Source organism: Thermococcus sp. AM4 (assembly GCF_000151205.2).
Classification (GTDB): domain Archaea; phylum Methanobacteriota_B; class Thermococci; order Thermococcales; family Thermococcaceae; genus Thermococcus.
Map to the genome: position 1 here is coordinate 877884 of NC_016051.1, position 108926 is coordinate 986809.

The 108926-nt window shown below is 56.1% G+C and carries 117 protein-coding genes, 2 tRNA genes and 1 riboswitch (2 of these 120 cut by a window edge); of the genes, 65 read left to right on the forward strand and 54 right to left on the reverse strand.

The annotated features are described in order from the left end of the window. Together TAM4_RS04815 and TAM4_RS04820 are read right to left on the reverse strand one after the other, a co-directional pair. Nucleotides 1–601, reverse strand: the 5' portion of a protein-coding gene (locus TAM4_RS04815) for a hypothetical protein (RefSeq protein WP_014122123.1). It extends 323 nt beyond the left edge of the window; the window shows 601 of its 924 coding nt (coding positions 1–601); its start codon is at nt 599–601; its stop codon lies beyond the left edge, outside the window. A 132-nt stretch (nt 602–733) separates the two neighbouring features. Next, nucleotides 734–1456, reverse strand: a complete 723-nt coding sequence (locus TAM4_RS04820; protein ID WP_014122124.1) for a class I SAM-dependent methyltransferase — start codon at nt 1454–1456, stop codon at nt 734–736. A 70-nt stretch (nt 1457–1526) separates the two neighbouring features. On the opposite strand from TAM4_RS04820, the gene TAM4_RS04825 reads away from it, so the two are divergent. Genes TAM4_RS04825 through TAM4_RS04835 form a run of 3 tightly spaced genes read left to right on the forward strand, consistent with a single transcriptional unit; the run spans nt 1527 to nt 4360 of the window. Further along, nucleotides 1527–2855, forward strand: a complete 1329-nt coding sequence (locus TAM4_RS04825) for a TldD/PmbA family protein (RefSeq protein WP_014122125.1) — start codon at nt 1527–1529, stop codon at nt 2853–2855. Then, the gene (locus TAM4_RS04830; protein WP_014122126.1) at nt 2856–4061 is read left to right on the forward strand and encodes a TldD/PmbA family protein; all 1206 of its coding nucleotides are present in this window, start codon (nt 2856–2858) and stop codon (nt 4059–4061) included. Further along, complete coding sequence (locus tag TAM4_RS04835; protein ID WP_014122127.1) at nt 4058–4360, forward strand: hypothetical protein; 303 nt, start codon at nt 4058–4060, stop codon at nt 4358–4360. The genes TAM4_RS04830 and TAM4_RS04835 overlap by 4 nt, the downstream gene beginning before the upstream one ends. On the opposite strand, the gene TAM4_RS04840 is transcribed toward TAM4_RS04835, so the two are convergent. Then, nucleotides 4326–5525 (reverse strand): MFS transporter, encoded by a 1200-nt coding sequence (locus TAM4_RS04840; RefSeq protein ID WP_014122128.1) that lies wholly within the window; start codon nt 5523–5525, stop codon nt 4326–4328. The two genes, TAM4_RS04835 and TAM4_RS04840, sit on opposite strands and share 35 nt — an antisense overlap. Nucleotides 5526–5602: 77 nt before the next feature. Here TAM4_RS04840 and TAM4_RS04845 point away from each other — a divergent pair, with 77 nt between their 5' ends. Both TAM4_RS04845 and TAM4_RS04850 read left to right on the forward strand, forming a co-directional pair. Next, the gene (locus TAM4_RS04845; RefSeq protein WP_014122129.1) at nt 5603–6274 is read left to right on the forward strand and encodes a carbon-nitrogen hydrolase family protein; all 672 of its coding nucleotides are present in this window, start codon (nt 5603–5605) and stop codon (nt 6272–6274) included. A gap of 48 nt (nt 6275–6322) precedes the next feature. Further along, nucleotides 6323–7969, forward strand: a complete 1647-nt coding sequence (locus TAM4_RS04850) for a bifunctional aspartate transaminase/aspartate 4-decarboxylase (RefSeq protein WP_014122130.1) — start codon at nt 6323–6325, stop codon at nt 7967–7969. 115 nt (nt 7970–8084) lie between these two features. On the opposite strand, the gene TAM4_RS11960 is transcribed toward TAM4_RS04850, so the two are convergent. Continuing rightward, a complete protein-coding gene (locus TAM4_RS11960; RefSeq protein ID WP_014122131.1) occupies nt 8085–9527 on the reverse strand; it encodes a DUF2202 domain-containing protein in 1443 nt (480 codons plus the stop codon). A gap of 182 nt (nt 9528–9709) precedes the next feature. Between TAM4_RS11960 and TAM4_RS04865 the strand changes: the two genes are divergently transcribed. The 12 genes from TAM4_RS04865 to proC all read left to right on the forward strand — a co-directional run bounded on the left by TAM4_RS04865 (nt 9710) and on the right by proC (nt 18659). Further along, a complete protein-coding gene (locus TAM4_RS04865) occupies nt 9710–10162 on the forward strand; it encodes a dual specificity protein phosphatase family protein (RefSeq protein WP_014122132.1) in 453 nt (150 codons plus the stop codon). Nucleotides 10163–10346: 184 nt separating this feature from the next. Continuing rightward, nucleotides 10347–11228 carry an ATP phosphoribosyltransferase regulatory subunit gene (locus TAM4_RS04870; protein ID WP_014122133.1) on the forward strand — a complete coding sequence of 294 codons (882 nt, stop codon included), beginning with the start codon at nt 10347–10349 and terminating at the stop codon, nt 11226–11228. Then, nucleotides 11225–11842, forward strand: coding sequence for an ATP phosphoribosyltransferase (gene hisG, locus TAM4_RS04875; RefSeq protein WP_014122134.1), 618 nt, complete (start codon nt 11225–11227; stop codon nt 11840–11842). The genes TAM4_RS04870 and hisG overlap by 4 nt, the downstream gene beginning before the upstream one ends. After that, the gene (gene hisD / locus TAM4_RS04880; RefSeq protein ID WP_014122135.1) at nt 11832–12959 is read left to right on the forward strand and encodes a histidinol dehydrogenase; all 1128 of its coding nucleotides are present in this window, start codon (nt 11832–11834) and stop codon (nt 12957–12959) included. Before hisG ends, hisD begins: the two co-directional genes overlap by 11 nt. Continuing rightward, the gene (gene hisB, locus TAM4_RS04885) at nt 12956–13492 is read left to right on the forward strand and encodes an imidazoleglycerol-phosphate dehydratase HisB (RefSeq protein ID WP_014122136.1); all 537 of its coding nucleotides are present in this window, start codon (nt 12956–12958) and stop codon (nt 13490–13492) included. The genes hisD and hisB overlap by 4 nt, the downstream gene beginning before the upstream one ends. Continuing rightward, complete coding sequence (gene hisH / locus TAM4_RS04890) at nt 13489–14085, forward strand: imidazole glycerol phosphate synthase subunit HisH (protein ID WP_148258622.1); 597 nt, start codon at nt 13489–13491, stop codon at nt 14083–14085. Before hisB ends, hisH begins: the two co-directional genes overlap by 4 nt. 1 nt (nt 14086) lies before the next feature. Then, nucleotides 14087–14785: a 1-(5-phosphoribosyl)-5-((5-phosphoribosylamino)methylideneamino)imidazole-4-carboxamide isomerase gene (gene hisA / locus TAM4_RS04895; RefSeq protein WP_014122138.1), complete on the forward strand. Its 699-nt coding sequence runs from the start codon at nt 14087–14089 to the stop codon at nt 14783–14785. Beyond that, the gene (hisF, locus tag TAM4_RS04900; RefSeq protein ID WP_014122139.1) at nt 14767–15525 is read left to right on the forward strand and encodes an imidazole glycerol phosphate synthase subunit HisF; all 759 of its coding nucleotides are present in this window, start codon (nt 14767–14769) and stop codon (nt 15523–15525) included. Before hisA ends, hisF begins: the two co-directional genes overlap by 19 nt. A 9-nt stretch (nt 15526–15534) precedes the next feature. Next, complete coding sequence (gene hisIE, locus TAM4_RS04905) at nt 15535–16164, forward strand: bifunctional phosphoribosyl-AMP cyclohydrolase/phosphoribosyl-ATP diphosphatase HisIE (RefSeq protein WP_014122140.1); 630 nt, start codon at nt 15535–15537, stop codon at nt 16162–16164. Beyond that, the gene (hisC, locus tag TAM4_RS04910) at nt 16161–17177 is read left to right on the forward strand and encodes a histidinol-phosphate transaminase (protein WP_014122141.1); all 1017 of its coding nucleotides are present in this window, start codon (nt 16161–16163) and stop codon (nt 17175–17177) included. Before hisIE ends, hisC begins: the two co-directional genes overlap by 4 nt. Next, nucleotides 17161–17886 carry an HAD family hydrolase gene (locus tag TAM4_RS04915; protein WP_014122142.1) on the forward strand — a complete coding sequence of 242 codons (726 nt, stop codon included), beginning with the start codon at nt 17161–17163 and terminating at the stop codon, nt 17884–17886. Before hisC ends, TAM4_RS04915 begins: the two co-directional genes overlap by 17 nt. Then, entirely contained in the window at nt 17883–18659 is a 777-nt protein-coding gene (gene proC / locus TAM4_RS04920; protein WP_014122143.1) for a pyrroline-5-carboxylate reductase, read from the forward strand. The genes TAM4_RS04915 and proC overlap by 4 nt, the downstream gene beginning before the upstream one ends. Nucleotides 18660–18683: 24 nt before the next feature. Here the strand turns inward: proC and TAM4_RS04925 are convergent. Beyond that, nucleotides 18684–18761: transfer RNA gene (locus tag TAM4_RS04925), tRNA-Arg, on the reverse strand. Nucleotides 18762–18850: 89 nt separating this feature from the next. Here TAM4_RS04925 and TAM4_RS04930 point away from each other — a divergent pair. Both TAM4_RS04930 and xerA read left to right on the forward strand, forming a co-directional pair. Continuing rightward, entirely contained in the window at nt 18851–19717 is an 867-nt protein-coding gene (locus tag TAM4_RS04930; RefSeq protein WP_014122144.1) for a toprim domain-containing protein, read from the forward strand. 8 nt (nt 19718–19725) lie between these two features. Further along, nucleotides 19726–20577 carry a site-specific tyrosine recombinase/integron integrase gene (gene xerA / locus TAM4_RS04935; protein WP_014122145.1) on the forward strand — a complete coding sequence of 284 codons (852 nt, stop codon included), beginning with the start codon at nt 19726–19728 and terminating at the stop codon, nt 20575–20577. A gap of 8 nt (nt 20578–20585) precedes the next feature. Here xerA and TAM4_RS04940 read toward each other — a convergent pair whose 3' ends face one another. Further along, entirely contained in the window at nt 20586–21554 is a 969-nt protein-coding gene (locus tag TAM4_RS04940; RefSeq protein ID WP_048150007.1) for a ribose 1,5-bisphosphate isomerase, read from the reverse strand. A gap of 153 nt (nt 21555–21707) precedes the next feature. On the opposite strand from TAM4_RS04940, the gene TAM4_RS04945 reads away from it, so the two are divergent. Continuing rightward, a complete protein-coding gene (locus tag TAM4_RS04945) occupies nt 21708–22085 on the forward strand; it encodes a 30S ribosomal protein S6e (protein WP_048150010.1) in 378 nt (125 codons plus the stop codon). A gap of 11 nt (nt 22086–22096) precedes the next feature. On the opposite strand, the gene TAM4_RS04950 is transcribed toward TAM4_RS04945, so the two are convergent. Together TAM4_RS04950 and TAM4_RS04955 are read right to left on the reverse strand one after the other, a co-directional pair. After that, a complete protein-coding gene (locus TAM4_RS04950) occupies nt 22097–22738 on the reverse strand; it encodes an alanyl-tRNA editing protein (RefSeq protein WP_014122148.1) in 642 nt (213 codons plus the stop codon). A gap of 63 nt (nt 22739–22801) precedes the next feature. Next, a complete protein-coding gene (locus tag TAM4_RS04955) occupies nt 22802–23386 on the reverse strand; it encodes a CGP-CTERM sorting domain-containing protein (protein ID WP_014122149.1) in 585 nt (194 codons plus the stop codon). Nucleotides 23387–23482: 96 nt separating this feature from the next. Between TAM4_RS04955 and TAM4_RS04960 the strand changes: the two genes are divergently transcribed. Beyond that, on the forward strand, nt 23483–24289 hold the full coding sequence (locus TAM4_RS04960; protein ID WP_014122150.1) for a sugar phosphate isomerase/epimerase: 807 nt from the start codon (nt 23483–23485) through the stop codon (nt 24287–24289). Nucleotides 24290–24291: 2 nt separating this feature from the next. Here TAM4_RS04960 and ftsY read toward each other — a convergent pair whose 3' ends face one another. Beyond that, nucleotides 24292–25278, reverse strand: a complete 987-nt coding sequence (gene ftsY / locus TAM4_RS04965; RefSeq protein ID WP_014122151.1) for a signal recognition particle-docking protein FtsY — start codon at nt 25276–25278, stop codon at nt 24292–24294. Between the two features lie 100 nt (nt 25279–25378). Next, nucleotides 25379–25837, reverse strand: coding sequence for a hypothetical protein (locus tag TAM4_RS04970; RefSeq protein WP_014122152.1), 459 nt, complete (start codon nt 25835–25837; stop codon nt 25379–25381). 166 nt (nt 25838–26003) lie between these two features. Between TAM4_RS04970 and TAM4_RS11965 the strand changes: the two genes are divergently transcribed. The 4 genes from TAM4_RS11965 to TAM4_RS04990 are packed head-to-tail and all read left to right on the forward strand — an operon-like array spanning nt 26004 to nt 30827. Beyond that, nucleotides 26004–27296 (forward strand): BMP family ABC transporter substrate-binding protein, encoded by a 1293-nt coding sequence (locus tag TAM4_RS11965; RefSeq protein WP_014122153.1) that lies wholly within the window; start codon nt 26004–26006, stop codon nt 27294–27296. Between the two features lie 57 nt (nt 27297–27353). Next, nucleotides 27354–28889: an ABC transporter ATP-binding protein gene (locus tag TAM4_RS04980; protein ID WP_014122154.1), complete on the forward strand. Its 1536-nt coding sequence runs from the start codon at nt 27354–27356 to the stop codon at nt 28887–28889. Then, entirely contained in the window at nt 28873–29919 is a 1047-nt protein-coding gene (locus tag TAM4_RS04985) for an ABC transporter permease (RefSeq protein WP_014122155.1), read from the forward strand. The genes TAM4_RS04980 and TAM4_RS04985 overlap by 17 nt, the downstream gene beginning before the upstream one ends. Beyond that, nucleotides 29916–30827, forward strand: a complete 912-nt coding sequence (locus tag TAM4_RS04990; protein WP_014122156.1) for an ABC transporter permease — start codon at nt 29916–29918, stop codon at nt 30825–30827. Before TAM4_RS04985 ends, TAM4_RS04990 begins: the two co-directional genes overlap by 4 nt. A 1-nt stretch (nt 30828) precedes the next feature. On the opposite strand, the gene TAM4_RS04995 is transcribed toward TAM4_RS04990, so the two are convergent. Beyond that, entirely contained in the window at nt 30829–31809 is a 981-nt protein-coding gene (locus tag TAM4_RS04995) for a metal ABC transporter solute-binding protein, Zn/Mn family (protein WP_014122157.1), read from the reverse strand. Nucleotides 31810–32135: 326 nt separating this feature from the next. Between TAM4_RS04995 and TAM4_RS05000 the strand changes: the two genes are divergently transcribed. After that, nucleotides 32136–34046: a DUF4932 domain-containing protein gene (locus tag TAM4_RS05000; protein WP_014122158.1), complete on the forward strand. Its 1911-nt coding sequence runs from the start codon at nt 32136–32138 to the stop codon at nt 34044–34046. Here TAM4_RS05000 and TAM4_RS05005 read toward each other — a convergent pair. The 4 genes from TAM4_RS05005 to TAM4_RS05020 form a co-directional block, all read right to left on the reverse strand. Beyond that, a complete protein-coding gene (locus tag TAM4_RS05005) occupies nt 34028–34330 on the reverse strand; it encodes a hypothetical protein (protein WP_014122159.1) in 303 nt (100 codons plus the stop codon). The genes TAM4_RS05000 and TAM4_RS05005 overlap by 19 nt on opposite strands. Before the next feature lie 12 nt (nt 34331–34342). Further along, nucleotides 34343–34990, reverse strand: coding sequence for a phosphoribosyltransferase (locus TAM4_RS05010; protein WP_014122160.1), 648 nt, complete (start codon nt 34988–34990; stop codon nt 34343–34345). Between the two features lie 59 nt (nt 34991–35049). Next, entirely contained in the window at nt 35050–35304 is a 255-nt protein-coding gene (locus TAM4_RS05015) for a PQ-loop domain-containing transporter (protein WP_014122161.1), read from the reverse strand. Between the two features lie 105 nt (nt 35305–35409). Continuing rightward, nucleotides 35410–35871 (reverse strand): hypothetical protein, encoded by a 462-nt coding sequence (locus TAM4_RS05020; protein WP_014122162.1) that lies wholly within the window; start codon nt 35869–35871, stop codon nt 35410–35412. A gap of 96 nt (nt 35872–35967) precedes the next feature. Here TAM4_RS05020 and sppA point away from each other — a divergent pair, with 96 nt between their 5' ends. The 3 genes from sppA to TAM4_RS05035 are packed head-to-tail and all read left to right on the forward strand — an operon-like array spanning nt 35968 to nt 38420. Next, nucleotides 35968–36957, forward strand: coding sequence for a signal peptide peptidase SppA (gene sppA, locus TAM4_RS05025; RefSeq protein WP_014122163.1), 990 nt, complete (start codon nt 35968–35970; stop codon nt 36955–36957). A gap of 4 nt (nt 36958–36961) precedes the next feature. After that, on the forward strand, nt 36962–37441 hold the full coding sequence (locus TAM4_RS05030) for a PH1570 family protein (RefSeq protein ID WP_014122164.1): 480 nt from the start codon (nt 36962–36964) through the stop codon (nt 37439–37441). Beyond that, a complete protein-coding gene (locus tag TAM4_RS05035; RefSeq protein ID WP_014122165.1) occupies nt 37431–38420 on the forward strand; it encodes an AI-2E family transporter in 990 nt (329 codons plus the stop codon). Before TAM4_RS05030 ends, TAM4_RS05035 begins: the two co-directional genes overlap by 11 nt. Here TAM4_RS05035 and folP read toward each other — a convergent pair. Beyond that, nucleotides 38417–39229, reverse strand: coding sequence for a dihydropteroate synthase (gene folP, locus TAM4_RS05040; protein WP_014122166.1), 813 nt, complete (start codon nt 39227–39229; stop codon nt 38417–38419). The two genes, TAM4_RS05035 and folP, sit on opposite strands and share 4 nt — an antisense overlap. A 48-nt stretch (nt 39230–39277) precedes the next feature. Here folP and TAM4_RS05045 point away from each other — a divergent pair, with 48 nt between their 5' ends. From TAM4_RS05045 to TAM4_RS05070, 6 genes are all read left to right on the forward strand, one after another. After that, entirely contained in the window at nt 39278–40246 is a 969-nt protein-coding gene (locus tag TAM4_RS05045) for a beta-ribofuranosylaminobenzene 5'-phosphate synthase family protein (protein ID WP_014122167.1), read from the forward strand. Then, complete coding sequence (locus tag TAM4_RS05050) at nt 40243–41034, forward strand: N-glycosylase/DNA lyase (protein WP_014122168.1); 792 nt, start codon at nt 40243–40245, stop codon at nt 41032–41034. The genes TAM4_RS05045 and TAM4_RS05050 overlap by 4 nt, the downstream gene beginning before the upstream one ends. 6 nt (nt 41035–41040) lie before the next feature. After that, entirely contained in the window at nt 41041–41862 is an 822-nt protein-coding gene (locus TAM4_RS05055; RefSeq protein ID WP_083820412.1) for an ABC transporter permease subunit, read from the forward strand. Between the two features lie 83 nt (nt 41863–41945). After that, nucleotides 41946–42923 (forward strand): ABC transporter permease, encoded by a 978-nt coding sequence (locus TAM4_RS05060; RefSeq protein ID WP_014122170.1) that lies wholly within the window; start codon nt 41946–41948, stop codon nt 42921–42923. 5 nt (nt 42924–42928) lie between these two features. Beyond that, entirely contained in the window at nt 42929–43846 is a 918-nt protein-coding gene (locus tag TAM4_RS05065) for an ABC transporter ATP-binding protein (RefSeq protein ID WP_014122171.1), read from the forward strand. 74 nt (nt 43847–43920) lie between these two features. Beyond that, nucleotides 43921–44511 carry a hypothetical protein gene (locus TAM4_RS05070; protein ID WP_014122172.1) on the forward strand — a complete coding sequence of 197 codons (591 nt, stop codon included), beginning with the start codon at nt 43921–43923 and terminating at the stop codon, nt 44509–44511. Here TAM4_RS05070 and TAM4_RS05075 read toward each other — a convergent pair. After that, a complete protein-coding gene (locus TAM4_RS05075; protein WP_014122173.1) occupies nt 44501–45766 on the reverse strand; it encodes a UbiD family decarboxylase in 1266 nt (421 codons plus the stop codon). The two genes, TAM4_RS05070 and TAM4_RS05075, sit on opposite strands and share 11 nt — an antisense overlap. Nucleotides 45767–45839: 73 nt before the next feature. Here TAM4_RS05075 and TAM4_RS05080 point away from each other — a divergent pair, with 73 nt between their 5' ends. Further along, nucleotides 45840–47228: a DEAD/DEAH box helicase gene (locus TAM4_RS05080; protein WP_014122174.1), complete on the forward strand. Its 1389-nt coding sequence runs from the start codon at nt 45840–45842 to the stop codon at nt 47226–47228. On the opposite strand, the gene truA is transcribed toward TAM4_RS05080, so the two are convergent. Then, nucleotides 47175–47978 carry a tRNA pseudouridine(38-40) synthase TruA gene (gene truA, locus TAM4_RS05085; RefSeq protein ID WP_048150022.1) on the reverse strand — a complete coding sequence of 268 codons (804 nt, stop codon included), beginning with the start codon at nt 47976–47978 and terminating at the stop codon, nt 47175–47177. The two genes, TAM4_RS05080 and truA, sit on opposite strands and share 54 nt — an antisense overlap. Before the next feature lie 16 nt (nt 47979–47994). Continuing rightward, nucleotides 47995–48072: transfer RNA gene (locus tag TAM4_RS05090), tRNA-Pro, on the reverse strand. A 73-nt stretch (nt 48073–48145) separates the two neighbouring features. Here TAM4_RS05090 and TAM4_RS05095 point away from each other — a divergent pair. Continuing rightward, nucleotides 48146–49228: a glycosyltransferase family 2 protein gene (locus TAM4_RS05095; protein ID WP_014122175.1), complete on the forward strand. Its 1083-nt coding sequence runs from the start codon at nt 48146–48148 to the stop codon at nt 49226–49228. A gap of 13 nt (nt 49229–49241) precedes the next feature. Here the strand turns inward: TAM4_RS05095 and pyrG are convergent, their stop codons facing one another. From pyrG to TAM4_RS05110, 3 genes are all read right to left on the reverse strand, one after another. Further along, on the reverse strand, nt 49242–50843 hold the full coding sequence (gene pyrG, locus TAM4_RS05100; RefSeq protein ID WP_014122176.1) for a glutamine hydrolyzing CTP synthase: 1602 nt from the start codon (nt 50841–50843) through the stop codon (nt 49242–49244). Between the two features lie 69 nt (nt 50844–50912). Further along, complete coding sequence (locus TAM4_RS05105; protein ID WP_014122177.1) at nt 50913–53123, reverse strand: metallophosphoesterase; 2211 nt, start codon at nt 53121–53123, stop codon at nt 50913–50915. A gap of 55 nt (nt 53124–53178) precedes the next feature. Then, entirely contained in the window at nt 53179–53724 is a 546-nt protein-coding gene (locus TAM4_RS05110) for a YbhB/YbcL family Raf kinase inhibitor-like protein (protein WP_048150926.1), read from the reverse strand. 57 nt (nt 53725–53781) lie between these two features. On the opposite strand from TAM4_RS05110, the gene TAM4_RS05115 reads away from it, so the two are divergent. Further along, on the forward strand, nt 53782–54273 hold the full coding sequence (locus TAM4_RS05115; protein ID WP_014122179.1) for a DUF402 domain-containing protein: 492 nt from the start codon (nt 53782–53784) through the stop codon (nt 54271–54273). Here TAM4_RS05115 and trmY read toward each other — a convergent pair. Further along, nucleotides 54270–54878, reverse strand: a complete 609-nt coding sequence (gene trmY / locus TAM4_RS05120; RefSeq protein WP_014122180.1) for a tRNA (pseudouridine(54)-N(1))-methyltransferase TrmY — start codon at nt 54876–54878, stop codon at nt 54270–54272. The genes TAM4_RS05115 and trmY overlap by 4 nt on opposite strands. 58 nt (nt 54879–54936) lie before the next feature. Here trmY and TAM4_RS05125 point away from each other — a divergent pair, with 58 nt between their 5' ends. The 6 genes from TAM4_RS05125 (at nt 54937) to TAM4_RS05150 (ending at nt 58862) form a co-directional block, all read left to right on the forward strand. Next, on the forward strand, nt 54937–55218 hold the full coding sequence (locus TAM4_RS05125; protein ID WP_014122181.1) for a DUF167 domain-containing protein: 282 nt from the start codon (nt 54937–54939) through the stop codon (nt 55216–55218). Between the two features lie 212 nt (nt 55219–55430). Then, complete coding sequence (locus tag TAM4_RS05130) at nt 55431–56750, forward strand: ATP-binding protein (protein ID WP_014122182.1); 1320 nt, start codon at nt 55431–55433, stop codon at nt 56748–56750. Further along, the gene (locus TAM4_RS05135; RefSeq protein ID WP_048150028.1) at nt 56734–57066 is read left to right on the forward strand and encodes a hypothetical protein; all 333 of its coding nucleotides are present in this window, start codon (nt 56734–56736) and stop codon (nt 57064–57066) included. Before TAM4_RS05130 ends, TAM4_RS05135 begins: the two co-directional genes overlap by 17 nt. After that, nucleotides 57056–58138: a hypothetical protein gene (locus TAM4_RS05140; RefSeq protein ID WP_048150031.1), complete on the forward strand. Its 1083-nt coding sequence runs from the start codon at nt 57056–57058 to the stop codon at nt 58136–58138. The genes TAM4_RS05135 and TAM4_RS05140 overlap by 11 nt, the downstream gene beginning before the upstream one ends. Before the next feature lie 98 nt (nt 58139–58236). Continuing rightward, entirely contained in the window at nt 58237–58467 is a 231-nt protein-coding gene (locus TAM4_RS05145) for an AbrB/MazE/SpoVT family DNA-binding domain-containing protein (RefSeq protein WP_014122184.1), read from the forward strand. Next, nucleotides 58452–58862, forward strand: a complete 411-nt coding sequence (locus tag TAM4_RS05150; protein WP_014122185.1) for a PIN domain-containing protein — start codon at nt 58452–58454, stop codon at nt 58860–58862. Before TAM4_RS05145 ends, TAM4_RS05150 begins: the two co-directional genes overlap by 16 nt. Here the strand turns inward: TAM4_RS05150 and TAM4_RS05155 are convergent, their stop codons facing one another. Then, the gene (locus TAM4_RS05155) at nt 58863–59870 is read right to left on the reverse strand and encodes a phosphorylating glyceraldehyde-3-phosphate dehydrogenase (RefSeq protein WP_014122186.1); all 1008 of its coding nucleotides are present in this window, start codon (nt 59868–59870) and stop codon (nt 58863–58865) included. It abuts the gene before it with no gap. 113 nt (nt 59871–59983) lie between these two features. Between TAM4_RS05155 and TAM4_RS05160 the strand changes: the two genes are divergently transcribed. Then, nucleotides 59984–60811, forward strand: coding sequence for a translation initiation factor IF-2 (locus TAM4_RS05160; RefSeq protein ID WP_014122187.1), 828 nt, complete (start codon nt 59984–59986; stop codon nt 60809–60811). Here TAM4_RS05160 and coaBC read toward each other — a convergent pair. The 9 genes from coaBC to TAM4_RS05205 form a co-directional block, all read right to left on the reverse strand. Next, complete coding sequence (gene coaBC, locus TAM4_RS05165) at nt 60808–62016, reverse strand: bifunctional phosphopantothenoylcysteine decarboxylase/phosphopantothenate--cysteine ligase CoaBC (protein WP_014122188.1); 1209 nt, start codon at nt 62014–62016, stop codon at nt 60808–60810. The genes TAM4_RS05160 and coaBC overlap by 4 nt on opposite strands. Before the next feature lie 54 nt (nt 62017–62070). Beyond that, nucleotides 62071–62829 carry a DUF835 domain-containing protein gene (locus TAM4_RS05170; protein ID WP_048150034.1) on the reverse strand — a complete coding sequence of 253 codons (759 nt, stop codon included), beginning with the start codon at nt 62827–62829 and terminating at the stop codon, nt 62071–62073. Nucleotides 62830–62959: 130 nt separating this feature from the next. Beyond that, nucleotides 62960–63448: a hypothetical protein gene (locus TAM4_RS05175; RefSeq protein ID WP_014122190.1), complete on the reverse strand. Its 489-nt coding sequence runs from the start codon at nt 63446–63448 to the stop codon at nt 62960–62962. A gap of 281 nt (nt 63449–63729) precedes the next feature. Further along, a complete protein-coding gene (locus TAM4_RS05180) occupies nt 63730–64113 on the reverse strand; it encodes a DUF190 domain-containing protein (protein ID WP_014122191.1) in 384 nt (127 codons plus the stop codon). Nucleotides 64114–64117: 4 nt separating this feature from the next. After that, nucleotides 64118–64489 (reverse strand): fluoride efflux transporter CrcB, encoded by a 372-nt coding sequence (crcB, locus tag TAM4_RS05185; RefSeq protein WP_014122192.1) that lies wholly within the window; start codon nt 64487–64489, stop codon nt 64118–64120. A gap of 36 nt (nt 64490–64525) precedes the next feature. Then, nucleotides 64526–64942: a hypothetical protein gene (locus TAM4_RS05190; RefSeq protein ID WP_048150038.1), complete on the reverse strand. Its 417-nt coding sequence runs from the start codon at nt 64940–64942 to the stop codon at nt 64526–64528. Beyond that, nucleotides 64899–65246: a hypothetical protein gene (locus tag TAM4_RS05195; RefSeq protein WP_014122194.1), complete on the reverse strand. Its 348-nt coding sequence runs from the start codon at nt 65244–65246 to the stop codon at nt 64899–64901. Before TAM4_RS05195 ends, TAM4_RS05190 begins: the two co-directional genes overlap by 44 nt. Continuing rightward, on the reverse strand, nt 65221–65913 hold the full coding sequence (locus TAM4_RS05200) for a DUF6062 family protein (protein WP_014122195.1): 693 nt from the start codon (nt 65911–65913) through the stop codon (nt 65221–65223). The genes TAM4_RS05195 and TAM4_RS05200 overlap by 26 nt, the downstream gene beginning before the upstream one ends. A gap of 13 nt (nt 65914–65926) precedes the next feature. Beyond that, complete coding sequence (locus tag TAM4_RS05205; RefSeq protein ID WP_014122196.1) at nt 65927–66793, reverse strand: hypothetical protein; 867 nt, start codon at nt 66791–66793, stop codon at nt 65927–65929. An 18-nt stretch (nt 66794–66811) separates the two neighbouring features. After that, a riboswitch (Fluoride riboswitch) is annotated at nt 66812–66887 on the reverse strand. A 79-nt stretch (nt 66888–66966) separates the two neighbouring features. On the opposite strand from TAM4_RS05205, the gene TAM4_RS05210 reads away from it, so the two are divergent. Genes TAM4_RS05210 through TAM4_RS05220 form a run of 3 tightly spaced genes read left to right on the forward strand, consistent with a single transcriptional unit; the run spans nt 66967 to nt 68227 of the window. Then, on the forward strand, nt 66967–67692 hold the full coding sequence (locus tag TAM4_RS05210; protein ID WP_014122197.1) for an arginase family protein: 726 nt from the start codon (nt 66967–66969) through the stop codon (nt 67690–67692). A 2-nt stretch (nt 67693–67694) separates the two neighbouring features. Beyond that, nucleotides 67695–68018: an Sjogren's syndrome/scleroderma autoantigen 1 family protein gene (locus TAM4_RS05215; RefSeq protein WP_014122198.1), complete on the forward strand. Its 324-nt coding sequence runs from the start codon at nt 67695–67697 to the stop codon at nt 68016–68018. Beyond that, nucleotides 68015–68227 carry an ArsR family transcriptional regulator gene (locus tag TAM4_RS05220; protein ID WP_014122199.1) on the forward strand — a complete coding sequence of 71 codons (213 nt, stop codon included), beginning with the start codon at nt 68015–68017 and terminating at the stop codon, nt 68225–68227. Before TAM4_RS05215 ends, TAM4_RS05220 begins: the two co-directional genes overlap by 4 nt. Before the next feature lie 65 nt (nt 68228–68292). Here the strand turns inward: TAM4_RS05220 and trmBL2 are convergent, their stop codons facing one another. The 8 genes from trmBL2 to TAM4_RS05260 form a co-directional block, all read right to left on the reverse strand. Then, nucleotides 68293–69087 (reverse strand): HTH-type transcriptional regulator TrmBL2, encoded by a 795-nt coding sequence (gene trmBL2 / locus TAM4_RS05225; RefSeq protein WP_014122200.1) that lies wholly within the window; start codon nt 69085–69087, stop codon nt 68293–68295. Between the two features lie 268 nt (nt 69088–69355). Continuing rightward, a complete protein-coding gene (gene rgy, locus TAM4_RS05230; RefSeq protein WP_014122201.1) occupies nt 69356–74500 on the reverse strand; it encodes a reverse gyrase in 5145 nt (1714 codons plus the stop codon). Nucleotides 74501–74504: 4 nt separating this feature from the next. Next, complete coding sequence (locus TAM4_RS05235) at nt 74505–75011, reverse strand: SWIM zinc finger family protein (protein WP_014122202.1); 507 nt, start codon at nt 75009–75011, stop codon at nt 74505–74507. 59 nt (nt 75012–75070) lie between these two features. Then, on the reverse strand, nt 75071–75304 hold the full coding sequence (gene rpl18a / locus TAM4_RS05240) for a 50S ribosomal protein L18Ae (protein WP_014122203.1): 234 nt from the start codon (nt 75302–75304) through the stop codon (nt 75071–75073). A gap of 46 nt (nt 75305–75350) precedes the next feature. Then, entirely contained in the window at nt 75351–76037 is a 687-nt protein-coding gene (locus TAM4_RS05245) for a translation initiation factor IF-6 (protein WP_014122204.1), read from the reverse strand. A 27-nt stretch (nt 76038–76064) separates the two neighbouring features. Next, complete coding sequence (locus TAM4_RS05250) at nt 76065–76334, reverse strand: 50S ribosomal protein L31e (protein WP_014122205.1); 270 nt, start codon at nt 76332–76334, stop codon at nt 76065–76067. 10 nt (nt 76335–76344) lie between these two features. Further along, nucleotides 76345–76500 carry a 50S ribosomal protein L39e gene (locus tag TAM4_RS05255; RefSeq protein WP_010477181.1) on the reverse strand — a complete coding sequence of 52 codons (156 nt, stop codon included), beginning with the start codon at nt 76498–76500 and terminating at the stop codon, nt 76345–76347. A gap of 112 nt (nt 76501–76612) precedes the next feature. Further along, entirely contained in the window at nt 76613–78301 is a 1689-nt protein-coding gene (locus tag TAM4_RS05260; protein WP_014122206.1) for a methylmalonyl-CoA mutase, read from the reverse strand. Between the two features lie 225 nt (nt 78302–78526). Between TAM4_RS05260 and TAM4_RS05265 the strand changes: the two genes are divergently transcribed. The 7 genes from TAM4_RS05265 (at nt 78527) to TAM4_RS05295 (ending at nt 84284) form a co-directional block, all read left to right on the forward strand. Further along, nucleotides 78527–78814, forward strand: a complete 288-nt coding sequence (locus TAM4_RS05265; protein WP_014122208.1) for a hypothetical protein — start codon at nt 78527–78529, stop codon at nt 78812–78814. Between the two features lie 30 nt (nt 78815–78844). Further along, on the forward strand, nt 78845–79708 hold the full coding sequence (locus tag TAM4_RS05270) for an MBL fold metallo-hydrolase (protein ID WP_014122209.1): 864 nt from the start codon (nt 78845–78847) through the stop codon (nt 79706–79708). A 381-nt stretch (nt 79709–80089) separates the two neighbouring features. After that, entirely contained in the window at nt 80090–80572 is a 483-nt protein-coding gene (locus TAM4_RS05275) for an Hsp20/alpha crystallin family protein (RefSeq protein ID WP_014122210.1), read from the forward strand. A 94-nt stretch (nt 80573–80666) separates the two neighbouring features. After that, nucleotides 80667–83057: a CDC48 family AAA ATPase gene (locus TAM4_RS05280; RefSeq protein ID WP_014122211.1), complete on the forward strand. Its 2391-nt coding sequence runs from the start codon at nt 80667–80669 to the stop codon at nt 83055–83057. A gap of 56 nt (nt 83058–83113) precedes the next feature. Further along, the gene (locus TAM4_RS05285) at nt 83114–83578 is read left to right on the forward strand and encodes a hypothetical protein (RefSeq protein ID WP_014122212.1); all 465 of its coding nucleotides are present in this window, start codon (nt 83114–83116) and stop codon (nt 83576–83578) included. After that, nucleotides 83578–83823 (forward strand): hypothetical protein, encoded by a 246-nt coding sequence (locus TAM4_RS05290; RefSeq protein ID WP_014122213.1) that lies wholly within the window; start codon nt 83578–83580, stop codon nt 83821–83823. The genes TAM4_RS05285 and TAM4_RS05290 overlap by 1 nt, the downstream gene beginning before the upstream one ends. Before the next feature lie 20 nt (nt 83824–83843). Further along, nucleotides 83844–84284, forward strand: a complete 441-nt coding sequence (locus tag TAM4_RS05295; protein WP_237702128.1) for a M67 family metallopeptidase — start codon at nt 83844–83846, stop codon at nt 84282–84284. On the opposite strand, the gene TAM4_RS11725 is transcribed toward TAM4_RS05295, so the two are convergent. From TAM4_RS11725 to TAM4_RS05305, 4 genes are all read right to left on the reverse strand, one after another. Beyond that, nucleotides 84260–84415, reverse strand: coding sequence for a hypothetical protein (locus tag TAM4_RS11725; RefSeq protein ID WP_158306672.1), 156 nt, complete (start codon nt 84413–84415; stop codon nt 84260–84262). The genes TAM4_RS05295 and TAM4_RS11725 overlap by 25 nt on opposite strands. A gap of 182 nt (nt 84416–84597) precedes the next feature. Continuing rightward, nucleotides 84598–84747: a hypothetical protein gene (locus tag TAM4_RS11790; RefSeq protein WP_014122216.1), complete on the reverse strand. Its 150-nt coding sequence runs from the start codon at nt 84745–84747 to the stop codon at nt 84598–84600. An 83-nt stretch (nt 84748–84830) separates the two neighbouring features. After that, complete coding sequence (locus TAM4_RS05300) at nt 84831–85577, reverse strand: glycerophosphodiester phosphodiesterase family protein (RefSeq protein WP_014122217.1); 747 nt, start codon at nt 85575–85577, stop codon at nt 84831–84833. Between the two features lie 23 nt (nt 85578–85600). Next, the gene (locus TAM4_RS05305) at nt 85601–86308 is read right to left on the reverse strand and encodes a glycerophosphodiester phosphodiesterase family protein (RefSeq protein WP_014122218.1); all 708 of its coding nucleotides are present in this window, start codon (nt 86306–86308) and stop codon (nt 85601–85603) included. Between the two features lie 98 nt (nt 86309–86406). On the opposite strand from TAM4_RS05305, the gene TAM4_RS05310 reads away from it, so the two are divergent. From TAM4_RS05310 to TAM4_RS05320, 3 genes are all read left to right on the forward strand, one after another. Further along, nucleotides 86407–87768: an SLC45 family MFS transporter gene (locus tag TAM4_RS05310; protein WP_014122219.1), complete on the forward strand. Its 1362-nt coding sequence runs from the start codon at nt 86407–86409 to the stop codon at nt 87766–87768. Between the two features lie 302 nt (nt 87769–88070). Then, nucleotides 88071–89396 carry an MFS transporter gene (locus TAM4_RS05315; RefSeq protein WP_014122220.1) on the forward strand — a complete coding sequence of 442 codons (1326 nt, stop codon included), beginning with the start codon at nt 88071–88073 and terminating at the stop codon, nt 89394–89396. Nucleotides 89397–89398: 2 nt separating this feature from the next. Next, nucleotides 89399–90265, forward strand: a complete 867-nt coding sequence (locus TAM4_RS05320; RefSeq protein ID WP_014122221.1) for an alpha/beta hydrolase — start codon at nt 89399–89401, stop codon at nt 90263–90265. A gap of 2 nt (nt 90266–90267) precedes the next feature. On the opposite strand, the gene TAM4_RS05325 is transcribed toward TAM4_RS05320, so the two are convergent. From TAM4_RS05325 to TAM4_RS05355, 7 genes are all read right to left on the reverse strand, one after another. Next, complete coding sequence (locus TAM4_RS05325) at nt 90268–91497, reverse strand: ABC transporter permease (RefSeq protein ID WP_014122222.1); 1230 nt, start codon at nt 91495–91497, stop codon at nt 90268–90270. Continuing rightward, nucleotides 91494–92384 carry an ABC transporter ATP-binding protein gene (locus TAM4_RS05330; RefSeq protein ID WP_014122223.1) on the reverse strand — a complete coding sequence of 297 codons (891 nt, stop codon included), beginning with the start codon at nt 92382–92384 and terminating at the stop codon, nt 91494–91496. Before TAM4_RS05330 ends, TAM4_RS05325 begins: the two co-directional genes overlap by 4 nt. Nucleotides 92385–92635: 251 nt before the next feature. Further along, on the reverse strand, nt 92636–94144 hold the full coding sequence (gene gcvPB / locus TAM4_RS05335) for an aminomethyl-transferring glycine dehydrogenase subunit GcvPB (protein ID WP_014122224.1): 1509 nt from the start codon (nt 94142–94144) through the stop codon (nt 92636–92638). Between the two features lies 1 nt (nt 94145). After that, nucleotides 94146–94634 carry a type II toxin-antitoxin system VapC family toxin gene (locus TAM4_RS05340; protein WP_083820414.1) on the reverse strand — a complete coding sequence of 163 codons (489 nt, stop codon included), beginning with the start codon at nt 94632–94634 and terminating at the stop codon, nt 94146–94148. After that, on the reverse strand, nt 94600–94806 hold the full coding sequence (locus tag TAM4_RS05345; protein ID WP_014122226.1) for an antitoxin family protein: 207 nt from the start codon (nt 94804–94806) through the stop codon (nt 94600–94602). The genes TAM4_RS05340 and TAM4_RS05345 overlap by 35 nt, the downstream gene beginning before the upstream one ends. Beyond that, the gene (gcvPA, locus tag TAM4_RS05350; RefSeq protein ID WP_014122227.1) at nt 94803–96155 is read right to left on the reverse strand and encodes an aminomethyl-transferring glycine dehydrogenase subunit GcvPA; all 1353 of its coding nucleotides are present in this window, start codon (nt 96153–96155) and stop codon (nt 94803–94805) included. Before gcvPA ends, TAM4_RS05345 begins: the two co-directional genes overlap by 4 nt. An 83-nt stretch (nt 96156–96238) precedes the next feature. After that, nucleotides 96239–97534, reverse strand: coding sequence for a phospholipase C (locus tag TAM4_RS05355; protein WP_014122228.1), 1296 nt, complete (start codon nt 97532–97534; stop codon nt 96239–96241). Between the two features lie 114 nt (nt 97535–97648). Between TAM4_RS05355 and TAM4_RS05360 the strand changes: the two genes are divergently transcribed. Genes TAM4_RS05360 through TAM4_RS05370 form a run of 3 tightly spaced genes read left to right on the forward strand, consistent with a single transcriptional unit; the run spans nt 97649 to nt 100950 of the window. Beyond that, nucleotides 97649–98329: an HAD family hydrolase gene (locus TAM4_RS05360; RefSeq protein ID WP_014122229.1), complete on the forward strand. Its 681-nt coding sequence runs from the start codon at nt 97649–97651 to the stop codon at nt 98327–98329. A 3-nt stretch (nt 98330–98332) separates the two neighbouring features. After that, nucleotides 98333–99952, forward strand: a complete 1620-nt coding sequence (locus TAM4_RS05365; protein WP_014122230.1) for an iron ABC transporter permease — start codon at nt 98333–98335, stop codon at nt 99950–99952. Beyond that, nucleotides 99946–100950, forward strand: coding sequence for an ABC transporter ATP-binding protein (locus tag TAM4_RS05370; RefSeq protein WP_048150046.1), 1005 nt, complete (start codon nt 99946–99948; stop codon nt 100948–100950). The genes TAM4_RS05365 and TAM4_RS05370 overlap by 7 nt, the downstream gene beginning before the upstream one ends. On the opposite strand, the gene TAM4_RS05375 is transcribed toward TAM4_RS05370, so the two are convergent. After that, a complete protein-coding gene (locus TAM4_RS05375) occupies nt 100934–102004 on the reverse strand; it encodes a thiamine ABC transporter substrate binding subunit (protein WP_014122232.1) in 1071 nt (356 codons plus the stop codon). The genes TAM4_RS05370 and TAM4_RS05375 overlap by 17 nt on opposite strands. A 272-nt stretch (nt 102005–102276) precedes the next feature. Here TAM4_RS05375 and TAM4_RS05380 point away from each other — a divergent pair, with 272 nt between their 5' ends. Continuing rightward, complete coding sequence (locus tag TAM4_RS05380) at nt 102277–103965, forward strand: sodium-dependent transporter SNF family (RefSeq protein ID WP_014122233.1); 1689 nt, start codon at nt 102277–102279, stop codon at nt 103963–103965. Between the two features lie 154 nt (nt 103966–104119). Further along, nucleotides 104120–104854, forward strand: coding sequence for a hypothetical protein (locus TAM4_RS05385; RefSeq protein ID WP_014122235.1), 735 nt, complete (start codon nt 104120–104122; stop codon nt 104852–104854). Here TAM4_RS05385 and TAM4_RS05390 read toward each other — a convergent pair. Further along, nucleotides 104851–106941: a 1,4-alpha-glucan branching protein gene (locus TAM4_RS05390; RefSeq protein WP_014122236.1), complete on the reverse strand. Its 2091-nt coding sequence runs from the start codon at nt 106939–106941 to the stop codon at nt 104851–104853. The two genes, TAM4_RS05385 and TAM4_RS05390, sit on opposite strands and share 4 nt — an antisense overlap. A 127-nt stretch (nt 106942–107068) precedes the next feature. Between TAM4_RS05390 and TAM4_RS05395 the strand changes: the two genes are divergently transcribed. After that, on the forward strand, nt 107069–107329 hold the full coding sequence (locus TAM4_RS05395) for a hypothetical protein (RefSeq protein ID WP_014122237.1): 261 nt from the start codon (nt 107069–107071) through the stop codon (nt 107327–107329). Nucleotides 107330–107368: 39 nt separating this feature from the next. Further along, a protein-coding gene (gene rqcH, locus TAM4_RS05400) for a ribosome rescue protein RqcH (RefSeq protein ID WP_014122238.1) crosses the window boundary here: on the forward strand, nt 107369–108926 show its 5' portion. It continues 395 nt past the right edge of the window; the window shows 1558 of its 1953 coding nt (coding positions 1–1558); its start codon is at nt 107369–107371; the stop codon falls past the right edge of the window.

Below are 108926 nucleotides of genomic sequence, written 5' to 3' on the forward strand. Positions count from 1 at the left end.
CGAGGGCTTCCTCCCCACGAACCCCGCCTTTTTCATCGAAGTCGAACGACCTGACCTCCCAGCACCCATCTTTGACGCTTCCGAGGAGTTTCAACCAGTTCTCTGATGGAAGCAGGGCCGTAAAGACCGCGTCCTCCCAGCTTCCAAAATCTTTCAACCAGAGGAGCCTGCCTTCACGGGAAATCCTGCCAATGAAGAAGCCTCTGTTCCCGGGCCTCCCTGTTTCCCCGGCAATGAAAAAGCCGTCCTTTGCGGGAAGGATTGAGTAGACGGTCCCATTGCTTCTAACCTCGAGCTTTAGCTCCCAGAGGGCGTTTAAGTTCTCATCAAGTCTTGCGAGATAGGCCTTCCAGCCCTCGCCGCCGTCCGGTGCCGCGGTTCCCTCGACCGCCCCGCCGATGAGGTAGCCGTCGTCGAGCTTAGCTCCACTATGCCCCTCCCAGTCGTTCTTCCCTGCCAAAAAGCGGGTCTCAGCTATCTCATCTCCATTGAGCCTTGCGAGCATGATTTTGTAGTTCCTCCCGTCGTGGACGCTCCCGACGAGCAGATCGCCGGCGAGGGCGACGGGGACGGTCTCGGTGCCGAAGGAGTAGGTTCTCATAACCTCAGCCTCCAAGCAATTCTACTGGAGCTTCAAAGAGCTCTGCTCTCCCGCTCAGCGTTCTGATCTTAAACGAATTTCGACCCCAAACCATATTCATCCCTGAGCCTAACTTTACTTTTTTGAGAGTGTTTAAACGTTGTCCGGCTTGGTCCCGACGGTCACAACGCTGAACATGCCCCTGTAGTGGGTTCTCACGTCGAAACCGGCCTTCCTCAGAACGAACTCGACTATCCACGGGGCCCAGACGTTGATTTTCACCTTGAAGAAGTAGCCTTTCTCGAAGTTCACAAAGAGCCTCTCCGCGATCCCGGTAAGCGTGTCAAGGCGAACGTGGAACGAGGTGAAGGGCTCTTCCACCAGCACCTCGCGGTAGTTCTCGTGGAGTAACCTGACCCAGTCCGCATATTCGACGACCAGAACCCCTCCCCGCTTCAAAACGCGGAAGGCTTCTCCAACCGCAGAGTCAAAGTCGTAGACGCTCATATGCGGCAGGGGGTTACCGAGGAAGGCAACGAGGTCAAAGCTCCCATCCGGAAAATCGAGGTTCCTGGCGTCCATTACCTTGAACTCGGCTTTATACCCGAGCTCCCGGGCGATTTCATTGGCTCTCTTTACGAGCTCCTCCTGCGTGTCTATCCCTACAACCTCAAAGCCCAGCTCCTCGAGGGCGAAGGTTGAAACCCCCATGCCGCACCCTACGTCGAGGGCCTTTCCGCCAAGTCGAGGAAGAACGTTCCTGAGGAGTTCCCTCATCCGTTCGAGCCTCTTTCGCCCAGTTTCACTCCTCGGGTCGTAGAGCCAGGGTTTCTCCTCGTAGGTAGGTCCGAAGGTCACCCCGAGGTTCCGGAACATGCTATCACCGTATTTACAACCCCAAATTGTTTTTAAGGGTTACCTTTGATTCGGAATTCAGGTGTCGGAGGTGGACGTTGAAAGAGCAGTTGAGCTTGCGCTGTCCCTCGGCGCTGAATATGTGGAAGTGAGAGAGGAACGGCTCCTTAAGACCGAAATCACGGGTTCAGAGGAGGTAACCGTCTCCACCCGCTCCATTGGCGGCTTCGGCGTTAGGGTTCTCGTAAACGGCTCCTGGGGCTTCGTCTCGGTGAACTCTCCAGAGGACATTGAATGGGCCGTTAGAAAAGCGGTGAAGCTCGCACGGGTCGGGAAAAGCAGCGTTAGGCTCGCCGAGATAAAACCCGTTCGCGATATCGTGAAGAGCAGGATGAAGGTTAGGCCTCCTGAAGTGCCGGTCGATGAAAAGGTTGAGGCTGTCCGGGGGCTCCTCAACGAGCTTCCAGAGGCCTCGCGTAAGATCGTCAAATACTCGGACTTCTCCGGCTTCAAGAGGCTCATCACGAGCGAGGGGACAGAAATCGAGGGGGAACTGGTGGGAATCTCCTTTGAGGCCGATTTGGCTGTTTCCTCTAACGGGAGGAGTGCGTGGCTCTTCAGCCTGACCGGCTCAATCGAGAGGGGCTTCGAAGCTGTTGAGGGCATGACGGAGAAAATCCTCACTGAAATCCGCGGTCAGATGAACTGCTTCCTCCACGGGAAGAGGCCGGAGCTTAGGGACGTCCCGGTTCTCCTATCCCCATACTTCGCCGGGATGATTGCTCACGAAGCTTTGGGACACCTCGCGGAGGCCGACGAACTGCCGAACACACCTTTAGCTGATAAGCTCGGCGAGAGGATCGCGCCGGAGTTCGTGAGCTTGAGCGACGGGAACGTTCCAGATGGGCACGGGAACGACATCTACGACGATGAAGGCGTTCCAGTTAGGAATGTCGAAATCCTGAAAAATGGGATTTTCAACGAGCCCCTCGTGGACAGGGAGCGGGCATTTGAGCTCGGCATTGAGCCTAACGGGCACGCGAGGGCCGAAAATTACGCCTTCGAGCCAATGGTGAGAATGAGGAACACCTACTTTGAACCGGGAGACTGGACGTTCGAGGAACTGCTCGAGGAAATCAAGCTCGGCTACTACCTCGTGAGCGCCGGCCCGGGGCAGACTGGACTCGACTCCTCGTTTACCGCCGGAATCCTTGAGGGCTACGTCATCAGGAACGGTGAGATAACCGAGCCAATCTTCGGCGCAACCGCCAGCGGTAAAGCCCTCAACGCGCTCCCCGGAATCAGGGGACTCGGAAAGGAGCTTGACTTCGAGAACTCCTACTGCGGAAAGGGTCAGGTGGTGAGGGTGAGCATGGGAGGGCCCCACGTCCTCTTCGAGAAGGGAATCCGGGTGGTGTGAATGGAGCGCGAGGTTTACCGCCTGAGGGAGGAGCGAACCGGCGTTTCCCTCGAGGGAAGCATAAAGCCCTTCGCCCGCGTTAGGGAGTTCACAGCGGTGAGACTCATCGAGAACGGAAAGGCGGGTTCTGCACTTGCCGAAGGTAAAGACGAGGAAGGGGCTTTGAGGCTCGCCCGCGAGACGCTCCGCTTTTCAAAGGAGGAGGACTACCACCTCCCAGCAGGTTGCAGGGCTCGCTGGGACCGGACATTTGAGGTGGATATAGAGGACCTCGCCGGCGAGCTCTCCTCACTGAGCGACGAGCTGAAGAAAAGGGGTTTCTCACTCGGCGCGACGATTGAGCTTATAACGAGGCGCTTCTCGGTCGAGAGCACCGCGGGGGCGGACGTTGAAGGTTCCTACTCCCTCATGAAGGCCGAGTTCGAAATCGGGGGCGAGCTTTCATTCTCCCTCTCCGCGGGCTCGGCTTCGAGGGTTGAGCTCACCGAGTTCATAAACCCCTACCTCGGACTCATCGAGGGGCTCGGCGAGGCCAATCCTCCAAAGGGAAACGTTGAGACAATATTCGCTCCAACAGCTCTTTACAGCATTCTACTCCTTCCCCTCCTCTGGAAATTCCGCGGGAGCACCGCGCTCAAATCGCCGGGAATGGAGGCAAAAGAAGGGGAGACCTTAGCTTCATCGCTCGTTACGATTCTCGACGACCCCCTCGATGAAAATTCCCTCCGCTACGTAAAGGCTGACGACGAGGGAGTTGAAGCAAGGAAGAACGTTCTGATTGAGAACGGCATCGCCAAAGGTCTGCTCTGGGATAGCCACAGCGCATGGAAGGCCAGTATGGAGAGCACCGGGAACGGGATAAGAATCGAGGAGAGAATCATCGCCGGTTCACATAACTTAACCCTTGTACCGGGAAACAAGACACTGGAAGGGATGATTTCGGAAATTGATAGGGGCTTTATTGCCCTCGGCCTCAGGGGTGCGAACGCCCTCGACAGGGCTACCGGCGACTTCTCGGTCGTAGTAACGCCGGCACTCATCATCGAGCGGGGTGAAGTTAGGGGCTTCTCACGCTTCGAGCTCAGAGGAAACGTCTGGGAGCTCCTCAAGAATGCAACGGGCATCGGGAGGGAGCTAACGAGGGCGTGGTTTGACGAGGGGTTTTCCATATCGCTCCCCTTCCTTAGGACAGAGGTGGTGGTATGAGGGACTCCCTGGCCCTCCTCGCGGTTCTCTTCCTCATCGCCCTTTTCTTCCTGCCCGCTTATTACATCGGGCCACTCTACTTCCTCCTCGTTGTCCTCTACCTCCTCGCGCTCTACGCTGTGGAAAGGAGGGGTCTCAAAAGGGTTGAAGAGCTCATCGACGTGGCGTTCTTCCTCACGTTGATGTGTCTCCTCATGAAGAAGTTTGGGGAACCCCTGTGGCAGGGGCTCGCGCTCGGACTGCTCCTCCTCGCCCTCGAGTTCATCAAGAGACGTGTTCGAGCTCAAGGGAGTTCTTGAGGGGCCCCAAAACTTCAAGCGCCTTCACGAGAAGGCCGAGCGCGAGAAGGCCGAGTGCAAAGACCAGCCTCGCCTTCTCAAGCCCGAGGGCGTTCACAGCAAAGCCGTAGACCGTGTAGAAGCTCCCCATGGTCAGAGCCGAGACCATCGAATCGGCCGAGAGTATCGTCGCCCTCTTCTCGCTCGGGAGCCGGTGTTGAAGCTCTATCGCGATGTTGAACTGAAAGGCCGTTGAGACGACCGTTGCGACGACACCGAGGAGCACAATCCAGAGCGGGTTCTTGTAGAGGACGGAGAGAACCGTTAAGATTGGGATGAGAACCGGGGCGACCGAATAAAGCCTGAGGCTCCACGAGTCCCGTATTCTAACCCCGATGAACTTTGGTAGGGTTCTCACCGTAACCTCGGCTATTCCGAGGAGTCCGAGGGTTCCGGTGATGGTCGTCCCGAGGTAGACGGCCAAAACCTTGCCGAGGTACGGCTCGAAGAACTTCCTGAACTGGTTGGTCTCCAGCGAAACGAGGATTGAAACGGCAACGAGCGGGAAGATTCTTCCGCTGAAAAGCTCCCTGAAGGCTCCAAGGGTGTGCTTTCCGTAGCTCTCCCTAACCGGCTCGAAGCCGTACTCCGGAATTGAGAGCGCGAGAATTATCATCGCAACCTCGACGATGAAAGAGAGAACCAGCGGAAGGGTAAAGCCGTAGAGCTGGGCGAGGAAGGCGCCTATTAAGAGCGTCAGCGCCGAGACGGGAATCGTCAGGCTCTTGGTGCCCTTCATGAACTCCCGGAACTCCCTCTCCCTGCCGAGATGCCTCATTGTGTCGAAGAGCCACGCCTGCAGGCTCCCGCTGACGAAGGCAATGCCCAAAGCCATTAAAAGGGCGTAGAGGAGGAGCATTGCAAAGCCGCTGAGGAATATCAGGACGACCGTTGCGATGGCGTTCAGCGTCAGCCCGATTAGAACGCTCAGCTTCCTGCTCACCCGGTCTCCGACTATGCCCGTGGGCACCTCGAGGAGGACTATCCCCCACGCGGTAAGGGCCGTGGCGAGTCCTATCTGGGCGTAGCTCAGCCCCTTGGAGAGGTAGTAGATGACCACGAGGTTCCCGAGGAAGCCCGTGTGCATCAGCACCATCAGGAGCCGGTAGCGGTTGAGCAGGTCCATGATTACCCAATATCCAACACCTTCGGTTCTCAAAAACTTTATGTTGGGTTGTTAAGACTACAACCTGCGGTGGGAGAATGAAGGTCGCGCTAATCCCTATGCGCGTTGAAACTGGAAACTTTGAGGCCAACTGGAGGGAGTTCGAGAGGCGCTTCAACGAGGCGCTAGTACATAAGCCGGATTTCCTAGTCTTCCCCGAGTACTGCCTGACAGGCTTTGAGGAGTGGGACTTCAGCGGGGCGGGGCTTTACGGCGAGATAGTCGAGAAAGTTAGCGCGCTCGCACGGGAGGCGGGAGTTTACGTCGTCTTCGGCCTCCTTGAGCCATACAAGAACTGCGTCTACAACTCGGCCCTTCTCATCGGACGCAACGGTGAGGTTCTCCTCAAGCACAGGAAGTTCCAGGAGCCGATGAAGTTCTGCACCGGGAACACTGTGCGAACAGCATGGACGGAGTTCGGAAAGGTGGCGGTGATAATCTGCGGCGACCTCTACAACAGGAGGATAGCGAAGTGGGTTAAGCGGAAGAAGCCGGACTACCTGTTCGTGCCGATGGAGTACTCGCCTGACTACGGGGAGCCCAACGAAGAGGACGTTGAGGCGATGGCGGAGCGGGTGAAGCTGCTTGGCGTTAAAGCGTTTATCGTCAACAGCTACCCTCCGGGAGGCGCGTGGGCCTTTGAGGGGGGCGGTAAGCTGCTGGCCTCTTCTAGGGGAAGTCAAGATCTGGTGGTGGAAATAGGGCCGTGATCAGACATGTTTTTATTGTTGAGGAAGTATTTCAATGGGGGTGTTTGAATGCGTGAAACCGAAAGCAACGGAGAATTTGACGCTCTTTTGAAGAACCTGAAGAACCTCGATGAGCTCAGCCCCTTCGAGTTCAAGGAGCTCCTGATAAGGCTCGCCCGGAGAAAATCCGAGCGGATGATGCTCAACGCCGGCAGGGGGAACCCGAACTTCCTGGCTTTGGTCCCGCGCTACGCCTATTTACAGCTCGGAAAGTTCGCGCTGAGCGAGGCCGAGCGGCACTTCGGCTACATGGGGGGCCTCATTGGAGGGCACAGCGACAGAGAGGGAATTGAAGCGCGCTTCGAGATATTCGTCAGGAACCACTGGAATGAAAAGGGAACCGCCTTCCTGAACTCGGCCGTCAGCTACGTTAGGGATTATCTCGGCTTCTCCGCTGGAGACTTTCTGCACGAGATGGTTCAGGGCTATTTAGGTTGCGACTACCCGTCACCGCCGAGGATGCTCCCGCTGGCGGAGAAGATAGTCGCGAGGTACCTCATGAAGGAGATGGGGGCAGGCTACGACCTCGGCTACTCCCTCGTTGACGAGACCCAACTTTTTGCTGTCGAGGGTGGAACCGGGGCGATGGCGTACCTCTTCGAGTCCCTCAAGGCCAACAGACTCCTCAACTCGGGCGACAGGATAGCGATAGCGGTTCCGATATTCAGCCCATACCTCGAGATTCCGAAGCTCGACACCTACCGGCTGGAGATAATCGAGGTCAGGGCGAAGGAGGAGCTTGGCTACCAGATACCGGACGAGGAGCTCGAGAAGCTCCGCGACCCGGAGATAAAGGCTTTCTTCCTCGTGAACCCCGGCAATCCGACCTCGGTGAAGCTCGGGGATAGGGTTCTCGAAAAGCTCAGGGAGATAGTCGAGGAAGACCGGAACGACCTCATAATCATCACCGACGACGTCTACGCGACGTTCGCTGACGACTTCAAGTCGGTCTACACCGTTCTGCCCCATAACACGATACTCGTCTACTCGTTCTCCAAGTACTTCGGCGCGACCGGCTGGCGCCTCGGCGTTATAGCGCTCCACCAAGATAACGTCGTTGACAGGCTCATAAGAGAACTGCCCGAGGAAATCCAGGAGATACTCGAGAGGCGCTACGCCCCGATAACGCCGAACGTCAGGGAGCTGAAGTTCATTGACAGGTTAGTTGCAGACAGCAGGAACGTCGCTCTAAGGCACACCGCTGGCCTTTCAACGCCCCAGCAGGTTCAGATGGTCCTCTTCGCGCTCTACGCCCTCATGGACGAGCAGGAGAGGTATAAGAACGCGGTGAAGCACGTGCTCAGGAGGCGCTACCGGGCGCTCTACCGGGGTCTCGGCCTCGAACCCGAGGAGAACCAGAACCTCACCTACTACTACACCCTCCTCGACACGGAGAAGCTCGCGGAGAGGCTCTACGGCAAAGAGTTCGCCGAGTGGTTCATCAGGGCACTGCCGATAGAGGAGTTCATCGTCCGCCTCGCCCTCGATGCAGGCGTGGTTTTACTGCCGGGCAAGGGCTTCGAGGTGCTCCACCCGTCGGCGAGGGTCTCGCTGGCGAACCTCAGGGAGATAGACTACATCAAGATAGGCCAGACGATAAGAAGGCTCATAGACGAGTACTATCGGCTCTTTACTGAGTCCTCCGGAGGGAGTTAACTCTCTCCCCTGTTTTATGGGGACACACTAAGAGATCCTGGAGATCCTGATTAAAAGACCCTGTTCAGAAAACAGCCAAAAAGAAAACAGAAGGGTAAAACGAGAGAAAACCGGATCATCCTCCGTGTCCGTTGCCTCCCCCTGTTTCCATTGCAGTACCGACGATTGCCTCGTACTCGTCCTCACTGAGGAGCTGGGGTTCGTACGTAACCCCGTAGTTGGCGAGGGTCTTCACGAAGGCCCTGAGGTGGTTCCTGCTTCCCTTCATTAGGTTCTCATAGACGGCTATTATGTCAAGCTTGTCCGTCTGGTCGATCCTTTCCTGGAGATCGATTATGTCGGTTTCCTCGATAAGCGCCCCTACCTTGAGGGCATCGATTTCACTCTTGCTTCCCTGCTCGATGAGCTGGTTGTACAGCGCCTGAAGGTCCGGGTTTGTGAACACTCCAACCGGTTCGTTGGCCGTGGGATCCGTGAGGTTGTACTTCTCGAGGAGCGAGCGAACCGCGTTAACGTGGGTGCTCTCACTCTGGGCGATGTTGTTGAAGATCTGCAGGCCCCACTTCTCGTAGAGGGTAACGTAGACATCATGAGCTAGCTTCTCCTCCTCAACCATGTAGAGGAGCCCATCGATCTCCTTCTGGGTCAGCTGACCACCTGCGGTGGAGTTTATGAACTCCTGAAGCTCGGTGGTGTTAACCGTGCCGTTTTCGTCCGTCACCACGGGGATAGTGTCACTGGCTGGAGGCTGCGCCTTTGTGGTCCCCGTCTCCATGGGGCTGTTGAGTATGGAGTAAAACTCATCCTCACTGAGCACCTGTGGGGTGTAGGTAACTCCCCTGCTCTCAAGCTGGCCGACGAACGCCCTCAGGTGGTTCCTCGAGCCCGCCATGAGGTTCTCGTAAACGGTTATGATGTCCACCTTGTTCGTCTGGTCGATTCTCTCCTGGAGATCCTTTATGTCGGTCTCCTCTATCAGGGCTCCAACCTTCAGCGCGTCGATTTCGCTCTTCATGCCCATCTCAATCAGCTGGTCGTAGAGCTTCTGTATGTCGGGGTTCTGGAACTCGCCTATTCCCTCGTCCTTGGTTGGGTCGGTGAGACCGTACTTATCAAGGAGCAGCCTCACGGCGTTAATGTGTGTGCTCTCGCTATCGGCGATGTTCTTGAAGATCTGGAGTCCCCATTTCTCGTAGAGCTTGGTGTAGACATCGTGCGCCAGCTTCTCCTCCTCGACCATGTACAGCAGACCGTCCTTCTCTTCCTGGGTTAGCTCACCAGCGGGTATGGACTCCACGTACTCCCTGAGTTCATCTATGCCGACGGTACCGTTCTCGTTAACGGCTATCGGTATCTGTCCCTGTTCTCCCTGAGGGCCTCCGGAACCGGCGCCCTGGCCATTACCTCCCTGGGGGCCCGGCGTGTGTGTTGAGCTCGGCGTGGTAGCTGGAGTGCTCGAAGTTCCGCTCTGGCTTGTCGTTCCGGTGTTTATACAGCCCGCTCCAAAGACGCTCAGGAGCAACACTCCAATCAGGAGCAGACCAAACAACTTCCTCATAGTTCGCTCACCTCTCCATATGCAACTTTATTATTACATATGTCCTTCTCTTTAAAAACCTTTTGGTTTCAGCCCAAGTAAGTTTTATGTTCGATTTTCGATTTAAGACTATTGCTGTTCATAATTCAATTAATCGAAATGAATTTAACTTGTTGTACCGATTTCATAGCAGGGATACCGCGATGGTCTGGCACATCGATGAGAAGGTTGCTTTTTCCAGAATCCCCTGGAAGGAAGATTTAGCCACGCTAAAGGGGCATTTCGAATGCATAGTTATCCTAGCTCCAGAGTTTGAGCTGCCCTACGGGATTAAAGACTTACTCGAGATGGGATTCAGAGTACTCCACGTTCCAATACCCGACCTCGAAGCCCCGTCCCTAGACGAGCTCAGGGCTATCGTGAACTGGATCCAGAACGAAGTTGGAACCGGGAGGAGAGTTTTGATAGCCTGCTCAAGCGGATGTGGAAGGAGCGGAACGGTGGCTGTTGCATGGCTCATGTACTCGGGCGGCCTCTCACTCCGGGAAGCGCTGGTAACGGTTAGGAGGATCCGGCACTGTGCCGTCGAGACCGAGGGACAGATGACGGCCCTTCAAAAATTTGAGCACTACTTGAAAAACGTCGAAAAATCATGAAAATATTCTCGAAAATTTGTCCCGATGACAGAAAATTATCAGATAACCTTATTAAGCACACGGAGGATCGGGGGAAGGTGTTTCCCTCATGATCCCGGCCTCCCCCACCCCCTCTCCATCCCTTCTTCCGCTCCGGGATAGCCTTCATCACCCCTTCTGATGAAACTCAAGGGAGGTGTTATTTGTGGGAAAACTCCTTTTAGCTGACTCTATCCAGCTGTCCAAAGTTGGAAAGGCTTTAAGACGAACCTTCGAGCTCTGGGGCTACGGCGAGGTCGTCCTGCCCACGATAGAGCCCTACGGGGAAACCCTGAGGGGCGGAACGAAGTTCGCCTACAACAACCAATTTTACCTGATAAAGCCCGACGTGACGAGCAGACTGCTAAGAAACTACGACATCGCCTTCGGCAAGCTCTATTACATCGGCGAAGTCCTCGACGGCGGAGTTGAGGGAAGGTGGCAGGCGGGAGTTGAGTTCATCGGCGGTGAGCCGGCCTTCATGACGGCCGAGGTTCTGAGCGTCCTCATAACTGCATTGGAAAGCCTCGGCATTGAGGAGTTCTACATCGACCTCGGGAGCCTTGAGGTCTGGAGAAGGGCAACGGAGGGAATCGAGGATTTCCGGGAAACAATCTGTCGGGCCCTCGAAAGGAGGAACTTCGGGCTCATAGAGAAGCTCCCGCTCGATGAGGAGAAAAAGGAAGAGCTGTGGCGCCTCTTCAACTTCCGCGGGAGGGAAACCGACTACGGCAAGCTCGCCAGAATTCTCGAGCTGGTTGACGACGAGAGGGTTTTCGTGGATTTGGGCACGGTCAGACCGCTTCCCTACTACCGCGACGTAATCTTCGAGGTCTATTCGCCAAAGCTTGGAAAGCCGATAGGCGGTGGAGGGGAGTACTCCTTCAGGGGCAGACCGGCGGTCGGCTTCGCCCTCGACCTCAGGGCCCTCATCGGGCTGGCGAAGGTAAGGGAAAGGGGGAGCAGGAGGTTCCTCAGGGGCATAAGCTCGTTCAGAGAAGCGAGGAAGCTCGTCTCGATGGGCGTTCCGGTGGAGGTGGAAAGATGAGGTTCGTCCTGCCGAAGGGAAGGCTTCTCAGGGGCTCGCTGGAAATCCTGAGGAAGGCCGGCTATAACATCGACAAACCGGGCGAGAGGAAGCTAATCGAGAGGTTCAATGGCAACGAGGTTCTTCTCGCGAGGGCCTTCGACGTTCCCGTTTACGTGGAGCACGGGGTTGACGTCGGCATAGCGGGAAGCGACGCCCTTGAGGAGCGCGGAAGTGACGTTTTCGTCCCTCTGGAGCTTCCCTTCGGAAAGTGCAGGCTCAGTTTAGCGATGCCGGCTGAGAGCGTCGTCCCCCCGGAGGACATGGACGGCTACCGGATAGCGACCAAATACGAGCGGATAGCGAGGAGCTACTTCTCAAAGCTGGGCGTTGAGGTCGAAATCATAAAGCTCAGCGGGAGCGTCGAGCTGGCCCCCAAAGTCGGCGTGGCGGACGCGATAGTGGACATAGTCGAGACCGGCGAAACCCTTCGAGCGAACGGCCTCGTCGAGGTCGAGAAAATCATGGACGTTTCGGCCCAACTGCTCGTCAACAGGATTTCCCAGAAGACGAAGTTCGATGAAATCAACGCCCTGATTCTCGCGATAAAGGAGGTGGTTGGAGATGGAACTTGAGGAGTACGTTGCGGGCATTTTGAGGGACATACGCGAAAGGGGAATCGAAGCGGTCAGGGAGTACTCTCGGAAGTTCGACAGCTACGACGGTCCATTCCGCGTGACGGATGAGGAGTTCGAGGAGGCGGAAAAGCTCGTTCCCGAGAAGGACAGGGAGATAATCGAGCGGACGATAGGGCGACTGTGGGACTACCACGAAAGGCAGAAGCCGGGAGACGAGCTTTTCGTCAAGAACGGCTCGCTCTACGGCCTTATCTACCGCCCGATACGGAGGATAGGAATCTACGTTCCCGGCGGGAAACCGCTCCCCTCGACCCTCATGATGGTCGCCGTTCCCGCGAGGATAGCGGGCGTCAAGGAGATAGCGGTCACGATTCCGCCGAAGGACGGCAGGGTGAACCCCTACGTGCTCTACGTGGCAAAACTGCTCGGCATCGACGAGGTTTACAAGCTCGGTGGGGTTCAGGCGATAGGGGCGATGGCGTACGGCGTTGGAATGAAGAAGGTGGACAAGATATTCGGGCCCGGAAACAGGTTCGTCAACGAGGCCAAGAGGCAGGTGTTCGGCGTCGTGGGAATAGACAGCCTCGCCGGGCCGTCGGAGATAGCGGTCATAGCCGATGAAACGGCCGAGAAGGACTACGTCCTGGTGGACCTCCTCAGCCAGCTGGAGCACGGGAAGGACAGCAAAGCATGGCTTCTGACGACCTCGAAGGAGCTTGCCAACTTCTGCTCCCGCGACGGGATTGAGGTGATACTCTGCGAAAGCCTCGCGGAGTGCGCCGAAAAGACGAACGAGATAGCGCCGGAGCACCTTGAGATAATAACCGAAGACCCGCTCAGCCTGGTTGACCTCATCGAGAACGCCGGGGCGATTTACCTCGGACCCTACACGCCCGTTCCCTCAGCTGATTACTTCCTCGGCGTCAACCACGTCCTTCCGACCGGAGGAACGGCAAAGTTCAGCGGGGTTCTAACGGTGAGGGACTTCATGAAGCCGATAACCCTCGCCCGGGTGAGCAGGGAGGAGTTTCTGAGCGAAAGGGAGCTTGGAATAAGATTGGCGGAGATAGAGGGCATGGAACTTCACAGGAGGAGCATGGAGGTGAGGAGATGAGAAGAACAACGAGGGAGACCGACGTAACTGTGGAGCTTAACTCGACCGGGGAAATAGAGACCGGCGACAGGGTCCTCGAGCACATGCTCACAGCTTTGTTCCACTACATGGGCAGGAGCGCGAGGGTTAAGGCCGAATACGACCTCAGGCACCACCTCTGGGAAGACGTGGGCATAACCCTCGGGGAGGAGCTACGCTCGAAGCTCCCAGAAAGGTTCAGGCGCTTCGGGAGCGCGATTATGCCGATGGACGATGCCTTAGTCCTCGTTGCAGTGGACATCTCTGGAAGGCCCTACGTGAGCGCTGAACTGAGCTTTGAGGAGGGGGAGGAGGGGTTCGAGAAGGCCCTGGCCAGGGAGTTCCTCTGGGGGCTGGCGCGCTCGTTAAGGGCGACAATCCACGTGAAGACGCTGAGCGGAGTAAACGCGCACCACGTCATCGAGGCGACTTTCAAGGGTCTCGGCGTCGCGCTGGGCCAGGCCATTCGCGAGGGCGAGAGGGTTGAGAGCACGAAGGGACTGCTGGAGGTGTGAGCTTGATAGCGGTGGTCGATTTGGGAATAGGCAACCTCGCCAACGTGAGGAAAGCCCTCAAAGGAGTCGTCACGAGCGACCCCTACGAGATTGAGAAAGCTGAAAAGCTCGTCCTCCCGGGGGTCGGCAACTTTGGAGCGGTGATGGAGAGGCTCGAACCGCTGAGGGGCGTTATACTCGACGCGATAACCGATGGAAAGCCCTTCCTCGGGATATGCCTTGGATTACAGCTCCTCTTCGAGGGGAGCGAGGAGAGTCCCGGAAGGTCCGGCCTCGGTGTCTTCAGGGGAAACGTCGTCAGGTTTCAGGGGGTTAGAACGCCCCACATCGGCTGGAACCAGCTGTGGAAGCGGAAGGACTGCCCGCTCTTCAAGGGGATTCGCGATGGCGCGTACTTCTACTTCGTCCACTCCTACTACGCCGAGCCAAGTGAAGAGGAAATAATCGCGGGGGTTACCGACTACGAGTCGAGGGGAAGGAGAGTGGTCTTCACGTCGGCCGTTTGCAGGGGCAACGTTTACGCCGTCCAGTTTCACCCTGAGAAGAGCTGGCGGAACGGTTTGACCGTCATGAGAAACTTCAGGAGGCTTTAGGATGGACGTCTATCCGGCAATCGACCTCATGAACGGAAGGGCCGTCAGGCTCTACAAGGGGAAGCGAGAGGAAGTCAAGGTCTACGGCGACCCCGTCGAGATAGCGGGGCGGTTTAGCGAGTTCGTTGATAAAATCCACGTCGTGGATTTGGACGGGGCCTTTGAGGGCTTCCCTAAGAACCTCGGTGTGGTTGAGAGGATAATCCGCGAGACCGGGCTGAGGGTCCAGCTCGGTGGCGGTCTGAGGAGCTACGAGGCCGTCGAGAGGGCCTACGAAATCGGCGTCGAGAACGCGATAATAGGCACGAAAGCCTTTGATTTGGAGTTCCTGGCCAGAATAACCAACGATTTCGAGGGAATAATCGTCAGCCTCGACTCAAAGGGTGGGAGAATAGCGGTGAAGGGCTGGCTTGAGAGCGGGATTCCGGTTAGAGAGGCCTACGAGACGCTGAGGGGCTACGTTGACAGGTTCATCTACACCTCCGTCGAGAGGGACGGGACCTTAACCGGAATCGAGGAAATCAAGCGCTTTTGGAATAACGAGGAGTTCATCTACGCGGGGGGAGTTTCAGGTATTGAAGACCTGCTGAAGCTTGAGGAAATAGGTTTTTCCGGGGTCATCGTCGGGAAGGCGCTCTACGAGGGCAAGGTCAGCCTCGAAGAACTGCTGGAGGTGGCGGAATGCTCGCGAAGAGGATAATCGCGGCGCTGGACATAAAAGAGGGCAGGGTCGTGAAGGGGATAAAGTTCCGGAACATACGCGATGCTGGCGACCCTGTGGAACTCGCAAAGCGCTACGAGAGCGAGGGGATAGACGAAATTGTCTTCCTCGACATCACAGCATCGTACGAGAAGAGGGGAATTCTCCTCGACCTCGTTGAGAGAATCGCGGGGGAGATATACGTCCCCTTCACCGTCGGAGGGGGCATAAGGACGGTCGAGGAAGCGAGGGAGATAGTCAAGCGCGGGGCCGATAAGGTCTTCGTGAACACCTCTGCGGTCGATAGGCCCGAACTCGTGGGGGAGATGGCCGAGCTGATAGGAACGGCAAACACCGTGGTTGCCATAGATGCGAAGTGGAACGGCTCCTTCTGGGAGGTTTACACCCACGGCGGAAGGAAGGCGAGGGGGATTAATGCTATCGAGTGGGCGAAGACCGTTGAGAGACTTGGAGCGGGAGAAATCCTCCTCACGAGCATGGACACTGACGGGACTAAGGAGGGCTTTGACATAGCGCTCACGAAGGCCGTTGCGGAGGCTGTGGATATTCCTGTGATAGCCTCCGGCGGAGCGGGGAAGCCCGAGCACTTCTACGAGGCCTTCAAAGCCGGGGCCGAGGCGGCTTTAGCCGCTTCAATCTTCCACTACGGGGAATACACCGTCGGCGAGCTGAAGGAGTATCTGGCCGAGAGAGGAATTCCGGTCAGGCTGGACTACTGAGGTGGTAGCATGGGCGCTGATGAGCTGATTGAAAAAGTTGACTGGGAGAAGAACGGCGGAATCGTCCCCGTCATAGTTCAAGACACAAAGGGAGAGGTTCTAACGCTGGCCTACATGGACAGGGAAGCGCTGAGGAGGACCCTTGAAACGGGCTACGCCCACTACCACTCCCGCTCGCAGGGCAGGGTGAGAATGAAAGGTGAAGTCAGCGGAAACACCCAGAGGGTTAAGGAAATCCGGGTAGACTGCGACAGCGACGCGCTCCTCCTCATAGTCGAGCAGAAGGGCGTTGCCTGCCACACCGGGAACTACTCCTGCTTCTACCGGAAGCTGGGCGAGCCTGAGCGCGTTCTGCCGATGGACTACTCGCTCACAATCATTAGGGAGCTTGAGGAGCTGATACGAAAGAGGAAGGAAGAGCCGGTCGAAGGTTCTTACACCTCGGAGCTGTTCAAAGCCGGAAGGGAGAGGATTTACAAGAAGTTCGGCGAGGAAGCGGTGGAAGTTCTCGTTGCCGAGACGCGGGAGGGTCTCATCTACGAAACCGCCGACATGCTCTACCACCTGCTCGTTCTCCTCGCTTACAACGGCGTTTCCCTCGGGGAGGTTATGGCCGAGCTGAGGAGGCGGAGGAAGTGATAAGCGAGCTGGTCAAGTCCTTTCAGCCGTATCGCGTCGTGGAGGGGAACTACCGGATAAGGCTCGACAAGAACGAAAGCCCCTACGACCTGCCGGACTGGGTGAAGGAGGAAATCTTCGAGGAGCTGAGGGAGCTTGACTTCAACCGCTATCCTCACATAACCTCCATGCCGGCGCGGGAAGCGATAGCCGAGTTCTACGGTCTCTCGCCGGACAACGTGGCCGTCGGAAACGGGAGCGACGAGCTGTTGAGCTACCTCGTGAGGCTCTTTGAGGGAAACCATATAATCACGACTCCACCGACCTTCGGAATGTACTCCTTCTACGCGAGGCTGAACGGCGTTCCGGTCGTTGAAGTGCCCCTTCGGGAGGACTTCACGATTGACGGGGAGGCGATAGCCAAAAAAGCAGAAAACGCGAGGGCAATCTTCATAGCATCGCCCAACAACCCCACAGGAAACCTCCAGCCGGAGGAGGAAATCGTCAGAGTCCTCGAAACCGGAAGGCCGGTAATCCTTGACGAGGCCTACGCGGAGTTCGCGGGAAAGAGCCTCTGGAAGCTCATCGAGGATTACAAGAACCTCGTAGTGCTGAGGACGTTCTCCAAGGCCTTCGGAATGGCCGGAATCAGGGCCGGCTACATGCTGGCGGGCGAAGAGGTTGTAGATGCCCTCTACCGGATAAAGTCCCCCTTCAGCGTCGGAATCATGACGATGACGGCCGTGAGGGTGGCGCTTAGACATGCGGACCTGATGGAGAGGCGCGTTAGGAAAATTGTTGAGGAGCGCGAGAGGATGAGGAGAAAGCTCGGGGAGCTGGCCTATCCAAGCGACGCCAACTTCCTCCTCGTTAAGCTCGACGCCTACGAGGAGCTTTTGAAACGGGGCATAGTGGTGAGGAAGCTCTCGGGAAGGCTCGAGGGGCACATACGAGTAACCGTCGGCAGAAGATGGGAGAACGACGCCTTCCTGAAGGCCGTGAGGGAGGTAGCCAGCTATGTGGGTGGTCTTTGACGTGGACGGGACGCTGATAGACGTGGGCGAGAGCTACGACATGGCCGTCAAGCTGACCGTGGAGTACTTCCTCCGGGCCTTCGGGGTGGAGCGGGAAATCGAGCTTGAGTGGGTCAGAAAACTGCGCTCCAAGGGGTGCTTCGGCGACGACTTCAAGGTGAGCGAGGTGCTGATTCTTTTCTCAATGGCGGGCGACGTTGAAGCTCTCGTTGAGGAGTTCCCGGCGGGAGAGGGCATAGAGTGGGTTCGGGAGCGGTTTGGGGTTGGAATGCACCGGGGGAGCATAGAGAGGGTCTTCAACACTTTCTACCTCGGGGAAGCCTATCCCGGAAGGCTCTTCGACTTTTCGGGCCTCTGGAGAAATGAAAAACCGCTCATCGGGGCGGAGCTTTTAAGGGAACTTTCGGAGAAGTTCAGAGTTGGGGTCGTCACGGGCAGGAGCGAGCTTGAGCTTGGATTGGCTGAACAAATTCTCGGCTTCCGCTTTGAAAGGGCCGTAACGAGGGAGCTCGGCCTCAAGCCGAACCCCGACCTGCTTTGGGAGCTGGTGAAAGGTGAAAGAGGGGTTTACGTCGGCGACACGCTCAACGACGAGCTGTTCGTCGAGAACTACCAGAGGGAATACGGGGACTTCGATTTCGTCATGGTCGGGCGGGACGTTGAGAACGTCTCGGAATTCGTTGAAAACCTGCTGGAGGGGTTGAGATGAGGGTTGCCGTTCTGGGAGCTGGAACAATAGGTGGGGCGATAGCGAAGGCCCTGAAAAAGGCCGGATACGATGTCGTTGCGACGAGGAGGATGGTTGAGAAAGCTAAAGAACTGCTCGAGCTTGGAATAGAGGTCATTCCGGACAACAGGAAAGCCGCTGGAGGCGCTGATGTTGTGTTCATCGCGGTGAAGCCCAGTAAGGTCGGCGAGGTCCTCGAGGAGATATCCGACCTAATCGAGGGCAAGCTGGTAATCTCTGTCGTCGCCGGCGTCTCGCTGAAGGAACTGAAGCGCTTCGCGAAGGCGAAATTCGTAAGGGCGATGCCCAACATAGCCGTTCTCGTCGGCGAGTCCTTCACAGCCTACGCGACGGAGCTTGAGGGTAGAGAAATTGAGCTTGTGGAAAAACTGTTGAGGACCTTTGGGGACTGCGTCCGCGTTGAGGAGGAGCACATGGACGCGATAACCGGGCTGAGCGGTTCCGGGCCGGCCTACGTTACCGTCTTCCTCGAGGCGATGATTTACGGCGGTCTGCGCGTTGGCCTGCCGAGGGATTTGGCGAAGAGGGCCTCGCTTCAGACACTCCTCGGGACTGCGAAGCTCCTCATGGAGACCGAGAGGCATCCTGCTGAAGTGAGGGAGTGGGTCATAACGCCTGGAGGAACGACGATAGACGGCGTCTTCGAGCTGGAGGAGGGCAAGATAAGAACCGCTGTAATGAAGGCCGTTGATGCGGCAACTAAGAAGTCGAGGATTCTGTCGAAGAGGGTTTGAGAGTCTTTTTCCCTTCAAATTTTCTGGCGGGCCGGGCGGGATTTGAACCCGCGACCTTCGGCTCCGGAGGCCGACGCTCCATCCAGGCTAAGCCACCGGCCCAACCCCTCGATAGTTGGGATGGACGTTTAAAAATCTAACTCGGCTAAGTTTTTAAGCCGGGCCGATGAAATCGGTTGGGGTGAAAGGGAGTGGCAATAGTCGATGTCAGGATTCTTGTTGAAGGTGCCAGCGACGTTGAGGTCGTGAGCAAGGCCCTCCAGGGCCTGGCGCTGGGAAGCGAGTACAACATAACGATATCCTCGATAATTCCCACGACCAACATAGACATTGCCAAGAGCGCGGCCGCCGGAGCGGACCTGCTCATCATAGCGACCGACGCCGACCGCGTGGGAAGGGAGCTCGCGGAGAGGCTCTTCAACGAGCTCGGGGAAATGGTCGGCCACATCGAGAGGATGAAGCTTCCCCTCGGCCACGATCTGGAGCACGTTGACGTCGAACTCGTGAGGAAAGAACTGAAGAACACCCTCGTAAGGGCCGGTCTGAAGAGCCTGAGGGTCCTCCCGGAGTACATGGAGCTCAGAAAAGAGTTGCTCGACGTTAAAGGCCATTACGACGAGCTGGCCCACCAGTACGAAGAACTGGAGCGCGAATACGAGGAGCTCAGGAGAAAGTACGAGGAGCTCAGAAGCGAGTACCTGAGCCTCAAGCAGGAGAACGAGAGCCTTCAGACCCTTCTTGAAAAGAAGAGCAGGCCTGTGAAGATCGAGGAAGCCTGGAAGGCCCTGTTCCCCGCGGAACCCGTTCCCCCTGAGGAGTTCCTGGCAATAGCAGTTGAAAAGCTCGGCCTCAACGGAAAGATCGTCGTTGGGCAGGGCTACATCTACGCGGAGGAGGAAGAGGCCGTCGGGGAGCTCCTGAAGACTGTGTACCTGAGCATGGCCATCTCAAAGGAGCTCGTTGAGAAGGAGAAACCGGAAGAAAAGGAGCCCGAGAAACAGGAAGAAATAGCCGAGGAAGGCCTTGAAGAGGTAATCCCAGGAATCGAGGAGGACTGAGTGCCGGGATGAACGGAGAGCATTCAACAGTCATCGAGGAGTTCGCAACGTACCTCGACCTCGAGGGCAAGAGCCCGAACACCATAAGGATGTACACGTACTACGTTAGGCGATACCTTGAGCAGGGCGGGGGGCTTGACTTCCGCTCCGCCCTCCGTTTTCTGGCACGCCTGAGGAGAGAAGGCTACTCAAACAGAAGCCTGAACCTCGTTGTGCAGGCCCTTAGAGCTTACTTCCGTTTTGAGGGACTCGATGAAGAGGCTGAAAAGCTCAAACCGCCCAAGGTCCCCAAGAGCCTTCCAAAGGCTCTGACGCCCGAGGAAGTTAGGAAGATCCTCTCGGTTATTCCCCTCACGCGCAGGAGGGACAGGCTGATAGTTCTCCTCCTCTACGGTGCGGGTTTACGAGTCAGCGAGCTCTGCAACCTGAAGAGAGGCGATGTGGACCTAGACAGGGGCATCATAACCGTTCGGGGCGGAAAAGGGGCAAAGGACCGCGTTGTCCCGATTTCCCCGGCACTGGCGGAGGAGATCAGGGCGTACCTCCGGGAGAGAAAAGATAACAGCGAGTACCTCCTCGTCGAGGTCAGGAGGGGGACGAAGGACAGGCTCTCGCCGAAGACCGTCTGGTATCTCCTGAACCGCTACGGCAAGAAGGCCGGCGTCAAGGTAACGCCTCACATGCTCAGGCACAGCTTCGCGACCCACATGCTGGAGAGGGGGGTGGACATAAGGGCGATACAGGAACTCCTCGGTCATTCAAACCTCTCGACGACGCAGATCTACACCAAGGTCACGGTGGAGCACCTCAAGAAGGCACAGGAAAAGGCGAAGCTCCTCGAAAGCCTGATGGAAGAATAAAAGAAAGCTCAGTCCTCCCAGGGCTCGCGGTACTTGAGCGCCCAGCCGAACTCCTCCTTGAGGATGTCTATGGCAGCACTCGGCGGAATGACCCCGCGCTCGGTGATGATGACGTCCACGTACTCAGGCGGGGTGACGTCGAAGGCCGGATTCCAGACCTCGATGTTCTTCGGCCAGGTCTTGAGTTCCTCCTCGGGGATTACCTCGTGGGGGTCGCGCATCTCGATCTCGACGAGCTGGCCGAGCATCGTCTCGGGGTGGAACTTGTAGGTTTCAGCGGCAATCATAGTCCAGACCCTGTGCTCCTTGGCGGTAAGCGCTATCAGGGCAGTTCCAATCTTGTTTATCACAGCGCCGTTGACGGTTATGCTGTCTGCCCCCATGACGACCTTGTCCGTCATCTTCATGTAGTGTCTGGCGGCAGAATCGACGACGTAGATGACCGGGATTCCGTAGCTGGCCAGTTCTTTGGCGGTGATCTTGCCCTGCCACTTGGGTCTCGTCTCGGTCACGATGACCTTGATGTCCTTACCCTGCTCAAAGGCCGTCTTCATGACGCTTATTGCCGCTTTGCTGTGGCAGTGGGTCATTATGACGTCGCCGTCCTCTATTCTCTTGGCTCCTATCTCGCCTATCCTCTCGACGGCCTTCTCGGAGTTGTGGATGAACTCCTTCGCGGCGGTTATTATGACGTACCTGAGCTGCTCCAAATCCGCACCGCTCTGATAGGCGATTTTACCGCGGTGCATGACGTAACGGAGGGCGTTGGGGAGTGAAACGGCCGTTGGCCTGGTCTCGTAGAGTATCTTCGCGGCCTGCTTCATCTCCTCCCAGAACTCGTCGACGGTCTTGGCCTGGCTTTTTTCAGCCTGTATCTGAAGCGCGTAGGCGGCCGAGCGAGCTATCTTTCCAGCCCCGCGTATCTCCATGTTCCTTATCTTCTCCGCTATCTCAAGGACTTCCCTGAGCACCGCCATGCTACCACCTCACATCTGCTTTGGGTAATCAGGGGGTTGGGAAAGGGGGTTTATATCGTTTGCGCAGGGGAAGATTTTTAAATAACCCACTCAACATCACCCGGGAAAGGGCTGGGCCCAATGAATCCCGCTGATGAGTGGAGGTGGGAGGAAATGGCTACGTTTAAGGTCGTTATATCCAACCCGAAGAACGGCATAGCCAGGCAGATAGAGATAAGCGGCGATGCCGCGGAGAAGCTCATAGGCAAGCGCATCGGCGATGAGATCCCGGTTAAGGAGCTCGGCATAAACCTCTCGGAGATCTTCGGCCAGGAGATCCCGGAGGATGCAAAGCTCAAGATAAAGGGAGGCACCGACAAGGACGGCTTCCCAATGAGGCCCGACGTTCACGGCCCGAGGAGGGTCAGGATACTCCTCTCCAAGGGGCCGGGCTTCAGGCCGAAGGAGAAGGGAGAGAGGAGAAAGAAAACCGTCAGGGGCAACACCATAAGCCCCGAGATCGTCCAGATAAACGCGGTCCTCGTCTTCTGAGGACCCTTTTCTCAATCCTCAAGCCATATTTCCAGCCTCTGCTTTCCTTTTCCGAGGCTGGAGCGCTTGAACTTCTTCAGGTGACCGATCTCCTTTATGTCCCTCACGTGGGTTCCGCCGCAGGGGATCACCTCGAAGTCCCTAATCTGGGTGAGTCTCTTCTCCCCTTCCCACCATATCTTCATCTCACCGCCCTCATCGACAAGCCTGTTGAAGGTCTCGATGATCTGCTCTTTCCACTGGTTGACGTTTTCAGGATAGAGGATGTCGTAGCGGCCCTTTTCGACGCTCATTCCGCTCCCGTAGAGCTCCCACTTTCCGGGCAGGACGAGGTTGAGGACGTGCTCGAGCAGGTGCATGGCGCTGTGAATTCTCATGAGTTTGTACCTGTAGTCCCAGTCTATCTTGAGCTCAACCTCGTCGCCGGGCTTGAACTTCTCCGGCTCGGCAACGACGTGCCAGACGTTGCCTTCATCGTCTTTGTAGACGTCCAGAACCTCGATTCCGTTTATCGTTCCCCTGTCGTGGGGCTGGCCGCCGCCCGTCGGGTAGAAGATCGTCTGGTCGAGGAGCAGGGCGTCGCCTTTCACCTCGAGAACCTTCGCCTTGGCCTCCTTGAGGTAGGCGTCCTCGTAGTATAGCTTGCGGGTCATTTAAACCACCGTAGAAAAGAGGGCGCCAAAGCTTAAATGAATATCGAAAAGGGAAAGGGGGATTCAGCGCCTCCTCCTGAGGAACAGGGGAACCATCGCAATCGCGATGATTAGTGCAGGACCGCAGACCTTCTTGTTCTCTTTGCTGGTCGTTGTGGGCGTTTCCTCGGGCTCACCGGCCTTTGTGAAGAGGTACTGGAGCTTCTCAACGATTTTCATCGCCTTCGTGTCGTTGTGGGGCAGGATGTAGTTGCCAGAGGCCAGCAGGAGAAGAGTGCCGTTGTGTTTTATCGCATCCCTCACGATCTGGGGTGTCACCGAAACGTTGTACTCACCCTCTATTACAGCCACGAGAGAACCGTTGTACACTATGCCTATAACCGGAACGCCGGTCACGCCGATCAGGCGGGAGATGTTGTTCATGACCTCGTCGTTGTGCTTGTTCCCGACAAGCTCGTAGTAGGTGAACTTGTCCGCACCGTAGGTCAGCGGGATGAGCTCCCTCATGTGCCTGCAGTGGGGGCAGGTTTTCATCCCGTACATGTAGAAGTGCACCAGGGAAGGGTCGAACTTCCAGTTTGAGGCGCTAACCGGGACCAGAGCCGATGAGAGCAGCAACAGCAGGGCCAGTGCAACAGCTCTTCTCATCCCATCCACCGGTGAGGATTGGGAGGAGGGGGTTATAAGCTTAGCCTCCACCAGATTTTTATACTCTCCGAACGTGCATTCATCAAGGTGAAGGCCATGGAGATAGGTGTAACCGTTTACCCGCGCTTCGTCACCAAGGACAAGAGCCTTGCCTCGGTGCTCGCGGACGTGAAGATAAAGTCGTACGACTTCGTTTCGATCTTCCCTCACACGCTGGGCCTCATAGTGAACGGCCAGGTCGTGGAGAAGAAGCTCAAGAACATTGAGAGCACCCTGAAGGGCGTTGGGATAGACTACATCGTCAGGATGCCAACCTCGATGAACCTGAGGGATCACATCTACCACAGCAGGCACTTCAGAGTTGCCAAGGCCATCGCAGACGTCGCCATAAAGTTAGGAGCCAAGGTCATAGTTATGCAGAGCGGCAAAACTGGCAGGTTGGACCTCGAAATAGAGGCGATCCAGCAGCTGGCGGATATGGTGAAGCCCTTCGGAATAAAGATAGCCCTTGAGAACACATACAGCGTCAAGGACACGCTCTACGTGGTTGACAACGTGAACAGGGACAACGTTGGCTTCGCCCTCGACGTCGCCCACGCGTTCCTGAGCGCACAGGGGGACGAGAACAAACTTCTGGAGGACGTTAAGCTCGGAACCGACAAGACGATCATCCTGATGATCCACGACAACTTCGGAAAGCTCTTCCCTCAGGTCGAGCCTGAAGACGCCCTGGCTTATGGTGTTGGAGACCTCCACCTCCTGCCCGGGGAAGGAAAGATCCCCTTCGGAAAGGTTCTGAAGCTCTTCGGCGACGTTCCGATCCTCCTCAAGGTCAAAGATCCCGACAAGTTCGCGAAGATACCGACGAAAAAAGGATTGATAGAGCTGCTGACCTCTCTCTGACCTCAATTTTCTTCCCCGAAGATCAGGTTCACGAACCACTTCTCGTCGAAGGGCTTTAGATCGTCGTAGCCCTGCCCGACGCCAACGAAGAGTATGGGCGCGCCTATGGCGTGGCTTATGCTCAAAGCTGCCCCACCCCTCGAGTCAGCGTCGAGTTTGGTGAGGATCACGCCGTCTATCCTGACCGCCTCGTTGAACTGCCTGGCCTGGTCGATTATGGAGTTTCCAGCCAATGAGTCGCCCACGAAGATCACCAGATCGGGCTTGGTGACGCGGACTATCTTCTTCATTTCGTCCATGAGGTTCCTGTTGAGCTCGTTCCTTCCGGCGGTATCTACGAGGACAACATCGATCCCCCTCGCCTTGGCGTGCTGTATGGCGTCATAAGCCACAGCGGCAGGATCGGCGCCGTAGGAGTGCTTTATCACCTTAACGCCGACGCGCTTCGCGTGCTCTTCAACCTGCTCTATTGCCCCGGCCCTGAAGGTGTCGCTGGCTGCTATGACCACGCTCAGGCCGTTCTTCTTGAGCCAGTGGGCGAGCTTGGCTATGGTCGTCGTCTTCCCGCTTCCGTTGAAGCCAACGAAGACTATGACGTAGGGCTTCTCCTTCTTGGCCCTTATCTCCTCCAGAAGGTTTATCTTTCTTGGAGGAGTCAGAACCTCCAGAACGGCCTCCTTAACGGCATCCTCAATTATCTTTGCCTTGTCCGTGCCGATCTTGACCTTTCTCCCGACGAGCTTCCGTTTTATGCTCTCCCTGAGCTCGTCCACGACCTCCAGGGCAACGTCCGCCTCAAGGAGCTCGATCTCAAGGTCGTCAAGGGCCCGCTCAACGTCCTTCTCCTTGATCTCGACCTGGAGGAGCCTCTCAAAGAGGCCGGGCTTCTTCTCGGGCTCTGCCTTTTCAACCTTCTTCTCTTCCTCCTCGACGTTCTCCTCGACCCTCTTGACGAAGCCCTTGAGTTTCTCCCTGAGCTTTCCGAACATTCTGATCACCGATCACGGGGGAACTTATTCATATATATCATTATCGGCATCGGCCTCAGCGATAGCTGGTGTCATCACCCTTCAGACCCGAAGCCACACATCATCGGCGCCTCACGAGCTTTGAGGACTCAACGACCCTTCCGTTCTCCAGCCGGTAGAGGTTAACGATCTCCGTATCGACCGTCTCGCGCCTGTAGGCGAGGAGGTAGTCTATAAAGTTTCTGATCGGGTACCTTGATATCGAGTCCCCCACGTACTTGTGCTCGTAGAGGACGACGAGCCTGTCACGATGGGAATCCAGCCACGAGTGAAGCCTTTCCCGCTCATTTCCCGTCCTCGCAAGGGGGTTGAGGATCAGGTAGACATCGAAGTTCTCGTTTTCGAAGGGGTCGCCGATGAAGACCTCTCCCTCAATCTGGAAGGGAAGCCCCTCCGCCAGCACCTTCCACCCCTGTCTGGCCCATTCGTTGAGGATTATCCTCGCTATCCTCTTCGGGTTGCCCGTCATGAGTATCCGTCCGGATTTGAGGTAAAGAAGATCCGTTAGCCTGAGTGCCATTCCCTTTCCTCCACGCGTTGTTAAAGCGAATAACGCAACCCTCTCAAAAATCTTTCGATCCGAGTTAGGGTTTTGTGAGGGGTTTTCTTTTACAGTTTAGCAAACCGCAAACTATATATCCCGTCTTTGCCCATTCAGATCGACAGCTGTATTCAGGGGTGTCCCTATGAAATGGAAAAGCGTGTTCGCACTTTTGGTTGTCGGGCTCGTTGCCCTTAGCGTAGCGGCCAGCGGCTGCATTAGTGGTGGAGGAGAGAAGACTGGGATAAACATTCTCTACACCTACACGGGATCCTTCGGTGACCCGGCCAAAGGAAAGCAGGCGGCTCAGGCCCAGCTCCAGCAGGGTGCGTGGGTTATCTACCAGGTCGCTGGAGGAACCGGTCTCGGTGTCTTCGAGGCCGTTGGCGACTACCTCAAGGCCAACAACAAGAAGATGGGTCCTCCGTTCGCGATAGGAGTTGACTCCGCTCAGGACTGGATTAAGCCCGGCGTTATAATCGCCAGCATGATGAAGCGCGTTGACGTTGGTGTTTACAACGCCGTCAAGCAGGCCGAGGAGAACAAGTTCAAGGGCGGCGTAGTTGAGCTCGGCCTCAAGGAGGGCGGCGTTAAGCTCTCCACCATAGACGACGTTAAGGCCATGTTCGACTCCCTCCCTGCCGACGTCAGGGAGAAGAAGCTCAAGGACCTTGGGTTTAAGAACGAGAGTGAGCTCATCCAGTTCCTCGAGCAGACCAGGAAGCAGGTTCCCGACTGGATATGGCAGGCCGTTGACGACCTCCAGAAGCAGATAATCAACGGACAGATCGTCGTTCCGAAGGCGACCTCCAAGGACCAGATCGAGGAGCTGAGGAAGCTCAGCGACTGGAAGAAGATGGAGGACTACGCCAAGCAGTGGGCGGCCAACGAGCCCAAGCCCGAGACCTACTCCAACGAGACCCTCAACGAGAGGCAGAACACCGGAAAGATAGCCATCGTTTACGACGTCGGCGGCAGGGGTGACCTCAGCTTCAACGACATGGCCTACATGGGTGCCGAAAGGGCAGCTAAAGAGCTCGGCCTCCAGCTCGATGAGCTCCAGAGCAACAGCGAGAACGACTACCTGCCGAACCTCAGGAGCCTCGCCAAGAGCGGTGAGTACGACATCATCATCGCCGTCGGCTTCATGATGACCAAGGCCGTCAAGCAGGTCGCCAAGGAGTACCCGAAGCAGAGGTTCGTCATCATCGACGGTTACGACCCGGAGATGCCCCACAACGTCCAGATGGTCCTCTTCAAGGAGAACGAGGGTTCGGCCCTTGCCGGTGCCCTGGCGGCTTTGATAACGCTTAACGACAACAAGAACACCATCGGAATCGTCCTCGGTATGGAGATTCCGGTTCTCTACAAGTTCGAGGGCGGCTACCGCTTTGGCGCCTACTGGGCCCTTGACTACTACAAGAACCACAAGCAGTGATCTTCTTCCCTCTTTTTGTTTCGCCCTTTCACTTTTTGAGTTCCGGAGGTGAAAGCGATGGAAGAGCGAACTCCAGTGCTCGAGATGAGGGACATCGTGAAGATCTATCCCGACGGCACAAAGGCCCTCAAGGGGGTTACGATCAAGGTTTACGAGGGCGAGATCCTCGGTCTTCTCGGCGAAAACGGTGCCGGAAAGACAACGCTCATGAAGATCCTCTTTGGAATGCTCAAGCCCACGAAGGGCAAGATCTTCCTCAGGGGTAAAGAGGTCCGCTTCAAAAGCCCCGCAGACGCGATAGCGAACGGGATAGGAATGGTTCACCAGCACTTCACGCTCGTCGAGGTCTTCAACGCACTGGAGAACATAATCCTCGGAATGGAGGGACACGGCCTTCTCTCGAAGATCGACGTCGAGAACGCGAGGAAGAAGCTTCAGAAGCTCATGGACGAGCTCAACTTCCAGGTTCCCCTCGACGTTCCAGTCGAGAACCTCCCCGTCGGCGTTCAGCAGAGGATAGAGATCCTCAAGATGCTCTACCGCGACGTTGACATACTCATCCTCGACGAGCCGACGGCTGTCCTCACGCCGATAGAGGTCAAGGAGCTCTTCGCGGTTCTCAGGAAGCTAAAAGCCCAGGGGAAGACGATAATCTTCATCAGCCACAAGCTCAACGAGGTAATGGAGATAACCGACCGCGTCACGGTCATAAGGAAGGGAGAGGTTATAGGAACCGTCAAAACGAGTGAGGCAACGCCCCAGCTCCTCGCGAGGATGATGGTGGGAAGAGACGTCGTGCTGAGGATCGAGAAGCCCCCCAAGGAGCCCGGTGAGGTGATCTTCCGCGTTGAGGATCTGTGGGTGAAGGGAGACAGGGGAGAGGAAGCCGTTCGCGGCCTGACCTTCGAGGTTCGCGCCGGGGAGATATTCGGAATAGCTGGAGTTGAAGGCAACGGTCAGAGCGAGCTCATAGAGGCCATAGCAGGCCTGAGAAAGATCGAAAAGGGCAAAGTTTACCTCAAGGGCGTTGACGTTACAGGAAAGAGGCCGAGGGATCTCTACGATATGGGAGTGGCGCACATCCCCGAGGACAGGACGCACATGGGCCTAATCCTTGAGATGACGGTGATGGAGAACTCAATCCTGGGAATGCACTGGAGGGAGGAGTTCTCCAGGGGACCGCTCATCGACTGGAATAAAGTTGAGGAGCACGCGAAGAGGCTCATAGACGAGTTCGAGATAAGCGCCCCCGGAACCAAGGCCCCGGTGAAGAGCCTGAGCGGTGGAAACCAGCAGAAGCTCATCGTTGCCAGGGAAGTCAGCAAAAAGCCGGAGTTCATCATAGCGGCCCAGCCGACGCGCGGCGTTGACGTGGCTTCGACAGAATACATCAGGAACTACCTCGTCAAGCTGAGGAACGAGGACAAAGCAGTTTTACTCGTCTCGGCCGATCTGGACGAGGTTCTCCAGCTCAGCGACAGGATGGCGATAATGTACGAGGGCCAGTTCATGGGAATAGTCAGGCCCGACGAGGTTACCGAGGAGCAGATAGGACTAATGATGGGAGGTGTTAAGGGTGAACCTCAAGGATGAGCTCAGGGGCTACGTCAAGCCCGTCGCCGAGAGCGTTTTGGCGATACTCATTGGAGCCTTCATAGGTGCCCTCGTCCTCTGGTTCAGCGGATACAGCCCGTTTGAGGCCTACTACTGGCTGATAAGGGGCTCCCTCACGTCTGTTGATGGCATCGCCGAAACCCTCGCAAAGTCCGCGCCGCTGATCCTAACTGCCATAACCTTCGCTATAGGCGCAAGGACCGGACTCTTCAACATCGGTGCCGAGGGGACAGTTTACTTCGGAGCGATGGCGGCGATAATAGTGACCCAGTACCTCCAGAACCCGATAGCGGGCCTTCTCGCCGGCCTTCTCATTGGAGCCCTGTGGGCCCTTCCCGCGGCGGTTCTCAAGGTTTACAGGGGAGTGCACGAGGTCATATCGACGATAATGTTCAACTGGATAGCCTTCTTCATCGTCAGCTGGCTCGCGGTCAGCGTCTACTACAACCCCAAGGATCCGAACAGCACGCTGCCGATTCCCCCATCGGCGAGGCTTCCGCTCCTCGTGAAGAACACCAGCCTCTCCTGGGCCTTCATAATAGCGATCCTCGCGGCCGTTATAATCTTCATCGTGATGTGGCACACCAAGCTGGGCTACGAGCTCAGAACCAGCGGACAGAACCCGAGGGCGGCCGAGTACGGCGGAATCAACCCGAGGCGCTCGGCCATCTGGTCCTTCGTCATCGGCGGAATGACCGCCGGACTGGCCGGGGCCGGAATAGTCATGGGAACGCCCCCGAGCTACGCAATAACCCAGGGACTGGCCAACGTTTACGGCTACGGCTTCGACGGAATAGGCGTCGCCCTCGTCGGCAGGAACCACCCGCTCGGCATAATCTTCTCGGGAATCCTCTTCGGAGCCCTGAGCGCAGGAGCGACCGCGATGCAGCAGCACGCCCACGTTCCGCTGGAGATGATCAAGGTCATCGAGGGAATAATCATCATCGCCGTCGCCGTTCCCGGGTTAATCGACCTCTTCGCCAGGCTCTTCAGGAGGGGTGGGGCATGAACGAGTCGATGATAATAAGCCTCCTCCTCGGCTCACTGGCGGCGATGGTGCCGATAGCGCTGACCAGCATAGGCGCTGTGATAAGCGAGAGGGCCGGTGTCGTGAACATCGGTTACGAGGGAATCCTGATGTTCTCGGCGTTCTTCGGAGCGATGTTCGCCGAACTCGCCGGAAACGGCTGGGTCGGCCTTCTCGGCGGGGCCCTCGTCGGACTGCTCTTCGGAGCTCTCCACGGATTCCTGACAGTGTACCTCAAGGGAGACCACGTCATTCCGGGCATTGGCCTCAACCTCCTCGGCTACGGTGCGGTGGCTTTTGGCATTCGCGCCTACTGGGGAACCGCCGGCCAGCACCAGGTTCCCAACAACGCCCAGATAAGCCCCCTGTGGATGGACGCCTTCGGAAACGCGCTGAGTCCGATGGTGCCGATAACGATAGCGATAGCCGTAATAGCCTGGTGGGTGCTCTTCAAAACGCCCTTTGGACTGAGAATCCGCGCCGTCGGTGAGAATCCAGAGGCGGCCGATGCCCTCGGAATAAACGTCGAGCTCTACCGCTTCACGGCGGTGCTCATAGCCAGCGCATTAGCGGGTGTCGCCGGTGCCTACCTCAGCGTCGACTGGCTCGGAACCGTTACGAAGCAGATTGCCGCGGGAAGGGGTTTCATAGCGCTGGCGAACATGGTCTTCAGCGGCTGGAACCCGCTGATAGCCCTCGGCGGTGCGTTCCTCTTCGGGTTCTTCGACAACCTGGCGATCTACATCCAGAACAACCCCTGGCTGGCGGGAACGATACCCTGGCAGTTCATAGCGACGCTGCCCTACGTGGTTACCCTGATAGTCGTCGCCGGAATAATAGGAAGGGCCAGACCGCCCAAGTGGGACGGCAGGCCCTACAAGCGCGAGTGATTCAGCCCTTCAGCGCGTAGCCGAGGGCGGTGCCAAGGGAAAGACCTGCGAAAAGGGCCGAGAGAACGTAGGCGAGGCTGTAGCCGTTTCCTTTTTTCTCCACCTCAACCCTCTTCTCACCGAGAGCCTTAAGGACGCTCACCGCGTTCTCCCTGAGGACTTCAGTGTAGGGCTTGCCCTCCCAGAAAACAACTACCCCTGCAACGGGCTTCCCGCTCTTCTCTGCCAGCTCGATCGCGGCCTCCTGGAGCTGAACAGGGCTCTGGAGGGAGTAGACAACCACGTCGGACCTCTCGGCAACGGGCACGAGCTCGTCCACACCTTTGGCAGGCACTTCCTCCTCGGGCTTTATCGAGGCCACAGCCTTTATTCCGAGCCACTCAACGGCGTACTGAACGGGGGGCATGTTTATAACCGCGCTCCTGTTTGCGGCAAAGCCTGAGAATGCCTCCTTTATGGCGGTAACCCTCGCCCTGAAGAGATCGAGGTCCCTCCGGTAGGTTTCAGCGTTGGCAGGATCAACTTTCTCGAGGGCACTCTCAGTCGCGGACGCTATCGCCAAGGCGTTGTCGGGATCGAGCCACGTGCCGTGGGGGTTGTCCTTGCCGCCGTACCAGCGCTCGGGGAGGTAGTGGAAGCCCTTAGCCTTGAAGTCGTCGATTAGCAGGATCTCCGCGTTAATAACCCCTTCCTCCTTGAGCTGGGCCATCTTGGCCTCAACGGGCAGATGGCCGCCGGTGGTCACTATAACGTCCGCCCTCTGGAGGAGGTTTATCTGCTCGGCGCTGAGCTGGTACTCGTGCGGATCCGCACCGAGGGGAATCAGCGTCACGACTTCAACCGAGTTCCCGAACGCTTCCTCAACTATCGACGTTATCGGCCCTATGCTCGCCACGACGAGGGGCTTTTCCCCGGCGCTGGCTACCGGGGTAAAGAGGCCCAGGATAAGGAGTATGAGCAGGAGCGCGTAGCCTTTCCTCATGTTAGATCACCCTAATCCGTTATGGCCTCCCTCTTTAAAGGTTGTCGGAAGCACACCAGACTGATGCAAGTGCCTCAAAACGGCCATAAAAACCGAAGAAATGACCGCGATGGTGTGAATTGTTACAGACATTGCATACAAATCGGACATATTATCTCCTTAATCGCGGGTTTAAGCGAGAAAAGGAACGGTGATCACTCCACATCCTCCCCTCGAACCGATTTCCTTTCCGCTCAGTCCTTTTTGAACTATTGAAGAACATTAAAAAGCTTAACTTGGTAGGAAAAAGTTTAAAGTATTCACCCTAAATGTTCCCGGGGATTCTCATGAACAGGAAGGGCACAACCGTGGCAATCCTTCTGATCGTTTTGGTTGTTGGTGTCATTTCGGTATACCTGATCGCCCCGCAGGAGATGGGCGGAACCCATGAGAAGCTCCAGCACAACACCACGATATACCACTTCTCGCCGAACGTCACCGTGGAGATATCACCCTCCCTGGAACTCTTTGGAGTAGTCTACTACCTCGCAATGGGCAACGACACATTCGTTACTGAGAGGGGGGCCTACCTAAACGATGTCCGGAGGTGGTTTTCGCCATTCCGAAATCACGAGGCGGTCAAACTGCTCAGGGAGACCCTTGAAGAGCGCATCAACGAAACACAGCATGAATACGGTGCCTACGCAGGGCTCTGGGTCAAGGGGTACACGATCTTCCTTGTGGAGTACACTCTTTTCAATTGCCCCAACCCTGAGAACATCAACGCCTCCCAGCTCCTCAACAGGAGCGACGTGCAGTGGTTCCCCGAGGAACAGCGGATGTTCCTGAAGAAATTTTTGCCCGCACTCAAAGACTTCGCGGAAAAGAGCAACTTCATGGAGTTCTACAGGAGACACATGAACTACTACAGGGGTGACCTGTCGATCTACGCGAACGCCCTGAAGGAACTGCCCCCCGACAGGTTCATGGAGAAGTACGCGGGCGTTTCTGGTGTCAGGTACCTCTTCGTTCATCCCTACCTGATAATCGCACACGGCCACAACATGAGGGAGAAAATAAACGGAACCACGATCCTCGGAGTCGGCGGCAGCATTCCCCTGGTAAGACGCAGTCCCCAGCGGACGCTCTGGAGCTACGAAACTGCCAAGGATGACCTCCTGAATCTACCCCTGAACAGGGACTACATTGTAAACCAGGGGCTTGATGAGCTGCTCTACCTCGAGTTTATCTACCACGAACTGGGACACGACATCACGATTCCCGCGTTGCAAAACGAATCCTCCGAACTCGCAGGCATGGAGTATTTCGTCGATGTTACGAGGGCCGACATGCCCTATCTAGCGCGCTACGACATGCACTTCCAGAGCAGGGCAGGATTGATCTACGAGGGCTTCGCCGATGCATGGGCCGACTTTGCACTCTCCCACGTTGACAGGGACTATGCAAAACTCATCATGTGGATGCAGCGCGGATGGGGTGAGTTCTGGATAGAGAAGCAGTACGAGCTTACGGAAAAGTACGTGGAGAGGGCAAGAGAGGAGGGGAGACCGTTCTCATACTACGTGCCCCAGATCCTGAGTGGGCTGAGGTCCTTTGTATCGCCGGACAACGTGAGCGAAGTCTACGAGGAAAACGTTCCAGTGACCCCGCTTAGGGCGCTGGACAGGGCAACCGTAACCGGCAGGGTCGTGGTCGTCTACGGCACGGGGGGAACCAACGAGGACGAAAAACAGGCCGTGAAGTCAGCCGCGGAGAAGATAGCGAGTACCCTGAGGAAATTCTACGGGGAGGGGCTCACCGGAACGGAAGTTATACTCAAACCGGACGCCAACGTAACACCCGATGACCTGAAAGGAGAGCTGGTCCTCGTCGGAACCCCGGACGTGAACTCGGTGGTAAAGGATATGGAGGGCAAGTTCCCCCTGTACTTTGTGCGGGAGGGCGATGGCAGGTGGGTGCTCCACAGGAACGGGGAATGGAACGTGACCTCCTTCGTTCTGACGACCCGGAAGGACGATCCTGCGGTAAAGGGAGAGCTCAAAGACACTTCCAGGGTCGCGATCCTGCTGGCGGTGAGGAACCCCAACAACCCTGAGAACTACGTTGTGTGGACCGCAGGAAGCACGGCAGGGCTCACGGGACTGTTCCAGGATCCCGCCTACTACCTCAGCAGCTACGAAATATGGAGTAAGAAAGGAATAGAGCTGGGCTTTTACGTTCAGCCGCTCTCTTCCTGACCCTCTTTTCCGTTCTCGCTCTTTATGTGAGGCTTGCCGATGGCTATCGTGAAGCCCTTGAAGCTGTCGTCCTTCCTGTTGAACTCAATTGCCAAGGGAAGGCCGTTGTCCTCGTTGAAGACTATTCTAACGATTCTGGCCCGGGAGTGGTCGTTCAGGTAGTCCTCCTTCAGGCTCTCGTAGTTGTCTATGACGTTGTCTATGCTCTCGCTGTGCATGTCGTAAATTTCCCGCGCGTAGACGCTGTGGTTCTTGATCTCCTCGACCTTCTTCTCCCTGTCCAAACTATCACTCCCTCAGGCTTTGCGCCACTTCCCGTCGCGGAACTTAAAAACCTTCCTGCGCTCGGCCATCCTGAGGGCTTCCTCAAGCCTGCCCTTGGGAACCTCCATGCCGTGGAGCTCCTTGAAGAGCTCGACTATCTCGTCGGTGCTGGCCGCTTCCTTCTCCTCGAGGATGTTGTTCACGAGGTTGATCATGTCCTCCACGAAGTTCCAGGGGAAGACTATCCAGGCCCAGTCGATTTCCTCGCCGAAGTAATACGGCTTGAAGCGCGAGCCCTTGATTGTCAGGAGTGTAGCCGTCCTTATCTCGGCCGGATTCTGGCTTTCCACGTAGTTTTTGGCCAGGGTTAAACTCTCGCCGGTGTCGCTGATGTCGTCGACGATTAGAACCTTCTTGCCCTCGAGGTTGTAGTTGCTGCCGTACTTGAGCCTGGCCTTGCCGTCCGGGGTTGCCGTTACTCCCCAGTGCTCGACCTTCAGGCTTACTAAGTCCTTGACGCCAAGGTAGTCGCAGTAGAGCCTCGCCGGAACCCAGCCGCCGCGGGCGAGGCCGACTATAACGTCAGGCCTCCAGCCGTCCTCCAGAACCTTCCAGGCCCCTTCCTTGGCCCATCTCTCAATGTCCTCCCAAGAAGCAAGCTTAGCAGGAAACTTCTTCATTGGATTTCCCTTAAGAAACGGGGGAGGAAGTCCTATTTAAGTTTTCCGCTAAAAGGAGATCAGGAATAGCGGAGCTTGACGTAGAGGTTAACCCCGCTCTGGAAGGCGGCCAAACCGTTGAGGGCGGTGAAGATCCAGTCCCTCGGCGGAAGGTACGCGTAGATGGTCAGCAACGTCGATGCGGTGAAGTATATCAGTATGAACTTCATGTTCAGCGGGCACTTCTTGGTCCTGAGCGTTTCAACGGTCTGTGGAATCCACGAGCCGACGAGCATGAGCATACCGATCAGGCCTATCATCTCGACCCATCCCATTCTCTCACCCCCAAACCCGGGGAGAGGGAGCATAGAAAAGGTTTTTGCACGATTTTGGCTCAAAAAAAGGTTATGAAGGGCCCTCCATTGAGGAAGAAACGGCAATCAGACCGTGGTCGCCATCCTCGACATGGCCCAGGTTTTGACGTCCTCGTCGAGGATGTCGTTGATTATCCTCATCGCCTCGGACACCTTGCCCTCCCTCGCGAGTTTCAGGGCAACCTCCGCCTGTATCTTCGACCTGTTGGGGAGATCCCTGATGAACTCCGCTATTCTAAGCGCTTCCTCGTGAAGGCCGAGCGAGAGAAAGTCGAAAGCTAGACTCATGAGGGCCTTGGTGGCGTCTCCGGATGAAAGATCGGACGTGACGTTAATCGCCCTCTCAAGGGCCTCGCGGTAGTCCTTACCCTCTTTGGCCAGGTGAACGGCTATCTTTGAAAATGCCTTGGCCTTCACCTTATCGTCCGGTATCTGCTCGGCCATCTCAAGGGCCTCTCCGTACCTTCCGGAGTTGAGGAGCCTCATAACGGTGTCGTAGAGGGCGCGTGAACGGTACCAAACCTGCATAGCCTTTCCCCCAAACCTCTAACGCGGTTAAGGTTTTAAACGTCCCGGTGGACAACTTTAAAAGAGATTCCTCCCATTAACCCGGGGGAGTTGAACATGAAGAGCGATGTGTGGAAGTACATCACTTTCATCCTCGTCCTCATTCTCGGCGTTTTCGTTATGTCCACGACCCTTCTCTACCTCCAGAACCAGAGCCTCAGCAACTACACTCCTTCCAACGCCACCTGCGGGACCGAGATCGTGATCGGCAACCAGACGACCGAAACCGCCCTCCAGGCCAGCATTGCGGAGCTCCAGTCCCTCATAAGGGCAATAGAGATGGAGAGAAAGGGCATCAACGCAACGAACTCAACCATAGCGGTTGTGCCAATTTTCGGCGTTATCGACGGCCAGACTGCGCTGAACACCGTAACAACCCTCGAAAAGCTGATGAAGGACGATTCCGTTGGGGGCGTTCTCCTCTGGATCGAAAGCCCGGGGGGAGACGTTGGTGCCGTGAGGGAGATCTACCACGAGGTCGAGGTTCTCAAAGCTAAAAAGCCGGTCGTCGCGTACACGGGAGGCATAGCCGCTTCAGGCGGCTACTACATCGCCGTCGGGACCGACAGGATAATAGCGGATCCCCTGGCCGAGGTCGGGAGCATAGGCGTTATCTACGTCCACTTCAACCTGGCGGACAACTACGCCTCAAACGGAATAAAGGTCGACGTATTCAAAACCGGACCCCACAAGGACATGGGCGCCGAGTGGAGGGCCCTCACCGAGTACGAGAGGAAGAAGATCTGGGGGATGATAGACGCCTACTTCCAGAGCTTTCTCCAGGCGGTCAGCATGGGAAGGGACATGACCCTCAACGAGACCAGAAAATACGCAACCGGAGAGACGTGGCTCGCCGTCGAGGTAAACGGAACCCTCGTGGACGAAACCGGCAACTTCCAGACTGCAGTTCAGGAACTCGAAAAGCTTATGGGGGTTGAGAGCGCAGAGGTTAAGGTGTACGGCTCGCCAACTCAGAGCTACTCCCTCGGCGTCCTCGGGGACGAGGCCCTCTACCTCGATCCCCGGTACCTGAGGCTGAGGGGGTGAGGGCATGCTCTGCGAGGAGAAGCTTGAGATCTTTGAGAACGGCTTCGAGGACGGAAAGTTCAAGCTCAGAATAGAGTACTACGGAAAGGACGCCAGAAAACTTCTCCTCGCGATAATACGGGAGCTCTACCTTCCCGACTACGGGGAGGACTACGTCTATCCCTTCGAGTGTGCCAAGGAGCACTGGGGGATCTACCTCGACCCGGGCGAGATCGTTGCCGAGGAGCCGGCCTTCAGCCCGATCAAGTTCGTCAACAGGAGCGTCCTCAACAGGCTCGAAAAGACCCTCAGGGAAATAGATGCCCCCGAGGAGATCAAGGAAAGCGTGGACATCGAGAAAGCAGATATCGTGAAGCTCAAGAGGACTTTACTCGCGCTCGGGAAGAACTTCGTCCTCGACGAGAGGGGCTACCTCATAGTCTTCAACAAGCCGGGCGCGAGGGAACTGATACTGAAGTACCTGGGGATGCTGGATGAGGAATGAAACCCTCGTTTGGGCCATCGTCACCGTCGTCATCCTCTACCTCGTGTGGTTAGTCGTCAGTCCGGTCGTTTCGCCGATAATCCTCGCCCTTGCGGTGGCCTACGTCACCTATCCCATTCACGAGAGGCTGTCGCCAAAGATAGGCCGCAAGAAGGCGGCTTTTCTGCTAACCGCGGTAATAGCGGTTCTGTCCTTCCTCTTCCTGCTCGGCTTCGTCCTCTGGATCAACGACGTCAAGTACCAGATCGTCAGGTACATGGAGATCTCCTTCAACTGGCTCCAGTCCGTGACAATATCCTCTCAGAGGATCAACGAGGTACTCACGGCCATAACTGAAGGCGTTCGCTCGAGGATCGAGGCGTACGTTATCAGCTACACCTACTCCATACCCAAACTCGCGCTCGAGATATTCGTCATGCTCTTCGTCTACTACGGAACCCTCGTGAACGCGGAGGAGATAGGGAGGGAACTCTACAACCTCCTGCCGCCCCAGAGGAAGGAGTTCGGGATCAGGCTTATCGAAGCGGCCCGCTATACATTGGATACACTCCTCAAGAGCTGGCTCACGCTGAGCGTCCTGAAGGGATCCGCCACGGCCCTCGGCTTCTGGGCCTTCAGAATCGCCCCGACGAGCGGCGCCATAGCACTGGGCATCCTAACGGCCTTCGTTGAGCTCCTTCCCTTCCTCGGCGGCTGGCTCATCTGGATACCCGGGGTCGTGTACCTCGTCCACACATCGCACTACGTCCTGGCCTTCCTCTTCGCGGTCTACTCCATCGTCTTCATATCCCCGTTGCCGGACTTTGTGCTGGCCCCCAAGATGACCCTCAGGAGGCGGGGCCTCAACGCCCTGATTTCCCTCCTCGGAATCTTCGGCGGCCTCTGGGCTTTCGGGCTCGTCGGGATAATAATAGGGCCAGTTTCCCTCGGCCTTTTGGCGACTGTGATCGAGGAGTGGAAGAAAGCGATGGAGAGCTAATAACGGGCTATATGCCGGGCAACCTTAATCGCGTCAAGGGTTTCCTTCACGTCGTGGGTTCTCACTATTCTCGCACCCTTCAGAACCGCTATTGCCGTTGCCGACAGACTGCCGGCGAGCCTCTCCTCCGGTTTCTCTCTGCCCGTTATCGCGCCTATGAAGGACTTCCGCGAGATGCCGACGAGGATTGGCCTTCCGAGGAGCTTGAGCAGGTTGAGGTTCGCTATTACCTTCGAGTCCCACTCGTACCACGGCGGCCACTCCGGGCGGAGAAAGCCGATGGCCGGATCAACGGCAACATCTTCAACCCCGTGCTCCTCCGCTATCGTCAGGCTCTCCTCAAGGAACTCAATGACGGTTCTAACCGGGTCCGAGAAGTCCCTAACATTTCCGTGGGCGCAGAGGACGGCCGGAGCACTGTACTTAGAGGCAACCTTAGCCATCCCCGGGTCGCCCTTGAAGCCTGTGACGTCGTTTATGATGTCGGCGCCAGCCTTTAAAGCTTCCTCGGCAACCCTCGCGCTCGTGGTGTCTATGCTCAGGGGAACATCAACCGCGTCCTTGACGACCTTGACGGCCCAAACTGCCCTTCTGATTTCCTCCTCGAGCGGAATCTGAGTCTCGAGGTAAGGGGCCGTTGATTTTGCGCCGATGTCTATGAAACTCGCGCCCTCCTCGACCATTCTAACGGCGGTCTCGGCCAAAGCCTTTTCATCGTTCCTAACGCTCCCCTTGTAGAAGCTCTCGGGCGAGACGTTGATGACTCCCATTACCCTCGGCTCGTCAAGATTAACTCCCGCAAACTTCATTAGCACCACCGCAGAGGATTCTCGGGAGTCAATAAAAGGGTGATGGGCATGATAATCCGGACGCCGAAGAGGCTTCACCTCGGCCTGATAGACCCAACGGGCTCGCTCGGAAGGCGCTTCGGGAGCCTCGGGGTAGCGCTCGAAGGTGGCTACGAGGTAAAGGTTCTGCCCGCTGAACGGCTCGAGGTAAAGGCCAAAGGCGAGGACATTGAGACGATAAAGAAGGCCCTCGAGAGAATGAACTCGACCTTTGGAACAGGAACCGGCTACCTAATCGAGGTGCGGAAGGCAATCCCAAGGCACGTCGGCCTCGGCTCGACTACCCAGCTGAGCTTGGCCGTTGGAACCGCAATAGCAAAGTTAAACAACCTGAACGTTTCGGTTGAGAGACTCGCCGAGGTTCTCGGAAGGGGGAAGAACAGCGGGGCAGGGATTTACGCCTTCGCTCACGGGGGCTTCGTCCTCGATGGCGGGGTTAAAGAAGGCGTTCCCCCACTCATACTCCGCGAGGAGTTCCCCGGGGAGTGGGCCTTCCTGCTCGTGATTCCCGAGGTAAAGCCGGGCCTCGATGAAGAGGAGGAAAAGCCGATAATGAGCGGGAACTTCGGCGACGTTAACGTTGCGATGGAGATAAGCCACCGCATTTTACTCGGCTTACTGCCCGCGTTGAAGGAGAGGAACGTCAGGGCCTTCGGTGAGCACCTTTCGGTAATACAGAGGCTCGTCGGCAGGCACTTCGCGGAGTTCCAGGGGGGAGAGTTCAGGGAGGACGTCAAGTTAATACTTGACTGGTTAAGCAAGAAAACCTACGGCGCAGGCCAGAGCAGCTGGGGGCCGACCGTTTACGGCCTAATCCTGAAGGCGGAGTTCCAGAGGCTTTCTGCCGAGCTTAACGACCACCTTAAGGAGCACGGGATAATGGCAAAGGTCGAGCTCGGCCTTCCGAGGAACGCTGGAGCGGAAATTGTGAGCGAGAACGCCTTTCTGGAAAGGTTGATAAGGAGCGTGGCGCAATGACGCTCGACCGCTTCGTGAAGATAAAATACCGGGAAGACAATGAGAAAGTTAACCGGCTCGTCGAAATACTCCGGGAGCTCGGCCTCGACTGTGCAAAAACCATTGAGGAGAAGGTTGATTTGCAGTTCGACGCCCTCAAAAACCTTAGGGAGAACCTGAAGGATGACGAGCTTTTCATCAAGCTCGTCATAGCTAACTCCCTCGTCAGCTACCAGCTGAGCGGTAAAGGTGAGGACTGGTGGTGGGAGTTCTCAAGGTATTTCTCGGAGAACCCGCCCGAGAAGATGGCGGAGGCCTACGCCCAGTTTCTCCCCAACTCAAGAACCAATAAGAGACTCGTTGCCGGAAAGCTCAAAAGAATCGAGAGGGTTGAGCCCTTCTTAGAGTCTCTCTCGATGGACGAGCTTAGAGATTACTACTTCAATGGCATGGAACGGCTTAAAGACGACCTCGCGAAGGTGATGAACGCTAAAAGGAGCGCGAAAACGATAGTTTTCTCTGTGAAGATGTTCGGCTACGCGGGGAGAATTGCCTTTGGAGCTTTCGTTCCGTACCCAATGGCCATCGAGATCCCGGACGACGTGAGGATAAACGCCTACACCAAGCGCTTCACGGGCGAGCCACCGGTTAGCTTCTGGAAGGGGATCGCGGAGAAAACCGGAATTCCACCGCTCCACATCGACTCAATTCTCTGGCCCGTCCTCGGAGGTAAGGGTGAGGTGATTGAGAGACTGAGGAGGTACTGCGGGGAAAAGGCAGATAAGATAATGGAGCTCAGGGATCTCTAAGGGGTGATGGTTTTGCTCCGGAGCTTTGGCGAGGGATTTAAGAAAAGCGTGAACGGACGGATGGTCGTTCTCTCGATGGGAGTGTTTCTGGCACCCAACGTCTCCGTGTTCCTCATGGGGAAGAGACTTCCACTCGGCGACCGAGGGGAGGTCATCAAAATAATCCACGCGGCCGTAAACCCCATAGTCCCCGCACAGAGCCGGGACGTTCTCGGCTTCCTTCCCCTTTTCCTTGCCTTAATCGTTGGGCTGTACTCCCTGAAACACGAGTGGGAGATATCATCCCGCCTCGCCTACCTGCTCGGAAGGTTCACGGGACATGCGGTAGTGCTCTCGGTGGCCTCGTTTGTCTCGGTCATAACCGGGTTCCTGATCCTCGTACACCTGGGGGCCCCACTCGATGACAGTCTGCTCAGGACGGTTCTCATCATTGGGGCGCTCTACTCCCTGGTTGTGATTCAGCTCCTGGCCCTCGGCTACTTTGTTTCGGCCATCATCAAAAACACCTCAAATCGCCTGCTCGTAGGCATATTCGCCGGCTCGATGCTTTTGATAGCCATACCATTTGCTGTCGCGATTATCTTCACCCTGATGTACGCACCGATGGGAGAGCTCGTCAAGGATCCGGCAATAGTCAGGGAGGAAACCTGGAGGTACATAACCTACATCCTTCCCTTCGAGCCGACGCTGCAGATGAATGAGGCAATTCTCATGTTGGGGGAGCAGAAAAGCCGGGCAAACGTTCTAAACCTGGTCGTTTTCTCGGTCTTTTACATCGCAGCCGCAGCCTTCTTCTTTTCAAGAGCCAACCGCTCCAGCCCGGGTTAACCGGCGCCCGGCCACTATGCCGGGGCAAAGATTTTTATACTAAGAGCGGTAGTTGAAAAGTGAACATGGAGGTGTTGAATTTGATGTGGGGATTCATTCTGGAGCTGAAGCAGAGCGTGAGGAGCAAGAAGTTCATTGCAACGCTTGGCATAATGCTGCTTCTCTACGTCCCATTCTTCTACATGATGAAGAGGTACGGCAACGTTTCCGCGATGGAAGTCAAGGACATCATCGGCAACATGATCCAGTTTCTGAGCGGAATGGCGATGTTCTTCATCGCGATCCTCGCCCTGCTTATGGGAACGACCGCCATCAACTCCGAGATAGAGAAGGGAACCCTGAGAATAGCCCTCAGCAAGCCAATCTCGAGGCTGAACTACATCATCGGAAAAATGCTGGCCCAGGCATTGGTCATTTTCATAGCACTGATGCTCTCCACGGGCACGGCGGTGATAGGCTTTGTCGCGATCGGGGTGCCGCTAACTGGACTCCTCGTCAGGGAGGTGTTTCTACTCAACATGGTCCTCTTCTTAGGCCTGGTGCAGCTGCTCTTCCTGGGCTACCTGTTCTCAACGTTCATCAAGTCCTCCACGACGGCCCTCGGTATAGCGCTGGTCCTGTTCTTCGTGGTGTCAATGATCGCCCCCGCGATCGTGACCTTCATGGCCCTCAGCCACTCAACCCCCGACAATTACGAGGAGGTCTACTCGGACTACGCAACCAAGTACCTCTTCTTCGACCCCAACGCTCAGGTGGGCATAGTTCTCAACAACGTGAACGAAAGGAAATGCTACGAATACGTCCAGACGTACAACAAGGAAACCGGAACCGTCACCCGGAAGACAAAGGAGGTGCCCACGTGTAACAACTACATCAGCCGTACCAATGTAAACGAGACTAGCGGAACGATTGAAAGCATGGGCTGCATCTGCAACGAAACGTACGCCGGGATCGCACACTCCATCAGGAAGAACTCCGTAAACCTTGGGATCCTCATCGGGATGACCATCATCTACGGCCTGCTCGCGGTTGGAAGGTTCCTCCGCATGGATCTGAGGTGATGCCCATGCTCGAAATAGAAAACCTCGTGAAGATGTACGGCAATCTTAAGGCACTGGACAACCTAACGCTCACCGTTGAGAAGGGTCAGGTTTACGGCTTCCTCGGGCCAAACGGTGCCGGAAAGAGCACCACGATACTGAGCACCCTCGGCCTGATCAGGCCCCAGGCAGGGGTCATAAGGCTCTTTGGGGAGGAGGTTTTCAGGGATGGAAGGTACAGCGAGGGCAAGCTCGTCAAGGCCAAGGCAAAAATCGGTTACATGCCGGAGCACGCCACGCTGTGGGACTTCCTCACGCCGCTCCAGACCCTTGAGATAATCGGGGAGTCCTTCGGCATCCCAAGGGACGAGAGAGCGAGAAGGGCCCGTGAGCTCCTCGAAATGCTGAACCTCTGGGAGGTAAAGGACGTAAAGGTCGGCAGGTTTTCAAAGGGAATGCGCCAGCGTCTTTTGCTCGCCCAGGCCTTAATAAACGACCCGGAACTTTTGATCCTCGACGAACCGATGACCGGCCTCGATCCAAAGGGCATAGCGGAGTTCAAGGACATAATAAGGAGGCAGAAGAAGGAAGGGAAGACCGTTTTCTTCTCCAGCCACATTTTAGCCCACGTTGAAGAGGTCTGCGACACAGTCGGGGTCATAGTCAAGGGCAAGCTCCGCGTGGAGGACAGCATAGAGAACATAAAGAGGGAGTTTCTGGCGAAGGCCGGCTATCTAATACTCCTCGAAACAGATAAGCCCGTCCAGTTCGGGAACGTGAACTGGGAGATAGAGCGCGTCAGTCCGACCAAGTACAAGATAAAGGCCCCCGAAGACGTCAGGCCCCAGATAAACGAGATAGTGTGGAGCCAGGGGGCGAAGATCCTCCAGCTCATGGTCAGAGTTCCAAGCCTCGAGGAGATCTTCCTCAAGCTCGTTGAGTAGTTCCCTTTCCAACTTCTCAATTTTGTTCAGAAAACTTTTTAGGTTTCAATTTCGAAGGGCTCTGAGGTGTTCGAATGCTACTCCCGATGCACATCTTCGTTGCCTACCTCATAGGGGCCTGGAGGGGCTGGAACAGGAAGCTCCTCGGGCTGTTCGTCATAGCCAACTCCGCTCCCGACTACAGCTTCATTCAGATGCTCCTCACCACCGGCGACTTCACGAGGACCTTCTTCAACAACGGCTTCGTCTCGTTCATCTACATGCTCCCCTTCGGTCCGCTTGGAGTTCTGGGCAACGGCCTGCACCTGCTCGCGGACTTCTTTACAGGAGGAATTCCTTTTCTTCCCGATGGCATTTGGTACGGCTTTCCAAGGCTCGGCTGGCACCTCTGGGGCAAGTTCATACTCGTCCCATGGGAAGTTCCGATAGCGGTTGCCGGCCTCTACGCGGCCTACAGGCTCGGAGCGGGTAAGGTTCTCTACTCGCTCTCGGCGTTCCTGCTCGGCTACGCCGTCTTCATCGCCCTCAGTCCGCTCTACCTAATCAACCCGTTCCTCTCGACGGGGCTCAGCTTCCTCGTCCTCTGGTACCTCTACGAGAAGGTGGAGATAATAGACCTGCTGGAGGGCAAGATGGTGAGAAAAGCGGAGGGGGCTAAAGCCTAGCCCTCTCGAATTCTTCCTTTCTGTCGAGGGGTTTCGTCGCGTCTATGCCCCACTTGGCGGTTAAGCTCTTCTCAGCGGAAGGGTCGAGGGAGCTGCCGCGGGCGTTGGGGACTATCACGAGGTCCTTATCTGCCTGGAAGCGTGTCGCTATCGCCCACTCCACGTCGCGGTCATCGTAGATGTCTATGTCCTCGTCAACGACAACCACGTGTTTAAGGCTCGGGTGGCCGGCGAAGGCCGCTAAAATCGCGTTCTTGCCGTCGCCGTCGTGCTGTTTGGTTATTGAAACAACGGCGTGGAGCCACATGGCTCCTCCTTCCGTCAGACGAACGCCGTGAACCTTTGGAACCACGCGCTTGACGCTCGCGTATATTTGAGGCTCCTTTGGAAGGCCCATGAGCATGAAGTGCTCGTAGCCACCTGGCAGGAGGGCGTGGAAAATAGGCTCATCAACGTGGTACATCCTCTCAAAGACGACCAGCGGCTGCTTCCTCACGTAGTCGTAGGTTCCCGTTATGTCCACGAACGGCCCCTCATCGACAAGCTCCGGAGTTATCTTCGCCTCGAAGACGAACTCGCTCTCGACCGGCACGGGAATCCCTCCCAGCTCGACGACCTCAACCGGCTTCCCGAAGGCGAGCTCGCTGAGTTTGGAGGCTATCTCAAGCTCGCTGATTCCGTAGGCGGTGCTGGTAGCTCCGGCCAGGAGAAGGTGAATTGGATTTCCCACGACGATTCTAACGTCCAGCTCTTCCCCGTGCTCGGCCCTGTCCTTCCACATGGCGTAGAGGTGCCTCGGGACGAGCCTTATCGCAGCGGTTCTCTCGTCCCTGACCATCATTCTGTGGAATGACATGTTGACGAAGCCGCTATCGTCCTTTGCGATGACCATCGCCGAGGTGAAGTAAGGCCCGCCGTCTTTAGGATAGTACTTCGGAACCGGAAGCTCGAGGAGGGAGAAATCGTCTGTAGAGTTCTTCAGAAAGGGGGCGCTTTCAGCGGTTCTGTATGGTGAGGGATTTTCCATCGCCTCCGCGAGCATGTGAATTAGGTTCTCTTGTTTGGTGTTCAGAAACCCGGCTATTCTCTCGCGGGTGCTCCATATGTTTCCAGCGACCCTCCAGCCGTCAACGTCCTCGAAGAGAACCGGCCTGTCGCGATACCTGAGGAGGTATCTGGTTATCCCGAGCTCCTTGCTCACGGGTTCCTTTATGACGATCAGGTCATCGAAGGTTCGAAGAATTTCCTCCAGCATGCCACCACCTTAGGTCGTTGTTCCAAAAGGTCTATAAAGCCTTTTTCCAGAGTTGCTTTGATTGGCCATGCCCATGGTTGTCCTCAGGATCCCGGACGGTTCAGCACTGGTCAAAATCGAAAAGGCGGATCCAAGCGTTTATTTCAAGATCTACGACCTGCTCACCTACAAGAAGGACTACGGCAAATGGGAGAAGCCTGAGAGCCTCTACGACCCCTACGAGAAGACCTTTCCTGTGGGCCTGCTCCCGCGGGTCAAGAAGTTCCTCAACAGCAAGGGCTACCGCGTCCGCGTGAAGGACGAGAGGAAGATCAGGGGAGTCAAGCTCAACTCAAGCTGGAACGAGAGCTACAAGCTGAGGCGCTATCAGGGGAGAGCTGTAAGGAAGGCCCTGAAGGAGAAGATGGGCGTTTTAGCTTTGCCCGTCGGGAGCGGAAAGACGGTCGTCGGGCTGAGAATAATCCACGAGCTCGACCTTTCAGCGCTCATCGTCGTCCACACGAAGGAGCTCCTTTACCAGTGGGCCGAGAAGGTGGAGGAACTCCTCGGCGTCAAAGCCGGAATCGTCGGCGACAACAAGTGGAACGAGGAGAACGTAACGGTAGCAATGATACAGACCCTCCTTTCGAGGGGCGTTGAGGAGCTGAAGAACGACTACGCAATAGTCATGTTCGACGAGTGCCACAGGACTTCAGCGGCTGAAAAGTTCTACCAGCTGGGGATAAGCCTCCCGCAGGTTTACCGCTTCGGGCTCTCGGCGACGCCGTGGAGGCGCGTTCGCGGGGAGGAGATAAAGATTGAGGCCGTCGTCGGGCCGATAATCTACGAGGTAAGGGCCGAGGACCTGATAAGGGAAGGCTTTCTAGCAAAGCCTCGCTTCGAGGTGATAACCTACGAGTCGAGCATGCCGTCCTTCAGCGAGCGCTATAAGGAGCTCTACGAGGACGTCGTTATGAACAACGACGAGAGGAACAGGGCGATAGTGGCGAAGGCCAAGGAGCTCGTCAGGAAGGGCCACCGCGTCCTCATCGACGTAAAGCGCATAGAGCACGGCAAAATCCTGAAGGAGATGCTCGAAAAAGAGGGGATCAAGGCGGAGTTCCTGAGCTCCCAGAGCCAGAACCGCTGGGAGGTTCTCGAGGCGTACAAGAACGGCGAGATTCCGGTTTTGATCTCAACTCTCCTCAAGGAGGGGGTCGATATCCCGGAGATCTCCGCCATAATCCTAGCAGGGGGAGGAAAGAGCGACATCATGACTATACAGACCATAGGGAGGGCCCTGAGGCCGAAGAAGGGCATGAGGGCGGTTATAGTTGACGTCGCCGACGACGATCCCCTGCTCTACACGCACTTCATCGAGAGGCAGAAAGCGCTCAAGCAGTACTACGGAAGGTACTACGACAGGGAATCAAAGCTCAACGAGACAGTCTCCAAAAAGCGCCGCCCTCGTCAAAGCCCTTGAGTACCTGTTAAAGATGTCGCGTTTGGCCTTTGCAAGGCCCTTCTCATCGGTTTTGAATTCGATTTGCCCGTAATCGATGTGCCACAGGACGAGGTTCTCTGGAGGAGCCGGCGGAACCTTCTTCCTGTAAGTTCCCTCGAGCATTGCCCCGACCTCCTCGACGTCAAGAAGACCGAGCCCGCAGAAGCGGAGCGCGTTGACGATCCTCCGAACCATCTCCCAGAGGAAGCTTTTTCCAGTGATTTCAATCACGTGGTAACCCTGTCTCTGGATGATGCCGATGTGAGTTATCTCCCTGACCGGATCCCTGCCGGGTTCTAGCCTCGCGAAAGCTGAGAAATCGTGAAGGCCCTCGAAGAGCTTTGCACACTCGGCCATGCTGAGAACGTCAAAGCCTTCGTCTATGAGGTAATAGCGGTAGGTCTTCGACCTCGCCCAGAACCTCGGGTGGAAGTCGTCGGGAACCTCGGCAACGCCGAGAACCCAGAGATCGTGGAGGTGGTGGTTAAGCACATCTGGCCTCGCCAGATCGGCCCTTTCTCCCGGGATAAAGGAGACCACGTTGAAGAACGCCGAGACACCACGGTCCGTCCGGGAAGCGCCCTTAAAGTCGTTTTCCTCGGGGCCATCTATGATCCTGAGTTTTGTCAGAACGCGGATGAGCTCTCCCTCGACCGTTCTAACGCCAGGCTGTCTCTGAAAGCCGTAGAAGGCGGTGCCGTCGTAGGCAACTCTGAGGGCGAGCTTCATAAGATCACCCTAAAACTGGTGGGGCCGCCGGGATTTGAACCCGGGTCACGGGCTCCCAAAGCCCGCAGGATGGGCCAAGCTACCCTACGGCCCCCTGCCCGGGGAATAAGGGCCCTGCAAAGCTTATAAACTTTGCGGGCTTTAGTTCCTTGGCTGGGGGTAACGTTATGCAGGGAAGCGAGAGACCAAAGGTATCGATAGTGATTCCCACGTACAACGAGCGGGACAACCTTGAGGAGCTCTTCGAGAGGATATCGAGGGCAATGAAGGGGGAAGGCTACGACTTCGAGATCGTGGTCGTGGACGACGACTCCCCCGACGAAACGTGGAAAAGGGCGATGGAGCTGGCTGAAAGGTATCCCGTCAAGGTTATCAGGAGAACGGACGAGAAGGGGCTTTCCTCCGCTGTAATCAGGGGTTTTAAGGAGGCAAGCGGCGACGTGTTTGTCGTTATGGACGCCGACCTTCAACACCCGCCCGAGAAGATCCCGGAGCTCGTTAAGGCCATAGAGAACGGGGCCGACGTGGCGATAGCGAGCCGCTACGTTCCGGGCGGGGGCGTGGAGAACTGGTACTGGTACAGGAAGCTCATCTCCCGGGGCGCGATAATGATAGGAAGACTCGCTCTCCCGAGAATCAGGGGAATAAAGGATCCAGTGAGCGGTTTCTTCGCCCTCCGGAGGGAAGTCGTCGAGAACGTTGAGCTCAATCCGATCGGCTTCAAGATCCTCATGGAGATACTGATCAAAGGGAACTACCGAAAGGCCGTTGAGGTGCCCTTCAAGTTCGGCCTCAGGAAGGCCGGTGAAAGCAAACTCGGCGGAAAGACCATCGTATCCTACCTCAAGCACGTCTACCGCCTGATGCGCTGGTCGGGGGAGCTCGACAGGCTCGTGAAGTTCAGCGTCGTTGGTCTCTCGGGAATCCTCGTAAACGAGGGGTTCCTGTGGTTCTTCGTCTCGGAGCTGGGCATGGACAAGATAATCGCCAACGTCCCGGCAACCGAACTCGCCATACTGAACAACTTCCTGTGGAACGATCTCTGGACGTTCAGGGACCTCAGAAAAGCCCCTCTGTGGAAGAGGCTCGCGAGCTTCCACGTGGCGGCGTTGATGGGGGCGCTCGTGCAGTGGGCGATATACGCGCCGCTCGTCTACCTCGGCATTAACTACCTCATAGCGAACCTCCTCGGCATAGGAGCGTCTTTCGTCGTCCGCTTCCTCTTCAACAGAAACGTGACGTGGGGATAAGGGAAAACGGGGATCACTCCCCGTACTTCCTCTTCTTCGCGGCCTCGACAAGGCCCTTAAAGACCGGCGCCGGGTTCATGGGTCTCGACTTGAACTCCGGGTGGAACTGGGTCGCTATGAAGTAGCTGTGCCCCGGCAGCTCAAGTATCTCCATCCTCCTCTCGTCATCTCCAGCTATACCGCTGAAGACGAGGCCCGCCTCCTCAAACTTCTCGATGTAGTCGGGGTTGACCTCCCAGCGATGCCTGTGCCTCTCGTAGACTATCTCCCTACCGTAGAGCCTCTTTGCGAGGGTGTTCGGCTTTATGTGAACCGGATAAGCTCCGAGCCTCATCGTCCCGCCGAGCCTGTCGAGGTCCCTCTGCTCCGGCATCAGGTCAACGACCGGATACGGCGTCCCCGGGTCTATCTCCGTCGAGTGCGCCCCCTTGAGCCCGAGGACGTTCCTCGCGAACTCAACAACCGTCAGCTGGAAGCCGAAGCAGATTCCGAGGAAAGGAACGTCGTTCTCCCTCGCGTAGCGTATCGCCATCATCTTGCCCTCGCTTCCACGAGCGCCAAAGCCACCTGGGACAATTACCCCGTCAACGCCCTCAAGGAGCTTAACACCTTCCCTCTCGACGTCCTCGGCCTCTATCCACCTGATTTTGACCTTGACGTCGTTGGCGACGCTCGAGTGCTTCAGGGCTTCCTTAATGCTGAGGTAGGAGTCAGATAGCTTGACGTACTTCCCAACTATTGCAATCTCGACCTCCTTATCGAGGCCCTTGTACTTCTCCACCATCTCGCGCCACTTCTCGAGGTCCGGCTCCCCCTCTGGAAGGCCGAGCCTCTTCACGAGGTACCTCGCGAGCCCCTCCTTTTCGAGCATTAAAGGCACTTCGTAGGTGTCCTCGACGTCGTAGGCACTAATTACTGCCTCCTCGGGGACGTTGGTGAAGAGGCTTATCTTCCTCCTCGCGCTTTCCTCAAGGGGCTCCTCGGAGCGAGCCACTATCGCGTCGGGCTGGATTCCGAGGGAACGGAGCTCTTTAACGCTGTGCTGAGTGGGCTTTGTTTTCTGCTCGCCGACCACCTTGAGCTTGGGGACATACGTAACGTGGACGAAGGCGACGTTTTCTCTTCCTTCCTCAAGCTGCATCTGTCTGGCTGCCTCGAGGAAGGGCATTCCCTCGATGTCTCCAACGGTTCCGCCGATTTCAACGATAACGACGTCGTAGTCCCTCGCTATTCTCCTTATGCGCTCCTTTATCTCGTTGGTGATGTGCGGAATCACCTGAACCGTCGCGCCGAGGTATTCGCCCTTCCGCTCCTTCTCGATGACGGCCGAGTAGACCTTCCCCGTGGTTATGTTGTGGTCGAAGCTCAGGCTCGTGTCGAGAAAGCGCTCGTAGTTGCCGAGGTCGAGGTCAACCTCACCGCCGTCGTCGAGGACGAAAACCTCGCCGTGCTGGTAGGGGTTCATGGTTCCGGCGTCGTAGTTGAGGTAGGGGTCGATCTTGATGTTCGTCGTTCTAAAGCCCCTTGCCTTCATGAGCATGCCGAGAGAAGCGCTGGTGATTCCCTTCCCGAGACCGCTAACGACACCACCCGTAACAAAGATGAACTTCGTCATGGCAAAACCCCCGACCGTTATGTGGGTCATTGAGCCGGGGGTGTTTAAAAAGTTAAGGGAGAGAAGGGGTCACTTTCTCCTCCTGAGGAGGAGCGGGATTATTGCGAGGCCGACTATGGCGGCCGGACCGCAGAGTATCGTGCCCTTCTTGGTGGTGCTCGTGGTTGTTGGAGCTGGTGTAGTGGTGCTGGTCGTGGTAGTCGTTGTGGTGGTAGTGGTCGTAGTGGTTGTGCTTGTCGTCGTTGTGGTGGTAATGGTTGTGGTAGTCGTAGTGGTGCTCGAAGTGGTGGTTGTGGTAGTTGTTGTAGTTGTTGATGTTGTCGTCGTGGTCGGGCTGGTTGTGGTTGTTGTGGTGGTTGTAGTAGTTGTGGTCGTCGTCTGGGGTGCGAAGTTCAGCTTGAGGGTCTTGGTGACCTTGTTTCCGTAGAAGTCAACGGCCGTGACCCTGATCTCGTAGTTCGACTTCTCGAGCGGCGGGATCTGGAAGAGGAAGTACTTGTTCGTGGGCTTTCCGCTGGCGGGCTCGGCCGGGAAGCGGGTGGTGTTTCCGTAGGCGAAGAGCTTTCCGCTCTTCTCGTCGTAGATCTCGGCGTAGAGGTCGCGGATGCCGATGTTGTCGGAGGCGCTGACGTAGAGCTTTATGACCTTGCCCGGCACGGGCTTGCTCGGGAGGGTGTAGGCTATCGAGAGGTCCGGGGCCTTGGTGTCCTTCTCGAGGTCAACGACGAGCTGCCAGGTTCCGAGCGGGACCGTGACGTTGAGGAGCATGTAGTGCTTGTCACCGATGGTTCTCTCGCCGAGCACCTTGTAGGTGATGTTGGTGGCGTTGGGATCGACCTTGGCCCCCTCGGGGACAACCACCGTCAGGGGTCCGGTAATCGGCTTGTACTCGTTTATGAACTTGATCGCGGTTCCGTCGCTTCCCTCGTGCCTGAAGACTATGAACTTCTGGGGAACAGGGAGGGATGCGAAGTCCCCGAAGACGGTTCCGAACATCTCCTCGACGGGCTTCATCTCGACGGTTCCGTTTTCGTAAATCGTTATGAGGTTCGAACCGTACCAGGTCGGGCTCCTTCCGGGCCTGCTCGGCGGGTTGGTTTCCTTGTCGGGGGCACCGGTTGAGGTCAGCGTGGCGAACCAGTGCTTCCTGCCCTCCTTGTCGATGAAGATGACCGTCTTGTCGTGGTGGATGTGGCCGCTCAGGACGAGCGCTATGTTGTACTTCTCGACGTCCTGGAGGAAGCGCCTGGCTATGTCCTCGCTCGTGTGCTCCGGCCCGCCTATCCAGTACCAGCTGACGTGAGGCGCTATCTCGGCCCAGGACTCGTTGTCGAAGGCGGTTCCGTTGATGTAGCCTCCCTTCTTGCCTAGGGACGCGCTGTACCAGAACGGGTGGTGGACGAGCACTATCGGAACCTTGTCCGGGTGCTCCTCGAGGACCTTCTCCATCCACTCGAGCTGGGCCATGTCGGGATGACCCTCGTCGCCCCTGCTGTCAAGGCCGATTATGAGGAACTTCCCTATTATCCTGTAGAAGTACCTCGGGCCGATGAGCTTCGTGAAAACCGTCGGCGGATCGTCGTGGTTGCCCTTGATGTTGATGACGAGCCTTCCGCCGGCTGAGGTCCTCTCCAGTATGTCGAGCATTATCTGATAGCCGGCGTAGTCACCGGCAGTATCAACGTCGTCACCCGTGTTGATTATGAGCGTTGCGTTGGGGTTCATCGTCCAGTAGGTGTAGGCGCTGTCGGTGGCAACTGCACTGTGAAGGGGTATGACGTTGGAGCAGTTCTTCTCGAGCTTGAAGATGTCCCTCTGGAAGAAGTCACCGCAGACGTAGCCTATCTTCGAACCGCTGGTTATGTGGGTGTCGCTGACCTGGGCTATGTTGAGAACCGCCGGGTACTCCTTGAAGACGTAGACGCCGTTCGGAATTACGGTTTCACCTGAAGGTGTGTGGACGATCAGGAAGTAGTCATCGGGTACGACGTCTTCTGGGATCTTGGCCGTTATGACGCCGCCGTTCATGAAGGTCTCGAGCTCGTAGGGGCCGTGAAGGATGGAGACTATCTCGACCTTGGTTATGTTCACTCCCGCCTTCGGAACGAGGGTTATCTCCGATCCAGGTGTCGCTATGGCCGGTGCACCGGGCGCCGGCTCCACGAGGGCGGTGCTGTACGCGTAGCTGACGGTGGAGGCTGCGGTGGTTGTCCTCACCCCGCTCAATCCGAAGATGGCTCCAATAAGGAGGAGCACGACCAAAAACGCGACCTTCCTCATAGCATCACCACGAAAAATGAGCGAAAAAATCGATATAAACTTTGTCCCACTCGGCTCATCCCCGCCGGTAGAGGCCGACAACCTCACCCCAGGCCAGGACGTGACCCTTCATCTCCCTCTCAAGGTCTCCCCTCGAAGAACCGGGCTTGAGGCTGAGCTCCGTGTCGAGGGCGTAGACCTTGAAGTGATAGTGGTGCGCCTTGCCCGGCGGTGGACAGGGCCCGTTGTAGCCGATCCTCCCGAAGTCGTTCCTTCCCTGGACGATGTGGATCGGCTCGTCGGTTTCCCCCTTCTTGGGTATCCACGACGGGATCTCCCCGAGCGGCGGGATGTTCCAGGCTATCCAGTGGGTGAACGTTCCTCCCGGCGCGTCGAGATCGTCCACTATAACGACGAGGGACTTCGTCCCCTCTGGAATTTTGCCGACATAGATCGGCGGGTTCGTGTCGTCGCCATCGCAGGTGTACTCCCTCGGTATGAAGCCTCCGTCGTGGAAGACGGATCCAACTTCGAGGGTCTTGGCTTCCATCTTCCCACCCCCACCGGTTATGCAACCGGCGGACAGGACCAGCAGCACGAGCAGGGGAACCAGCCACCTCATGGTCTCAACTACTCTTTCCTCCGTAAAAGCCTTTAGCCCTGCCACCAACCGATAACCATGAAGAAGATTCACCTCATCTACCGGAGGATTCCCAACAGGGTTCTTGAGCGGGACGACGAGGTTGTGGCAGATTTGGGCAACGTGCTCGTTGCCAAGGCTCGCTTTGAGGGAATGCTCGCCCCGCTGAGGGTGAACGGCGTGGAAGTTATCAGAAACGGCTACACCATGCTCTACTTCGCCTTCGTCGGGGAGAACTACGACGTTCTGAAAGTCTACGACGAACGGGGCAACTTCAGGGGGCTTTACGTCGATGTCTTAGCTTACACGAAGCGCGAGGGGAACACCTTGGAGATGCTCGACCTCTTCCTCGACGTATTCATCTTCCCCGATGGAAGGGCTTATCTCCTCGACGAGGACGAGCTTGAGATGGCCCTCAACTACGGGCTGATCGACAAAGAAACCTTCGACTTCGCCTACTCCGTCGCGAGGAGGATAGTGGAGAAAGCCAGGCGTGGAGAGTTTCCGCCCGAAATCGTGTGGAAATACTAGGGCGGGTTCGGAAGGGAGTCGAGGAGTATGTTGATGTAGGCGACGACGTGGGAAGCCAGATAGCTCTTCCTCCCAACGCTCACCCTCTCCGCTATCCCATCGAGGAAGGCCTCGTCCTCTTTGCTCAGCCCCCTGTGGTCGCCGAGGACGAAGGCCACGTTACCGGAGAAGTCAGCCTCAGTTGCTGGCTTCCCCTCCTCGTGGAGGTAGTAGAGCTTTGAGTTCTTGAGCGTCAGCCTGATAACGTCCTCAAAAGTTTTGTTGCTGATGTATAAACCCGGATAAACCTCGATCTCCTTTCCAGGTTCCCTCAGCCCCTCGCCGGCCTTGAGGGCCTTCATTATGAGCTTCGCCGTGCTCCTCTCGTCGGGGTTGAGGCGGACTTTGAGCTTTTGCCCCTCGAAGCGTATCGCCTTTGGAGGGTCTGGCGGGCCGTAGAGGAGGAGCCAGACGCGCACGTTTTTCCTGAAGCCGTGCGAGAGCAGGAATGCGGAGTTAAGGAACCTGCAGAGAACGTCTATCCTGCCGCTCGTCCCCGGCAGATCGCTCAGCTTGAAGTCCGCCCTCGTGTGGGCCTCGTTGGCTTTGATTATGAAGGTCCTCATGGGAGTTGCTTGGGAAACGGGTTTAAAGGGCTTTGGCCTACCGATCCCGGGTGGTGGGATGAAGTTCCTGAAGGAGACGAAAGACGGAACGCTCCTCTTCGTTTACGTCCAGCCGAAGGCGAAGAAGAACGAGATCGAGGGAATCGACGAGTGGCGTGGAAGATTGAAGGTCAGGGTGAAGGCCCCGCCCGTTGGCGGAAAGGCAAACAAAGAGCTGGTTAAGTTCCTCTCGAAGCTCCTCGGCGCGGAGGTTGAACTCGTTAGGGGAGAGACGAGCAGGGAGAAGGATCTACTGGTCAGGCTGAGCGCGGAGGAGGTAAGGAGGAAGCTCAACCTGTAACCAAAACCTGAACACTAATTACGATTAGCAAATTTGTAGGCGGCAATACCGAGTGAAAAACGCTTGAGTGGACACCTCTAACGGTTCGTTACATCTACGCCCCGACGGACAAGGAGCATGGGAAATTTGAAGGACTTTGAAGATGCAAAGTTCCCCCAGAAAGAAAGTTTAGGTACCAAAAACCTAAAAAAGTGGAACCCTAAATTTCTCATATGCCGGACAAGACCCTCGTCAAAAGGTACATCCTTAACTTCCACGAGAGGGACTTTAAAGGGATAATCCCAAGGGAGCTGATGGTAAAAACGCTTCCCGGAAGGGCAACGGTCATAATCGGCCCGAGGAGAGCTGGGAAGACCTATTATCTCTTCTCCCTTATTGACCGAAACGCTCCCGAGAGGTACCTCTACGTTGACTTTGAGCATCCAGTCTTTCACCCGATGATCCCGAGAGACTTCATAGACGTTCTCGACGCCTACCACGAGCTCTATCCTGAGATAGAGAAGCCGGTCGTTATGCTCGACGAGGTTCAGGCCGTTCCGGACTGGGAGAGAATCGTCCGCTATCTCCTCGACGAAGGCTACACCGTATACGTTACGGGCTCGTCCTCAAAGCTCCTCTCCCGCGAGGTGGCGACGCACTTGAGGGGCCGCTCGCTCACATACACTCTCTTCCCGCTCTCCTTCAGGGAGTTCCTGCGCTTTAAGGAGGTCGAGTACCGGGGAAGAGAGTTCTACAGGAACACACCAAAGATAAACCGCCTTTTGGAAGAGTACCTTCACTTTGGGGCATATCCAGAGGTCGCCCTCGCCCCGGAAGACGTGAGGGAGCTCATCCTGAAGGACTACCTCGACGTTCTCATAAAGAAGGACGTCCTCGAGAGACACCGCGTTAAGAACGTCCATCTCCTCAACGAGATGCTCTACTTCTCCCTCAGGGCGTACTCAAAGTACGTCTCCTTCGACTCCCTCTACCGGCTCTTCAAGGGCAGGCTGAAGGTGACGAAGAGGACGATAGCCAACTACTTCGCCTACCTTGAGGAGGCCTTCGCGCTCTTCCTCGTGAGGAAGTACGGGCGCTCGCCCAAGGGAAGAATCGTTGCCCCGAGGAAGCTCTACCTGATTGATACGGGCTTGGCCCTCTTCGGGGAGAAGGATTTGGCGAGGGACGTTGAAAACACCGTTTTCCTTGAGCTGATGAGGAGGTACTCCCTAAGGCCGGGCGTTGAGGTGACCTACTGGAAGGACGAAGCGGGCAGGGAGGTCGACTTCGTCGTCTCGGAGAACGGAAAAGTTAAGGAGCTGATTCAGGTCAGCCTCGGGCTCGACGATGAGAGGACGAGGAAGAGGGAGTTTTTAGCTTTGCTTCACGCTGCCAAAAGGCTCGGCTGCGAGAACCTGAAGGTAATAACGCTTGAGGAGGAGGGCGTGGAGGAGGTCTCACTCTACGGCATGAGCGGGCGGATTGAGCTTGTCCCCCTCGCGAAGTGGCTCCTCGGAGGGGAAAGCCTTATCTCACATGAAGGCGAAGTTTGAGGGGGTGGTGTCCTTGTCGCTTCTACCGTTGGCAGGGATGTTCATCTTCGGAGGGAAGAAAGAAAAGAAAAAGGGAAAGAGCTACAAGGAAATCCTGAAGGAAGCAGAAGAAAGGTTTGGAGTACCTGCTGACACCATAGATGAACTTGCTAACATATATGTATTTAATGCGGGCCTCCCGAGGCTTGTACGCCACGCACATCCGGAAAAAGATCTGGAGCACGTCATGAAGATAACAGGGTCCATAGACCGAGGAAACAATATATATATCCTCAATCCTAGACGCAAAGTGGCGCAAAAAAGCAATGGAGGTTAATGATCCGCGGGCAGTCAAGTTCGTCCTTCTTCACCCGTTTATCGCACTGATACTCTCCCACCACAGTTCAGCGGAGACGAGCACAATAGGAAAGGCAGTTAGCGATGCGCTGAACGTGTTCTACGGACAAATGGGAAGGACGTACGAGGACGCGAAGAAAGAGCAGGACAAGATAATAGATTACATAATTACAATGGTAGAATTTAACCACATCCCAATAGTGAGGGAGAAACTAAGAGAGCAGCTGAAACAGGGCCTCCCAAAGGCATTTAAAATCGTGGATAAACTTCTCCCAGACAATAGCAAAGAACACGCAATGATTCTAAGGGACGCGCTAGACTACGATGTACAAAATCCCGTTCACATCCTCAAGCAGGCAGGCATCGACATAGAGCCGGAACTTGAAGAATTCAGGCAGTTCTTGGCGGAGATCAGCGGGAAGAAGATAGAGGCGGCGAAGTTCAAGCAGGTGCAGAAAGAGGTAGAGAAGGAGCTGAGGGCGAAGGGAGTACCGGAAGAAATGATAAAGGCGGCAACGGTCAGGTACTTCGAAGAGGCCCTGAACGCAATGGACCACGAAGTGTACAGGAACCTGGGCGGAGTGCCCGTGGAGTATATCAAGAAGATAAGGAACATGGCGCTGGCGAAGAAGCTGGCGGCGGAGCACATATTCACCGTCTGGGGAAAGGAAGGCATACGCCCGGTGTCGCTGGAAGAGGCTCCCGAGCAGCACAGGAAGCTCATAGAGGAGTACGCGAAGGAACTCTACGAAGCCGCGGAGCACCTGGCAGAGGCGCACGGGAAGGGGGAGCTATCGGAGAAGTCGGTATTCAATGTCATCGCGGCAAACATGAGTCTGGCCGGCAGAATCTACGAAATGACCGGCAGGCTCATGTCGGAACCATCGGCGCTGGTGGAAATTCCGGAGGAGCACAGAGCGGCACTGAAGCTCCTGATGAAAAAGAACCCGGGCACGCACATGCTCAGGATGGACCGCCTGAAGGAGTACAAGGAAACGATAAAGATGCACCTCGAAAAGACGAGGCCGATACTGGTGAAACGCTGCGAATGAGTGGGTTCTCAGCTTCCCTGGGGGTAGAGTCTGGCTTTTCTCGTTTTCACAAACGTTAAATAGTAGGCTTACATATCTACTACTCAGGTGACCCTACTATGAGCATCACGAAAGTAACCCGCAACTACCAGATAACAATCCCGGCAGAGATTAGAAAGGCCCTTGGCATAAGGGAGGGAGAACTCCTTGAAGTCAACATCGAGGGAGACAGAATAGTCCTTCGGAGGTTCAAAAGGGAAAGGAAGCGCCTGAAACTCGGCAGGAACGTAACCCCCGAGGAGATAGAGAAGTCCATTGAGGAGGGCATGATGGAATGCATGGGGTCATAGACACGAACGTCCTCATCTACGACACCTTCGAGGACACGGAGTTCCACAAAAGGGCGGAGGAGGTACTTGAATCCCTCGACAGGTGGTACGTTCCGGCGATAGTCGTGCAGGAGTACGTGTGGTTCTTCAAAAACAACGGCTTTTCGGCGGAAGAAGCGCTCGAGGCCCTCAAGGGGTACACAGAGGATCCAAGATTCAAGGGATTGAGTGAAGACCCTCAACTAATCGAAAGCGCTCTGGACTTAGTGGTAGCCGAAAAACTCTCGCTCTCACATTTCAACGACGCGGTAATTCTTCTTCACACCCTGGAGAGGGGAACCCTCGTTACCTTCGACGTCAAGCTGAGAAACCTGGCAAAAAGAAAAGGGGTTGTTGTTCTCCCAGAGGAGCTTTAATCACTTCAAAATCCCCAAGCTTTTGTTCGTCTTCTTTATGCTCTCCCACTTGTCTGCGAGCTCAAACATGGCCCTTATCGCGTCGATATTCTCCGGAACCACGTCGCTCTCCTGGTGGACGGCCTGAATGTAGAACAGCCTGTTTCCACGCACGTTTATGCTCTCCTTCCAGACGGCTATCTCGTAGAGGTTGTTCCACTCGCGGTGCAGGTCCCTTGCAAACTCTATGAGCTGGGCTGTGCTCTCGAATCCCTTCTCCTTCTCGAAGAGCAGAACGCGCGTGGTGTTCTCAAAGATATCGATGACGTCCTTCGCCTCGACCGGCTTCTTCAGCTCAACCATCACGCTGTGAACGTGCATGAGAGTAGTCGGGACGACGAAGGCGCTCGTCTCGATGTTAATCGGTATAACCGTCTGGACGTCCGGCCCGTGGTGCGAAGGCACCGTAACGCTCGGCGTTATGGCGTTTATTGGACCGCGCTTCGTGTCGTTGGGGTCGGCAGCCCTTCTAATCATGACCGCGTAAACGTAGTCTATGTACTCCTGAATGGCCGAGAGGGTTCTGGTTAAACCCGTTGTGTTGCAGGAGACGACGCGGACGTAGTCCTTTCCCAAGGCCTTCTCGTAGTTGGCCTGGGCCACGAAGGAAACCTCGGCAACGTTCGCCTTCTCACCGCCCTGGAATACGGCCTTAACTCCGGCCTTCTCGTAAATTGCCTTGTTCTTTGCCCCCATTCCCCCAGGGGTGGCGTCAACGATTACGTCAACCTCGCCGAGAAGATCCTCCAGCGTTCCGGAAACCTCGAAGCCTGCCTTCTCAAAGCGCGGGAGGAACTCCTCGCTCGCTGCATAGACCGGGATTCCGAGCTCTTTCGCGCGGTATGCCTCGAAGTCCGGCTTGGTCTTGGTTACGCCGATGAGCTTCATATCGTCCTGTTTGGTTACGGCGTAAGCTACCCTCTTACCTATCGTGCCGTAGCCGTTTATTCCGACCTTGACCCTGGCCATGGCAACCACCAGGAGTTTTACAGCGATAAAATACTTAAGCGTTGCTTTCACCGCCGGTGAAAACAGGCGAAAAGGTGATAAACCGGAAGATCGATCAGAATCGGCGGTTCACCATGATACCCCCGCAGGTTAGGGAGATCATCGAGGAGATGAGGGCGGAAAGGATTAGGGGGGCCAGCTGGCTCGCGAAGAGGGGAGCCGAGGCCTACCTGCTTCTCTCGGAGCTTCTCGCGGGAGAGGAACTTGAAAGGGCGCTCGCGGAGATGAGGAGAGAGATACCCTCCGTAAACCCCACAATGGCGTCCCTCTACAACCTCTCCCGGTTCATACCCGTTACACCCTCCCCAGAGCTCGTAAAAACTAGAGCGGAGGAGTTCCTCCGGCTTATGGACGAGGCGAGGAGGGAGATCGGCAACATCGGAAGCGAGCTGATTGACGAGGGTGACGTGGTGATAACCCACTCCTTCTCATCGGCCGTCCTGGAGGTGCTCCGGTCCGCGTGGAGAAAGGGAAAGCGGTTCAGGGTCATACTGACCGAGAGCGCGCCCGACTACGAGGGGATAGCCCTCGCAAACGAGCTGGACTCCCTCAACATCCCCCACGAGGTCATAACCGACGCCCAGCTCGGCCTCTTCGCCAGGAGATCGACCCTCGCGCTCGTTGGGGCCGACAACGTGACGAGGGATGGGGCCGTCCTCAACAAAGCAGGAACGTACCTCCTGGCTTTGGCATGTCACGACGCGGCTGTTCCATTCTACGTCGCCGCCGAGAGCTTCAAGTTCAACCCGGAACTGAACGCGGAGGATGTGGAGATAGTGGAGCGGCCCTACCACCGGCAGGGCCACAGGGTGAGGAACTACCTCTTCGATGTGACCCCATGGAAGTACATCCGGGGGATCATAACCGAACTGGGTATCCTCGTGCCCCCCAAAGAGATTTAGCTGAGAAACCTCTCGATTTCGTCCCAGAGCCTCTCCGCCAGCTCTCGCTTGTCCATCTTCGGCAGTTTCTTAACTTCATCGCGGGTGACGAGAAGGACCTTGTTCTCCTCGCTTCCGAACGCTTTGAGCGTATTCGTAACCACGAGGTCGCTCCCCGCGCGCTCAATCTGCTTTCTGGCTTCCTCAATGAGCTTTTCCTCGCCCGTCTCGGCCTTGAAGCCCACGAGGAATACATCTGGCTGAAGCTCTTTAACGCGGTCTATTATCTTCGGCGTCGGCTCGAGTTCGAGGGTTAAACTCCTACCGCTCTTGATTTTTGTATTGGCCCTGTTCTTAACGCGGAAGTCGCTTACGGCGGCGGCCAGAACTACAACGTCGTATTTCTTCGCCCTCAGCTCGCTCTCTATCGCCTCGAGCATCTCCTCGACGGTCTCGACTTCAATCTGGTTCTCGACGAAGCTCGGGACGCTTCCCTTCGTCCTGATGAGCGTAACCTCCGCTCCCCTGAAGTCCGCCTCTTCGGCTATGGCAACTCCCATTCTGCCGCTGCTCGCGTTGGTGATGTAGCGAATCGGGTCTATGTACTCTCTCGTCGCGCCTGCCGTAACTAAAACGCGCTTCCCCTCAAGGCTCTTGGGGTGGAGCTTCCTGATGACGCGGTAGACTATCTCGTCTATCGAAGCGACCTTAGCTTTCCCCTCCTCGAAGCGCGGACCTATAAACTCGACACCAAGTTTTTTGAGCTTCTCGATGTTCTCAACGACTATCGGGTGCTCGTACATCGTTGAGTGCATGGCCGGGGCTATCATAATCGGCGTGTGGGCGAAGGCGGTCGTTACAACGGTCGTGACGGGTGTATCGTCTATGCCGCAGGCTATCTTGCCTATGGTGTTCGCGGTCGCGGGACAGACGAGAATCAGGTCGGCCTTGTTCTCGTGGTCTCCAGCAAGTTCAACGTGCTCTATGAAGCCCGTGATTTCAGTCACGACGGGGTTTCCGGTGGCGAACTCCATCGCGTAGGGGTGGATTATTTTTTGAGCGTTCTCGCTCATCACCGCGTGAACCTCGGCGCCGTGCCTTATCAGTTCCCTGGCCAGCTTGACGCACTCAACCGCGGCTATGCTCCCGGGAATCGCGAGAACGATTTTCTTACCGACGAGCTTTCTGCTCTTGGTCGCGTAGATAAGCCTGACGTGGTGAAGCATCGGAACCACCGATAAGACTAAACCCTACCCGCTATAAAACTTCTTCATGGAACATCAAGAAACGTTAAGCCATGAGAACTCGCGCTCCAGCAACTTCAGCTCCCTCTCATCGAAGGTCCTGGGGTCGAGGATGAGAACAAGCAGGGCTTTCTTGGAGAGGACGTTGTCCTTCAGGCTGGTGAGGAACTTGAAGACCGTTTCAAATCCGTTCTCCAGGATCAGGTACTCAACGCCCTCAAGGATCACGGCGGTGCTCTCGTCGGTTCGCTCTATCAGGTAGTGCATAAGCGGGGCAAGTCGGGTCGGCTCAATCCTGTTCTCTCCGCCCACCTTTGTGATCCACAGGGTTGGGATGCCGAACTCGTTGAACCTCTCGGCGTTTCTCGCAACGGCCAGCAACTTCCAGCCGCCCAGGAGCTGGAGAAGACGCTGAAGGGGTATCGAAGCGTTGAAGAGATACCCACCGGATCTAAGTACTTTGGTCCCCTCGAAGACCTTGCTCGGAACGGATTTAAGCCTGAGCTTCCCGTAGATCGGCCGAACCGTTACCAGAATCCAGGCCAGGCCAACGGCCACGAGAACGTCGTCGAAGACCTTCATGAACTCAGTTGTGATGATATCGTTGAGGACGTTGACGAGGTAGCCGGACCAGAATATCAAGAACCCGACCATCATGTTGTTGATCTCCCTCTCACCGAGACTCGCACCGAGCCTCTTCCGTATCCTCATCGCCATTACAACCGTGATCGTCAGCACTGAAAACGCGATTACCTCTGCGAGAAGCTTGATGTGCGCATAGCTCACTGTCCCCATGGTAGCCGGTTTGAGGCACTCTTTAAAAGTTTTTCTGAGCGGATAGTACGGATATACCCATGGGGACCCGTACTGTCAATAAAACTATTGAGGATAATAAAAAGGGATGAACCCCCGGTCGTGTTATGGGCTAACGAGCCGGTGTCATGACTATCTTCGTGAGAGAATTTCTCTCTACTATTCCGGGTTGGTACGAACGTCTGAGGTCGAAGTTACCAAAGTGCGTGCCAAGGATCGTTTCAATGCCCTCCTCCGGGAGGTCGCCCCGGGTTATAACGGTCACCTTGACGGGAACGTAGGGGCCCCTCTCACGGGAGTACTCCATCAGAACGACGACGGGATAGCTCTTGGCGTGGATGTGAATCGAATTTAAAAACGCCTGCCCGACGAGCATCGTCTCGCTATCGCGGAGAACGCTGACTTCCAGGGGCTCACCATAGGCCCTCGCGATCATGAAGAGTATCTCCTCGATCTCATCCTCCGGGACGACTATCCTCACGGAAACGGTGCCCCTGAGCTCGTTGTAAAGAACCCACCTGAGGTAAAGACCCGCACTCGTAACCGGGTTCATTACAGCGTTGAGCTTTTCAATTGGAACTTCAAGATCAAGCTCTCCCATGATGACATCACCAAATGTAACGCTTAACGATTAGAGTAACTCGCGACACACCACATATGATCCTTATTGGCTCATTTCGCGATAATGATTTTAAAAGTTTTGGTGGGCAGAAGGAAAATTGAAAATAGATTTGAACCCGGAGGGTCGGCCACTTATTTTACCAGCCGAATTTGAAGGTGTTATTATAGCGGGTTCTTTGGGATCAGTTACCCCTCATACTATATAAACTTTTCCCCAAAAATTGTGGCTTTTACAACATAATTTTGGAAATTTTACAGAAATTAGGATTCTTCTCGAACGGCGTCCTCCCTGAACTTGCTGACCTCGTCCTGACTGCCGACCCACACGACGATCACGGGTTCAACGGTTATCATGCCGTCGTTTATCATCGGTTTGATCTCGCAGATGGCTTTCTCTATCTTGTAGCCCCTGTCAACGACCTCGATCATAACGGGAAGGTCAGTTGAGAGCCTCATTATGTCCCCCGAGTGAATGCGACTTTTCTTACCGAACCCGTATATGCCGCGGTAAACGGTCGCTCCCGCCATCCCCATCTCCCTGAGCTTCTCGACTATCGCTTTGTAAAGGGGCCTCCCCTTCCAGCGGTCGTTCTCTCCAATATATATCTTAAGACGAAGGGTGTTCCAGTGCTCGACCTCAACCATGGGATCACCTCCTGCTGAGAAGGAAACCTAAGAGCACTAAGGCTATCGTGATTATAACGTTTGCCGCAACGTTAAGGCCGGCTATGAGGTACTCCCTCTCCCGGAGGAGGGAGAACGTCTCGTAGGAGAAGGTCGAAAACGTGCTCAACCCGCCGCAGAAACCGGTGCCGAGAAAAGCCCTCCAATCGCTCGGCACGTCAAATCCCCAGAACAGAAGGCCGTAGAGGTAGCCGAGGATGAAGCTGGCGAGTCCATTGACCATGAGGGTTCCAACGGGAAAGTCCCTGTAAACGGGAAGCAGTCCCGACAGGTAGAACCTGAAGAGGGCCCCGAGGGCACCCCCTGTTGCCACGGCAAAGGCTATCTTCGCGTTCATCCCTGAACCCTCCTGGAAGCCTTCCAAAACGGGGGGTCAGTCCTTTTTAAAGTTTAGGTAGTACCTGACCTTCTCCTCAACGGACGAGTAGTCCCTCTCCCCCATCCCCAGCTTTTCCCTGAGCCTCTTGTTCTGGGCGATCATGGCGGAGACCTGTATCGCGAGGTTCTGGTTGTCAAGGGCAACGTAGTAGGTCTTGAACTTCAGGGGCGACCAGAGACCTTCGAGGCTGTAGAGCCTGCGCTCCAGATCGTCAAGCTTCCGCTGTAACCCCTCGATATCCCCTTCGGTAGCGGATCCTTCAATGAAATCTCCCATCAACAGGATCTTGAGGGCATCCTCCACGCGGAAACCGTATCTTTTGGCGAGCGCTTCAATCCGGGCGTAGACGTCATCATCCAGTTCCAGCCTAAGTCTCCTGAACCTTCCCGCTCGAACCGTCACCCTTACCATCGAGCATCGCCTCAAGCTTTCTGTTCTCCTCACTGAGCTCGGCCCTCACCTTCTTGAGGAAGGCCCTGTCCTCCTTCGCGGTTTTCTCGAACTCAACCAGCGAGCGGTAGTGGGCCTCCATCTCCCGAAGCTTTTTCTCAACTTCGTCGACCCGCTCCGTTAGGTACCTGAACCTCAGCTCCCGGAGGGTAATCTCAAGCCTCTCAAGATCGGCGTCCGGATCGAGGGGCCGCCTCCTGAGCCTCTCCTTTATCCGGGCGAACTCCTCCGGACTGACCTCAAGTTCTATCTCTCCTCCAGACAAAACCTATTACCCCCCTCTTCTTTCCCCGGGGCTTTAATGGGAGGGGAAGCCCCTTAAGGGCCTCCACCGTGCCTCTAACTGCCCTGATTTCCTCATCGCTCGGCCGCTCCTCCGACCGGTAGTCAAACTTCTCGATAAAGCTAGTTATGAGCCCATGAAGTTTCTCAAGCTTTTTGATCTGGACCGTCCGAAGGCGCTCCTTTAGATGGGGGTCCTCGATCAGCTCGGCGATCATTGAGTAATGCCTCCTGCAGAGCACCGCACTGGAATTCTCGTACTCGTCCAGCAGCTCCTCCAGCCTCTCCGCGAAGGACTCCACGAGTATTCTCTCCTTCTCCTCAAGGAGGGAACAGAGGTAGCACTCCCCCTCATGGAAAGTGGAGTTCTCCTCCAGCGTCGAGATGTACGTTCTGAGCATGTCCTCGTAAATGGTCGCTACGCCCAAACCCCCGTAGAGCGGGTTGGAATGTGCTACCTCGAAGAGCTTCCACGCGTGGTAAGGACAGAGCCCCAGGCTTTCTCTGAACTTCCGTCTCAAGGAGGGATCGTTGACGCCCTCGTACAGGATGTTCTCAATGACGCCGCGCTCGAATTTATCGAGGCCTCTGCAAACCGGGCAGCCATACCCTCGAAGGCCCTCACGGAGGTGCAACCCTATCAGATCCATGACCACCACGTTGCTAGAGGTACCTTGCCATTGAATCGAGCACTGCCAGCGCGCGGTAGGTGTTCTGGAAGTTCGAGATTCCCAGCTCAAGGCTCCTCCTGAAGCCACCGTTGGGATTCTGGAGCTGGCGGATAAACCATATGTGCCTCCTCGGGCAGGTGGGAGTCTCGTTCTGAAGCTCAAGGCCCCTCGTGGCGTAGAAGGTCGGCTCAAGGTACGGTGGAAGGCTGTATGGCACCTCGGTGAAGCCACCCCAGTCGCCGCAGAGCTCACAGTTCCTGAAGTGCGGACTCTTGGGCGGGCGGTAGCCGAGGGTGTAGAGGGTAAAGAGCGCCTGGTAGGTCATGGTCGTGGTCGGTTGCTTGACGCCGTAACCGTTTCCGTTCCTAAAGCGCATCACGAAGGCCCTAATCGCGTCCTTTTCCGCAGAGTCGAACTTCAGGCCGATCTGATCGAACGCCTTGGTAACCCAGTAGGTGGCTTCGAGCGGGGTCGCCGTCCCGAACTCCTCGCTTCCCCCTAGTCCAACGGCGAACTTGCCTTCTGTGGGGTTGTACTTGGTGAACACTATGTCGCTCTTCTCCCTCGCGAGGTCCCTGGCTCCAAGGAGGGCGAGGCCCTCGAGTGCCATCGCTATTGCCACCACCGCAGTCTGGGGCTGGATTGCATTGCTCAGGAACTCTATGGTCATCTCGGGTTCCGGGAACTCCACATTCAGAAGCCTGTGTATCTTGACCGCGTAGTAGGTGTCGTTCACGTTGGTGTCGTCGAGGACGCTAACGAAGCAGTAGCCGCCATCCTCGTGGCGCCTCTCCTTAACGTAGCGTAAGACGGCATCAACGTCAACGTAACGTCCGAGTTCGTACAGCTTCGAGCCCATTCTACCGCCTCCTTCCGTGGTAGAACAGGCGTCATCAGCCCGAGCGGGCGGTTCGGGCTCGAAGCCCCGGGCGGACGCCATCGCCCGTCCCCCTATTGGAGGGTCGCTTAAAAACGTTTTCGTTCGACCCTCAACGTTAAAAGGATCGGGGGAGAACCTGAGGGGGATGCATCATGGTAACGTTCGTTCCCTTCGGCGAAAAACCAAACAGAGAAGGCGTGGAGTACGCGAGAAAACTCCTGCTGAGGGAGGGGCTCATCGATGACGCCAGGATTGTGGAAGCCAGAAACGTTGAGGGGCTCGCGAGGGAGGTTCAGCCGGATTGCTGCTACATCGTGGGGGAGCACCTCGCCACCTACGGGATCGCAACGAAACTCAAACCTTCTTCAATCCTGAGCCTGGACGCCCACACCGACCTCATGCACGATTACCTCGACCACGGTTCGTGGCTGGCCTACGCCCTTGAAAACGGGATCGTGAACAGGGCCGCCGTTGTTGGGGCCGTGCTGATGATACCGACGACGAACAGAACCCGGCTGTGGAGGAGAAGGGTGCGGATTTACCCGGCCCTCCCGAGAACGCGGAAAACCGGGCGGGGATGGAGGGCGTACGTAAACCTCACCAACCACGGAGTTGACGGAGTGCTCGACGACGCCCTCAGGTACCTCGGAGAGGAGATATACCTGACGATAGATCTCGACGTCCTGAGGCCGGAATACCGGATAGCGAGGTTTCAGCACGGGGAGCTAACACTGGAGGAGCTCCTGGAGCTGATTGAGGGCATCAAGGAACGCTTTAAGGTGGTTGCCTTTGATCTAGCCGAGATCTCCGACAGGATAAAGAGGTCAAAGCCGGGCAAAAAAGCCCTCGTTGAGGTGTTCTCCGCGCTGAGGTGGTGAAGGTGAAGGGACCAACGGAGGAGGAGATCAGAAAGGTGATAATGCCCCTCATGCTGTCGGGTGCGAAGATGCTCGACAGGCACTGCCCCAAATGCGGCTCACCCCTCTTCGAAAAAGACGGAAGGGTTTTCTGTCCCGTCTGCGAATACAGGGCCAAGCAGAGACGGGAAGAGGTCAGGGAATTCGAGGAGATACTGCTTGAAAAGCTCAACGAGCTTGCCTCAAACCTTCCGGACGATCCGGATGAGCTTGAGAAACGCTTAAGTGTGATGGAGAGGATAATAGACCTGATTGAAAAGTACAGAAGGCTGGAGGGATCGGCGTGAAGAACAGAAGGGTTTTAAAAGCTCTTGAAACCGGCCCCAAAACCGTTGAGGAGATAGCGGAGGAAACGGGCCTCTGGGTGATGGAAGTAAGGAGGTACCTCCTCCGGTTCGCGGAAGGGGGAAAGGTTGAGAGCTTCGAGAAGGACGGAAAGATCCTCTGGAAGATACGGGAGAGGAAACCCGAAGAGGAGGAGTTCAAGTACGTCTGAAGATTTTCTTTTATGTCCCTTATGTTCTTGGGAAACCCAATAACGGAGAAGAGAAGGAGAGAGGCTCAAAGCGGCTTGGCCTTCTCCCAGTACTCGTTGAACTTGCCCTCAAAGAGCGCCCTGACGCGGAAGTCCTTGATCCATATCTGGGTCTCGTAGTTGAAGTAGCGCGCGGCCATGTCCTCGAGGGCGAAGAAGACCTCGTCGTCGCAGATGAGCATCGGCAGGTCGAACTTGTCGGCCACTCTGAGCTCGATCTTGCCGGCCTTGGCGTAGTCGAGCAGCTTGGAGGACTTGAGCCTCGGGAGGAGGTTCTCGGCGACGACTATCTTGACCTTAACGCCCCTGTCAACCGCTGCTATGATGTCCTTGTCGAGGTTAACCGCTATGTAGCCGTCGTCGGCGAGGAGTATCTTCTCCTGAACGCCCTCGAACATCTCCTTGGTCTTGAGGGTGGCGTTCCTGATTCCCCTGACAACCCAGACGCGCTCAACGCCGTACTTCGGAATCTCGGTCTCGATGAGCGGGGTCATGAGCTCGAGGAGTTCTTCCTTCGCCTTCTTCTTGGCCTCAAGCTCCTCGGCAACCCTCTGCTGCCACTCCTCGATGAACTTCTCGAGGATGTTCTGCGGGTGAACCGGCCTGTACTTGTTGACCTTGCCCGGCTGGCTTATGGCAAAACCCTTCTTCTCAAGGCTCCTGAGAACGTCGTAGGTTCTCGGCGCGGGAACCTCTGAAACGCTGGCCAGCTCCGCTGGGGTTAGTACTCCGAACCCTACCAGGGCCACGTACGCCCTTGCCTCGTACAGGTTCAACTCGAAGTGCTCCTGGAGGAGCTCTACCATCCTGTCCTTCACCATCTTTACCACCACCAAAATTTCTTGTTTATAATGTCCGCATAAGCCCATATAAATTTTTTCCCTCTTTTGAGTCGGGGGCAAATGTGAGAAGTATCCCGTAATGAAATAACTCCTATGGATCTTATTTGAAGTGCATGGAGATGCAACATGATTACTATGGCAATTTCTTGACTTTAAAGGTTTTCGGTGGGGAAAATATCCGCCCGAAAAAACAGCGTTACTATTAAGCAAAAGGGAAAAGAAAAGGGTTACAGAAAGAGACAGGGGGTTAACTGCATCCTTCCTTTCTAATCTCGCATGCTATCTCACGGTACAGTTCGTTCAGAACTTCAAGGTAATTCAGCTTACCCTCTTCGATTAGGTCCATCTTCTCCTCCAGCTCTCTCGTTTTCTCCTCGCTCACCAGCTCGCGGTACTTGCTGATGAGGTAGTGGTAGACCTTGATGCCCTTCTCCGTTGGAACGAGCTTCTTCCTACCCCTAGTCTCGAAAACGTAGTACCTCTGGAGGAGCGTCTGGACTATCTTCGCATACGTTGACGGCCTCCCTATGCCGCGCTCCTTCATAAGGGCTATTATGTCGCCCTGGGTGTAGAGGGAAACCTTCGGCGCCTTCCACTTCTTGAACTCAACCACTTTGAGCTTTGCCCCGGGCTCAAGCTTCGGCAGCTGTCTCAACGGCGGGCTTCTGAGTTTCGTCCAGCCGTCCTTGAGGATCTCGACGTAGCCCTCGAGCTCCACCTTTCCAACGCCCGCGTTTATCACCGCCCTCTCGTGAAGAATAACCGCCGGGACCATCTGGCTCGTCATAAAGCGCCTGAAGATCATGTCGTAGAGCCTGTAATGGTTGCGCGTGAGGTTCCTCGGGAGCTGGATTACGCCGTCGCGGATGAGCTGCATCAACCTGCCGGTGTCGATGGGCCTCGTCGGCCTTATGGCCTCGTGCGTGCCCTCTTCACCCCATGGCCTCGGCTTGAAGTACTCCTCGCCGAGCTCGCTTGTGATGTACTCTTTGGCGATTTCTATGCCCGTGCTGCTGACGTGAGTTGAGTCGGTTCTGTGGTAAGTACAGTTGTGGGAAACCGCGCCGTTTGCGATGAAGTTCTCGGTTGTCGTGGTGAAGTCGTAGAGCTTTCCGGTGTAGTGCTCCTCGTCAACGTCCACAACCTTAACCCACGTTACGTTGGCCTCAACGAGAGAGCGTAGATAATCTTTGACTTCGTTATCTTCCACGTACTCAAGGACTTTGGCAAGCTTATTCCTTGGCACGCTTCCGGGCTTCTTCAGCCAGTTCCAGATATCAATGCCTTCCTCTCTAAGGAGCCTCGCTTTGGTACCGTTGGGGAATATTAGCTCTTTGATTAGAGCTCCAATGGGTATCGTATCAGATTCGTTGGGTTTCCTCGTTCTCCTGTATGCAGAATAAGTTTCCTCGAACTGGGCCCTCCTAATCCTGAGGTACGGGTAGATTTTCTCCCGGAAGATGCCGAGACTGCGGTTGCTTATTATGAGGTCCCAGACCCCAGTTCTTTTGTCCCGCTTGAGGTAGTTGAGGATGCCAACCTGGTAGAGATAAACGCTGAGCTTCTTGAGAACGTCTCCGCGCTTCGATGTAAGGAGGGCTCTGAAATTAACTCCCCTCTTGTCATGGAGCAGAGAAAACGTTCCGTCCGTGTCAAAGTAGCCAGCAATCATTGCGTTGAGCATCTTTTCAGGTATCGTGAAGATTATGGGATTGAGTTCGCCAGAGCGACCACCGAGGCGCCTGAAGAGCTCCACAAGGATTGAGTTTGAAAAGCCGACTTGATTGGTAGTCTCGAACACGTGGAGGAACGGAAACGTCTCCTCAAGGATTTCCTTGACCTGCTTGAGGGGGGTTTGGGATATGAGGACTTTGCTGCCCCTGAGCGTTCCGTCCCCCAGAACCAAGCCGAAAACGTACCAGAAGTTCTCATCAAGCTTGAAGTTGGGAATCCTCCTGCTTCCTGCCCTCTGGCGGTAAATTGATACGACATGGGGCTCGTAGTCGTCCACTCCCCACTCCACAAGTTTCGCCAGCGGAACGACGCGGTTGCGGAGGTACTTGTACTTCGTGCTGGTCTTGATTCTCTCCCTAACGAGGGGTGCGATTTTTGAGTCAAAGTACTCCCCCTTAAGCTCAACCATAACATCAGTTATTCCAAGTTCAATTAGCATCTCGAGGAGGGTGTATTCCCTCGTTCCCTTGTGCCCAGTGTTGTAAGCGAAGGCAACGTAATCCCCGGGCTCGATATTCTTCGTGGAAACCCAGCCAAGCTTTCCATCGCGAAGCACCAAGAGACCATGATCAGGAGTCGCCCTTATCTCGTGCCCGTTCTGGAGCCGTACAACCTTCAAAGGCCCGTTCCAGTTAATCTCCCAGAACTTTGTGGCCTTTGCGTTCTTGGCTTTCAAACCGTTTACTGCGAGGAGATTTCCTTCTTTACTCCTGACGGCATCTTTAATCCTCATAATTCTCCCATCTGCGAGGGTAACCACTGTATCTGGGGTAACACAGAGACCTGCTTCGAACAGATCCTGAGCCAATCTCATCGTCTCCGGGGCCGAAAGCTTGAGGAAGGTGGAAGCATCGCGGAGCATCGCGTCGGTCGTGTACGGCGGGGCGGGGTTGAGCTCCCTCTCCTCGAGCTGGACCTCCTCCACCGTGACGTACTCCGGTGGCTCGACGTCCTTGCCGTCCTTTCCGAGCTCGACCGTTACCTGAAGGCCGTTTTCAAGCGTTAAGCCGAGGAAGTAAACCTCGCTCTCGGTAAACTCCTTGTACCGCTCGATGATCCAGCCGAGGACCGGCGTCTGAACCCTTCCGGCGGAGAGATTCCTGTTCTCAAAGACCCTCTGGAGCTCCTGGCTGAGCTCAAAGCCTATCCACCTGTCCTCTATGCGCCTCACCATCTGGGCCTCTACCCTCGCCTCGTTGACGTCCCTCGCCTCACGTATTGCCTTCATTATGGCCGGCCGCGTGACCTCGTGGAACTCAACGCGCTTGATGTTGGGGGTGTAAGGAGCAAGAACGTTCCTTATGTCCCAGGCTATCTTCTCACCCTCCGTGTCCGGATCGGTTGCTATGAGGATCTCATCAACCTCCTGGGCTATCTCGCGCATTGCTTTGACGTTCTCGAGGGCATCGTGGACGTTTCTAGAGCCACAGCGCGGACAAACGCCCCGCTCCTCCCAGTCCACGAACTGGTAGCCGCAGTCGCGGCAGCGCTTTATGGTATCGTAAACGGGTATGAACTTGAGCATGTCCCCCTCGCGTTCTATCAGAACACCGTGGTAGCCCTCGTTCGTGACCAGGTCGAACATGTGCCCCCCGCTCGCCAAAATCGTCAGCATCTTATCGCCCACGCTGACCTCGTAGGCAACGAGCTCACCGATTCTCGTCTTGCTAGGCCTGCCGAAGAAGTTGGCTATCGTCCTGGCCTTGTTGGGGCTCTCCACGATCATGAGGGCCGATTTAACGAGGTCCTTGACCTTCGAGCTTATCTTGCCCTCCATAACCAGCTTTACCTTCTCCCTGTCCTCATCTATCTCCTTCAGGAGTTTCTCAAGGTCGAGCTCCTCGAAGGGCACCATCTTGAACTCGGTGAAGCGCCAGCGCATCTGCCTCACGAGGCCGTTGAAGACCTTCTCGTTGTCCACTATGAGGACGCTGAGTCCCTTCGTTATTCCGCCCGCGAAGAGCCTGCTCGTCCTCCCGGTTGCCTGGATGTACGTCCTAACATCTGGAATCTCGATGAACCACTTGCCCTCTTCCTTCACAAGGCTGACGAAGGGGTCCTCCGCGAGCCTTTTGAGAACATCCTCCTTTTTCAGGACCTCGCGCAGGAACTCGACGAGCTCGCGGAAGACGTTGAGAACCGTCTTGTGGAAGTCGTTCTCGATGGGAAGGCCCTCCGCCAAGGCCTCCTCAATCTTCAGGAGCTCGAACTGCGGGATGTTTCTAATCAGCCTTCTGAGCCTCGCATGTAGCTTTTCGGCCTTCCTCCTGTCCTCGTCGTCGAGGAAGTCCATGACCTCGCTGAGCAGACCGAGGGCGCGGTATATGGTGGGCCTCTCAAGGTCTATGCTAAAGCGGAACTTGGGAACGCCTGTGAAAACGGCGTAGCGGATTAGGTGGGGCAAATCCAGACCCCTGACTATCGAGCCGTAGTAGGTTGCAACGCCAACGAGGTAATCCGCTTCGCCATTCTCAAACCTCTCAACGGCCTTCTTGTTCTTCGAGCTCGCGAGTTCAACGGCGAAGCCCCTCTCCTTAAGATAGTCCACGAGCTCCTCGGCGTAGCTCAGCCCCTGGTCGATGGGGACAAAGATGAGGCCGCCCTTCCCGAGTTTCCTGAGGAGCTCCTCCACGTGCTCCTTGACGTCCTTACTCGGCTTTAAATAGCTGTCCACGACGTTCCTCAGCGCGCTCCTTCCGGAACCGACCTCGAAGCCGAGCAGTTCGCGGTAGAGCTTTATCCTGTCGCCCCTCGCCGAACCGGTTGCCGAGGCGATGATCATGATTCCGATGTCGTTCTTCCTCTTGAACTCCTCGATCTCGCGCTGGATTTTCTCTATCGCCTCGTTGAGCTCCTTAAGCCTGTCGTTTTTGTCCTGGGAGTTTCCGTTGAGGTATCTCGCCATCTGCTTCTTGAGCCTTATGATTTCCCAGGCCTTGCCGATGATTTCCTCGGTGAAGCCGAGGAGCAAAAGCGAGCGGTCTATGTTCTTGCTCGCCTTGAGGAAGGCATCGACGTCGTCGACGAAGATGAAATCGAAGTGCCTCCCCTTCAGCTTCTCGTCGAAGTTTCTAGCTAACCACTGGGCGCTCGTTATGAGTATGTCGTAGTCCCCGCTTTCGATTTTGGCGAGCATCTCTTCCTTTTCCTTCTTCCTGAGGTTGCCGTGGTAGTAGGCGAGGTTAACATTGAGCCCCGTTCTCTCGATTATCGCCTGAACCTTTCTTATGGTCTGGATTACCAGGGGCGTCGTGGGAACGACTATGTAGCTCTTCTTGCCCTTCGTGGCGTAGTAGACGGACATGAAAGCTCCAAAGGTGCTCTTGCCCATTCCGGTTGGAGCGATTATCGAGAAGCTCCTTCCCTTGAGGAGCCTTTTGACCCACGTCCTCTGGGCGCTCCAGAAGGTAAAACCGGTTGCCTTCCGGAAGAAGTCCTCTATCTCACGGGTTTCGCTCTCAAGGCGGTATATTCTCTCCCAATCCTTTAACCTGCTTGCGTTAAGAAGGGCGTCCCTAACGGCGGAAACAAGCTCAAAATAAGAGTCAATCGCGATTGGCTCATTTAAACAGCTCTCGCACGGGTTTCTCATGGAGAGCCTCTCGTCGGATATCCTGCCCCTGCAGTTGGGGCACATCTCCCGGTACAGGGCCTTCATGGTCTCACCCCACCGATCTTATTCTTAAACGTTGAAACTCCGATTTAAGCCTTTCTGTGACGGCGTAATCGGGGAACAGGGCGGAGTACTCGTCCAACAGAACCTCTATCCGCTTTAGTTTCCTGCCTTCTGGGTCTTTTTCGAGCAGTTTAAAGGCCTCGTAAAAGAGCTTCGCTGCGTCGCTGCCGCTCTCGTCGGTTTCAAGGGCGTGCTCAAGCTCCCTAAGGAGAACCTTCCATCTCAGCTCGGGGACGGAGTTGAGCATTGAATACGCACAGCCTTCACCGAATGGTTCCTCACCAGGACAGTCAAAGTAAAAACCCCTTTCGTAGGCTATTTCAACCGCGCGGACGTGTTCGCAGTTCCCTCCCCTGGGGCACGTGCAGAAGCTCGAATCACCATCGACTTCAACGTAGTAGGGGTAATCCTCGAGAACCTTGCCGTAGAGCCGATCGCCGGATTTCACGACCCAGAGAACCCTTCCGGAGTAGTAGAGCCCCTCCCCATCCATGATAACCACAGAGGTTAGTAAGAAACGCCACTTAAAAAGCTATCGTAAATGAAGAAAAATCAGAGCTCGAGGCTGAGCCTCCTGACTATCGGGTTCTCGGCCTCTTCGGGGCTTATCTCCTCGATGCTCTCAATCCATATCTTGGTCCTCGGGACGCGGTGCTTGCTCCCTATCTCGGAGTAGACGAGCTCGACGACGTGCTCCGGCTTGAGAGCGCGGTACTCCTTGGTGAAGGGCTGCTTGAGCTTACCCCTCTGGAAGATTCCCTTAACGCGGTAGACCTTGACCTCCATTTCCATCCCCTCCTTCAGCGGGCCTTTGAAGGTGAACTTTTAAGCTTTATCCGAGGAAGCCTAAAGCCTCTTCAATCTTCACTATCTCGGGGCCGGTCGTCAAATGCCCGACGACGACGCCGTGCGAGTTGGCTATCATGCACGAGCCGACGAAGGGAACGCCCATGTTGGCGGTTCCGACGTATACATCGACCTTGAAGAGGTCGCTCAGCCACTCGAGCTCCTCGTCGGTCGCCTCGGGGTGCACGAGACCGCCCCTGTTCGTGACGACGCCGACGCTTCCAACCGCCGTGTAGTCGGCTATAACGCCTCTCTCAACAGGAACGCCGAGAATATCTTCAATCTTCCTCGCTTCCTCCCTTGTGAAGTCCTTGCTGACCAGAGCGCCTTTGTCGTTCGCTAAAATCAGGTTTCCGAAGGCGGTGAGCCTGCTCTGGAAGGGGACGACCTCCATGTCAATCCCGTACTCCCTGAGCTGGGCGTTTATGAAGTCGAGCTCGGCGTCCCAGATGTACCAGGGAACTATCAGTGCGTTGGAGTTGCCGGCAACGAATATGCCGACGATGCGCGACTTCATAACGCTCGTCTCGATGAGCGGGACCTTCAAAACTTCCCTGAGGACCTCTAGCTTCTTCTCGCCGAGGCCCTCCCTAATCACCGCTACCCTGTCGGTGGCGAAGCCGTAAACGCCGAGATATGGAGAGTTTTCAAAATCGAGCCTCTCGATGTGCATCTCTTCACCTCTAAAAAGTGGTTAAAATCAGGCCAGGGAGACCTTTGCAACCCTCTTGCCGTCAACTTCCTCAACGACGACCTTAACGCGGAGCTTGTTGGGTGGCTTCTCCGCCCCGCGCTCCCAGAGCTTCTCGTTGACGGCCGGGTCGAGCTTGACCTCCTCGGCCTTGGCGTGCCTCGCTATCCACTCGCGGACGAATTTGGCCGCTCTCGGGGCCCTCTTCCAGCGCGGAACGCGCTTCTTTATCTTCCTGATGGGAACGACGAATATGACCTCCTCACCGGGCTTGATCATTTAGACCACCTCACTCCTTGAGCTTGGTTCTCCTCCAGTGTCTCCTCTTCGGGTGGGTCATAACCTTCCTGTTCGTCTTAACGATAACCCAGACGGGAACGCGCCTGTTCTGCTTCGCGGCCTTAGCGAGCCTCAGCTTCTTTGCAAGCGGCTTGTTTCTCGCCATAGCTACACCTCCCGGTTTGCTAAAGTCATCGTGAATGCCTAACGTTCCTTCAGTTACCCGTTTTTAAGCTTTTTTGTGAGGCGCGAGAAAAGTTGGAAAAAAGGGTCAGGGCTCAGAATATCAGCGGAGCGCGGTACTCTCCCCAGACTTCCCTTAAAACGTCCGTAACCTCGCCGAGTGTCGCGAGGTGCCTGTGGGCCTCGATGATGTAGGGCATGAGGTTCTCGTCGTCGGTTTCGGCCGCGTTCCTGAGCTTGTCGAGAGCTTCTTCAACCTTCTTGTTGTCCCTCTCGGAGCGGAGCTTCTTAAGGCGCTCAATCTGCTTCTCGCGGATGCTCGGGTCGACCTTGAGTATCTCGACCTCAAGGGGCTCATCCGTCTGGAACTTGTTGACGCCGACGATTATCCTCTTGCCTTCCTCTATTTCCTTCTGGTACTTGTAGGCGGCATCTGCAATCTCCTTCTGGATGTAGCCCCTCTCGATTGCCCTCATCATTCCGCCCATCTTCTGAATCTTCTCGATGTACTTCAGGGCCTCCTCGTAGATGTGGTCGGTGAGCCACTCGATGTAGTAGGAACCCCCGAGCGGGTCAACGGTGTCAACGACACCGCTCTCGTAGGCGATAATCTGCTGGGTCCTCAGGGCAATCCTCACGCTCTTCTCGGTCGGGAGCGAGAGGGCCTCATCGTAGGAGTTGGTGTGTAAACTCTGGGTTCCGCCGAGAACCGCCGCGAGGGCCTGAATGGCAACGCGGACGATGTTGTTCTCGGGCTGTTGAGCGGTAAGCGTTGAACCTGCCGTCTGGGTGTGGAAGCGGAGCATCATGGAGCGCGGGTTCTTGGCGTTGAACCACTCCTTCATGATGTATGCCCAGAGCCTCCTCGCGGCTCTGAACTTGGCAATCTCCTCGAGGAAGTTGTTGTGAGCGTTGAAGAAGAAGCTCAGCCTCCCGGCGAATTTATCAACGTCCATACCGCGCTCGATGACGGCCTTGACGTACTCTATACCGTCGGCCAGGGTGAATGCAACCTCCTGGACCGCGTTGGCGCCGGCCTCTCTGATGTGGTAGCCGCTTATGCTTATCGAGTTCCACTTCGGTATGTTCTCGGCACAGTACATTATGATGTCCGTTGTAAGGCGCATGCTCGGCTGGGGCGGAAAGATGTAGGTTCCCCTCGCTATGTATTCCTTCAGGATGTCGTTCTGAACCGTTCCGCGGAGCTTCTCCTGCGGAACGCCCTGCTCTTCAGCAACCAGAATGTACATCGCGAGCAGATTAGCGGCGGTCGAGTTAATCGTCATGCTCGTTGAGACCTTGTCGAGCGGAATACCGTCGAAGAGAATCCTCATGTCCCAGAGCGAATCAATGGCAACGCCGACCTTTCCGACTTCGCCTTCGGCCATCGGGTGGTCGGAGTCGTAGCCGAGCTGGGTCGGCAGGTCAAAGGCGACGCTCAAACCGGTCTGTCCCTGCTCGAGGAGGTACTTGTAGCGCTTGTTGCTCTCCTCGGCGGTGGCGTAGCCCGCGTACTGCCTCATCGTCCAGAATCTGCCACGGTACATCGTTGCGTAGACGCCGCGCGTGAAGGGATACTCACCCGGAAAGCCGAGCTTCTCGAGGTAGTCCCAGTCCTCGCCGAGGTCAGCGGGAGTGTAGAGCCTCTTAATTTCGAAACCATCATCCGTCATGAACTTCTCCTTTCTCTCAGGGGCCTTCTGGAGGAACTTCGTGACTGTTGTTTCCTCCCAGCGCTTCTCCTCCTCGCGAATCTTGGCGAGCTTCTCCTTATCGAAGGTCATGCGAACCACCTAATCCCATTTGAATTCCGACCTATAAAAACCTTTTACATAGCGAAAGGAAGCATTTGGCATTGGATAAAAAGTCCAGTTTGAGAGGTTCGAAAACCTGACAAAACGTCGAATGGGAAGGGGCATTGTTTTGAACATTGTTCCGAATCGAAACAAAAAACCTAATAAACAACGAAATCTTAAACAAAAAATCGAAAACCTTGCGGAGGTGATGCAATGCAAACCCTGGTTCGGAGGGCGCGCTCCAAGTGGGTCACGGGGCTGAGGCCCAAACTGGAGGAAGCCTTTTCTCGCGGGGCCGTTGAGGGAACCCTCGTTGGGAGAGCCGTGATAGAGGGCATTGACATGGTTGAGGTCGTTGAGGTAAAGCTCGCCCCCGGAAAGCCGGAGGGGCCGTCCTTCGAGATCTCCGGTAGAATCGTGACCTTCAAGTTCCCCGTGGAGAAGGGGGAGAGCCTTGACGACGTCTACTACCCCCTGATGGGTATGCTCAACAGGGTCTAAAGCTTTAAGCTCCCTCCCCAAGTTTTTCTGATGCTCGTCAAAGGTATAGGCCTCGACAGCTCGGCTCGCTTCACCTTCCAGAGCCACGCCCACAGCGACCACTTCGTTAGCGGGGAGGTTATATTCGCGACCAGAGCAACTAAGTTCCTCAGCCACCTCCGCAAGGGCGGGTTCTACCGCGAAGTTAGATTCAGAAGGACCGTCTACATCGGCGATGTTAAGGCGAAGCTTTATCCTGCAGGCCACATGCTCGGCTCGGCCGGAATAAAGCTCTGGCTCGACACTGGAACACTCTTCTACACCGGCGACACCAAGTGGTTCAAGCTGAGAACGGCAGAGAAGAGTCGCTTCCCGAGGGCGGACTTTCTGATAATCGAGGCGACCTTCGGCGTCCCAGCCTTCACGTTCCCCTCGCCGAGGGAAGCTGAAAAGAAGCTAATCGCCTTCGTCGAGGAAGCCATTGACAGGGGAAAGAGGCCCGTTCTCTACGTGAACCAGACCGGGAAGGCGCAAGAGGTTATGAAGATACTCGACGTCCACGGGATAACCGTAAGGCCCTCGCGCGAGATGCTGAAAGTGGCGAGGGTTTACTCCAAGTTCGGGGTTCGCTTCGGCAACATCGAGAGTGATGGCGATGTAATCCTCCGCTCCTACCGCTCGCCGAGGGTCGAGAACTCTTTAAGCCCCTGGGAGCTGACTGTTTCCGGCTTCGGAAGGCTGAGGCTCAGCAACCACGCCGACTTCTGGGAGCTGGTGAGGATCGTCGAGAGAGTTAAGCCTGAGAGAATCTTCACCGTCTACGGCTTTGCCCGGGAGTTCGCGGAAATTCTGAGGGGGCTCGGCTACGAGACCCGTTATCTGCAACCGGATTCAACAGTCGAGCTGGAAGGCTGACAGGTATGTGCCTACTCTGAAAGTCTTTCGTTGAAATTTTGGCAAATTTGGGACCAAAACCTTAATATATTCGAAAAACACTAAGAATATCCGGAAAATACTCGACACCCCGGCGAACTGATAGGAGTGGGTGGCGGGCTCGCGGCAGTGCTCCCGTGGCCGGAGTTCGGGAGGATAAAATAAGCACAAAAGGAATTAGGGGGTGATGCACAAGCGGGAGCTTTCCGCTTTTTCAGCCTTTTCTAATGCATTACCCGTTTTCTATGCGATCTCCTCAGAAAATTTAGTCACCTTTTGTTCAGTAAATCGAAAAGTTTATAAAGGGTTCCTTTTTAGTAACTATCGGTAACCAAAATAAAGGCCGTCGAGAGGTGATGCCCGATGGTCTGGAGAAGGGACCGCTACTGGGATCCATTCGACATAATGAGGGAAATCCAGGAGGAGATTGACGCCATATTCAGGGACTTCATGCGCGGACCGAGGCTCTGGAGAACCGAGCCCAGGGAGAGCATTGCCGTCAGCGAGACATGGAGAGAGCCCTTCGTGGACATCTTCGACAGGGGAGACAGGTTCGTCATCACCGTTGAGCTCCCAGGAGTCAGGAAGGAGGACATCAAGCTCAGGGTTACCGAGGACACCGTCTACATCGAGGCCCAGATAAAGCGCGAGAAGGAGCTCGAGGAGGAGGGCGCGATAAGAATCGAGCGCTACTACAGCGGCTACAGGAGGGCCATCAGGCTTCCGGAGGAAGTCATTCCCGAGAAGGCGAAGGCCCGCTACAACAACGGCGTCCTCGAAATCGAGCTTCCCAAGAAGGCCCCAAAGAAGCCCGAGGGAGAAGGCTTCGAGGTCAAGATTGAGTGAAGTTACTCTTTCGTTGTTTTTCATTTGAAGAGGCTCCGCCCCTAGGTAAAATAAACTCATCACAATCATCGCTCACAAAACGGAGGTGGTGTATATGAGCGAGAGGAAGGAGATCAAGCTTAAGGTTGCGTCCGCTTATCAGAGGGACGTAGGTAGGGGAATCGTCAGGATTGACAGGAAGGCCATGCGCGAGCTCGGCGTCCAGCCCGGCGACATAGTTGAGATTATCGGAACCAAGAACACCGCAGCGGTCGTCTGGCCGGCTTATCCAGAGGACGAGGGACTCAACATCATCAGAATGGACGGAACCATCAGGAAGAACGCCGGCGTTGGACTCGGCGACGAGGTTACGGTTAGGAAGGCCGACGTCAAGGAGGCGAAGAAGGTCATAGTCGCTCCAACCGAGCCGATTCGCTTTGGAAGGGACTTCGTTGAGTGGCTCCACAGCAGGCTCGTCGGCAGGCCCGTCGTCAGGGGAGACTACATAAAGGTCGGAATCCTCGGTCAGGAGCTGACTTTCGTCGTTACCGCGACGACTCCAGCCGGAATAGTCCAGATAACCGAGTTCACCGACTTCCAGGTTAGCGAGAAGCCCGTTAAGGAGGTCAGCAAGGCGGCAGCGCTTGGCGTTACCTACGAGGACATCGGCGGCCTGAAGGACGTCATCCAGAAGGTCAGGGAGATGATTGAGCTCCCGCTCAAGCACCCGGAGATATTCGAGAAGCTCGGCATCGAGCCCCCGAAGGGTGTCCTGCTTTACGGTCCGCCGGGAACCGGTAAGACGCTCCTTGCAAAGGCCGTCGCCAACGAAGCCAACGCCCACTTCATAGCCATCAACGGGCCTGAGATAATGAGCAAGTACTACGGCGAGAGCGAAGAGAGGCTCAGGGAGGTCTTCAAGGAGGCCGAGGAGAACGCACCGGCGATAATCTTCATAGACGAGATTGATGCAATAGCTCCCAAGAGAGAGGAGACCCACGGCGAGGTTGAGAAGCGCGTCGTCAGCCAGCTCCTGACGCTGATGGACGGCCTCAAGAGCAGGGGCAAGGTCATAGTCATCGGTGCCACCAACAGGCCCGACGCGATTGACCCGGCTCTCAGGAGGCCCGGAAGGTTTGACAGGGAGCTTGAGGTCGGCGTCCCGGACAAACAGGGTAGAAAGGAGATCCTCCAGATACACACCAGGGGAATGCCCATCGAGCCGGAGTTCAGGAGGAGCAAGGTCCTGGAGATACTCGAGAAGCTCCGCGGCGACGAGAGGTTCAGGGACGTTATCGACAGGGCTATAGAGAAGGTCGAGAAGGCGAAGGACGAGGAGGAGATAAAGAAGGCACTGAAGGAGCTCGACGAGAGGCTCTACGAGGAGATCAGGGCAAAGCTCATCGACGCGCTCCTCGAGGAGCTGGCTGAAGTAACGCACGGATTCGTCGGAGCCGACCTCGCGGCGTTGGCCAGAGAGGCGGCAATGGCCGCGCTCAGGAGGCTCATCAAGGAGGGCAAGATCGACTTCGAGGCCGAGAGCATACCCAGGGAAGTCCTCGAGGAGCTCAAGGTCACCAGGAAGGACTTCTACGAGGCGCTCAAGATGGTCGAGCCGTCGGCGCTCAGGGAGGTCCTCCTCGAGGTGCCGAACGTCCGCTGGGAGGACATCGGAGGCCTTGAGGACGTCAAACAGGAGCTCAGGGAGGCAGTAGAATGGCCACTCAAGTACCCGGAGGCATTCATGGGACTCGGAATCACCCCGCCGAAGGGAATCCTGCTCTACGGTCCGCCGGGAACAGGTAAGACCCTCCTCGCCAAGGCCGTGGCGAACGAGAGCGAGGCCAACTTCATCGCCATCAAGGGTCCAGAGGTGCTCAGCAAGTGGGTCGGCGAGAGCGAGAAGAACATCAGGGAGATATTCAGGAAGGCTCGCCAGGCGGCTCCGACGGTGATATTCATCGACGAGATTGACGCAATAGCTCCGCGCAGGGGAACCGACGTCAACCGCGTAACCGACAGGCTCATCAACCAGCTCCTCACCGAGATGGACGGAATCCAGGAGAACAGCGGTGTCGTCGTCATCGGTGCCACCAACAGGCCGGACATCATCGACCCGGCCCTGCTCAGGCCAGGAAGGTTCGACAGGCTGATACTCGTGCCAGCGCCGGACGAGAAGGCCAGGCTGGAGATATTCAAGGTGCACACCAGGAAGGTCCCGCTCGCGGAGGACGTGAACCTTGAAGAGCTCGCCAAGAGAACAGAGGGCTACACCGGTGCCGACATAGAGGCCGTCGTCAGAGAGGCCGCGATGCTCGCCATGAGGAGAGCGCTCCAGGAGGGCATCATCAAGCCCGGCATGAAGGCCGACGAAATCAGGAGAAAGGTCAAGGTCACCATGAAGGACTTCGAGGAGGCCCTGAAGAAGATTGGGCCGTCGGTGAGTAAGGAGACGATGGAGTACTACAGGAAGATACAGGAGCAGTTCAAGCAGTCCCGCGGTTGACCGCGTGGCACCTTCACATTTTTAACTTCTTCCTTTCTACCCTCTGAGGTGGTTCGATGAGGAGGAAGATTGCGGTTTTGGTTTTTCTGGCGGTATTTCTGATGATGTACCTCTACCCCCTCTCGATAGTTCCGCTCCTGCTCCTCGCGAGGGAGTGGGAGGAATTCCGGGAGGAGTGGAGAAAGTCGGCCCTCTTAATAGGGCTCTCAATACCGCTCTACGGGGCGAAAATTGCCCTCGGCATCTCCGGCTGGGCTAAGACCCTTGGGATAACGCCGATTCACGTTTCGCTTGCAATATGGTGGGGTGTTTATCTTTCGTTCACGGTGCTCCAAACGCTGGCGGTTTACTACGTCTACCGCGTCGGAAAGGGGCTGGGCGACTACGCGAGAACCGGTGGGCTCGTAATGCTGATTGCCGTTCCGCTACACCTGCTCAGCCTCAAGCTCTACTTCATCCTCACGTGGACCGGGTTGCTCCTCTTCCTGCTCGGTCTTGAAAAGGGAAAGGAGGTGATATGATGATTTACGGAGTTTTGCTCAGCATACCGGAAAAGCTGGTGCAGAAGTATGAGGACCAGGTCAGGAAGACGATCGGCTACGGCATAGCCAGGGGTGACATAATAAGCTTCACCGAGGCCAAGTACAAGGGCGACGTCGCCTTCGTGATGCTCGCCCGCTCGAGGAGGGCCGCTGAGAGAACGTTCTCCGAGCTCTCGGAGCTTCCGATCTACGTCAAGGTCATAGAGATCGAGGGCGAGAGCTGATTCTTTAACTTTTTTAGGGGATGGAGATGAAGCTCGTCCTCGGGGAAGGACTCAGGAAAAAATTGATCGAGAAGGCACGAGGCTCTCCCGTTGAGGTGTGCGGATTTCTCTTCGGGAAAAAGACGGATGAGATGCTCCAGGTCGTTGAAGTTAGGTTCGTTCCAAACAGACTGAACTCTCCAAGGGCTTTTGAGATGGAGCCCGAGGCGATGCTGGAGGCACTCGAATGGGGTGAGGAGAGGAAACTCGATGTCGTCGGGATCTTCCACTCCCATCTCGGCTGTCCGGCCGTGCCGAGCGAAAGGGATCTAAGGGGGATGCTGCTCTGGCCTGTGGTGTGGCTGATCTTCTCGGACGTTGAGGGACTGAGGGCGTGGGTTCTGGAGAATGAACAAACGAGGGAAGTGGAAATAGAAGTTGGAGGAGGGGAGGAGCGTCAGGCTATGAGCTCGACCTCGTAGGCGATAGCGTTGAACTCGCTCATCTTTTCCTTGGCTATTCTCTCCGCCTTTTCTACGTCGTTCGCAGGAACGACAATCTCCCAGGGCATTTCCTTTTCCCGGTAGTAGAGTATCCTCGCCAGCATGGACATCACCTCAGTGTATCACCAAGCGTGAAAAACGCTGAGGCCCAATTTAAAAGCTTTGCTGAATATTAACGATCATCGATGAACAGAAAAGTGATGACATCAGTGAACTGAAGAGAGCCTGTGATCATAAATGTCCAGCGGGCGAAAGAGGGGGAAGGAATAAGTGAAAGCGACGCAGAACTTATTCAATCGAGCCTTTCGAGTTCAAAAACGCGGGCGTTCCTGGCTTTAAGTTCCCTTACCGCGATCCTGCGGGCGAGGTCGGCGTTTTCCGCCTCAAAGGTTATCCTCTTTCCGTGGTATCTCCCCCCGTGGAGGGTCACGGCCCACTTCATGGTTTCACCGACTTATTGTCATTTGTTCAAACTTTATAAGTTTAACGGGCGGTGATATGGACATTTCGTCAAAAAACGAAAGGTCACCGGAGGCCAATCCGCCTGAGGTAGGCCATCACGTTCTCCACGTCGTTGGCTATGACGACCTCAAAGAGGCCCTTGAGCCTGGCGAGGTTGTCGTCGGCGTAGAAGAGCCTGTCGTCTTCGGTCCAGAGGACGACCTTTAGGCCGAGGGAGCGGGCCCACTGAATGGCCTGAAGGGTCTTCTCGAAGCCGAGGAGATAGACTGCCTCCATCGGAACGTTGATCGACCAGAGGTTGAGCTCTTCCTTGAGCCTCGGAAGCAGAGAAACGACCTCCTCCCTGTTTATCAAAAGCCCCATCGTCGTCTCCCTATCGAACTTCCGGTATTCCCTGAGGGCCTCAACGTCGAAGGACGATATCATAACGCGCCCGGGGTTGTTGGCCCTGACGATCTCGGCGACCCTCTCAACCGCGTCCCTGTCCTTGAGCTCTACGTTTATGAGGGCATCGTCTGGAAGGGCCTCAAAGACCTCCTCTAAGGTAGGGATCCTCTCGCCCCCGCCGAGATCCGCCTTCTTCAGCTCCTCGAGGGTCATGTCCTTCTGCCTTCCGCTCATGTCGCTCGTCCTGTCTATGGTCTCGTCGTGCATCACGACAACGTGCCCATCCTTGGTCAGCCAGACGTCCAGCTCAACACCGTCAGCTCCTGCTTCAATCGCCTTTCTGAAGGCAAGCAGGCTGTTCTCGGGGAACTTCCCCATGAAACCCCTGTGGCCCAGAACTATAACCTTCTCCCTGTCCCACATGCGAGTTCCCTCAAACCCGATGGTCACTTGGGCGATATAAACCTTTTCAGTCTCGCGGGGTCGTCAGAGATGACCCCATCAGCCACGCCGAGAACCCGGGGAACGAGCTCGACTTCGTTCATCCGATAGTTCCAGAGCAGTATTTTCAGGTTTCTCCGCCTGTAGAGGTTGAGAAGGCCCAAAAAGCCCCGGAACCCAATGTATCGCACGAGATCAAGGGGGACGTGGATGGAATACGAGTTGGCCCTGAGGCTGAGGAAGAGGCTCCGTGCGTTCGTTATTGAGAACCCCACACGGCAATCGGGACAGGCCCTCCCGATCCTGTGCACCCACTCGAAAACGTCAACGGATAATATGGCCCTTCCGAGCATTCCCTCCCTTTCAAGCTCCCGCAGAAGGGGTTCCAGGGCCAGGATTTCCTTGATGTCCGCGTTTATGATCGGTGGAGAAAGCCGGAGAACGTCCCGAACGCGGGGGATGAGCTTTCCGAGGGGATGGAGGCGAACGAGCTCCCGATATGTTAAATCGCCCACGGAGTACAGCCTTCCATCGGCCATAAAAACTTCGTCGTGGAGGACGACGGGTTTGCCGTCGCGGGTCATTCTCACGTCGAACTCAATCCCCTCGGCATGGACAAGGGCCCTCCTGAATGCAGGAAGCGTGTTCTCCAAAGGCCCCCTGAAGCCCCTGTGACCGAGGATAATTGGCTTTCCAGTGCGCCCGGGCCTCATCTTCCCAACCTCAGACACATGCCTCAAAATCCTTAAAAGTTATTGCCACCAACTAAGTCCCCCCTCCAGCCCCCATAATCAATCCGGAGGTGAAACGGGTGCAGTTCAAATACTCCCGCATATTCCTGCTCGGCTTCGGTTTCTTCGGTATAAGCATAATATGGGCCCTCTACAACGCCTACATACCGATATTCCTTCAGGACACCTTTGGGATGAGCAGAACCGTGACGGGCTTCATAATGACGATAGACAACCTCTTCGCGGTCCTACTGCTCCCGTTCCTCGGGGCCTTGAGCGACATGACCCGGACGAAGCTCGGGAGGAGAAAGCCCTACATCCTCCTCGGTGCTCCCTCCGCTGCCCTGATGTTCGCGCTGATCCCCATAGCCAGGGAGCACGGCAACTTGGCCCTATTCATGGGGACGATAATCCTCATGAACTTCTTCATGGCCCTCTTCCGCTCGCCGGTCGTTGCCTTCATGCCCGACATAACACCGAGCGAAAAGAGGAGCCAGGCCAATGGCATAATCAACTTCATGGGCGGTCTCGGGGCCCTGCTCGCGTACTTCGGCGGGAAGGTTCTCTACGAGATGAACTACGCCTATCCCTTCTACTTCGGAGCCGCGATAATGCTCCTTGCGAACCTCCTGGTGGTTCTCTTCGTGCCGGAGCCGGAGGAGTACAGGGTTCCGGGGAAGGGCATAAACCTAAGGAAGCTTCTCTCTGAGACTTCACGCAAGAGCTTCGGTGAGCTGAAGGAAAACCTCAGGGACGTTTTCGCAAGCCACGAAAAGAGCCTGCTCGCGATCCTTCTCGCGATATTCTTCTGGTTCGTGGCCTTTAACTCCCTCGAGACATTCTTCACGAGCTACGTCAAGTACCACCTCTACGGCGTACCCGTTGGTGCCCCCGAAACCGAGCTGACGAGGAAGATCGAGAGCACGGGGGCGTTTATGCTCGGCGTCTTCAGCCTGAGCTTCATGCTCTTCGCCATTCCGGCGGGCTTCATTGGAGCGAGGCTCGGCAGAAAGAAGACGATAACGCTGGGCCTCCTGATGGTCGTCATCATAATGCTCGGGGCGTTCTTCATAGGGGAAACCTCAAGGCCATCGAGCCCGAGCCTCTCGGACCCGGTCATAATGACCTTCATGGGGCTGTTCTTCCTCGGCGGAATCGGCTGGGCTATGGTCAACGTGAACTCCCTGCCAATGGTCGTGGACATGACGACGGAGGAAAAGCTGGGTGGCTACACCGGTCTCTACTACTTCTTCAGCCAGGCCGCTAATCTCCTCGCCCCTCCACTCGCGGGAGCGTTCCTCGACCTCATCGGCTACGAAACGCTCCTGCCCTTTGCGATGGCCTTCTTCGTCCTGGCGCTTGCGACGGTGCAGTTCGTCAGGAGGGGCGACGTGGTCAGATCAGCGGGAGATGCATTGGACTACGTTCCGGACATGGACTGAGCCTTGTCTCTTTTTTACACATCCTAAATGCGGTTACCCTATTATTGGGCCTGCGTTTTTGAGCGCTGGTAGGGTACTAAATATCCGGAGTCTTTCCCGGATTCGGAGTTCGAGAAGTCCACAATGTGAAAATCCCCTCATTGTCCGAAAATGTCTCCTTTACTGCCGCCCATACATGAACTCAAAATCCTTAAAAGCCCCTTCGAGCAAACCTTTTACAACTATTTAGGCTGGTATGAAGGAGTTCAAGCCATGTACATGGATCTGGAATCCTGACATCCTGTGGTGTAGAGGTGGTTGAAATGAGGAGGGAATTCAGCTGGGGAACGGTTCTCGGTCTGGCGCTCTTAGGTTTCAGCATGAGCACGGGGTGGGCCCTTAACAAGGGGCTGTCCTTCAAACTGCTCCAGAATGGCTACACAAACTCGGCCTTCGTTATCGGTGCGGTCCTCTCGCTCCAGGGCCTCATGGGAATATTCGTTCCTATCCTGATGGGATATTACAGCGATATAAGCCGCTTTGGAAAGGGCAGGAGGACGCCGTTCATACTCGCGGGCGGTATATTCGCCGGTCTGTTCGCACTTGGCATCTATTTCAGCTACGTATCAAAGGTTCCACTGCTCGCCTTTGCGGCGATGCTCGCTCTGTTCTACTTTGCCATGTACTTCTACGTGGCTCAATACAGGTCTCTAATGCCGGACGTCATACCAAGCGGCGAGCGCGGAAAGGCGAGCGGTGTTATAACGCTCTTCGAGTGGGCCGGCAACCTCTTCCTCTTCGGTAGCCTTGCCTTCCTGATAATCAAGGCCACGAAGATCACGGGCATCGACAACGAGATCAACGCCCTCATCGCAGCGGGCTACATGTGGATCCCCTTCGCCGTCGTCGCGGGCTTTCTAATGATCTCCGCCCTCATAGTCTACGCCAAGGTCAAGGAACCGGCATTCCCCGAGGAGATTCCCGAGGAGGGGCTTTTTGACTACCTTCGTTCAATCGTCGCCGACAGGGACTTCCTCAAGTTCTACTCGGCCCAAATACTGTGGTGGATGAGCTTTGAGTTCGTCGCCGTGTTCCTCTTCGGGATCCTCGAATCCGTTCTGGGAACGCAGAACGTTACAGCCCTCGGAAACGCCATAATGGCCCTCTTCAACGTCACCGTCCTCGTCGGTGCACTGGTGGGAGGAGTTCTCTACGACAAAGTTGGGCGGAGGAAATCGATCCTCCTCGGTGGGATTATATTCCTCCTGCCGTTCCTTGCTGGATGGTTCGTTTATACCAAGATCCAGATAACGGCCCTCATCGGCGTCGCCGGAATCGGCTGGGGAATGCTCATGGCAACATCATGGCCTGTCATCGGCGACCTGCTCACCAAGTACGAGCGTGAGGCCTTCAACGGGCGCTACTACGGCTTCTTTGAGGCCACCAAGTCCTTCCCGATTCTCATCGCGGGCATCGTGGGAGGAGCGATAGTCCAGCTCGCCGGCGGTAACTACAAGGTGCTCTTCCCAGTAGGCGCGATCTTCGTTCTCATAGCCCTTCCCCTGATCTGGGGAATGAAGAACCTCGACGAGACCTCAAAGGCCAAGCCCGGAATTGAAGGACTGGAAGAGGCTGAGCTGGAGGTATGAGTATGGTGTGGCCGATCGTTTTGATTTTTGTCCTCATACTTTTCCTGGCCTTCTCGGCCTTCGTTGGCTACAAGATGGTCAAGCCGCCCCGCTTCGTCGGCGATTGGACGCCAAAGGATCTCGGCTACGACTACGAGGAGGTAACGATAGAAACCAGGGACGGACTAAAGCTGAGCGGCTGGTGGATCCCCAACGGCGAGAAAACGGTAATCCCCCTACACGGCTACACGAGGAGCAGGTGGGACGACGTCTACATGAAGCAGACCACAGAGTTCCTCCTAAAGGAAGGCTACAGCGTCCTGACCTTCGACTTTCGGGCTCACGGAAAGAGCGAAGGAAAGTACACGACGGTTGGAGAGAAAGAGCTGATCGACGTTCTCTCTGCAATAGACTGGCTGAAGAGCAACCATCCTGAGAAAGCGGAAAAAATCGGCCTCGTCGGGTTCTCGATGGGCGCGGTGGTCACGATAATGGCCCTAGCCGAGGACGAGAGGGTAACCTGCGGCGTGGCCGACTCGCCGCCGGTGTACATGGACAGAACCGGGGCCAGGGGGCTCAAATACTTCGCCAACCTTCCGGAGTGGCTCTACACCTTCGTCAAGCCCTTCACAAAGCTCTTCAGCGGTGCGAAGGAGCTGGACGTCCTCCAGTACGCAGACAGGGTGAAGAAGCCCCTCCTGCTGATAGCGGGAGAAAAGGACCCCCTCGTCAAGCCGGAGGAGGTAAAGGAGTTCTACGAGAGGAACAGGCAGATAAACCCGAACGTCGAGCTCTGGATCAGCGATGCGCCGCACGTCAGGACCCTGAAGTTCCACCCGGAGGAGTGGAAGGAAAGGGTCGGAAGGTTCCTCGAAAAGTGGCTGAAGTAGCTTCACTCCATTCTTTTTATCCCCCTGTTGTAGAGGAGCACCGCTATCAAGAGCGTTCCAAAGGCCCCGACTGAAAGCCAGAGCAGATCGGGCGCGATCTCCTCTGCGGGGCGGTGGTAGAGCTCCAGAAGGCGGAGGTCCTTCAGGGCCCTTCCGAGAGGGAGGTAGTTCGCTATTGGTCTCGCCCAGCCGGGGAGTATGCTCTCCGGGATGACTATTCCGGCGAGGAAGAGGAGGGGCATTGAGATCAGGTTGACGAGGGCGTTCGTCGCCTTTATGCTCCCAGTTGCCATCGCTATCGCCAGTCCAAGGCCCATGGAGAAGACCGCCGCGAGGAAGATGAGCGCCCAGCCGATGAGGCCCGGAAAGACTGTCTCCCCAAAGACCAGCCTCGCGTAGGCTATGCCTATCAGTATGCTGATGGTTATGACTACGAAAGTTGAGAGCATCTTTCCGGCCAGGAAGTCCCACGCGGTTGCGGGTGAGGCCGCTATGCGCCTCAGAGTCCCGTGCTCGATCTCCTCAAGTGTTCCCGAGCCGATCATTATCATCGTTGCAAAGAGGAACTGTATGCCTATGAAGCTCGTGACGTAGAACTGGATCGGAGACGGCGACTCTCCTGCAACCTGACTCTCCCTGAGGTCGAGGGGGTTCGTCAGGCCGAGGAGGTACTTCTTCAGGTCTTCAAAGGTGAGGTTGCCCATTTCCTCGGTCAGAACGTACTTCTCCATGTAGCTGAGGGTGATGTTGAGCCTCCTCTCAGCAACCCGCCGTTCAAACTCCGAGAGGAAGCCCTTCACCGTCCCGCTGACTATCTGGTAGTTCTGCGGATCGCTCCGGTCGAAGTAGGCGTAGACCCTCGCCGGAAAGCCCCTGGAAAGGTTCTCCCCGAAACCCTCCGGAAACACAAGGAGGGCGTCGATCCTTCTCTGCTCCAGGGCCTTCAGTGCACTTTCCTCATCCCCGTACTCTCGTATCTTAAAGATGTGAACTCCGTCGATTGTGACGTTCCTCATTATCTCCACCACATCCCCGGCCGTGAAGGGCGCGCTCTCGTTGTGGTACACGACGCCGAGGTCGACCTTCACCGGCGGGTTGTGGCCACCCCATATGCCCCCGAGCAGGGTTATCCACATGAGGGGAAAGACGAACACCCAGAACAGGGCCATCTTCTCCCGCCTTATCTCCCGGAGATCCTTCAGGATTATTCCCTTAACCGCCCTGGCCTTCATTCCAGACCCCTCCCGGTGAGCTTCAGAAAGACGTCCTCAAGCGTCGGCTCCTCGACCCTTATCGTCCTTATCTCGCTGCCCGCCCCGACGAGGAGCTCGACGAGCCTCGGAAGGGCTGTCTTAGCGTTCCGCACCGACACCCGGAGGGCGTTTTCGCGCTCGACCACCCGCTGGAATTCCCTCCTCACGAGCTCGGTCCCCCTCAGGAGGCCCTCCACGTGGATGACGCTCTCCTCCCCGGCGAGGGCCTTCAGCTCCTCGGGCGTTCCGACCGCTATGACCCTTCCCTCGTTCATTATCGCCACCCTGTCGGCGAGGGCTTCTGCCTCCTCCATGTAGTGGGTCGCTATCAGGACTGTTTTTCCTTCCGACTTGAACCGTTTTATGATTTCCCAGAGCTCCCTCCTCGAAGGAACGTCGAGACCGGTCGAAGGCTCGTCAAGGATGAGAATTTTCGGCTCGTAGAGGAGGGCTATCGCCAGGTTGAGGCGTCTCTTAAAGCCCCCGCTCAGCTCCTTGGCCTTTTTCTTCGCGGGTAGGGAGAATCTGTTCATCAGCTCCATTATCCTCTCGCCCGGGGCATCGTAGAGGTCGGCGTAGAAGCTCAGGTTCTCCTCAACGGTCAGGAGGTCGTAGGCTATGCTCTCCTGGGGCACGTAGCCGATCAGCCGGGCCGTTTCCTTTGAGAGGGGCCTTCCAAACACCCTTATCTCGCCGGAATCGTAGCCGAGTCCCTCGGCGAGGATCCTTATGAGGGTCGTTTTTCCGGCGCCGTTGGGCCCGAGAAGCGCGAGTATCTCCCCCTCATCAACCTCAAGGTCAACGCCTTTAAGGGCAAGGAACCCACCGTAGCTCTTCCTCAGCCCCCGGATTTCGATGGCCTTCATGGGCATCCCCTACAAATAGAAACGGCATGGGGGATATAAAGGGGCCGGAAACTCTGGAATTCAGAACGGCCTCGGCTAACCCTCTTCTCATCACCGTCAGCGTGGCTAACGCTCGTCATCGGCCGGGAAGATTAGCACCAAGACCTTAAAAAGGGAACGCGAGGAAGGGGTTGGGGGATGACGAGCGTTTACCGGTCGGATCGCTACCGGATGAAGAGACTGGCACTGGCCGACCCCAAAAAAGGAAAGAGTCAGTAGTCGACTTCTCCCCTTTCCTTGAGCTCCCTGTACATGCGCCAGCTGATTATCGGCCTCTTCGCGGCAAGAACGTCGTCAACGCGCCTCACGGCGGTGTTGTGCGGGGCGCTCTTGACGACCTCGGGATTGGTGTAGGCCTCCTCGCTTATCCTCTTCAGCGCCTCGACGTAGGCGTCGAGCTCCTCTTTACTGACCGTCTCGGTCGGCTCAATCATCAGGGCCTCGTGCACAATCAGCGGGAAGTAAACCGTCGGCGCGTGCATTCCGAAGTCGAGCAGTCTCTTCGCCACATCCATCGCGGTAACTCCGGTTTCCTTCTTCATAGGTTCAGCGGAGAAGACGGTTTCGTGCTTCCTAAGCTTCTTGCCGGGCAACTCGTAGCCCCTTGTCCCCAAAAGCTTCCTCGTCAGGTAGTTGGCGTTGAGAACGGCTATCTCGCTCACGTTCTTCAGCCCTTCTCTTCCCATGACCTTGAGGTAAACGAGGGCCCTCACCATGACCGCGAAGTTGCCGTAGAGCTCCTTCACCTTTCCGATGCTCTTGGGCACGTCGTAGTCGAGGTAGTAGCGGTCGTTCTCCTCGTCATAATTCACCAGCGGAACGGGCAGATAGTCCTTGAGGAAGTCCTTAACTCCGACCGGTCCGCTTCCCGGTCCGCCTCCACCGTGGGGCGTCGAGAACGTCTTGTGCAGGTTGAGATGGACAACGTCGAAGCCCATGTCGCCGGGCCTGACCTTTCCGAGGACGGCGTTTAAGTTGGCACCATCGTAGTAGAGAAGCCCGCCGGCCTTGTGGACTATCTTGGCTATCTCGAGTATCTCGTCCTCGAAGATGCCGAGGGTGTTGGGGTTGGTGAGCATCAATCCAGCCGTCCTCTCGCCGACCGCGTTCTCAAGGGCCTCCAGGTCCATTGTCCCCTCTTCCGTCGAGGGAATCTCAATGACCTTGAAGCCGGCCATCGCCGCGCTGGCCGGGTTCGTTCCATGGGCGGAATCGGCAACAAGCATCTCGTCCCTCTGGGGTTCGCCGTTGTCTAAGTGATAGGCACGGATTATGGAAACGCCGGTAAACTCGCCGTTTGCTCCGGCAGCGGGCTGTAAAGTAAAGCGGTCCATACCGGTTATCTCCTTGAGCCACTGCTCCAGCTCCCACATTATCCTGAGCGCGCCCTGGACGGTTCTCTCGTCCTGATACGGGTGGACGTAGGCGACCCCGGGGTGACCGGCTATCTCCTCGTTTATCTTGGGGTTGTACTTCATGGTGCACGAGCCGAGCGGGTAGATACCGGAATCAACGCCGTAGTTCATCTCGCTTAAGCGGGTGTAATGCTTCACTATCTCCGGCTCGCTCAGCTCCGGAAGGTTGAGAGTGCTCTTCCTTTTTAGCTTCTCGGGAATTTCGACATCAACGTCCTCAATCGGCTTCGGCAACGTATAGCCGACCCTTCCCTCTCTCGAAAGCTCGAAGATGAGGGGTTCGTCCCACTTAGCCTGGCGGAACATGTCAATCAGCCTCCTCCGGCTTTATAACCTCAACAAGGCCAACGTCAAAATCTCCGTTTAGGGTTACGATTTTCCTAATCCCAAACTTCAGAGCGGTGGCCAAAATCAAAGCGTCGTTGGGCAGGAGCCTCTTCTCCTCAATCAGCTCGTTCGCGAGTTCGACGGTTTCCTCATCAACCTCGAGGATTTTGAGCCCCTGGGCGAGGCCCATCTCGATGAAGTTGGCATAGAAAGCCCTGTAGTATTCCAGCAGGCCTTCGTCTCGTCTGAGTTCCCGCTTCACGTCGTAGGAGGAGTATCTGCCCTTCTTCTCGATGTATTTTGCAACAATCAGGTGATAGGCCACTTCCGCGAAGATTATCGGGTTTATGGCAAGCTGATACTCGCTCTTTAGTCGGGAGAGAGCGTCTTTAACCCTCTCGTTCCCCCGGAGGAGCTCGATGATTACGTTGCTGTCAACGAGCACTCGCTCTCTCAAGGAGGTAGTCATGGTAGGCCTCCTCCAGCACCTCTAACGGGACTTTGCTCTTCACCTTTCCAAAGCTGGCCTCTATGAAGTCCTCCTCGATGATGACTCTGACTCTCTGCCCCTCGCGGAGCTTAACCGGCTTGATGGGCCGCAAGGTCCCCTTCTCATACACCGCCTCAACGACCTCGCTCACCGCCCAGTCACCTCCTTGAGGGCCTCGATTAGGGCATCTACCCATTCCTTTCTCGTTGTCTCGGTCGCCGAGAAGAGCGCTGTCTCGCCCAGCTCAGGAAAGTGCTCCCTGATGTAGTAGCCGCCGTGTATTCCCCTCGCCAGAAGGGCCTCGTGTATCTCGCCGTAGGGCTTTTCGAAGCGAGCCGGCACGTCCTTGAAGTAGAGGCCTTCGAAGGGAACCCCAGCAACCTCGCTCAGCCTTCTCTTCAAGTAGGCGGTGTTCTTGAGTATGACCTCGCCGAGCTCCTTCAGGCCCTTCGGCCCGAGGCTGGCCAGGTGTATGGCGGAAGCAACGGCAACGAGTGCCTCGTTGGAGCAGATGTTCGACGTAGCTTTAGCGCGCCTGATGTGCTGCTCCCTCGTCTGGAGCGTCATGACGAATGCCCTCTTTCCTTCGGCATCTTTCGTCATTCCGATTATCCTGCCCGGCATCTGGCGGATTATTTTCTTGTCGTCCCTGACTGCAAAAACACCGGCCCTCGGTCCGCCGAAGTTCATGGGGTTGCCCAGATAAGATGCCTCGCCGACCGCTATGTCCGCCCCGAGTTCGCCGGGGGCCTCAAAGATTCCGAGCATCGTCGGGTCGGCCCCAACGACGAAGTAGGCTCCTGCTTCCTTGGCTATCTCGCCTATCTCCCTCACGTTCTCTTCAACGAGACCGAAGAAGTTGGCCATCTCGACGTAAACTCCGGCCGCGTTTTCAACTGCCTCCTTGAGCTTCTCGATGTCGAGCCTACCGCTCTCGTCCCAGGGGACCTCGACTATCTCAAGGTTCGCACCGCGCGTGTAGGTCTCGATGACGGCCCTCTTCTCCGGGCTTATCGCCTTCGGAATCACGAAGCGCTTCCTCTTTCCCCTGTGGAGCCTAACCGTCATCAAAGCGGCCTCAGCTATTGCCGTCCCCCAGTCGTACATCGAGGAGTTGACGACAGGCAGGCCGTAGAGCTCGGCCATCATGCTCTGGTACTCAAAGAGAGCCTGGAGCATCCCCTGGCTTATCTCGGGCTGGTAGGGTGTGTAGGCGGTCAGGAACTCGCTCCTCTCGATGAGGTACTTAACGTGAGCCGGGACGTAGTGGAAGTATGTTCCAGCTCCGAGGAAGCTCGGCATATCGAGAACGGTTTTGTTCTTCGAGAGGACCTCGTTGAGCTCGAGAAAGACCTCGTACTCGCTCTTTCCTTCGGGGAGGTTGAACTCCTTAACCATTCCCTCCGGGACGTCCGAGAAGAGCTCTTCGATTGAGCTGAAGCCGATTTCCCTCAACATTTCATCCCTCTGGGCGAGGTTGGGAAGGTAGTGCTTTCCCATGGCAATCACCTCGAAAGGTTAAGACGGTCGTTTAAAAGTAGGGGCGCTTTGAATATATGCTTTGTGCTCAAAAAAAGAAAGAATCAGCCGGTGACGCCGACGTCCTCGAAGAACTTCTCCATGAGCCCAGCGATGGCCCTTATGTCGTACTGCATGGTCTCGTAGACCGCCCACTGAACCTTGGTGTAGGTTCTGCCGTCGAGGGTCCTGAAGGTGCTCGGCGAGTTGGGATCGAAGCTGGTGTGGAGTTCGATGTTCCTAATGGCCCATCCATCGACGTCGTCATCAAGCCAGTCGTCCTTGTCAACGTGGGTGTAGATGTAGACGGTGTCCCCCGGGACGGTAACCTTCGTGTCGACGAGCGGGTTCGGGTCCTGGGCGTACCTGGCTATGAGGTTCCAGTTCCCGTCGTAGATCTCGACGTAGCCGAGGGTCCTGAAGTAGGCGTTCTGCATATCGATGTCCTTGAAGACTATGGTTATCGAGCTCGCCCCCTTGAACTCGAGCTTGAGGACGCTCCAGTCACCTTTCTTGAGTTCCTTGGTCCAGAAGTAGCTCCCCAGGTGGCCGCGCTCGCTCCAGAGGTTGATGTCCTTCCCGGTAGAGTAGAGCATGTAGCGCCAGGCGTTGTGGGCTATCAGATCGGCGTAGGCCCAGGCAACACCGTTGGCAAGGCTCATGTGGCCGTTCTCGTTGTCGGCCACGTAGATGTCCTCACCAACGATGAACCTCTTCTTCTCCTCAGGGATCTGCCACCACTTTATCGGCGTGAGGTCGAGGGGGACGCGGTCGTGGAGTATGTCATCGGCCACCGTCGGCGAAACCTCGTTCTCGACGAAGTCGTGGGCGTTCTCTATGTATTTGAACTGTTCGAGATCCTCGAAGAGGTGGGGAGTGGTGTGGGCAACCAGCATGCTCATGTCCTCAAGGATGTGAACCGCCCTGCCGAGGTATAGCATCGCCTCGTCCCTCTTGCCCTCCTTCCAGAGCTGAACCGCCTTCTCGTAGAGCTTCTGGGCCATATCCGCTCCGGAACTGTCGCGGTCGCCGAAGAGGTCAACGGTCACGAGCTCCGCGTGGTCCATCGGGTCGAGGAAGTGGTACTGGCTCTGGAGCGTGTAGGTCTTTCCGTTGAACTCTATGCTCCCGCCGCGCCAGTCCTCGTCGTACGCGCCGTAGAGGAGCTTATCCTTGTACTGCATGAGGATCTTCCCTAGGGCCGGGTTGTCCCTGTAAACGGCCTGTATCGCCTTGTAGGTCAGCTTCTGGTGGACGTTCATGGGATCGTCGAGGGTCGGGCCGTTCGTGGGCCAGGCAGAGACTATTCCCATCCCACCCAGAACTACTAGTACAAGTAAAGCAACTTTCAACTCCTTCATTTTATCACCTCCGGAAAGGGGGCAGCCGGCATATCCCACGGGGGTTAATAAATCTTCCGCATGGCAAAAGCTTTTAGAAGTCCACGGCAACGGCCTTTTGGTTGGGGGATGGAGATGATAGTTGCCTTTGACTTCGACGGAACGCTCATCGACAGCTACTCGTGCATAGAGGAAGCCTTTAGACGGACACTTGAGAAACGCTACCGCTGGCTTCCGGGGAAGGGGCTTTGGGCGAAGTTGCTGACCAGAATCGAGCACCAGTTCGAGAGGCCGAGCCTCGGCGGTCATAAAAAGACCCACAGGCCGCCTTTCTTCCTGAGGACGAAGTTCTTTGAAACCTGGTTCATCGAGAGGGCGAAGCTAAGCAAGCCACTGGACGACGCCCCGGAGCTTTTGAAAAGGCTCAAGGAGGAAGGCCATACGGTTATTTCCTTCTCGGCCGAGGACTTCATAGACGGCATGAAGGTCAAACGGCTGAAAATGGCCGGCCTCTACGACCTCTTCGACGACGTCATCGTTTTCGGCAGAACCATGACTCTCGACGAGGCTTTTAAGCTCGTCCGCGAAAAGTACGGGAACGAGACCTTCATCTGGGTGGACGACAAGCCTTGGCGCTTCATCGGAAGGGGCGACGAGAACACGGAGTTCGTTTGGTACTACTTCCCGTTTACGGCAAAATTCGTTGAGAAGAACCGCGAGAAGCTCGCCCTAATCCCGCACCTCCACGTCATCAGGGATCTGTGGAGCGTCCTCGACGTAATTGAGAGGGTGAAACAGGACAGGGGGGCGAAGTGAGGAATGCTCTCCCGGCGCTTCTGGCTGGTTGTGCTGCTTCCCGCACTTGCCTTTCTGCTGCTCTTCTTCTACTACCCCATAGCACTGATCCTGAAGGACGGGCTCTCGATATCGGCCATCTCCTCCGTGCTCTCAAACCCCTACTACCGGCACGTCATCGCCTTCACGATACTCCAGGCCATCGGCTCGACGCTCCTGACCCTGCTCATCGGCCTCCCCGGGGCGTACCTCTTCGCCAAGTATGACTTCCCGGGAAAGAGGACGCTGAAGGCCGTTCTGACGGTTCCCTTCGTGATGCCCAGCATAATGGTGGCTTTGGGCTTCATACTCCTCTTCGGCAGGGAGGGCTTCTTCACTTCCCTCCTCGGGAGGAACCCGGGGATACTCTACTCGTGGAAGGCCATTCTCCTGGCCCACGCGTTCTACAACTTCCCCGTCGTGGTTCGGATGGTGTCGTCGCTGTGGGAGAGGATAAACCCCCACTACGAGGAAGCGGCGATGAGCCTCGGCGCGAGGGGTTTCAGGCTCTTTCGAACGGTCACCCTGCCGATGCTCTCTCCAGCCATTATAGCCTCGGCCCTGCTCACCTTCATCTTCTCCTTCCTGAGCTTTTCAATTCCACTCATCCTCGGCGGTTACAGGTACAGCACGATAGAGGTCGCGATATTCACGTCGATAATAACACTCCTCGACTTCAGAACTGGAGCGGCCCTCGCCGTCATCCAGATGACCCTGAGCTTCACCTTCATGTACCTCTACCTCAAGAGCCTCGACAGGTACTCAAAGGCCGAGGAGCAGAGGATCCTCCGCGAGCCGAAGAGGCTGAAACTCAAGGACATGGTGAGCCTCAAAGGCCTCGGAATAGCCCTGTATTCCATCATCGTCTTCGTCTTCATACTCTCCCCACTCCTCGCGGTCGTCTACGATTCCGTCACCTGGAACGGGAAGTTCACCCTTGAGTTCTACCGCCGGCTCTTCGACAGCTCGTACAACCCCATATTCGGCTCGGACAGTTTACACGCGATAGCGTGGACCTTCGCCTTCGGCTTCGCGACGGTTCTGCTGGCGACGCTCATAGCGCTCGCGATAGCGTACTCCTCCCTCCGCTGGGATCTACCGGGAAAGACGCTCGTGGACGTTCTGGCAACGCTACCATTGGGCTCTTCGGCGATAATAATCGGCCTCGGCTACATCAAGGCCTTCCACCGGCCGCCTTTGCTCCTCCTCGGAAGTCCGTACCTAATCGTGGCCGCCCACACGGTTATCGCCTATCCCTTCGCCCTGAGGGCGGTTTCCTCTTCCCTAAGGAAGGTGAAGGCCAGCCTCCGCGAGGCTGCTATGAGCCTTGGAGCAACGGACTTCAAGGCCTTCCTCAAGGTTGAGCTACCTCTGGCCTTCGGCGGTGTTCTCGTCGGGGCGGTTTTTTCCTTTGCGATGAGCATAGCGGAGCTCGGAGCAACTTACATGATCTACCAGCCAGAGTACACCACGATAACCATAGCCATCTACCGCTACCTCGGTTCGAGACAGTTCGGCTCGGCCTCGGCGATGGCGGTTATCCTAATGCTCGTCAGCCTGGCCGGGTTTCTCCTGATAGAGAGAACGGGTGAGGAGGTATGGTGAGGCTTCTCCTGAAGAACGTGAGGCTGTCGAGGGAGGGCTTTGAGCTCCACATTCCAGAGCTCGAGGTGAAGGAAGGCGAGTTCTTCACGCTCCTCGGGCCGAGCGGCTGCGGAAAGACGACCACGCTGAGGATCATAGCGGGCTTTGAAAAGGCCGAAGGAAGGGTTTACTTTGGCGATGAAGACGTAACGGATAAGCCCCCCTACGAGAGGAACATCGGGATAGTCTTTCAGGACTACGCCCTCTTCCCGCACATGACCGTTTTTGACAACGTGGCCTTTGGCTTGAGGATGATGGGTTTTCCTGAGGAAGATGTCAGGAGGGAGGTTAAGGAGGTTCTCTCCCTCGTTGGCCTCGAAGGCTTCGAGAACCGCTATCCAGAGCAGCTCAGCGGCGGCCAGCAGCAGAGGGTGGCTTTAGCGAGGGCCCTCGTCATAAGGCCGAAGTTGCTCCTCCTCGACGAGCCGCTGAGCAACCTCGACGCCAAGATAAGGGAGAGGCTCAGGGGGGTGGTCAAAAGGATCCAGCGCGAGCTCGGCATAACGACGATCTACGTTACCCACGACCAGGAGGAGGCGATGGCGATAAGCGACAGGATAGCGGTGATGCGGAACGGGAGGATAGTCCAGATCGGCGAACCGCTGGAGCTCTATTACAGGCCGAAGGACGAGTTCGTCGCGACTTTCCTCGGCATCGGGAACCTCTTGGAGCTGGAATCAAGGAACGGGCGTGCTTGCATAGGTGAGCTCTGCTTCGAAACGGGGGTTGAGGGGAGGGTCAAGGTCTTCTTCCGGCCGGAGAGCGTTCTCATCACCGAAGGAGAAACCGCTGAGGTAATGGACTACGAGCTCCTGCCCGGGAGGATGAGGCTGTTCCTCAGCGTCTCCGGGGAAAGGATAACGGCGGAGAGGTTCATCAACGAGCTCCCCTTCGATCCGAGAGAAGTTCCAAAAAAAGTTGGGATTAAGATAAAAAACTACGCTATCCTCTCTCCTTGATGATCTCCTCGGGGGACTTGCCCTGGATCATGAGCTCGACCCACTCCCTGACCCAGCGGTCGTGGTTGGCCTTTATCTCCTCGGGGCTGGGGTTGAGGATCTTCTCCGGCTTTACGGCGTACTTGAAAACGTCCGGCAGGGTGGCGTTTTTGCTGGCCGGGAACATCCAGTTGTGGAGGGGTATCTCGTTCTGGAACTGGTTGGTGAGCATGAACTCGATGAACTTCTCGGCCAGCTCCCTGTGCTTGGTTCCCTTAACTATGCCAACGCCCTCGATCTGGACGTAGGCCGTTCCGTTGAGGAGTATGGCGCCTATGTTCGGCTCGGTGCCGTTGCTGTAGTAGGCGCTGTAAGCCGGATCGGTGGCGTAGCTCACGAAGAGAGGAGCTTCACCTTTGTCCCACATCTCCCAGCCGGCGTCCCAGCCCTCGGTTATCTGGTAGATCTGGGGCTTGAGCTTCTCCCAGTAGTAGAGCCAGCCGGGATCGCCGTAAGCTGCTATCGTCCAGAGGAGAAACGCCATACCCGTTGAACTCGTCCTCGGATCCTCAACGATAAGGCTCTTCCTCCACTCGGGCTTGAGGAGATCTTCAAAGGTCCTCGGCGGGTTCTTGACTTCATCCTTCTTGTAGACTATCGCTATCGCCCCGTAGTCGTAGGGAATCAGGTGGTACGTCGGATCGAGGCCCTTAACGAGCTCTTCCGGAACGAGGTCGATGTTCTTCGGCTTGTAGACCTCAAGGACCCCCGCCTTTATGGCCTTAGCCGCGAGGCTGTTGTCTATTCCTATAACCACATCTGCCCTCGGGTGGTCCTTCTCAAGGATCAGCCTGTTGAGGACTTTCCCAGCGTCGCCAAGGGTTACGAGGTTCACCTTGACGTTGTACTCCTTCTCGAACTTCGGTATCGTGACCTTGGCAACGCTCTGAAAGCTGTCGTAGGCGTAAACCGTCAGGGTTTCCTTTGGCTTCTCCTCGTTTTTCGAGCCTATGCATCCGAGGCCGAACACGAGCACGGCCACGAGGATTATTCCAGCCAGCGTTTTGCCCCTCATCACCACCACCTTAAAACATGGTTTTGGGTTTCAATAACCGGTTTAGTGAACGGTTAATAAACTTTGCTGGTCGGATTTGGTTCCAGGGGGTTTTTAATCGGGGTATGTTTTTGAAGATGTTTCGGAATAGTAACGAAATGGCATAATTTGGACGGAATTTGTGGTGAGATGCCGAAACTATTTTAAAGCAGTTCGTCATAGAAGATCAATGTCCCGTCTTGTCCCGGGTTGGTTCGTTATTTACCCGGGTACCCAATAAAGGGGGTGATTGAATGGAACAGAGGGATCAATGGGCAACAAAGATCGGTTTGATTTTGGCCATGGCTGGAAACGCGGTTGGCCTTGGTAACTTCGTCAGGTTCCCAACCCAGGTCGCCCAGAACGGTGGCGGCGCCTTCATGGTGCCGTATTTCATAGCACTGTTCTTCCTCGGTATCCCAGTGATGTGGATTGAGTGGGTGGCAGGTCGCTACGGTGGCAAATATGGCCACGGTACCCTCGGTCCAACATACTACCTCATGGCAAGGGAGAGCGTCAAGCCGAGAAGCGCCCTCTGGTGGGGTGTCATCAGCGGTATGCTGGCCTTTTCGCTGACCATACTCCTCAACAGCTACTACCTGCACCTCATAGGCTGGTCGGCGGCATATTCATGGTTCAGCATAACCGGGGCGTACTTCGGCAAGAACACCGGTGATTTCTTCGTCCAGTACCTCAGCAATCACACGGAGGTGTTCCTGTTCTGGGGCATCACCGTTATACTGCTGGCGATAGCGGTCGGTCAGGGTGTCAGCAAGGGTATCGAGAGATGGGTCAAGGTAATGATGCCGTTGCTCTACATATTCGCAATCATAATGGTCGGCTACGTCTTTGTACTCGGCTCCCCGGTTGACCCCAACTGGAGCACCATAGACGGCTTCAAGTTCATCTGGAGCCCGAACTGGGCTTACCTCAAGGAGCACTTCGCGGCGGTCATGCTCGCGGCAACGGGACAGATATTCTTCACCCTCTCGCTAGGTATGGGTATCATCCAGAACTACGCCAGCTACCTCGGCCCCAAGGATGACGTTGCTCTCTCAGGTATAGCAACTGTTTCACTCAACGAGTTCGCAGAGGTTGTCCTCGGCGGTTCAATAGCCATACCGCTCGCAACGGCTTACTTCACCAAGATAGTCTCCCCAGACCTCGTCGCCAAGGCCTTTAAAGACGCCCCGAGCTTCCTCATACAGATGGGAGTTCCCCAGAACATAGCAACCTCGGGAGACAAGAGCGCAATTGCAAACTACCTCAGCCAGCACTGGGGAGAGATCATGCAGTACCTCACCCAGCACAAGGACATCGGCCTGAAGGCCATTGGAAACACCTTCGGACTCGGCTTCTCGTACACGAGCCTACCGAACGCGTTCGTCAGCATGGGCGATGCAGGAAGGATCTTCGGTGCACTGTGGTTCCTCCTGCTCTGGTTCGCGGGCTTCACCTCTGCAATAGCCATGTACAACTACGTCGTGGCTCTCCTCGAAGAGGACCTCGGCATAAAGAGGAACGTCGGAACATGGATCACCTTCATAATATACCTCATCGCAGGACTGCCGGTCATCTACATCAGCGGCTACATGGACCAGGTTGACGCATGGGTGAGCTTCCAGCTGACCCTGCTGGCGCTCTTCGACATCATCGTCGCGGTGTACCTCTTCAAGCCCGACAACTTCTGGAAGGAGCTCCACGAGGGGGCATGGATGAAGGTCCCAGAGTGGTACAAGCCAATAATCCTCTACATCGCGCCGCTGCTCCTCATGATACCGCTCCTCGGAATGGTCAAGAGCCTCATAGGAACGACCCTTGAGTGGCCTGCCAGGATTGCAATAATCCTCATGTGGATCCTCGGATTCGTCGAGAGCTACTACTCCATCAAGAAGAAGTACGGCGAGGAGCTCGAGAAGAACGAGGTAATCATAAAGGTCTGAGGTGGTGACGATGGGAAGCTGGGTAATCTACATGCTCTTTGCCTGGTTTGTTATTTTTGCCCTCATGTACTGGAGCATCGGAAGGCTCCTCCAGGCCGAGAAGGCACAAGGGTCTTAAGGCCCTTCCTTCTTTTCAACTTTTGGAGGTGCTAACGTGAAGAGCAAGGACATTCTGCTCGACACAGCGGAGGTTCTCGAATCCACCCTCGATAGAATAGACAAGCTCACGATCCTCACTGAGAAGGAAAAGGCCAGGGTAAAGGAGAAGATAAAGGAAGCCGCGGAGAACTTCAGGAGAATAGCGGAGGAAGTCGAGAAGGACAACGAGGAGCTGGCCGAGTTCTTCTACAAGAAGGCCAAGGAGTTCAAGCTCATGAGCACGGACAAAGCCATAGAGAAGGAAGGCAAGAAGAAGTATCTGAAGCTCGCCGATAGAATACTCCTCTACTCACGCTCGGCAGAGTACGACTTCAAACCGGAAAGGCTGGCGGAGCTCAAGAAGGTCTACCGGAGGTATCTGTTCGGAATGACGGCTTTCTTCGTGCTCACGGGCTTTTACCTCAACCAGTTTTTGGCCATAACCGCCCTAATCCTCGCGATTCCAATAATCCTCTCGATGCTCTCCCTTCAGAGGAGGGGTTACCTCGGACTTCTACTGGCGTATTCGGCAATACCTATCCCAGTAATCGTGGGCGTAATGGCCCTGAGGTACAGCATATACAACCTTATAACCCCCGAAAAAATACAGGAGATAGCGGCCAAATTTGGAAAGAGCCCCAGCTTCGTCCAAGGATACCTTATATTCCTGACAATCCTTGCAGCGGTGGAGCTCTACCTCATCGGGAGTGCAATCGTCGGCCTCTACAAACACCGCCACGCGTTCCTCTAGAGCTGCTCCACGAACCTTCTCAACCTTTTTATTGAAATCCTGCTCTTCTTCGCGAGCTCCTCAAGGTCCGCACGGAGGAGATCATCCGGCGTCTTTATCCCAGCCCTGTTAAGCCTAGCAAGGGTTTTTGGTCCTATGCCCTTAACGTCTATGAGGCGCTTCAAGCGCGGGCGTTTCTCCTCGGCCTTAGGCTTTCCGGACTTTTCAACCCTCTCGACCCTTTTGGTGAGCCTCGTGTCGAGCCTCTTCGCGAGGGGAACCTTCGGCTTTCTCCTCTTCACGAAGGCGAGCGAACTCGCGTAAAATCTCTCCACCCGTTCTTTGACATCTGGAGTTTCAACGGCTTTTCCTCGGGTGCTGTTCCCGCTCTCTGTCCCTTCAGCACGTTCCTCTGCGGAAACTTCGTTCTCATCTGGAGTCCCTGAGGTAGATTCCTCCTCAGGCGGAACCTCCAGCGGTTCGACGAACTCTTCAAGCTCAGGTGGATTGTCGCTGACGTAGTGGGCAACTATCACCGGCCTGAAGGGGTTGTCGCGCTCCTCAAGCTCCTCGAGGAGTGAAACGTCCATCTCGCCGGTCCTGAAGTACCTGACGACCTCGTTGGCGAGCCTGTGGAAGTCCCTGCTGTGGAGCAGAACGCGCCTCCCGGCGTAGGCCTTCGCCTGGCCCGTCGTTATGAGGAACTGCCAGTCGCTCGCCTCAAGGATTAGAAGCTCCCTCGCGAGCTGTTCCATCGCCCTGTCTCCGAGCTTATCCTTACCGTAAAAGCGGCTCGCCAGCGCGACCATACGCTCCTCCGCACGGTAGATTTCCTCCCACGTCCACTCCGTTTCCGGATTCCACCACGTCGAGTGATCCGCGTTGGCACCCCACGAGCCTTCGGGAAGTTCAACCTCAAGCCTCTCCTCGGAGTAGTTCGAGAGGAAGGCCGAAAGCGTCGTCGTTTTGATTCCCCTCTCGGCAAGAAGCTCAAGAACCCTGCCAAGCCACTTAACTCCCTCGTACCACCAGTGGCCAAAGAGCTCGGTGTCGTAGGGGGCAACGATTATCCCCTTCTCACCTGTCTCCTTCTCGAACCTCGCGAGCAGGTCCTCGACGAGGGAAACGAAGTGTCTCGCGTGCTCTTCAACCCGCTCAAGGGCCTTCTCGGGGTCGTAGAAGTCCTTCTCGCCCAGATCAACGTCCTTACCGGTTACGCGCCAGTACTGGTTGCCGCTCCGCTCGGCCTTCCTGTGGAACTCCCGGTAATAGAAGTCGCCGGGGTAGCCGTAGTGGGCGCTCCAGACCTGATGGCCCGTCTCGCGGTTCCTCGCGAAGACCGCAACGTTTGACCCCTTGACCCAGTAGGGCCTGAGCGTCGCGAGAGAACCAGTAGGAACCGGGGCGCCATAGGAGTCGCCCACCGGTCCGTTATCAACGAGGTTGCTCTCGACGAAGAAGTATTCGATTCCAAACTCCTCGAGGAACTTCTCTATACCCTTCCTCTCGACGGTTCTTCCTCCGGGGAGAGGCCATTCTCCACCCGGCCTGTAGGCGCACTCGGAAACCCACATTCCCCTTGGCCTCTTCCCGAAGTGCTTCTCGTAGGTCGCCACTCCGTTGGCTATCTGGGAGCGTATCGACTCCTCCCTCCAGAGGAGGGGCAGGTAGGCGTGTGTCGCGGGAGAGGTTATGATTTCAAGGTAGCCCTCTCCCTGAAGTTCCCGGAACTTACCAATTATATCGCCGTTTATGGCCTTCCAGTAGGAGTAAACGCGCTCGAAGTGGCGGAGGACTTCTTTAACGGGCTTCTCGGGGTACTTGCCAGATTCGAGGTCCTCCCTGGTTCTCTCGATTTTTCTGAGGAGGTACTTCTCGAACTCGGCCTTGATGTAGTCGTCGGCCAGCTGTTCCATCAGGACGGGCGTTATGTTCACGACGAGCTGGAAGCGAACGCCCGAGTCCCTCAACCGCTCGAACTCCATGAGCAAGGGGAGATAGCTCTCGCTCATCGCCTCGTAGAGCCACTCCTCGCCGAAGGGCCACTTGCCGTGCTTCCTGACGTAGGGGATGTGAGTGTGAAGGACGAAGGTCAGATAGCCTTTCATCTGTATCACCGGGAGTGTTATCGAGCCCGGAGTATTTAACCTTATCCGGAACAGGTCTGTCATTATGGACAGTTATGTGCATGGAAAACGTTTTATCCCCCAATCCCAAAGAAAACTCGGTGGTGCTATGAGACTTGACGAGCTTACGGGCACGGAGGGCGGCTTCATTGCGGGGGCCCTGGCTGTGGTTCTTCTTGGAGCAATAATCTCAGTTCTCTCAATGCCCATCAGAGACATCATGAAGCTCGCCTACTTGATCTACGACATCGGAATCGTCGGCCTCTCCTTCGGGCTTCTGAACGAGGCCTTTGAAGGGGAAAGAAGCGACGCGATTAGAGCAGCTTTTGCAATCGCGGGAACGATCCTTCTGCTCGCCCTCAGGCTTTAACCTTTTAACTCCACACCTCTACTCTTTTCGGGTGAGAGAATGAAGGAAGAGATGAGCAGCGTTGATATTCGCTACGTTGTTCGAGAACTTCAGTGGCTCGTCGGCTCTCGCGTGGACAAGGTCTACCACGACGGCGACGAGATAAGAATAAAGCTCCGCACGAAGGAGGGGAGAGCTGATTTAATCCTCCAGGCTGGAAAGAGGTTTCATTTAACGAGCTACGTCAAGGAGGCGCCGAAACAGCCTTCGAGCTTCACGATGCTCCTCAGAAAGCACCTGAGCGGGGGCTTTATAGACGCGATAGAGCAACACCAGTTCGACAGGATTGTCAAGATTCGTGTTGGTGACTACACGCTCATCGGCGAGCTCTTCAGGAGGGGCAACATCGTTCTGGTTGATTCCGAAAACAGGATTGTTGCCGCTTTAAGGTACGAGGAGTACAAGGACAGGGCGATAAAGCCCAAGGCAGAATACAAGTTCCCACCCGCAAGAGAGAACCCGCTTGAGATCAGCTTCGAGCGCTTCCTTGAGCTTATGCGAGAGAACGAGGAGCTTGAGCTCGTCAGAGCTCTGGCGAGGAAGCTCAACATGGGCGGGATGTACGCGGAGGAGATTTCAATAAGGGCCGGCTTCGAGAAAACCACCCCTGTGAAGGAGCTGAGCGATGAGGACCTGCGAAAGGTCTACGAGGCAATGATGGGAACCTTCAACGACGAACCGAGGCCGAACATCGTCTACAAGGACGGCAGCATGCACGACGTCGTCCCAATCGAGCTGAAAATATATGAGGGGCTTGAGAAGCACTATTTTAAAACGTTCAGCGAGGCCCTCGACGAATATTTTGGAAAGCTCACAATCGAGAAGGCCAAAATCGAGAGGACGAGGAAGCTCGAAAACAAGAAGAGGCAGTTGCTGGCAACGCTGAGGAAGCAGGAGGAGATGCTGAAGGGCTTCGAAAAGGCAATGAACGAGAACCAGGAGATAGGGGATTTAATCTACGCGAACTACGCCCTCATAGAGAGGCTTTTGGAGGAGTTCAGGAAGGCAACGGAAAAACTCGGCTGGGAGGAGTTCAAAAAGAGAATAGAGGCGGGCAAAAAAGAGGGCAACAGAGTTGCGCTGATGGTAAAATCCATCGACCCGAAGGAGAAGGCCGTAACGATTGAGCTGGAAGGGAAGAAGGTTAAGCTTTACCTCAACAAAAGCATAGGCGAGAACGCCGAGCTCTACTACGAGAAGGCCAAGAAGTTCAGGCACAAGTACGAGGGTGCCTTGAAGGCCTACGAAGATACCAAGAGGAAGCTCGACGAAGTCGAGAAGCTCATCGAGGAGGAGATGAGGAAGGAACTCAACGTCAAGAGAATCGAGAGGAGAAAGAAGAAGTGGTTCGAGAAGTTCCGCTGGTTCGTTTCAAGTGAGGGCTTTCTTGTCCTGGCTGGAAAGGACGCGAGCACCAACGAGGTTCTCATAAAGAAGCACATGACCGAGAACGACCTCTACTGTCATGCAGATGTTTACGGCGCTCCCCACGTCGTCATCAAGGACGGGCAGAAGGCCGGAGAGAGGACAATCTTTGAGGCCTGCCAGTTCGCAGTTT

Bases quoted from the DNA above. Each gene is read 5' to 3' on its own strand.
- TAM4_RS05235 (WP_014122202.1), bottom strand. From the start codon at position 75,011: ATGGATGGGGAGGGGCTCTACTACTCCGGAAGGGTTCTCTGGGTCGTG.
- TAM4_RS05110 (WP_048150926.1), bottom strand. From the start codon at position 53,724: ATGAGGTGGCTGGTTCCCCTGCTCGTGCTGCTGGTCCTGTCCGCCGGT.
- TAM4_RS11965 (WP_014122153.1), top strand. From the start codon at position 26,004: ATGAAATGGAAAAGCGTGTTCGCACTTTTGGTTGTCGGGCTCGTTGCC.
- TAM4_RS05260 (WP_014122206.1), bottom strand. From the start codon at position 78,301: ATGACCTTCGATAAGGAGAAGCTCGCCAAGATTCGCGAGGAGGAGAAG.
- proC (WP_014122143.1), top strand. From the start codon at position 17,883: ATGAGGGTTGCCGTTCTGGGAGCTGGAACAATAGGTGGGGCGATAGCG.
- TAM4_RS05155 (WP_014122186.1), bottom strand. From the start codon at position 59,870: ATGGCCAGGGTCAAGGTCGGAATAAACGGCTACGGCACGATAGGTAAG.
- TAM4_RS05170 (WP_048150034.1), bottom strand. From the start codon at position 62,829: ATGGGGACAGTGAGCTATGCGCACATCAAGCTTCTCGCAGAGGTAATC.
- TAM4_RS04970 (WP_014122152.1), bottom strand. From the start codon at position 25,837: ATGGCACTCAGGCTAACGGATCTTCTTTACCTCAAATCCGGACGGATA.
- pyrG (WP_014122176.1), bottom strand. From the start codon at position 50,843: ATGACGAAGTTCATCTTTGTTACGGGTGGTGTCGTTAGCGGTCTCGGG.
- TAM4_RS04995 (WP_014122157.1), bottom strand. From the start codon at position 31,809: ATGAGGAAAGGCTACGCGCTCCTGCTCATACTCCTTATCCTGGGCCTC.
- TAM4_RS05050 (WP_014122168.1), top strand. From the start codon at position 40,243: ATGACGCTCGACCGCTTCGTGAAGATAAAATACCGGGAAGACAATGAG.
- hisA (WP_014122138.1), top strand. From the start codon at position 14,087: ATGGACGTCTATCCGGCAATCGACCTCATGAACGGAAGGGCCGTCAGG.
- TAM4_RS05200 (WP_014122195.1), bottom strand. From the start codon at position 65,913: ATGGATCTGATAGGGTTGCACCTCCGTGAGGGCCTTCGAGGGTATGGC.
- TAM4_RS05095 (WP_014122175.1), top strand. From the start codon at position 48,146: ATGCAGGGAAGCGAGAGACCAAAGGTATCGATAGTGATTCCCACGTAC.
- trmBL2 (WP_014122200.1), bottom strand. From the start codon at position 69,087: ATGGTGAAGGACAGGATGGTAGAGCTCCTCCAGGAGCACTTCGAGTTG.
- TAM4_RS05390 (WP_014122236.1), bottom strand. From the start codon at position 106,941: ATGAAAGGCTATCTGACCTTCGTCCTTCACACTCACATCCCCTACGTC.
- trmY (WP_014122180.1), bottom strand. From the start codon at position 54,878: ATGAGGACCTTCATAATCAAAGCCAACGAGGCCCACACGAGGGCGGAC.
- TAM4_RS05300 (WP_014122217.1), bottom strand. From the start codon at position 85,577: ATGTGGGACAGGGAGAAGGTTATAGTTCTGGGCCACAGGGGTTTCATG.
- TAM4_RS05370 (WP_048150046.1), top strand. From the start codon at position 99,946: ATGGTGAGGCTTCTCCTGAAGAACGTGAGGCTGTCGAGGGAGGGCTTT.
- TAM4_RS05330 (WP_014122223.1), bottom strand. From the start codon at position 92,384: ATGAAGGCCATCGAAATCCGGGGGCTGAGGAAGAGCTACGGTGGGTTC.
- TAM4_RS04830 (WP_014122126.1), top strand. From the start codon at position 2,856: ATGGAGCGCGAGGTTTACCGCCTGAGGGAGGAGCGAACCGGCGTTTCC.
- TAM4_RS04850 (WP_014122130.1), top strand. From the start codon at position 6,323: ATGCGTGAAACCGAAAGCAACGGAGAATTTGACGCTCTTTTGAAGAAC.
- TAM4_RS05375 (WP_014122232.1), bottom strand. From the start codon at position 102,004: ATGAGGGGCAAAACGCTGGCTGGAATAATCCTCGTGGCCGTGCTCGTG.
- truA (WP_048150022.1), bottom strand. From the start codon at position 47,978: ATGAAGCTCGCCCTCAGAGTTGCCTACGACGGCACCGCCTTCTACGGC.
- gcvPB (WP_014122224.1), bottom strand. From the start codon at position 94,144: ATGTTCCGCCAGGCTAAGTGGGACGAACCCCTCATCTTCGAGCTTTCG.
- TAM4_RS04845 (WP_014122129.1), top strand. From the start codon at position 5,603: ATGAAGGTCGCGCTAATCCCTATGCGCGTTGAAACTGGAAACTTTGAG.
- TAM4_RS05380 (WP_014122233.1), top strand. From the start codon at position 102,277: ATGGAACAGAGGGATCAATGGGCAACAAAGATCGGTTTGATTTTGGCC.
- TAM4_RS05320 (WP_014122221.1), top strand. From the start codon at position 89,399: ATGGTGTGGCCGATCGTTTTGATTTTTGTCCTCATACTTTTCCTGGCC.
- TAM4_RS05060 (WP_014122170.1), top strand. From the start codon at position 41,946: ATGTGGGGATTCATTCTGGAGCTGAAGCAGAGCGTGAGGAGCAAGAAG.
- TAM4_RS05080 (WP_014122174.1), top strand. From the start codon at position 45,840: ATGGTTGTCCTCAGGATCCCGGACGGTTCAGCACTGGTCAAAATCGAA.
- TAM4_RS05125 (WP_014122181.1), top strand. From the start codon at position 54,937: ATGAAGTTCCTGAAGGAGACGAAAGACGGAACGCTCCTCTTCGTTTAC.
- TAM4_RS05270 (WP_014122209.1), top strand. From the start codon at position 78,845: ATGCTCGTCAAAGGTATAGGCCTCGACAGCTCGGCTCGCTTCACCTTC.
- TAM4_RS05115 (WP_014122179.1), top strand. From the start codon at position 53,782: ATGAAGAAGATTCACCTCATCTACCGGAGGATTCCCAACAGGGTTCTT.
- TAM4_RS05055 (WP_083820412.1), top strand. From the start codon at position 41,041: ATGGTTTTGCTCCGGAGCTTTGGCGAGGGATTTAAGAAAAGCGTGAAC.
- crcB (WP_014122192.1), bottom strand. From the start codon at position 64,489: ATGAACGCGAAGATAGCCTTTGCCGTGGCAACAGGGGGTGCCCTCGGG.
- TAM4_RS05360 (WP_014122229.1), top strand. From the start codon at position 97,649: ATGATAGTTGCCTTTGACTTCGACGGAACGCTCATCGACAGCTACTCG.
- TAM4_RS04915 (WP_014122142.1), top strand. From the start codon at position 17,161: ATGTGGGTGGTCTTTGACGTGGACGGGACGCTGATAGACGTGGGCGAG.
- TAM4_RS05135 (WP_048150028.1), top strand. From the start codon at position 56,734: ATGAAGGCGAAGTTTGAGGGGGTGGTGTCCTTGTCGCTTCTACCGTTG.
- TAM4_RS05035 (WP_014122165.1), top strand. From the start codon at position 37,431: ATGAGGAATGAAACCCTCGTTTGGGCCATCGTCACCGTCGTCATCCTC.
- TAM4_RS05210 (WP_014122197.1), top strand. From the start codon at position 66,967: ATGGTAACGTTCGTTCCCTTCGGCGAAAAACCAAACAGAGAAGGCGTG.
- TAM4_RS05140 (WP_048150031.1), top strand. From the start codon at position 57,056: ATGGAGGTTAATGATCCGCGGGCAGTCAAGTTCGTCCTTCTTCACCCG.
- TAM4_RS05075 (WP_014122173.1), bottom strand. From the start codon at position 45,766: ATGCTGGAGGAAATTCTTCGAACCTTCGATGACCTGATCGTCATAAAG.
- TAM4_RS05030 (WP_014122164.1), top strand. From the start codon at position 36,962: ATGCTCTGCGAGGAGAAGCTTGAGATCTTTGAGAACGGCTTCGAGGAC.
- TAM4_RS05265 (WP_014122208.1), top strand. From the start codon at position 78,527: ATGCAAACCCTGGTTCGGAGGGCGCGCTCCAAGTGGGTCACGGGGCTG.
- coaBC (WP_014122188.1), bottom strand. From the start codon at position 62,016: ATGCTTCACCACGTCAGGCTTATCTACGCGACCAAGAGCAGAAAGCTC.
- TAM4_RS05365 (WP_014122230.1), top strand. From the start codon at position 98,333: ATGCTCTCCCGGCGCTTCTGGCTGGTTGTGCTGCTTCCCGCACTTGCC.
- TAM4_RS05070 (WP_014122172.1), top strand. From the start codon at position 43,921: ATGCTACTCCCGATGCACATCTTCGTTGCCTACCTCATAGGGGCCTGG.
- TAM4_RS05395 (WP_014122237.1), top strand. From the start codon at position 107,069: ATGAGACTTGACGAGCTTACGGGCACGGAGGGCGGCTTCATTGCGGGG.
- TAM4_RS05325 (WP_014122222.1), bottom strand. From the start codon at position 91,497: ATGAAGGCCAGGGCGGTTAAGGGAATAATCCTGAAGGATCTCCGGGAG.
- TAM4_RS05015 (WP_014122161.1), bottom strand. From the start codon at position 35,304: ATGGGATGGGTCGAGATGATAGGCCTGATCGGTATGCTCATGCTCGTC.
- hisIE (WP_014122140.1), top strand. From the start codon at position 15,535: ATGGGCGCTGATGAGCTGATTGAAAAAGTTGACTGGGAGAAGAACGGC.
- TAM4_RS04950 (WP_014122148.1), bottom strand. From the start codon at position 22,738: ATGACCCGCAAGCTATACTACGAGGACGCCTACCTCAAGGAGGCCAAG.
- TAM4_RS11790 (WP_014122216.1), bottom strand. From the start codon at position 84,747: ATGAAGTGGGCCGTGACCCTCCACGGGGGGAGATACCACGGAAAGAGG.
- TAM4_RS05290 (WP_014122213.1), top strand. From the start codon at position 83,578: ATGATTTACGGAGTTTTGCTCAGCATACCGGAAAAGCTGGTGCAGAAG.
- xerA (WP_014122145.1), top strand. From the start codon at position 19,726: ATGAACGGAGAGCATTCAACAGTCATCGAGGAGTTCGCAACGTACCTC.
- TAM4_RS05130 (WP_014122182.1), top strand. From the start codon at position 55,431: ATGCCGGACAAGACCCTCGTCAAAAGGTACATCCTTAACTTCCACGAG.
- TAM4_RS04840 (WP_014122128.1), bottom strand. From the start codon at position 5,525: ATGGACCTGCTCAACCGCTACCGGCTCCTGATGGTGCTGATGCACACG.
- TAM4_RS05295 (WP_237702128.1), top strand. From the start codon at position 83,844: ATGGAGATGAAGCTCGTCCTCGGGGAAGGACTCAGGAAAAAATTGATC.
- TAM4_RS05190 (WP_048150038.1), bottom strand. From the start codon at position 64,942: ATGGTAAGGGTGACGGTTCGAGCGGGAAGGTTCAGGAGACTTAGGCTG.
- TAM4_RS04940 (WP_048150007.1), bottom strand. From the start codon at position 21,554: ATGGCGGTGCTCAGGGAAGTCCTTGAGATAGCGGAGAAGATAAGGAAC.
- TAM4_RS04955 (WP_014122149.1), bottom strand. From the start codon at position 23,386: ATGAGAAGAGCTGTTGCACTGGCCCTGCTGTTGCTGCTCTCATCGGCT.
- gcvPA (WP_014122227.1), bottom strand. From the start codon at position 96,155: ATGGGAAAGCACTACCTTCCCAACCTCGCCCAGAGGGATGAAATGTTG.
- TAM4_RS04960 (WP_014122150.1), top strand. From the start codon at position 23,483: ATGGAGATAGGTGTAACCGTTTACCCGCGCTTCGTCACCAAGGACAAG.
- TAM4_RS05175 (WP_014122190.1), bottom strand. From the start codon at position 63,448: ATGGGAGAGCTTGATCTTGAAGTTCCAATTGAAAAGCTCAACGCTGTA.
- sppA (WP_014122163.1), top strand. From the start codon at position 35,968: ATGAAGAGCGATGTGTGGAAGTACATCACTTTCATCCTCGTCCTCATT.
- TAM4_RS11960 (WP_014122131.1), bottom strand. From the start codon at position 9,527: ATGAGGAAGTTGTTTGGTCTGCTCCTGATTGGAGTGTTGCTCCTGAGC.
- TAM4_RS05020 (WP_014122162.1), bottom strand. From the start codon at position 35,871: ATGCAGGTTTGGTACCGTTCACGCGCCCTCTACGACACCGTTATGAGG.
- TAM4_RS05355 (WP_014122228.1), bottom strand. From the start codon at position 97,534: ATGAAGGAGTTGAAAGTTGCTTTACTTGTACTAGTAGTTCTGGGTGGG.
- hisG (WP_014122134.1), top strand. From the start codon at position 11,225: ATGAGGTTCGTCCTGCCGAAGGGAAGGCTTCTCAGGGGCTCGCTGGAA.
- TAM4_RS04945 (WP_048150010.1), top strand. From the start codon at position 21,708: ATGGCTACGTTTAAGGTCGTTATATCCAACCCGAAGAACGGCATAGCC.
- TAM4_RS05180 (WP_014122191.1), bottom strand. From the start codon at position 64,113: ATGGTTGAGGTCGAGCACTGGAACACCCTTCGTCTTAAGATATATATT.
- TAM4_RS05255 (WP_010477181.1), bottom strand. From the start codon at position 76,500: ATGGCGAGAAACAAGCCGCTTGCAAAGAAGCTGAGGCTCGCTAAGGCC.
- TAM4_RS05280 (WP_014122211.1), top strand. From the start codon at position 80,667: ATGAGCGAGAGGAAGGAGATCAAGCTTAAGGTTGCGTCCGCTTATCAG.
- TAM4_RS05045 (WP_014122167.1), top strand. From the start codon at position 39,278: ATGATAATCCGGACGCCGAAGAGGCTTCACCTCGGCCTGATAGACCCA.
- TAM4_RS05150 (WP_014122185.1), top strand. From the start codon at position 58,452: ATGCATGGGGTCATAGACACGAACGTCCTCATCTACGACACCTTCGAG.
- TAM4_RS05275 (WP_014122210.1), top strand. From the start codon at position 80,090: ATGGTCTGGAGAAGGGACCGCTACTGGGATCCATTCGACATAATGAGG.
- TAM4_RS05065 (WP_014122171.1), top strand. From the start codon at position 42,929: ATGCTCGAAATAGAAAACCTCGTGAAGATGTACGGCAATCTTAAGGCA.
- TAM4_RS05145 (WP_014122184.1), top strand. From the start codon at position 58,237: ATGAGCATCACGAAAGTAACCCGCAACTACCAGATAACAATCCCGGCA.
- TAM4_RS05285 (WP_014122212.1), top strand. From the start codon at position 83,114: ATGAGGAGGAAGATTGCGGTTTTGGTTTTTCTGGCGGTATTTCTGATG.
- TAM4_RS05245 (WP_014122204.1), bottom strand. From the start codon at position 76,037: ATGCACATCGAGAGGCTCGATTTTGAAAACTCTCCATATCTCGGCGTT.
- TAM4_RS11725 (WP_158306672.1), bottom strand. From the start codon at position 84,415: ATGTCCATGCTGGCGAGGATACTCTACTACCGGGAAAAGGAAATGCCC.
- TAM4_RS05305 (WP_014122218.1), bottom strand. From the start codon at position 86,308: ATGAGGCCCGGGCGCACTGGAAAGCCAATTATCCTCGGTCACAGGGGC.
- ftsY (WP_014122151.1), bottom strand. From the start codon at position 25,278: ATGTTCGGAAAGCTCAGGGAGAAACTCAAGGGCTTCGTCAAGAGGGTC.
- TAM4_RS04990 (WP_014122156.1), top strand. From the start codon at position 29,916: ATGAACGAGTCGATGATAATAAGCCTCCTCCTCGGCTCACTGGCGGCG.
- TAM4_RS05010 (WP_014122160.1), bottom strand. From the start codon at position 34,990: ATGAAGAAGTTTCCTGCTAAGCTTGCTTCTTGGGAGGACATTGAGAGA.
- TAM4_RS05205 (WP_014122196.1), bottom strand. From the start codon at position 66,793: ATGGGCTCGAAGCTGTACGAACTCGGACGTTACGTTGACGTTGATGCC.
- TAM4_RS05340 (WP_083820414.1), bottom strand. From the start codon at position 94,634: ATGACTACCTCCTTGAGAGAGCGAGTGCTCGTTGACAGCAACGTAATC.
- TAM4_RS05105 (WP_014122177.1), bottom strand. From the start codon at position 53,123: ATGAGGAAGGTCGCGTTTTTGGTCGTGCTCCTCCTTATTGGAGCCATC.
- hisF (WP_014122139.1), top strand. From the start codon at position 14,767: ATGCTCGCGAAGAGGATAATCGCGGCGCTGGACATAAAAGAGGGCAGG.
- rpl18a (WP_014122203.1), bottom strand. From the start codon at position 75,304: ATGGAGGTCAAGGTCTACCGCGTTAAGGGAATCTTCCAGAGGGGTAAG.
- TAM4_RS04835 (WP_014122127.1), top strand. From the start codon at position 4,058: ATGAGGGACTCCCTGGCCCTCCTCGCGGTTCTCTTCCTCATCGCCCTT.
- TAM4_RS04980 (WP_014122154.1), top strand. From the start codon at position 27,354: ATGGAAGAGCGAACTCCAGTGCTCGAGATGAGGGACATCGTGAAGATC.
- TAM4_RS04865 (WP_014122132.1), top strand. From the start codon at position 9,710: ATGGTCTGGCACATCGATGAGAAGGTTGCTTTTTCCAGAATCCCCTGG.
- hisB (WP_014122136.1), top strand. From the start codon at position 12,956: ATGAGAAGAACAACGAGGGAGACCGACGTAACTGTGGAGCTTAACTCG.
- TAM4_RS05250 (WP_014122205.1), bottom strand. From the start codon at position 76,334: ATGATCAAGCCCGGTGAGGAGGTCATATTCGTCGTTCCCATCAGGAAG.
- folP (WP_014122166.1), bottom strand. From the start codon at position 39,229: ATGAAGTTTGCGGGAGTTAATCTTGACGAGCCGAGGGTAATGGGAGTC.
- TAM4_RS05160 (WP_014122187.1), top strand. From the start codon at position 59,984: ATGATACCCCCGCAGGTTAGGGAGATCATCGAGGAGATGAGGGCGGAA.
- TAM4_RS05000 (WP_014122158.1), top strand. From the start codon at position 32,136: ATGAACAGGAAGGGCACAACCGTGGCAATCCTTCTGATCGTTTTGGTT.
- rgy (WP_014122201.1), bottom strand. From the start codon at position 74,500: ATGAAGGCCCTGTACCGGGAGATGTGCCCCAACTGCAGGGGCAGGATA.
- hisD (WP_014122135.1), top strand. From the start codon at position 11,832: ATGGAACTTGAGGAGTACGTTGCGGGCATTTTGAGGGACATACGCGAA.
- TAM4_RS05315 (WP_014122220.1), top strand. From the start codon at position 88,071: ATGAGGAGGGAATTCAGCTGGGGAACGGTTCTCGGTCTGGCGCTCTTA.
- TAM4_RS04820 (WP_014122124.1), bottom strand. From the start codon at position 1,456: ATGTTCCGGAACCTCGGGGTGACCTTCGGACCTACCTACGAGGAGAAA.